The sequence below is a fragment of the Paracoccus thiocyanatus genome, from assembly GCF_900156255.1.
Taxonomy (GTDB): domain Bacteria; phylum Pseudomonadota; class Alphaproteobacteria; order Rhodobacterales; family Rhodobacteraceae; genus Paracoccus; species Paracoccus thiocyanatus.
The window spans coordinates 54615-162278 of sequence record NZ_FTMK01000006.1 but is presented as its reverse complement, the minus strand read 5'-3'; the positions used below and the strand labels follow the sequence as shown (position 1 = coordinate 162278).

Here is a 107664-nt window from a genome sequence, read left to right as displayed (position 1 = left end):
CGCCTCTGGAAAGAAGATTGCCCCGCCGCCTTGGCCCGCAACGACATCCTGAGGGCAACCCAGCGCCTCGGCCGGACGATCTGGAAAAGGTGGTCCGGCTATCATGTCCGCAGCCGGGTCGAGGCCCGGATGAGGAATCTGAAATCCTTCGGCGAGCGGATCGCGTCGAGGGACCCCGACCGCCAGACAGCCGAGATCCACATCCGCGTCGCCCTGATGAACCGCTTCAACGCCCTCGGCACCGCCGAGATCGAACGCGTGGCCTGACCTCAGCTGGGGAAAGGGCCATCATGTCCTGAAGCCGACTTCTGCAACAATGCCATCCACGGCACCGATTACCCGACCCCGGACGGCACCTGCATCCGCGACTATGTCCATGTCATGGACCTGGTCGACGCGCATGTGCTGGGGCTGAAATACCTGCTGGACGGCAAGGTGGCCCAGGGCGGGCACGAGGTGTTTTGCCTGGGCACCGGCAACGGTTTCTCGGTGCGCGAGGTGATCGACCATTCCCGCCATGTCACCAACCGCCCGGTGCCGATGACCGAGGGGCCGCGCCGCGGCGGCGATGCCGTCAAGCTGGTCTCGGGCAGCGAAAAGGCGGTTTCGGTGCTGGGCTGGAACCCGGCGCGCTCGACCCTGCCGCAGATGATCGGCGACGCCTGGCGCTGGCATCAGAACGGCGGATATGAGGGCTGACCCGGCGGTCCTGCTGGATGTCTCGCGGCTGATCTCGCGCCTTGGTGGTGGCCCCGCCACCGGCATCGACCGGGTCGAGGCGGAATGGCTGGCGCATCTGCAAGGCCGGCCGCACCTGCTTTTGTGCCGGGTGCGGCGCGGGCAATTGCTGCTGCCGCCCCAGGCCGGGGCGGCGATCCTGCGCTGGCTGGGCGGGGCGCTGGACGGCCTGCCGCCGCCCGACCTGCTGGACCGGCTGCGCGGGCGGCGCACATTGCCCGCGCGGGCCGAGGCGGCGCTGCGGCGGATGGCGCTGATGCGGGCGGGACCCGAGGGGCGGGGGCTGGGCCGCGCGGCCTTGGCGCATCTGGGGCAGGCGGTCTATGTCAATGTCGGCCATGCCAATCTGCAAGCGGGGCTTTTGGCGAATCTGCGCCCCCTGCCGCGGGCGGTGCTGATCCATGACACGATCCCGCTGGACCATCCCGAATTCACCCGCGCCGGCCAGGCCGACAGGTTCCGCGACCGCTTCGTCGCCGCGGTGGCTGGGGCGGAACTGATCCTGACCGTCTCGGACGCCACCCGCGGCGATGTGCTGCGCTGGCGCGCGCGGCTGGGGCTGCCGGGCCATGCGCCGGTCGTGGCTGCGCCCATCGGCACGCGGCTGGCCGCGCCCGACCCCGCGGGGCTGCCGGCCGATCTGGACCTGTCGCGGCCGTTCTTCGTTGCCCTGGGCACCATCGAGCCGCGCAAGAACCACGCCCTGCTGCTGGACGCCTGGCAGATGCTGGGGCGAATGCCCGATCCGCCGCGGCTGTTCATCATCGGCCGCCGCGGCTGGGAAAATCGCGAGGTCTTTTCCCGGCTTGACCGCCTGCCGCCGGGTGGGCCGGTGCGCGAGCTTTCGGACCTGGACGATGGCGCGGTCGCGGCGCTGCTGGCGCGCAGCCACGGGCTGCTGATGCCCAGCCGCGCCGAAGGCTTCGGCCTGCCCCTGACCGAAGCCGCCGGGCGCGGCATCCCGGTCCTGGCCACCCCCTTGCCCGCCGCGCGCGAGACGCTGGGCGACTATGCGATCTGGCTGTCGCCCGACGCGCCGGCCGATTGGGCGGCGGAACTGGCGCGGCTGTCGGACGCGGCCCCGCGCCGGCTGCCGCCCCTGCCGGTGCCCGACTGGGACCGGCATTTCGCCCTTTTCCACGATGGGTTGTCCCGGTCATTGCGCGATCCAAGCGTTACGGCTATGTGACGGCCGTAAAAGGTGAAAAAGGTCCGTGCCGCGCCCGTTCAGGATTTTACGGCGAAAGCTTCGACTTCGCGCCCGCCGTCAATGGCTGCTTGGGCGCGCGTTTCGGCGTCGCCGCCGGCTGCGGCCGATCCATGACCGCACCGCCCGCATCCGGCCGGGCGATATCCTGCTGTTCATGACCATCCGCAACGAGGCGCTGCGCCTGCCATGGTTCCTGGATTATTACCGCGCCATGGGCATCAGGCACTTTCTGGTGGTGGACAACGGCTCGGACGACGGCGGGCGGGAATATCTGGCCGAGCAGCCGGATGTCTCGGTCTGGCTGACCCATGACAGCTACAAGGGCGCGCGCTTCGGCATGGATTGGCTGAACTGGCTTTTGCACCGGCATGGGACCGGGCATTGGTGCCTGACGGTCGATCCCGACGAATTCCTGGTTTATCCGCATCACGACGCCCGGCCCTTGCAGGCGCTGACGGATTGGCTGGATGCCAGCAACATCCGCTCGTTCTCGGCCATGCTGCTGGACATGTATCCCCAGGGCTCGCTGGTCGCCGAACCTTACCGCGCCGGGCAGGACCCGTTCCAGATCGCGCGCTGGTTCGACCCGGCCAATTACGTCATCCGCAAGAATGGCGAATATGGCAACCTGTGGATCCAGGGCGGGCCACGGGCGCGGGCCTTTTTCGGCGAGGATCCCGAAAACGCCCCGGCGCTGAACAAGATCCCCCTGGTGCGCTGGCAGCGCGGCCTGGCCTATGTCAGTTCGACCCATATGCTGCTGCCGCGCTCGCTGAACCGGGTCTATGACGAGAATGGCGGCGAAAAGGCGTCGGGCTGCCTGCTTCACGCCAAGTTCCTGTCCACCTTTGCCCAGAAATCCGCCGAGGAACTGAACCGGCGCCAGCATTATGCCGACAGCCAGGAATATCGGGCCTATCACGCCGGGCTGCGCGACGACCCGGATTTCTGGTGCGAGCAGTCCTGCGAATTGCAGGACTGGCGCCAGCTAGAGGATCTGGGCCTGATCTCCAAGGGGAACTGGGCATGAGCGGCGCGCCGGTCCGGCTGGGCGTGGTCATGCTGTGCCACGAGGAACTGCCCATCGCCGCCCGCCTGGCGCGGGTCTGGGCCCTGGGCGGGGCCGCCGTCTCGGTCCATGTGGACGCCAAGGCGGCCCCTGCCGAGGTCGGGGCCATGCGCGCCAGCCTGGCGGACCTGCCGCAGGTCGTCTTCAGCCCGCGTCATCCCTGCGAATGGGGCAGCTTCAGCCTGGTCAGGGCCACGCAGGACGCGGCCGGACTGCTGCTGGACCGATTCGGGGACGTGACGCATGTCATGGCCGTCTCGGGCTCTTGCCTGCCCCTGCGGCCGGTGCAAGAGCTTTGCGCCTATCTGGCGCGGCACCCGACGCGGGACTTCATCGAAAGCGTGACGGCCCAGGACGACGGCTGGACCGTCGGCGGCCTCAGCGAGGAACGCTTTACCCTGCGCTTTCCGTTTTCGTTCCGGCGCCAGCGCAAGCTGTTCGACCGCTATGTGGCCTTGCAGCGCCGGCTGAAGTTCAGCCGCCGCATTCCCCAGGGGCTGGTGCCGCATCTGGGTTCGCAATGGTGGTGCCTGACGCGCAGGACGCTGGCCGCCATCCTGTCCGATCCGCGGCGTGCCGAGTTCGACCGCTATTTCCGCCGGGTCTGGATCCCCGACGAAAGCTATTTCCAGACCTTGGCCCGGCGGCATTCGACGAATATCGAAAGCCGCTCGCTGACGCTGGCCAAGTTCGACAACCAGGGCAAGCCCTATATCTTTTACGACGACCACCTGGAGCTGTTGCAGCAGTCGCGCTGTTTCGTCGCCCGCAAGATCTGGCGCGGCGCGGCGCGGCTTCACGCCAGTTTTCCCCAGCCCGGACCGGCCGGGACCTTGGCCGCCGAGCCGCGGCCCGAACGGGTGGACCGCGTCATCGGCCAGGCGGTGGCGCGCCGGCGGCTGGGGCGGCCGGGGCTTTACATGCAAAGCCGCTATCCCCTGAAGGACCGCGAGAACGGCAAGACCGCGGCGCCCTATGCGCTTTTCCAGGGCTTTACCGATCTGTTCCCCGGTTTCGAAACCTGGCTGGCCGGCCGGATCGGGGCCGATGTGCATGGCCATATCTTTGCCCGGCACGGCGTCGAATTTGCCGGCCGCCAGCCCATCGGGCCCGGCGCGCTGCCCGACAGCCCGGCCTTGCGCGACCTGGACCCCCGCGGCTTTCTGGCAAACCTGATCCGCAGCGCCCCGCAAATGCAGGTCTGGCAGTTCAGCCCGCGCGACCGGCAAGAGATGAACTGGTTCCTGGCCACCGATCCCAACGCGCGGCTTTTCGTCATCACCGGCGCCTGGGCGGTGCCGCTGCTGCATTCGGGCATGCCTTTCGACGATGTCCGCCGCGTCGCCGCCATCCTGCAACGGACCGAACTGGCGCAGATCGAGGTGCTGAACTCGGTCTGGCGCAAGGCGCAGGTGCAGATCTGGGACCTGGCCGATTTCTGCGCCCGGCCCGCGGCGGTGCTGGGCGCCATCCTGCACCGGCTGGGCGACCAGCCCGAGCCGCCGGCCGACGACCTGCCGCCGATGCGCGATGTCGCCGGCATGGGGCGGTTCCTGCAACGGCTGCGCAATGCCGGGCTGCGGCCGCAATTGATGGGGCATTTTCCCGCCACCGATGCCGATCCGCCGGCCCCAAGCGTCCTGCAAGAAAGAACCGCGCCATGACCCAGCATTTCCGCCGCTTCGTGATCTTCGCCGAAATGCGCACCGGCTCGAACCTGCTTGAGGCGACGCTGAACGCCATCAAGCGCGTCACCTGCTTTGGCGAGGCGTTCAACCCCTACATGATGGGCTGGCCCGACAAGGACGAGCTGAAGGGCATCACCATGGCCGAGCGCGAGGCCGACCCGCACCGGCTGCTGGCCGCCATCTTCGACAAGCCGAACCACCTGCCGGGGTTCCGCTATTTCCACGACCACGACCCGCGCGTCTTCGACGCCATCATCGAGGATCGGTCCTGCGCCAAGATCGTGCTGACCCGCAACCCGGTGGACAGCTATGTCTCGACCGCGCTGGCGCGGGCGACGAACCAGTGGAAGCTGAACGAGACCGAGACGCCGATCCCCGCCGCGGTGCGTTTCGACGGCGCCGAGTTCCGGCAGGCCGTGGGCGCGATCGAAGAGTTTCAGGTTCGCGTCATGCACCGGCTGCAAGTGACCGGCCAGGCGGCTTTCTGGCTGGGCTACGAGGATCTGCGCGATGCCGAGGTGATGACCGGCCTTTTGCATTGGCTGGGCCGCACCGACCTGGACCGGGTCGAGCCGGCCAGCGACCAGGTGCCGCAAAACCCGCGCGAACTGTCCGAAAAGGTCGAGAATTTCGATGAGATGGCCGCGGAACTGGCGCGTCTCGATCCGTTCATGCTGCGGCGCATCCCAAATTTCGAACCGCGCAAGGGGCCGGCCGTGCCCTCGTTCCTGGGGTCCGGGGCGGGCAGGGGGCTGGTCTTCATGCCGGTCAAGGGCGGGCCGACCGGCAGCGTCACGGGCTGGCTGCGGCGAATGGGCCCGATCGCCGAGGATTTCAACCAGGCCAGCCTGCGGCAATGGAAGCGCCAGCATGTCGGCCATCGCAGCTTTACCGTGCTGCGCCATCCGCTGCTGCGTGCCTGGAGGGCGTTCGAATCGCTGATCGGGGGGGGCAATGCCGAATTGCGCGACCTGATGCGTCGCATCCACCGCGTGCCGCTGCCGCCGGATCAGGACCTGGCCGGGCTGGATCAGGGCCGCAAGGCGGAACTGCTTGCGGCCTTCCTGGATTTCCTGCGCCGCAACCTGAACGGGCAGACCACCCTGCCGACCAGTCCCGGCTGGGCCAGCCAATCCGAACTGCTGGCCGGCTTTGCCCGCTTCGGCGCCCCCGACATGGTCCTGCGCGAGGCGGACCTGCCGCGCGACCTGTCCTGGCTTGCCGCCAGCGCGGGGATCGGCGCGGCTGCCGATTTTCCCGGTCCTGATGCATTCCCGGATTTCCTGGACGACCAGGACCTGCGCGCCGCGGCCAAGAAAGCCTATCTGCGCGATTACGTGGCCTTCGGCTTTGCGGCCCGGCCCTAGGATCGCCGCCTAGCCGTGCGGCGTCATGGCCTTGCGCTGGCGGTTGCGTTCGACCCCAAGCTGCCGCTCGCGCCAGATGATCAGGATGCCGGCGGTGATGACCAGCGTCGCCCCCGCCAGCATGACCAGCGTCGGCGCCTCGTCAAAGACGAACCAGCCGATCAGCAGCGCCAGCAGCATCGAGGCATATTCGAAAGGCGCCACCAGCGAGGCATCGGCATAGCGATAGGCCGAGGTCAGCAGGATCTGCCCAAGCCCGCCCAAAAGCCCGATGGCGACCAGAAGCGCCGCGGTTTCCGCATCGGGCCAGACCCAGCCAAAGGGCAGCGTCAGCAGCCCCAGCAGCGTCGACGTGGCCGAGAACCAGAATACGATGGCCGAGGTGCGTTCGTCCTGCACCAGCTTGCGCACGAAGATCTGCGCCAAGGCCGCGCAGGCCGCCGCCGACAGCGTGACCATCACGCCCAGGCTGTCCTTGTAGTTCATGCCGCTGCCAAAGGTCAGGCTTGGCGACAGCACGATCACCACGCCGACCAGCCCCAGCACCACCATGGACAGCCGGAACAGCCGCACGTCCTCGCCCAGAAACATCGCGGCGAAGATGACGGTCAGCAGCGGCGCGGCATAGCCGATGGCCGTGACCTCGGGGAAAGGCAGCAGCGCCAGCGCCCAGAAGCCCAGCCCCATGGCCGCGGTGCCGATCACGCCGCGATAGAAATGCCCCATCGGCCGAAAGGTCCGCAGCCCGACGCCCAGCTCGTGCCGGAATGCCAGCCAGACCAGGATCACCGGAATGGCGAAAAGCGAGCGGAAGAAGACCTGCTGCCCCGGCGGCACGCCCAGGCCGCCTTGGGCCGTCGCCTTGACGATCGAGGCCATGATCGTGAGTATCAGCACGCTGAGGCATTTTAGCATGATGCCGCGCAGCGGGCTTTGAGGGGTCATGGCAATCGCTCGCAAGCCCAGCGCGCCGCATCGGCGACCGCCGGATCGGGGTCATCCTGCAATGCTTGGGCGACCGGGCGCAGATGTGCAAGCCCCGAATTGCCGATGGCGTAAAGCACATTGCGCACCATGCGGTCGCGCCCGATGCGCTTGATCGGACTGCCCGAAAAACGCTCGCGGAATCCCGCATCGTCCAGGGCCGCCAGTTCGGCCAGCGCCGGCGCGCCATGGGGTCCGTGATAGCGCAGCTCGCTTGCCGCCTGCGCGAACTTGTTCCAGGGACAGGCGGCCAGGCAGTCGTCGCAGCCATAGATGCGGTTGCCCAAGCTCGGGCGCAGTTCTTGATCGACCGGCCCCTTGTGTTCGATGGTCAGATAGGAAATGCAGCGCCGCGCATCCAGTTGATAGGGCGCCGGAAACGCCCCGGTCGGGCAGGCGTCCAGACAGGCCCGGCACGATCCGCAATGGCCGGGTTCCGCCGCATCCTTTGGCAGGTCCAGCGTGGTAAAGATCGCGCCCAGAAAGAACCAGCTTCCCAGTTCGCGCGACACAAGATTGGTGTGCTTGCCCTGCCAGCCCAGCCCCGCCGCCTGGGCCAGCGGCTTTTCCATCACCGGGGCGGTGTCGACAAAGACCTTGATCTCGCAGCCGGTCAGCCCGACCAGCCAGCCGCCCAGGCGCTTGAGCCGCTTCTTGACCAGGTCGTGGTAATCCTTGCCCTGGGCATAGACGCTGACCGCGCCGCGATCCTTGTGGCCGATGACCGCCATCGGGTCATGCTCGGGCGTATAAAGCTCGGCCAGCATGACGACCGAGCGCGCCTGGGGCCAAAGCGTCGGGGGCGAGGCGCGCCAATGCGCGCGTTCGGCCATCCAGCCCATCTGGCCGTGGCGGCCCTGCTCCAGGAACGCGGCCAGCCGCTCGGGCAGTTGCGGGTTGGCGTCGGGGGCGCAGATGCCCAGGGCGGAAAAGCCCTCGGCCCGTGCCTGCATCTCCAGCCGCGAACGGATTTCCGCCGGATCGGCCGCCTTAGAAGTCGAGCAGCGCATAATGCGGCGCCGGGTGCACCCCTGGCAGATGATCGGCCAAGAGGCTGCGGAAGGCGGGCCGCGACTTGATCTTGGCATACCATTCCTGCACCTCGGTCGAATAGGTCCAGTCCACGTCCGAGATATAGTCAAGGCAGGACAGATGCGAGGCGGCGGCGAAATCCGCCAGCGTCATCACGTCGCCCGCCAGCCAGCGGCGATGTTCCAGCAGGCTTTTCATGTAGTCCAGGTGATAGCGGATGGCCGAAAGCCCGGCCTTGACGGTGCGGCTGTCCGGGTAGCCCAGGCGCATGACCTTTTTCCACACCCGTTCGTTCATCACCGGCCGCGTCACCTCGGCGTTGAACTTGTCGTCGAACCAGGCGCAAAGCCTGCGCACCTCGTAGCGCTCGGCCGGCAGGGCGGGCATCAGCGCCGGCTGGGGCTGGATCTCGTCCAGGTATTCGCAGATCGCCTGGCTTTCGGCCAGAAGCCGGCCGTCCATGCGCAGGACCGGCAGCTTGCCCGCCGGGTTGCGGCGCATGATTTCCGAACCCGGCTCCCAGAAACGGTCCTCGACCAGCTCGACCTCGATCCGCTTTTCGGCCAGCACCAGCCGCACCTTGCGGCAAAACGGCGACAGGGCGACGTGGTACAGGCGGATCGTGGAACTGGGTGAGGGCGTGTTCATTGGGAAAACCGGTTCGTTCGCGGGCCTTCGGTTGATACGCCCCGGCGCGCGCGGTTTCAACCGTCCTGGCGCGGCCGGCGGATCAACGCCCCAGCCCCAGGCAGGAATCGCGCCCATCCGCCCGGATGGTCTGCGCCCCGCTGACGATGGCGCGGGTCCGGGCCGAGCCGGTCTGCGGATTGCGCACCCGCGGCGCCGGCAGGATCGAGGCCAGCGCCGCCGCCTGCCGCAGGCTCAGCCTGTCGGGCGTGGTCTGATAGTAATGCTGCGCCGCCGCCTTGATGCCAAAGACGCCGCGGCCGAATTCGGCGATGTTGAGATAGACCTCGACGATGCGGCGCTTGGACCACAGCGCCTCGATCATCGGGGTATAGGCGGTTTCCATCAGCTTGCGCGGCCAGCTTCGCCCCTGCCACAGAAAGACGTTCTTCGCCGTCTGCTGGGTCAGGGTCGAGGCGCCGCGCGACGAACCCGAGGCGATGACCCGGCGGATCTCGACCATGTCGAAACCCCAATGGTTGCAGAAATTGGCATCCTCGGCCGCGACCACGGCCCGGACCATATGCGGCGAGATTTCGTCCAGGCCGACCCATTGCCGCGCCGTCCTGCCGGGAAATTCGCGCTGGCCCTGGATGACGGTCCAGGTCGTCGGCGGGTTGATAAACGAAAACAGCAGGACCAGAACGACCATCAGCGCCAAAAGCCGGGCGCCGATCCAGCGCAGCCAGGACCATAGCCAGCGCAAGGGCCGCCAGCGCCGCATGGCGGCGCGGTGCGGCGCCGGCGCCTCTTGGGGGGCAAGGGTATGCATGCGACGGGCCATGGGCGCGTCCTGTCACGCCCATGCCCCTTGCGTCAAGCGTCAGACCGTGGACGGAGGCGCCCCGCCCCCGGCCGGGACCCCGCGATCAGCCTGCGGCATGCCCAGCGCCGAGCCCAGCTTGCCGCCGGCAAAGGCTTCGCGCAGGCGCTCTTCCTCGGCCTCGGGCAACGAGGTCTGCATCACCCTTCCCTTCAGGTGAAAGCCCTCCAGCCGCGCCAGCACCTTGTCGGCGGTCATCTTGCGCACCAGGATGAACACGGCCGAGCCGCCGGGCGGGACCGACCGGCCCAACTCGCGGATGAAATCGTCATTGATGCCGATATCCGAAAGCCTGCCGGCCAGCGCGCCCGCCCCGGCGCCCACCGCCGCGCCGATCAGCGGATTGAGGAAGATCAGCCCGACCAGCGTGCCCCAGAAGCCGCCGCCAAGCGCGCCCGCCGCGGTCAGGTTCACGGCCTGGTGCAGCTGGATGTCCTCGGCCGATGGGCGGGTGACGACCACGGCGTCCTCCAACTCGATCAGGTATTCCTTTTGCATCTTGACCAGTTCGGTGCGCAGCTCGAAGCCGGTCGTCTCGTCGTCGAAGGCGATGACAAGCAGGTCAGACATGGCGGAAATCCCCTCTTGGCTCATGACGGCGGGCCAACGTCCCGCCCGCGCCGCGGGTTCCTTGCTGCGGCACGGGGTCGCGCCCCCCGCCTCCTGCGCTGCTTCTTTCGTGCCGAAATATCCTCGGGGGTCCGGGGGCAGACAGCCCCCGGCGCAAAGGGTTCGGCCGGGCGTCGCCTGGCCTATTCGCCGCGCGGAAAGCGCTTGGACTCCTCCAGCAGGTTCAGGTCCATGTGGTTGCGCATAAAGCGTTCGGACGCCTTCATCAGCGGCTGATGGTCCCAGGGGAAATAGGCGCCGTTGCGCAGCGCCTCGTAGACCACCCAGCGCCGGGCCTGGCTTTCGCGCACCTCGCCGTCATAGGCGGCCAGGTCCCAGCGTTCCGAAGCCATGGCGCGCATCCGCGCCAGCACCCCGGCCGCTGCCGGGTCGGCGGCGCGGTTCACCCGCTCGTCCGGGTCCGCGGCCAGGTCGAACAGCATCTCGGGATCGGCGGCGCAGGCGATGTACTTCCAGTCGCCGTCGCGCAGGCAGACCAGCGGCGCGATGCTGCCCTCGGCCGCGTATTCCATCGCCACCGGCCCGCGCCCCTCGGCCCCCTGCGCCAGCGAGCGACCGTCGGTCCAAGGCGCGACCTCGGCCATCGAGATGCCCGCGAGGTCGCAGATGGTCGGCACGATGTCGATGGTCGAGACGGGGATGTCCACCCGCCCCGGCGCCATGCCCGGTGCCGCGATCATCAGCGGCACCCGCGCCGCGCCCTCGAAGAAGTTCATCTTGAACCACAGCCCGCGGCTGCCCAGCATCTCGCCATGGTCCGACAGGAAGACCACGATCGCCTCTTGCCGGGTGCGTTCCAGCACGTCCAGGATCTCGCCCAGCTTGTCGTCGATATACGAGATATTGGCGAAATAGCCTTGGCGGGCGCGGCGGACGTGCTCTGCCGCGATGTCGAAGGCGCGCCAGTCGCTGGCATCCATCAGCCGCTGCGAATGCGGGTCCATACCCCCGTATGGGATCGCCTCGGGCGGCTCCAGTTCCGGGATACCCTGGTAAAGGTCCCAATATTTGCGCCGGGCGACAAAGGGGTCGTGCGGATGGGTAAAGCTGACCGTCAGGCACCAGGGCCTGTCGTCGCCGCCGCGGGCCAGGTCGTAAAGCTTGCGCGTGGCGTTATAGGCGACCTCGTCGTCATATTCGTATTGGTTGGTGATCTCGGCCACGCCGGCACCGGTGACGGAACCCAGGTTGTGATACCACCAGTCGATGCGCTCGCCGGGGCGGCGGTAATCCGGGGTCCAGCCGAAATCGGCCGGATAGATGTCGGTGGTCAGCCGCTCTTCGAAGCCGTGCAGCTGGTCGGGGCCGACGAAATGCATCTTGCCCGACAGGCAAGTGTGATAGCCCGCGCGGCGCAGGTGGTGGGCATAGGTCGGGATGTCCGAACAGAACTCGGCCGCATTGTCATAGACCCGCGTGCGGCGCGGCAATTGCCCGGACATGAAGCTGGCGCGGCCCGGCGCGCAAAGCGGGCTGCCGGTATAGGCATTGGCATAGCGGGTCGAGCGCCCGGCCAGCTTGCGCAGATGCGGCACATGCAGGAAATCGGCCGGTCCGTCGGGGAACAGCACCCCCGATAGCTGGTCGGCCATCACGATCAGGATATTGGGACGGGACAATTACTTCACCGATGCCATGACCGCTTGCGCCCCCGGTTCTCCGTCCAGGGTCGTCACCCCGTCAAGCCATTTGGCCACGGCATCCGGGTTTTCGGCGATCCAATCCGCGGCGGCATCGGCCGGGTCCATGCCGTCGTCCAGGATCTTGCCCATCAGCACGTTTTCCATGTCGACGGTAAAGACCAGTTGGCTGAACAGCTTTGCGGCGTTGGGACAGGCGGCGATCCATTCGTTGCGGGCCAGGGTGTGGACGGTGGCGCCGCCGAAATCGGGGCCGAACTCGGCGTCCCCGCCGGAAAGATAGGTGATGTCCAGGCTGACATTCATCGGATGCGGCGCCCAGGCCAGGAACAGCGTCGGAACGCCGGCCGCGTCATTGCGCTGCACCTGGGCCAGCATGCCCTGTTCGCTGGATTCGACCAGTTCCCAATCGCCCAGGCCGAACTTGTCGGCCTCGATCATGGCCTGGATGGTCTGGTTCGCGGGGGCGCCGGGTTCGATGCCGTAGATCTTGCCCTGGAAGGCGTCGCGATGCGCGTCGAGATCGGCGAAATCCCCGACCCCCGTGGCCGAGGCCGCATCGGTGACCGCCAGGGTGAACTTGGCGCCCGTCAGGTTCTGCACCAGTTCGGTGGTCTGGCCCGACGCGTCGAGGTCGTCGCGGAATTTCTGCTGCGCCGGCATCCAGTTGCCCAGGAAAACATCGGTATCGCCGTTCTTCAGCGCCTCATAGCCGACCGGGACCGACAGCGTGGGTCTTTCGGGCCGGTAGCCCAGCCCCTTCAGCAAGGCGGTGGCGACGCCGTTGGTGGCGGTGATGTCGGTCCAGCCGGGATCGGAAAAGCGCACGGTGCCGCAACTGGCCGGGTCCTGCGCCAGCGCGGGCACGGCCATGAGGGCAAGGGCAATCGGCGAAAGCAGGGCGGTTCTGGGCATGATCGGGCCTTTCGGTTTCCTGCCGCGGCCAGTCCACGGCGTCGGCCTATCAGCCCACAGCCGGGATGCGGGATCAAGGGCGAAGGCGGCCCGACCCCCGACGCATCCCCCGGCCGGGGCGATCCTGCCTTGACGAAGCGCCCCGGCTCGATCCATGGTGGCGCCGTTCGGGGCCTGTAGCTCAATGGTCAGAGCAGGGCGCTCATAACGCCTTGGTTGGGGGTTCGAGTCCCTCCGGGCCTACCACCCCATCCCGTTCCGTCACGTCCACACTGTCGCGGTCCCCCCGCCTTAAACCCCCTGCCGGTCCAGGAACCCCGCCAGCACCGCGGCCAGGCGGTCGGCCCATAGCTGCTGGCCCGCGACGTCTGCGATCAGGTCGTTCCTGACCTCGACCAGCACGTTCGGGCGGCCATGCGCCAGGGCGTGGCGGTCGATGGAATCGCCCTCCAGATGACCGGAATAGGGTTCGTTCTCGCCGGTGATCCAGCCCAGGTCGCGGCATTCGCGTACCAGGGCCGGGCCCAGCCGCTTGTCGCGATGCGAATAAAGCACCCCCACCGCCCACGGCCGCCGCGGCCGGCCGCGCAATTGCCGGGTAAAGCTGTGGATGGCGCAGATCGCCCGGCGCGGATGCCGGGCGGCAAGCGCGGCATAGGCGGTGTGATAGGGCCGATAAAGCCGGTCGAGCCGCTTTTCGCGCTCGGCCGCGTCAAGGCGGCGATTGGCGGGGATCACCGTGCCGTCATAGATGCGCATCACCAGCGTCGGGTCGTCCTCGCCCCGGTTGGGGTCGATCACCAGCCGCGAGAAATCCGACAGGATCGCCGGCGCCTCCAGCCGCCGGGCCAGCGCGCGCGCCAGTCCCGCCGCGCCTACGTCATAGGCGATGTGGCGCGCCATGTCGGCGGGCGCGATGCCCAGCTCGCCGCCGCCCACCCATTCGGGGACGCGGTTCGTCGCATGGTCGCAGGTGATCAGCCAGCGCGAGGGCCGGTCCGCTCCGATCGTCGAATAAGGTTGCTGCGTCATTCGTCCATGGCCTTTCCGCAGCAAGCTTTAGGCAATCGCAAACCCAAGCACCAGTTGCCGCAGCCCGAGCGATAGGCCATAAACGCGTCGACGATAGCGCAAACACGCACGGAGAAACGGATGAGACGGCATCGCAAGGTCAAGATCGTGGCAACCCTGGGACCGGCATCCAGCGATTCCGCCACCATCCGCGCCCTTTTCGAGGCCGGGGCGGACGTGTTCCGCCTGAACATGAGCCATGGCACGCATGACGAACAGCGCGCCCGCTATGAGATCATCCGCCGGATCGAGGCCGAATCGGGCCGCCCCATCGCGGTGCTGGCCGATCTGCAAGGGCCCAAGCTGCGCGTCGGGACCTTTGCCGACGGGCCGCATGACCTGGCCGAAGGCCAGTCCTTCCGCTTCGACCTGGATGCGACGCCGGGCGACGGCACCCGCGTCCAGTTGCCGCATCCCGAGATATTTGCCGCGCTGGAAACCGGCGCGGAACTGCTGGTCAATGACGGCAAGATCCGCTTGCAGGTCACGAATTGCGGCGCGGATTTCGCCGACTGCCGGGTGACGGCGGGGGGCGCGATTTCCAACCGCAAGGGGGTGAACGTGCCCGATGTGGTGCTGCCGCTGGCGGCGCTGTCGGACAAGGACCGCGACGACCTGGAATTCGCCTGCGAGATCGGCGTGGACTGGCTGGCGCTGTCCTTTGTCCAGCGCCCCGAGGACGTGATCGAGGCCCGCGACCTGGCCCGCGGCCGCGCCGCCATCCTGTCCAAGATCGAAAAGCCCGCCGCGGTGCGCGCGTTTTCCGAAATCCTGAAAGTCTCGGACGGGATCATGGTGGCGCGGGGCGACCTGGGGGTGGAACTGCCGGTGCATTCGGTGCCGCCGATCCAGAAGCGGCTGGTGCGCGCCTGCCGTTCGGCGGCCAAGCCGGTGATCGTGGCCACGCAGATGCTGGAATCCATGATCGAAAGCCCGATGCCGACCCGCGCCGAGGTCTCGGACGTCGCCACCGCGATCTACGAGGGCGCCGATGCGGTGATGCTTTCGGCCGAAAGCGCCGCCGGCGCCTATCCGGTCGAGGCGGTCGCCACCATGGACAACGTCGCCCGCTCGGTCGAAAGCGACCCGACCTATCGCGACATCATCGAAAGTTCGCGCAGCGCCAAGCGCCAGACGGTGGCCGATGCGATCGTCGCCGCCGCGCGCGAGATCGCCGAGACCACGGATATTTCCTGCATTTGCGCCTATACCCAGTCGGGCACCACCGCCAGCCTGACGGCGCGCGAGCGGCCGCGGGTGCCGATCGTCGCCATGTCCTCGGAACAGGGGACACTGCGCCGGCTGTGCCTGACCTGGGGGACGCATTGCGTGCAGACGCCTTCGCTGGAACGCTTCAAGCAGGCGGTGGTGAATGCGGCCAAGGCGGCGCGCGATTTCGGCTTTGCCGACGAGTCGAACCAGATCGTCGTCATGGCCGGCGTGCCCTTCAACGTGCCCGGTTCGACCAATATCCTGCGCATCGCGCCCTGCGACGAACGCTTGATCTATCGCACCGATCCGGAATAAGGCGCGGGACCAGACAGATCCGCAACGAAAAGGTGATGCGATGATCGACATCCTGCTGCTGGCCGGCGTGGCGCTGTGCGCGCTTTCGGTCCTTTTGGCCATCGTCTCGGTGGCGCGCACGCAGGCGCCGCGCGGGGCGGCCATCCTGCTGGTCCTGGGCATCGTGCTGATGTTCGCGGCGGCCTGGCTGGATCAGCGGCCCTTCGGCCTGCATTCGGTGCAGGAAAGCTGGCAGCGGCTGGTGAACGGGCAGGTGACGGTGGGTGCCGATCCGGTCACGGCGCCGGCGCCGGAGACCGCCCCCGAGGCACCGGCCCAGACTGCACCGGCCCAGACCACACCGGCCGAGGCGCCTGGCCAATAGTGCTTGCCAATTCCTGCCTGCCCGCTTATAGGGCACGCTTCCAGCCCGCGCGTCCGGCCGAGATGGCATTGCCGAGTCGCGCGTTCACTCTGACCGCAAGGAGAGTAAAATGCCGAAGATGAAGACGAAAGCGGCCGCCAAGAAGCGGTTCTCGATGACGGCCACGGGCAAGGTCAAGGCCGGCCCGGCCGGCAAGCGCCACGGCATGATCAAGCGCTCGACGAAATTCATCCGCGATGTGACCGGGACCATGATCCTGTCCGATGCGGACGCGAAGATCGTCAAGAAATACATGCCTTATAACCGCTAAGGAGAACCGGATATGGCACGAGTCAAATCGGGTAAGATCACCCACGCCCGCCACAAGAAGGTTCTGGACGCGGCGAAAGGCTATTACGGCAACCGTTCGCGCAACTTCCGCACCGCGACCCAGGCCGTCGACAAGGCCAACCAGTATGCGACCCGCGACCGCAAGACGCGCAAGCGCAACTTCCGCGCGCTGTGGATCCAGCGCATCAACGCCGCCGTCCGCGCCGTCGATGCCGAGATGACCTATTCGCGCTTCATCGCCGCGCTGGCGAAAGCCGGGATCGAGGTGGACCGCAAGGTCCTGGCCGACCTGGCCGTGCATGAGCCCGAGGCCTTTGCCGCCGTGGTCGCCCAGGCGAAAGCCGCCGCCTGAATCCAGGCGAGAAGCTGAACCGACAAGGCCCGCGTCGAAAGGCGCGGGTTTTTTCGTCGCGGCGCCCGATCGGCAAGCCGGGCAGGGGGCTTTGCCCCCGCGCCGGGCCAGCCCGGCGTTCCCCCAGGATATTTGGACACGAAAGAAGCCGGGAACGCCGCGAGGGAACTTCGCGCCTTGTTGCGGGTTCTGCCGCCGATGTCCCTGGATCAATCGCCTGTCCGCTATCCTGCCCGCGTGGCCCTGCATCGCCAGCCGATGGGGGTGATCGCCAGCGCCGTGACCGCGCAGCGCAATGTGCTGGAACTGATCCCCGAGATCGCCACCCGCCAGCCCATGGTTTCGGGCAAGACCGGCAAGCGCTGGCACATGGTGATGGAGCCCCAGGCGCTGTGCCGGATCCTGAAGGACCGGGTGGAGGATTATCCGAAATCGCTGGTCACCCGGCTGATCCTGGAGCCGGCCATCGGCGATTCCCTGTTCGTGGCCGAGGGTGCGCATTGGCGCTGGCAGCGGCTGGCCGCCGCGCCGGCCTTTGCGCAGCGCCATGTCGAGGCGCTGGGGCCGGTGATGACCGCCGCCGCCGAAGCCAGCGCCCGGCGGCTGGTGGCGGCGCGCGGGCCGGTCGATGTCTTCGCCGAGACCGTGGCGGCGACGTTCGAGGTGATTTCGGACGTGACCTTTTCCGGCGGCGAGGGCTTTGACCGTGACGCGGTGCATCGGGCCATCGACGCCTATATCGCCGGGGCGGCGCGGATTTCCCTGTTGGACATCCTGGGCTTGCCGGGGTGGATTCCGCGCCCCGGCCGGCTGTTTTCAGGCAGCGACCTGCGCCGGATGAAGCGTGTCGCCGACGATGCGATCCGCGCCCGCGTCCGTTCCGGGCCGCGTCCGGTGCCGGACCTGCTGGACCTGCTGCGCGCCGGCGAGGATCCCGAAACCCATCGCCGCATGAGCCCGGCCGAGCTGCGCGACAACCTGCTGACCTTTATCGTCGCCGGGCATGAAACCACCGCGCTGACGCTGGCCTGGGCGCTTTACCTGCTGGCCTTTGACGCGCAGGTCCAGGATCGCGCCGCCGACGAGGCGGTCGCGGCGCTGGGCGGCCGGGCCGCGACCGCCGCCGACCTGCCGCGCCTGCCCTATATCCGGCAGGTGGTCGAAGAGGCGCTGCGGCTTTACCCGCCCGCGGCCTTTCTGTCGCGCACCGCCCGCGTCCATGACAGGCTTGGCGGTCGCGAGGTGCGGCCGGGCGACACCATCATGCTGCCGATCTATGCGCTGCACCGCCATCATATGCTTTGGGACGATCCCGACCGCTTTGACCCCGACCGCTTTGCCCCCGGCGTGACCCGCGACCGTTTCGCGTTCCTGCCTTTTGGCGCCGGTCCCCGCATCTGCATCGGCGCCAGCTTCGCCTTGCAAGAGGCGGTGATCATCCTGGCCACGCTGGTGTCGCGCCTGCGCTTCGAGTTGACCGGGCGCCCGCCGCAGCCGCGCATGATCCTGACCCTGCGGCCGCAGGGCGGGGTCTGGCTGCGGGTCGCGGAACGGTCTTGAAAGCCCGGGCGGGCCGCGGCACAGTCGGACCATGATCACCATCTATCACAAGCCGACCTGCTCGACCTCGCGCAAGGTCTTGCAGATGATCCGCGATGCGGGCCACGAGCCCGAGATCGTCGATTATGCCCGCGAGGGCTGGACCCGCGGCCAGCTTCTGGGCCTGTTTGCCGCCGCCGACCTCACCCCGCGCCAGGCGCTGCGGGTCAAGGGCACCGATGCCGCGCAACGTGGCCTGCCGGATGCCGGCGACGCGGACATACTGGCCGCCATGGTCGAGAACCCCCTGCTGGTCGAGCGCCCCTTTGTCTGCGGCCCCGGCGGCGTGCGGCTGTGCCGTCCGGCCGAGCTTGTGGCGGAAACCTTCGCCCGCTGAGGCTTTTCCCGGCGGCCACCGCGTGCTATCGGCGCAGGCAAACCGCAAGGAAGCCTGCCATGTCCGATCTGACTCCTCTTCGCCAGTCCTATCTCGACCGCATCGCGACCGCCGCCGACAGCGACGCGCTGGAGCAGGTGCGCCTGGCCGCCCTTGGCAAGAAGGGCGAGATCAGCGGCATGATGAAGGAACTGGGCCGGATGACGCCCGAAGAGCGCCAGACCACCGGCGCCGCCCTGAACCGTCTGAAGGACGAGATCGACGCCGCGCTGCGCGCCCGCAAGCAGGGGCTGGAGGATGCGGCGCTGGACGCGCGGCTGAAACAGGAATGGCTGGACGTGACCCTGCCCGGCCGGCCGCGGCCGCAGGGCAGCATCCACCCGATCAGCCAGGTCACGGAAGAAGTCACCGCGATCTTTGCCGATATGGGTTTCCGCGTCGCCGAGGGGCCGCAGATCGAAAGCGACTGGTTCAATTTCGACGCGCTGAACATCCCGCCCGAGCATCCCGCCCGGCAAGAGCATGACACCTTCTTCATGGCGCGCGCCCAGGGCGACCCGCGCCCGCCGCATGTGCTGCGCACCCATACCTCGCCGGTGCAGATCCGCGCCATGCAGGCGACGGGCGCGCCGATCCGGGTGATCTGCCCCGGCCGGGTCTATCGCATGGACATGGACCAGACCCATACGCCGATGTTCCACCAGGTCGAGGGGCTGGCGCTGGGCAAGGGCATCTCGATGGCGAACCTGAAATGGACGCTTGAGGAGTTCTGCCGCGCCTTCTTCGAGGTGGATCAGGTCGAACTGCGTTTCCGCGCCAGCCATTTCCCCTTTACCGAGCCTTCGGCCGAGGTCGATATCCGCTGTTCCTGGGAGGGCGGCAAACTGACCATCGGCCAGGGGGAAAGCTGGCTGGAAATCCTGGGCTCGGGCATGGTGCATCCCAAGGTGCTGGCGGCGGGCGGCATCGACCCCGAGGAATGGCAGGGCTTCGCCTTCGGCATGGGCATCGACCGGATCGCGATGCTGAAATACGGCATTCCCGACCTGCGGGCATTCTTTGAAAGCGATCTGCGCTGGCTGCGGCATTATGGATTCGCAGCGGGGGATGTGCCGAGCGTCAGCGGTGGTTTGTCGCGGTGAGTGACGCCCCTTCGGTTGGTCGGACCGAGGAGTATGATTTCTCCGGGGCGCTGACGCGGATATGGACGATCGGGGGGATTGCCATATCTGTATCTGCCTTTTCTGTAGGCATAAAGACGGCACTTGTCACCGCGGCCGTTCCAAAGCTCAGCCCCGAAATGCAAGAGCCCTGGTTGATCGCGGTTGCACTGATGGCTCTGTCTTTGCCCGCCATGACGTTTTTCACGGTGGTTCTTTTCCTAGATCTGCGCAAGCTCTGGCAGGTTCTCATTATGCCTCGTTCACAACGCCCTGTCGGCAGGATGATCGGCGAACTGGACCTGACCATAGCCGTGCTTTTTGGCGCGATATCGGCGTCCTGGGGTGTGATTCACGTTTCTGCTTCGTGGTTCAATCTTGTCTTCCCCGGTGCGGTTGTAGGTATTGCACGGCATGTATTGCTGAACCCCGAGAATCGCGCTTATTTTTCCTTTACAGTATTTGCCGTTACATTTTCTGCTCTGGCTTTTGGCGGAACCGAAAACAGGTATTTACGCGCGTTTTTTCAGCTCTGCTTTATTCTGGTTTGCTGCGGGCTACTGGTTTTTTGGGCCGACCTTCTTCTTTAGTCGCAGAGTGCTCTTCGCGATTGGTCACCGTAAGAATCGTTTCTTCGCCGGTGCGACGCAATACCCGCTTGCTAAGAAACCTGCGTGTAGCCGCGACCGCGCATGGGCGAAGTTTGTCGTCGGGTCGCGACAAGGGGCCTGCGCATCCGGCCCCACCACCCTACCAATCCGCTGCGCCATGCGCTAAGGGACGCGCAAACGTGACGGAGCCGCGCTCATGAAATTCACCCTCTCCTGGCTCAAGGAGCATCTCGACACCACGGCCAGCCTCGATGAGATTACCGAGGCGCTGACCGACCTTGGCCTCGAAGTCGAGGGCGTGGCCGATCCGGCCGCCAAGCTCGGGACCTTTACCCTGGCCAAGGTTCTGCATGCCGAGCAGCATCCCGATGCCGACCGGCTGCGGGTCTGCCGCGTCATCACCGACGAGGGCGAGAAGCAGATCGTCTGCGGCGCCCCGAACGCCCGCGCCGGCATCACCGTGGTGCTGGCCAAGCCCGGCGACTACGTTCCGGGCATCGACACCACGCTGGGCGTCGGCAAGATCCGCGGCGTCGAAAGCCATGGCATGATGGCCTCGGAACGCGAGTTGGAACTGTCGGAAGAGCATGACGGCATCATCGAACTACCCTCGGGCGAGGTGGGGGACAGGTTCGTCGACTGGCTGGCCGCGAACCGGCCCGAGGCGGTCGATCCGGTGATCGAGATCAAGATCACCCCGAACCGCCCCGACGCGCTGGGCGTCCATGGCGTCGCCCGCGACCTTGCCGCGCGCGGGCTGGGCCGGCTGAAGCCGGTCGTGGACGTGACCGTGCCGGGCAGCTTTGCCTCGCCCATCAAGGTGACGATCGCGCCCGAGATGGCGGAAAAGGCGCCGTTCTTCAGCGGCCGGCTGATCCGCGGGGTCAGGAACGGGCCGTCGCCGGACTGGCTGCAAAAGCGGCTGGCCGCCATCGGGCTGCGGCCGATCAACGCCCTGGTGGACATCACCAATTTCTTCACCTTCGACCTGAACCGGCCGCTGCATGTCTTCGATGCCGACAAGGTCAGGGGCGATCTGACCGTGCGTCCCTCGGCCGAGGGCGAGGAAATGCTGGCGCTGGACGGCAAGACCTATGCCTTTCCTGCCGGCACCATGATCATCGCCGATGAGGCCGGCCCGGAAAGCATCGCCGGCATCATGGGCGGCGAGCATTCCGGCTGTTCCGACGAGACGGTCAACGTCTTCCTGGAAAGCGCCTATTGGGATCCCATCGCCATCGCCACGGCGGGTCGGGCGCTGAAGATCAGTTCCGACGCCCGCTATCGCTTTGAACGCGGCGCGGACCCGGCCTTTACCCGGCCGGGACTGGAACTGGCGACGCAGATGATCCAGGAGCTTTGCGGCGGCGAGGCCTCCGAGGTGGTGACGGCGGGCGCGGTGCCCGACACCAGCCGCAGCTACCGGCTGGAGCCGGCGCGGGTCAGCAGCCTGGTCGGCATGGACATCCCCGAGGCCGAGCAGCGCGCGACGCTGACTGCGCTGGGTTTCCGGCTGGAGGGCGACCAGGCATTCGTGCCCGGCTGGCGCCCCGACGTCCAAGGCAGCGCCGATCTGGTCGAGGAGGTGGCGCGCATCGCCAGCCTGTCGAAGCTGCAAGGCCAGCCGCTGCCGCGCCCGCAGGCGGGCGTTCCGCAGCCGGTGCTGACGCCCTTGCAGCGCCGCGAACAGGCGGCGCGGCGCATGGCGGCGAGCTTGGGCTATAACGAATGCGTCACCTACAGCTTCATCGACGCGCAGGCGGCGGCGCTGTTCGGCGGCGGTGCGGATGCCGTCCGCATCGAGAACCCGATCAGCAGCGAGATGACGCATATGCGCCCCGACCTGCTGCCCGGCCTGCTGGCGGCGGCGGCGAGGAACCAGGCGCGCGGCTTTGCCGACCTGGCGCTGTTCGAATGTGGCCCGATCTTTTCGGGCGGCGAACCGGGCGAGCAGGACCTGCATCTGTCGGGGATTCTGGTCGGGGCCAATGCGGCGCGCGACCCCTATGCCTCGCGGCGCAAGGTGGACATCTACGACGCCAAGGCCGATGCCGAAGCGGTGTTGCAGGCCATTGGCGCCCCCGCGAAAGCCCAGATCAACCGCAAGCTGGACGGCTGGTGGCATCCGGGCCGGGCGGGCAATATCGCCTTGGGGCCGAATACCCTGGCCACATTCGGCGAGATCCACCCGCGCGTGCTGCGTCATTTCGGCATCAAGGGCACGGCGGTCGGCTTTACCCTGCGCCTGGCCGCGGTGCCGCTGCCCAAGTCCAGGACGCCCTCGCGCCCGGCGCTGGTGCTGTCGGACCTGCAAGCGGTCGAGCGCGACTTCGCCTTTGTCGTGGATGGCGGCGTCGAGGCGCTGGCGCTGGTCAATGCCGCCGCGGGTGCGGACAAGGCGCTGATCGAGCGGGTGACGGTCTTTGACCAGTTCACCGGGCTGGAAGGCGGCAAGAAGTCCATCGCCATCACCGCGCGCCTGCAGCCGCGGGAAAAGACCCTGACCGATGCCGAGATCGAGGCGGTCAGCGCCAAGATCGTCGAAAAGGTCGGCAAAGCCACCGGCGGCGCGCTGCGCAGCTAAGGCGAGCCAGGGGCCGGGGTTCGCGCCCCGGCCCCCGGCTCAGCGGGTGGAATAGCCCAGCATCTCGAAATCGCGGGCGTAATGGTCGCGCACCCGAATCCGGTCCACCTGGTCCCAGGCGATCTCCAGCGGGTCGGGGCGCAGGTCATGCGGCAGGCTTTCGGGCGGGGCGATGTCCAGCCACTCCGCCATGCGGGCAAGCGGCGCCTGCAACCCGTCCTCGAAGCGAAAGGTCTCGACCTCGCTGCCCAGGAATTCCCATTGCGGGCGCAGGTGGTTGTCCAGGCAGAAGGGCTCGCGCTTCTGGCGGTTCAGCCATTCCTCAAGCCAGAGCGAGAAGATGGGCAAGCCCTTGAAGAAACCTGCCTTCGCCAGATGCGCCCGCATCCGGTATTCGCTGGCGATCCGGTCATAGGGATTGCGCACCACCGTTAACGCCTGGTCGAAATAGCCCTCGCCCAGCAGCGCGCGGATGTCCTGCATGCGCAGGTGCTGCGGCGTGCATTTCATCGCGGCGGGAATGCCTTGGCTGAACAGGCGCAGCGGCGCGATGCCCTGCATCCAGTTCTCGACCGAGGTGCCGCCGGTCTTGGGGATGTGGATGAAAAGAATACGTTTTCCGCTATACTCGATAAAGGGCATGGAACCATCCGGGCAAGTTTCCCGGACGGTCCATGAAACGCGCATCGGATGCAAGCCCTGCCGCGTGGCCGGTCAGGCGGCGCCGACCTCGATGCCCCTTTGCACCGCCGGCCGCGCCAGGAAGCGGTCCAGGTAAGCCTGGACATTGGCGAAGCCGTCCATGCCCGTTTCTGCCTCGGCCTCGTAATTCACCCGCACGGTGCGCAGCCAGGGGGCGGTCGCCATGTCGGCGATGGAATAGTCGCCGGTGATCCAGTCGCGCCCATCAAGCTGGCGGTCCAGCACGCCCAGAAGCCGCCGCGCCTCGGCATAATAGCGGTTGCGCGGGCGCGGGTCCTCGACCTCGCGGCCCTTGTAGCGGTGGAAAAAGCCGACCTGGCCGAACATCGGCCCGACCCCGCCCATCTGCCACATCAGCCACTGGATGGTGTGATAGCGCGCCGCGCCGCCGGCCGGCAGGAACTTGCCGGTCTTGTCGCCCAAATAAATCAGCATCGCCCCGGTCTCGAACAGGCCGATGGGCTGGCCGTCCGGCCCGTCCGGGTCGATCATCGCCGGGATCTTGTTGTTGGGGTTCAGCGACAGGAATTCCGGCGTCATCTGATCCTCGGGGTCGCCGATGCTGATGCGATGCGCATCGTAATCCAGCCCGCATTCCTCCAGCATGACCGAGGTCTTGATGCCGTTGGGCGTGTTCAGCGTGTAAAGCTGGATCACATCGGGGCGCCGGGGCGGCCAGCGCCGGGTGATCGGAAAGTCGGATAATGCCGTCATGTCGTTCCAGTCCAGTCCTGTCTCATGTTGCAAGGGGTTAGCGTGATGTGGCAGCCTTTGCCGGAACACGCGCAACAGGTTGGGAAAGGTAAACCCATGTTCAAGGAGTTCAAGGAGTTCATTGCCAGGGGCAATGTCATCGACCTTGCCGTCGGCATCATCATCGGCGCGGCCTTTACCGCGATCGTCAATTCTCTGGTCACGGACCTGTTGAACCCGGTCATCGGCCTGTTGACCGGCGGGACCGATTTCAGCGGGCATTACATCGTTCTCAAGGGCGAGGTTCCGCCCGGCGCCAGCTTGCAGGCCGCACGGGATTCCGGCGCCTCGGTCTTTGCCTATGGCGCCTTTCTTTCGGCGATCATCAACTTCCTGATCATCGCCTGGGCGGTGTTCCTGCTGGTCAAAGGGGTGAACCGGATCCAGACCGCCACCCGCCGCAAGCAAGAGGCCGAGGAAGCCGCCCCGGCCGGCCCCACGCAAGAGGAGCTGCTGGCCCAGATCCGCGACGAACTGCGGGCGCAACGCGCATGATCCGCCCGCCCGCCGCAGAACGGCCGGACGTCGCCTTGGGCCTGACGCTGCAAGCGGGCGGGGCCGTGGCCGGGAAAGCTTGCGGCGCTTGGCGCGGCGGCAAGGCAGGGAAGCGTCGCGATGATCGAACTTGACGCCACGGACCGCCGCATCCTGTCGGTGCTGCAACGCGACGGGCGGCGGACCAATGCCGATCTGGCGGCCGAGGTCGGGCTTTCCCCCAGCGCCTGCCACCGCCGCGTGCAGCGGCTGGAAGAGGCCGGGGTGATCCGCGGCTATGTCGCGCTGCTGGACGCGCGCAAGCTGGAGCGTCCGACCACGGTCTTTGTCGAGATCACGCTATCGGGCCAGGCCGACGAGTTGCTGGAGGCGTTCGAACGCGCGGTGCGCACCATCCCGGACGTGCTGGAATGCCACCTCATGGCCGGCTCGGCCGACTACCTGCTGAAGGTGGTGGCCCAGGATACCGACGATTTTGCCCGCATCCACCGGCAAAGACTGGCCAAGCTGCCGGGGGTCCAGCAGATGCATTCGTCGTTTTCGCTGCGCACGGTGGCGCAGACCACGGCGCTGCCGGTGTGAATGTGGCCCTGGGTGTGAATATGGCCTGGGTGAATGAAAAACCCCCGCGCGCTGCACGGGGGTTTTCCTGAAACGAACGTGTCGCTCGTCTTACAGCGCGCCTTCGCGTTGGGCCTTTTTACGGGCCAGCTTGCGGGCGCGGCGGACGGCCTCGGCCTTTTCACGGGCCTTCTTGACCGAGGGTTTCTCGAAATGCTGCTTGAGCTTCATTTCACGGAACACCCCCTCGCGCTGAAGTTTTTTCTTCAGAGCACGAAGCGCCTGTTCGACGTTGTTGTCGCGAACACTTACCTGCATGTGGTTGTCACCACCTTCCTAGGTTAAAGTTGAGCAGATTTGCAGGACGCGGCCTTCTAGCAAGCCGAATCGGCTTTGTCCAGATTTTCTGGACCCGCGCTGCGCGAAGAAAAAAGGAGAGTGCCATGACGGATGACCGCGAGCGGCTGATCGAGGCCGCCCTGTCCCATGTCGTCTTCGAGGGCATGGGCGACAAGGCCATTGCCGAGGGCGCGCGCGACATTGGCATGGACCCGGCGCTGGCGCGCGTGCATCTGCCGCGCGGCGGGGCGGATCTTGCCGCCGCCTATCATCGCCGGGGCGATGATGCGCTGCGCCACTGGATCGCGGCGCACCCGCCCGAGGGCCGGTTCCGCGACCGCATCTCGGCGGCGGTGATGCAGCGGCTGTCGCTCAGCAACCGCGAGCTTGCGCGGGCAGGGGCGGCGGTGCTGGCGCTGCCGCAGAACGCCGGCCTGGGCGCGCGCCTGATCTGGGAGACTGCGGATGCGGTCTGGGACGGGCTTGGCGACCGCTCCGAGGACGTGAACTGGTATTCCAAGCGCGCGACCCTGTCCGCGGTCTATGGCGCGACGGTGCTTTACTGGCTTGGCGACGATTCGCCCGAGGCCGAGGATACCCGCCAATTCCTGGACCGCCGCATCCAGGGCGTGATGCGCTTTGAAAGCTTCAAGGAGCGGGTCGGCGGGTTGCCGGGGGTCTCGGCGATGGCCGGCCTTGCAACGGGCTGGATCAGGCGGCCGGAAAATCGCAATCTGCCCGGAGCGTTGCGCGCAGACAGGCGGGCACGGACACAAGGAGGCGATGGTTGATTCCCGATGTGATGCAGGCGGTCGAAATCTCATCTCCGGGCGGGGCAGAGGTTCTGCGGCCCGTGACGCGGCCCGTCCCGGTGGCCGGCCAGGGCCATATCCTGATTCGCATCGCCTGGGCGGGCGTGAACCGTCCCGACGTGTTGCAGCGCGCCGGCGCCTATGCACCGCCGCCGGGTGCGTCGGATCTGCCGGGGCTGGAATGCGCGGGGCAGGTCGTCTCGGTCGGGCCGGGGGTGACGCGCTGGAAGCCCGGCGACCGGGTCTGCGCGCTGCTGCCGGGCGGCGGCTATGCCGAATATGCGACCTGCCCGGCCGAACATGCGCTGGCGGTTCCCCAGGGCATGACGCTGCGCGAGGCCGCGGCGCTGCCCGAAACCGCCTTTACCGTCTGGTCCAATGTCGTCATGCGCGGCGGCCTGCGGGCGGGCGAGCGGTTCCTGGTCCATGGCGGCTCTTCGGGGATCGGCACGATGGCGATCCAGATCGGCCGTGCGCTGGGCGCGCGGGTCTGGGCCACGGCGGGCTCGGCCGAGAAATGCGCCGCCTGCGACCGGCTGGGGGCGCATGCGATCAATTATCGCCAGCAGGATTTCGTCGCCGAACTGCGCAAGGCCGGCGGCGCCGACCTGATCCTGGACATGGTGGGTGGCGACTATATCGCCCGCAACATCAAGAGCCTGGCGGATGACGGACGGCTGGTCATGATCGCCTTTCTGGCCGGACCCAAGGCCGAGATCAACTTTGCCCAGATCATGACCCGGCGCCTGACCGTGACCGGCGCGACCCTGCGGCCGCAATCCGACCTGGCCAAGGCGCGCATCGCGGCGCAACTGCACGAACATCTGTGGCCGCGGATCGAGGCGGGCGCGGTCAGGCCGATCATCGACAGCGCCTTTCCCCTGGCCCAGGCCCAGGATGCGCATCTGCGCATGGAAGGCGGCGGCCATATCGGCAAGATCCTGTTGCAGGTGTCGGCCGAGGACTGAGCCGCCATCCCCGCGTCCAGGTCGCTGGCCTCCGGCGGGGATATTTGGGCACGAAAGAAAAGCACACACCCCGCCCGCCGGAGCAAAGGGTCGGGGTGTGGCTTCTTCCGTGACGGCCATCGGCGTCCCCGCCTGTTCCGTGATTGCAGATTGGCAGGAAATCCTTGCGATTCGGTTAACGGCTTCTTTCGTGTTCAAATATCCCCGCCGGAGGCATCGCAGCCGCTCCGTCAGCGTGGCGCCGGCATCAGGAAACTGCCGGCGCAATCGCGGCTGATGTCGGGGGCGCAGGCGCGGGGGCGAAGGTCGCGGGTCAGGCAGATCCGGACCTCTTGCAAGGCGCGGTTCCGGCAGGTGACGGTGATGCCTTCTGGTGCAAGCAGGGGATTTGCCTCGATGAAGGCATCTTCGACCAGCTTGGCCGCAAGCCGGACGTCCCGGCCGATCCGCAAGTGCGGGGACAGGATGATCTGGTCCGCGGCCTGTCGAGTCAGCGCGAAATAGTCCGGCGCGGACAGGCCCGAGCAGCGGCCGTGCTTTTTCCATTGATGCCATGCCAGCCCGCCCGACCCCATGACATCCGCCATGGCTGCGGTTTCGCGATGCGTGGGGTCGCGCGCGTCGGTGCGGCAATATTCCGGCCAGCCTTGCTCGTATTGCGGCCAGAGCCCGTGGACGACGAAGCCCCGTCCGCGGCCCGCATCGCATTGCCTGGCGCCCTGGGCCTCGCCCTCGGCGCGGCACCAACTGGGCGACCAGCTCAGCGACAGCACATAGTAGTCGAACCGGCCCGGCCCGTCATTGGCCAGGGCGGCGGGCGCGGCAAGCAGAAAGGCGATCAGGGCGAGCAGTTTCATGCCGGCGAACCTAGCGCGGGCATCGGTTGCGCGCCACGAATTTCAGGCTTTATTTTGGGCTCTGCCGAGAGTATATAGCCCGTCACTCCCCCCGAAAATGGAATGGCGTCTGCCGAAAGCCGTTTTCCCCGGCCGGAAGAGATATTGTTAAGGAGAAGGTCATGAACAAGCCGCTGATGGCCAAGGCCACTGCCGTCTGGCTGGTCGACAATACCACGCTCAGCTTCAAGCAGATCGCCGATTTCTGTGGCATGCACGAGTTGGAGGTCCAGGGCGTTGCCGACGGTGACGTGGCGGTGGGCGTCAAGGGCTTCGACCCCGTCGCCTCGAACCAGCTCGACGCGTCCGAGATCGAGAAGGGGCAGAAGGATCCCCGCCACAAGCTAAAGCTCAAGCACAATCCCGCCGCCGAGGGCGAAGAGAAGCGCCGCGGCCCGCGCTATACCCCGCTGTCCAAGCGCCAGGACCGCCCGGCCGCGATCCTGTGGCTGGTCAAGTTCCATCCCGAACTGGCCGATTCGCAGATCGCCAAGCTGGTGGGCACGACCAAGCCGACCATCGCCTCGATCCGCGACCGCACGCATTGGAACATCCAGAACATCCAGCCGATCGACCCGGTGGCGCTGGGGCTGTGCCGGCAGTCCGAACTTGACGCGGCCGTGCAAAAGGCCGCCAAGCGCAAGGCGGCCGACGGCGGGGCGATGACCGACGACGAACGCCGCAAGCTGCTGTCGACCGAGACCTCGCTGGCCATGTCGGATGAGCCGCGGTTGCCGTCTTCCATCGCCGGGCTTGAGAATTTCAGCCTGACCCGCGAAGAGGAAAGCGCCAAGGACGACGATCTGGACGCCGACAGTTTCTTCAACCTGCCCGCCTCGGACGACGGGGACGAGGACGAGGATCGCTGACCGCGACCCTCCGCAAGCCCGGCTGCGGGTCCTTCCCGCGGCCGGTCAGACCGACAGGCAGATATATTTCATTTCCAGGTAATCCTCGATCCCGTGGCGCGAGCCCTCGCGGCCAAGGCCGGACTGCTTGACGCCGCCAAAGGGCGCCACCTCGGTCGAGATGATGCCGGTATTCACCCCGACAATGCCGTATTCCAGCGCTTCCTGCACGCGGGTGACGCGGCCGATGTCGCGGGCGTAGAAATAGGCGGCCAAGCCGAAGATGGTGGCGTTGGCGCGTTCGATCGCCTCTTCCTCGGTCGTGAACTTGAACAGCGGCGCCAGCGGGCCGAAGGTTTCCTCTGATGCGACCTTCATCTTGTCGGTGATGCCGGTGACGACGGTCGGGTCGAAGAACAGCCCGTCGCGGGGCTTGCCGCCGGTGACCACGGTGCCGCCGCCCGCCACCGCGTCCTGGATATGTTCCTGGACCTTTTCGACCGCGTCGCGGTTGATCAGCGGGCCGGTGGTCACGCCTTCTTCGAGCCCGTCGCCGACGCGCAGCTTGTCCACCGCCGCCGCCAGCCGCTTGGCGAATTCGTCATAGACGCCGGCCTGCACATAGATGCGGTTGGCGCAGACGCAGGTCTGGCCGTTGTTGCGGAATTTCGAGGCCATGGCGCCCTCGACCGCCGCATCCAGGTCGGCATCGTCGAAGACGATGAAGGGCGCGTTGCCGCCAAGCTCCATCGAGCATTTCAGCACCTGGTCGGCGGCCTGGCGCAGCAGGATGCGGCCGACCTCGGTAGAGCCGGTGAAGGTCAGCTTGCGGACAGCCGGGTTTTCGCAGAATTCCTTGCCGATATCGGAAGAGCGCGACGAGGTCACGATGCTGAACAGCCCTTTGGGCACCCCGGCGCGTTCGGCCAAGACGGCAAGGGCCAGGGCCGAGAGCGGCGTCTCGGCGGCGGGGCGGCCGACGAAGCCGCAGCCGGCTGCCAAGGCCGGGCCGCATTTGCGGGTGATCATCGCGTTGGGAAAGTTCCAGGGCGTGATCGAGCCGACCACGCCGATGGGCTGGCGGATCACCGTCAGGCGCTTGTCGGGCTGGTGGCCGGGGATGGTTTCGCCATAGATGCGCTTGGCCTCTTCGCCGAACCATTCGATGAAGCTGGCGCCATAGGCGATCTCGCCCTTGGCCTCGGGCAGGGGCTTGCCCTGTTCGGCGGTCAGGATGCGGCCCAGGTCGTCCTGGTTTTCCATCATCAGGTCGAACCATTTGCGCAGGATCTGCGCGCGTTCCTTGGCGGTGCGCGCGGCCCAGCCTTTCATTGCCTGGGCGGCGGCGGCGATGGCGCGGGCGACCTCGGCGCGCGACAGGTCCGCGACTTCGGCGATGACATCGCCGCGGGCGGGGTTCACCACCCCAAAGGTCTTGCCGTCATCGGCATCGACCCATTCTCCGGCAACATAGGCGCGGGTCTGCAACAGCGAGGGGTCCTTGAGCAGCATCCTGAGGTCGGTGGCATCTTGGGTCATGGCGAAGCTCCTTCCGTTCCGGGCGGGTGCAAGGCTGGCGCTTTTGCCGCGGCAACGCAAGCCGTCGCGGCCGCCCCGCCTGCTCCGGAAATTGTGATGAACCGGAAGGCGGGTTGCGGCGTTGCGCCCTTATCGTCAGGCTTTCCCTCTTGGCGTATTCGACTGGGGCGGCGTTTCTCTCTGGCGCCGCCCCTTTTGACCATCAGGGACCGGCGTTCATTTCCTGGCGGCGGCTTATTTCGGACACGTTGAAACGCGCGTCTTGCGGGCGGATCCGTCGCCGAAGCGATCGGCGATCAATTGCCATAAACCTCGATTCCGGCAAGGTCGGTCAGGCTGACGCCGATCAGTTGCAGCGCCGGCAACGACACCTGGCTGCCGGCACTGGCCGGTCCCGCCAGCGGGATCAGCCGCACCTTGGCTGACCGGCCATTCGCCGGGTTCACGATGCGGCCATCGGCTTCGGATTGCACCAGCGGGGTCTTGATCCAGAAGCCCGGCTGCGACGGATCGCCCAGGGATGCGATGGTGGTGCCGATCCGGCGTTCGCCCGTGCTGGGCGGCGCCGCCGCCGCGGCCTTTTGCGCGCGGGTGGTGGTGTCGAATTCGGAGGCGGTTCGCGCCGCCGGCGAAGGGCGCGCCGCCGCGGTCACGGTCCCGGTGGCTGCTTGGGCGTTTCCATCTGCAGCGCCGGGGCTGCGTGGCCCGTCCTGCGGCACCTTGCCGCCGGGGGTGCAGGCGGCCAGTGCCAAAAGCGCCAGAGCACCCAAAAGGCGCAGGATCGGCTTGGTCATCGGCAATTCCTTGTCCTTGGGTCGTCTTTCCGGTCGGGCCCAAGGCTAGACCCGGCGATGCCGCGCTGTCCACCGCGTCCTGCGCTTGTGGTTAGCGGGGCGTTAACGGATCGGCTGGCTTGTGCCTATGCCGGACTGCCCCTATCTTTGCGGCATGGATGCGCATGCCCCCCTGATAGACCCTTTTGCCAGGCCGATCACCTACCTGCGGGTTTCGGTGACCGACCGCTGCGATTTCCGCTGCACCTATTGCATGGCCGAGCATATGCAATTCCTGCCCAAGCGCGACCTGCTGACGCTGGAAGAGCTGGACCGGCTGTGTTCCGCCTTCGTGGGCCTGGGCGTGCGCAAGCTGCGCATCACCGGCGGCGAACCGCTGGTGCGGCGCAATATCATGGAATTCTTTCGCGCCATGTCGCGCCATCTGGGGGCGGGGCTGGACGAATTGACGCTGACCACCAATGGCAGCCAACTGGGCCGATTCGCCGCCGAACTGGCCGATTGCGGCGTGCGCCGGGTCAATGTGTCGCTGGACACGCTGGACGCCGACCGTTTCGCGAAGATCACCCGCTGGGGCCGATTGCCGCAGGTGCTGCAAGGGATCCAGGCCGCCAAGGCCGCGGGGATGCGGGTCAAGATCAATACCGTCGCGCTCAAGGGGTTCAACGAGGACGAACTGTTCCCCCTGGTCGACTGGTGTGCGGCCGAAGGCCACGACCTGACCTTTATCGAGGTCATGCCGATGGGCGAGATGGGCGAGGAAGAGCGTCTGGACCAGTATTGGCCGCTTTCGGACCTGCAAGCCCGGCTGGCGGACCGCTTCAGCCTGACGCCGCTGGCCGAACGCACCGGCGGCCCGGCCCGCTATGTCCGCCTGGAGGAAACCGGGCAGAAGATCGGTTTCATCACCCCCCTGACGCATAATTTCTGCGAAAGCTGCAATCGCGTCCGCGTCACCTGCACGGGCGAATTGTTCATGTGCCTGGGGCAAGAGGACCGCGCGGACCTGCGTGCGCCCCTGCGCGCCAGCGCCGGCGACGAGCCGCTGCGCGAGGCCATCCGTGAGGCTATCAGCCGCAAGCCCAAGGGCCACGACTTCGACTATTCCCGCCAGCATGTCGCCGGGCAGGTCAGCCGATTCATGAGCCATACCGGCGGCTAGAAGCTGGCGCCGTCCACCGCCTGGCTAGCCAATGCGCGCGGATCGACGCCTTCCAGGCAATTCACGTTCACCGCAACCATCTCTGCCCCGTCCGGCCCCTTGCCCAGGGCATAGGATTCGACGCCGCAGGTCGGGCAGAAGCGATGATGGATCTGCTTGCGGTTGAACAGGTATTCCGTGACCGGCCCGTCGCTGGTCAGGCGGAAATCCTGGCGCGGCACAAAGGCCAGAACCAGGCCCAGCCGCTTGCAGCGCGAACAGTTGCAGGTAACGGTCTGGTCCAGGTCGGCCTCTACCTCATAGGCGATAGTGCCGCATTGGCAGCTACCCTGGTAATGCTGACGGGCCATCGGCGCCTCCTTGGTGACTTCGGGGCATGGTGGGGCAGAAAGGCCCGGCCGGCAAGCGGAAATGTTCGCTGGTTGTTCCGTTCCGGGTTGCCATTTCGCCGTCAATGCCTATCTCTTGCGCTTGGCGGAATCAGGACGGCACGATGGAACAGAAGTTCATCGAGGTTCGCGGCGCGCGCGAGCACAATCTGAAAAACGTGGACATGGACATTCCGCGCGACCGGCTGGTGATCATCACCGGGTTGTCGGGTTCGGGCAAGTCCAGCCTTGCCTTTGACACCATCTATGCCGAGGGGCAGCGGCGCTATGTCGAAAGCCTGTCGGCCTATGCCCGGCAGTTCCTGGACATGATGGGCAAGCCGGACGTGGACCATATCAGCGGCCTGTCGCCGGCGATTTCCATCGAGCAGAAGACGACCAGCAAGAACCCGCGCTCGACCGTCGGCACGGTGACGGAAATCTACGACTATCTGCGGCTTTTGTTCGCGCGGGCGGGGACGCCCTATTCCCCCGCGACCGGCCTGCCGATCGAGGCGCAGCAGGTCCAGGACATGGTGGACCGGGTGATGGAGATGCCCGAGGGCACGCGCGCCTATCTGCTGGCGCCCATCGTCCGCGACCGCAAGGGCGAATATCGCAAGGAATTTCTGGAACTGCGCAAGCAGGGCTTCCAGCGCGTCAAGGTGAACGGACAATTCCACGAGTTGGACGAGCCGCCCACCCTGGACAAGAAATTCCGCCACAATATTGACGTGGTGGTGGACCGCATCGTCGTGCGCGAGGGGATGGAGACCCGGCTGGCCGACAGTTTCCGCACCGCGCTGGACCTGGCCGACGGCATCGCCGTGCTGGAAACCGCGCCGGCCGAGGGCGAAGCGGAACGTATCACCTTCAGCGAGAATTTTGCCTGCCCGGTCAGCGGCTTTACCATCCCCGAGATCGAGCCGCGGCTGTTTTCCTTTAACGCACCCTTCGGGGCCTGCCCGGTCTGCGACGGGCTGGGGGTCGAACTGTTCTTCGACGAACGGCTGGTGGTGCCCGATTCGGCGCTGTCGGTGGCGCAAGGCGCCATCGCGCCCTGGGCCAAGTCGAAATCGGCCTATCTGACCCAGACCGTCAACGCGCTGGCCAAGTTCTATGGCTTCGACAAGAAGACGCCGTGGAAGGATCTGCCGGAATCGGTGCGCGAGATGTTCCTGCGCGGCTCGGGCCAGGACGAGATCCCGTTCCGCTTCGACGATGCCGGCCGCGTCTACGAGGTGACGCGCCAGTTCGAGGGCGTGATCCCGAACATGGAGCGGCGGCTGCGCGAAAGCGACAGCGCCTGGGTGCGCGAGGAGTTCGAGAAATACCAGAACAATCGCCCCTGCGGCGCCTGCAACGGCTATCGGCTGAAGCCCGAGGCGCTGGCGGTCAGGATCGCCGGCAGCCATATCGGCAATGTCACCGAACTGTCGATCCGCGAGGCGCTGGCCTGGATCGAGGCTGCGCCCAAGCACCTGAGCAAGCAGAAGAACGAGATCGCTGCCGCCATCCTTAAGGAAATCCGCGAAAGGCTGGGCTTTCTGGTCAATGTCGGGCTGGACTACCTGACGCTGTCGCGCGCGGCCGGCACACTGTCGGGCGGCGAAAGCCAGCGCATCCGGCTGGCCAGCCAGATCGGCTCGGGCCTGACGGGCGTGCTTTACGTGCTGGACGAGCCCTCGATCGGCTTGCATCAGCGCGACAACGACCGGCTGCTTGCGACGCTGAAGGGGCTGCGCGACCAGGGCAATTCCGTCGTGGTGGTGGAACATGACGAGGATGCGATCCGCCATGCCGACTATGTCTTCGACATGGGGCCGGGCGCGGGGGTGCATGGCGGCCAGGTCGTCGCCCGCGGCACCCCGGCCGAAATCGCCGCCGACCCGTGCAGCCTGACCGGGCAATACCTGTCCGGCGCCCGCGAGATCGCCGTGCCGGCCCAGCGGCGCAAGGGCAATGGCAAGGCGATCAAGGTGGTCGGCGCCACCGGCAACAACCTGAAAGACGTGACTGCCGAGTTCCCGCTGGGCAAGTTCGTCTGCGTCACCGGCGTCTCGGGCGGCGGCAAGTCGACGCTGACCATCGAGACCCTGTTCAAAACCGCCAGCCTGCGGCTAAATGGCGCACGGCAGACCCCGGCGCCCTGCGAAACGATCCGGGGGCTGGAGCTTCTGGACAAGGTGATCGACATCGACCAGCGCCCCATCGGCCGTACGCCGCGGTCGAATCCCGCGACCTATACCGGCGCCTATACCCATATCCGCGACTGGTATGCCGGCCTGCCCGAGGCCAAGGCGCGCGGCTACAAGCCCGGCCGTTTCAGCTTTAACGTCAAGGGTGGCCGCTGCGAGGCATGCCAGGGCGACGGCGTCATCAAGATCGAGATGCATTTCCTGCCCGACGTCTATGTCACCTGCGAAACCTGCAAGGGCAAGCGCTACAACCGCGAGACGCTGGAGGTCACCTTCAAGGGCAAGTCCATTGCCGATGTGCTGGACATGACGGTCGAGGACGCGCTTGAATTCTTCAAGGCCGTGCCCTCGATCCGCGACAAGATGGATGCCCTGGTCGAGGTGGGGCTGGGCTATATCAAGGTCGGCCAGCAGGCCACGACCCTGTCGGGGGGCGAGGCGCAGCGGGTCAAGCTGTCCAAGGAATTGTCGCGCCGCGCCACCGGCAAGACCTTGTATATCCTGGACGAGCCGACCACCGGCCTGCATTTCGAGGACGTGCGCAAGCTGCTGGAAGTGCTGCATTCGCTGGTCGAGCAGGGCAATACCGTGGTGGTGATCGAACATAACCTGGACGTCATCAAGACCGCCGACTGGATCATCGACATCGGTCCCGAAGGCGGCGACGGCGGCGGCCGCATCGTGGCCACCGGCACGCCCGAGCAGGTGGCCGAGGTGCCGGAAAGCCATACCGGCCGCTATCTGGCGCCCATGCTCAGGGCCGCGCACAGCCGCGCGGCGGAATAGGCTGGGCGGCGGCGCGTGGGCGGCTGACGCCCCCGCCTGGCGGAAACGCTGTGCGGCCGGATCGCGGATGCCGGCCTCGGCGCCACGGTTGGCGGGCGGCGGTGACGCAACGACATCGACCGGGCGCGCGGCGCAGATCGGGGCAGGGGCCGGTTGAACCCCTGCCTTTCGCCCCAGGCGGCGCGCATCCTGGCCAGGCCCGGCCGCGGACCGCGGCTGCGACGGAATGCCGGCTGCCGGTGCGCGCCAATTTGCCGCCTTGCCAAGCTTGCGAAGCCTTAGTGTCGTGGGCTCCCACCGTTGACCATAACCGCGACCGGGGATAAACGGACGCAAGCCAAACCCATCGCGGGCCGCCAGCCGGTTCCCAGCGAGCGAAAGGGAGCCGAACCCAGTGGAATACCTGCTGCAAGAATACCTGCCGATCCTGGTTTTTCTGGGCATGGCCTCGGCGCTGGCCATCGTCCTGATTCTTGCCGCGGCGGTGATCGCCGTGCGCAACCCCGACCCCGAAAAGGTCAGCGCCTATGAATGCGGCTTCAACGCCTTTGACGACGCGCGGATGAAATTCGACGTGCGCTTCTATCTGGTGTCGATCCTGTTCATCATCTTCGACCTGGAGGTGGCCTTCCTGTTTCCCTGGGCGGTCAGCTTTGCCAGCCTGTCGGACGTGGCCTTTTGGGGCATGATGGTGTTCCTGGGCGTGCTGACCGTGGGCTTTGCCTATGAATGGAAGAAAGGGGCGCTGGAATGGGCATGATGACCGGATTGAACACCGCCGGCGCCGACCGCGACGTCGCCACGGCCGAGCTGAACCGCGAATTGCAGGACAAGGGCTTCCTGCTGACCACGACCGAGGACATCATCAACTGGGCGCGCAATGGCAGCCTGCACTGGATGACCTTCGGCCTGGCCTGCTGCGCGGTCGAGATGATGCAGACCTCGATGCCGCGCTATGACCTGGAACGTTTCGGCACCGCGCCGCGCGCCAGCCCGCGCCAATCGGACCTGATGATCGTCGCCGGCACCCTGACCAACAAGATGGCCCCGGCGCTGCGCAAGGTCTATGACCAGATGCCCGAGCCGCGCTATGTCATCAGCATGGGCAGTTGCGCCAATGGCGGCGGCTATTATCACTATTCCTATTCGGTTGTGCGCGGCTGCGACCGCATCGTGCCCGTGGACATCTATGTGCCCGGCTGCCCCCCGACCGCCGAGGCGCTGCTCTACGGCATCCTGCAACTCCAGCGCCGCATCCGGCGCACCGGCACGCTGGTGAGGTAAGCCATGTCTGACGAAGCCCTGCTGGAACTGGCCGAGCATATCGCGCTGCGCCGCGAAAACGACGTGATCTCGACCCAGGTCGTCTTTGGCGAACTGACGGTGGATGCGACGCTGTCGGGCGTGATCGGGCTGATCGAGTTTCTGCGCACCGACCCGAACTGCCGTTTTTCCACGCTGATCGACATCACCGCGGTGGACAACCCGGCCCGCCCGGCGCGTTTCGACGTCGTCTATCACCTGCTGTCGATGTATCAGAATCAGCGCATTCGGGTTAAGGTCCAGGTGCGCGAGGACGAGCTGGCGCCCAGCCTAACCGGGATCTTTCCCGGCGCCGACTGGTATGAGCGCGAGGTGTTCGACCTGTTCGGCATCCTGTTCTCGGGCCACCCGGACCTGCGCCGCATCGTCACCGATTACGGCTTTCGCGGCCATCCGCTGCGCAAGGATTTCCCCACCACCGGCTATGTCGAGGTGCGCTGGAACGATATCGACAAGCGCGTGGTCTATGAGCCGGTGAACCTGGTTCAGGAATACCGGCAGTTCGACTTCCTGTCCCCGTGGGAGGGCGCGAAATACGTGCTGCCGGGGGACGAAAAGGTGCCAAAGGCAAAGAAGTGACCGCAGCCGCGCAACCTGCCTGCGCGCCACGCATCGGAATTGAGGGCTGACCATGGACGGCGACATCCGCAAGAACAGCTATGACGACGGACCGGCGGACGCCCTGACCGGCGAACAGAGCATCCGCAATTTCAACATCAACTTCGGCCCCCAGCATCCCGCCGCCCATGGCGTGCTGCGCATGGTGCTGGAGCTGGATGGCGAGATCGTCGAGCGCGCCGACCCCCATATCGGGCTTTTGCATCGCGGCACCGAAAAGCTGATGGAAAGCCGCACCTATCTGCAAAACCTGCCCTATCTGGACCGGCTGGACTATGTCGCGCCGATGAATCAGGAACATGCCTGGTGCCTGGCGATCGAGCGGCTGACCGGCACGGTCATCCCGCGCCGCGCCAGCCTGATCCGGGTGCTTTATTCGGAAATCGGCCGCATCCTGAACCACCTGATGGGCGTCACCACCGGCGCCATGGACGTGGGTGCGCTGACCCCGCCGCTTTGGGGGTTCGAGGCCCGCGAAGAGCTGATGATCTTTTACGAACGCGCCTCGGGGGCGCGGCTGCATGCGGCCTATTTCCGCCCCGGCGGCGTGCATCAGGATCTGCCGCCCGACCTGCTGGACGACATCGAGGAATGGTGCGAGCGTTTTCCCCGGCTGGTCGATGACCTGGACACGCTGCTGACGGAAAACCGCATCTTCAAGCAGCGCCTGGTCGATATCGGCATCGTGACCGAGGACGACGCGCTGGACTGGGGCTATACCGGCGTGATGGTGCGCGGCTCGGGCCTGGCCTGGGACCTGCGGCGTTCCCAGCCCTATGAATGCTATGACGAATTCGACTTCCAGATCCCGGTGGGCAAGAACGGCGACTGCTACGACCGCTATCTGTGCCGCATGGCCGAGATGCGCGAATCGTGCAAGATCATGCAGCAGGCGGTCCGCAAGCTGCGCGCCGAGCCAGTGGGCGACGTGCTGGCCCGCGGCAAGCTGACCCCGCCCCGGCGCGTCGACATGAAGCGCGACATGGAAAGCCTGATCCACCATTTCAAGCTTTACACCGAAGGGTTCAAGGTGCCGGCGGGCGAGGTTTATGCCCCCGTCGAGGCGCCCAAGGGCGAATTCGGCGTCTATCTGGTCGCCGACGGCACCAACAAGCCCTGGCGCGCCAAGCTGCGCGCGCCCGGTTTTGCGCATCTCCAGTCCATCGACTGGATGTCTCGGGGCCACATGCTGGCCGACGTTCCGGCGATCATCGCCACGCTCGACATCGTTTTCGGAGAGGTTGACCGCTGATGCTGCGCCGTCTGTCCCCCATCCAGCCGGACTCGTTCGAGTTCACGCCCGCCAACCTGGAATGGGCCCGCGCCCAGATGACCAAATACCCGGAAGGGCGCCAGCAATCGGCGATCATCCCGGTCCTGTGGCGCGCCCAGGAACAGGAAGGCTGGCTAAGCCGCCCGGCCATCGAATATTGCGGCCAGTTGCTGGGCATGCCCTATATCCGGGTGCTGGAGGTCGCGACCTTCTATTTCATGTTCCAGCTTCATCCGGTCGGCTCGCTGGCGCATATCCAGATCTGCGGCACCACCACCTGCATGATCTGCGGGGCCGAGGATCTGATGCGGGTCTGCAAGGAAAAGATCGCGCCCGAACCGCATATGCTGTCGGCCGATGGCCGGTTTTCCTGGGAAGAGGTCGAATGCCTGGGCGCCTGCACCAATGCGCCCATGGCCCAGATCGGCAAGGATTTCTACGAGGATCTGACGGCCGAGAAATTGTCGGCGCTGATCGACAGCTTTGCCGCCGGCGAGGTGCCGGTGCCGGGTCCGCAGAACGGTCGCTTCTCGGCCGAGGCTTTGGGCGGTCCGACCGCGCTGGCCGATCTGAAGGGCGGCGAGACGCATAACGCCAGCGTCGCCGCCGCGCTGCACCTGGGCGATACCATCAAGCGCATCGACGGAACCGAAGTGCCGATCACCACGCCGTGGCTGGCGGCGCAGGACGGCGTCCAGGCCGGGAAATAGGAGCAGACAGAGCGCCATGGAACGGGCAGAGTGCAACAGGAACTGCTGGATCTCGGCCGCGATCGCCGGGGTCGCGGTGCTGCTGTTCACCGCCGGCATCGGCGACCTGCACTGGCTGGCCGGCCTGTTCCTGGGCGTCCTGACCTTTGCGCTGTTCGGGGCGCTGATGGTCTGGCTGGTCTGCCACGAACGGCCTGAACTGTTCCAGGAAGACGCGGCGGGCCTGACCGGCACCGACTGGCAGCGCGCCGCGGTGGACCGCCAGCCCGAGACGCTGCTGGTCAGCGGCTCGCTGGGGCCCGAACCCTTCACCTCGGGCGCGCAGATGCCCATCGTCGCCGGGACGATGCCGTCGTCAGAGCCCGCTCCCGCTTCCCGGACGGGCGCCGACGATCTGAAGCGTATCCGCGGCATCGGCCCCAAGCTTTCGGACTGGCTGAATGCGCAGGGGGTGACGCGCTATGACCAGATCGCCGCCTGGGATCCGGCCACGGTTGCGGATTTTGCGCAGCGCCTGGGCCGGATGGGCGGCCGGATCGAAGCGGACGACTGGGTCGGCCAGGCCAGGCTTTTGGCGGCCGGGGGCGAGACTGCCCATTCCCGCCGCATCGACCAGGGCGAGGTCGTCTGATGGCGCGCCCGCCACGACATGGCGCGCCGCAGACCGGCAGGACCAGCGCGGCCGACGCGCGGCAGATGCGGCTGGTGGCGGTGGTGATCGCGCTGACCATGGCCCTGTGGCTGGGGGTGCAATGGCTGGGGGGCCAGCAGGGCTGGCCCGCGAAATATGCCTTTCTCGCCGATCTGGCGGCGATTGGGGCCTTGGTCTGGTCGCTTTTGGTGACCTTTCGGATCTGGCGGCGGCGCAATGCGTCCACGCAGGGACAAGGATAAGACGATGCTGAACGATCAGGACCGGATCTTTACGAACCTTTACGGCATGGGCGACCGCAGCCTTGCCGGCGCACAGAAACGCGGCCATTGGGACGGCACCGCCGCCATCATCCAGCGCGGCCGCGACAAGATCGTCGACGAGATGAAGGCCTCGGGCCTGCGCGGACGGGGTGGTGCGGGCTTCCCGACCGGCATGAAATGGTCCTTCATGCCCAAGGAATCCGACGGGCGCCCGTCCTACCTGGTCATCAATGCCGACGAATCCGAACCCGCGACCTGCAAGGACCGCGAGATCATGCGTCACGATCCGCATACGCTGATCGAAGGCGCGCTGATCGCCAGCTTCGCCATGGGCGCGCACGCCGCCTATATCTATATCCGCGGCGAGTTCATCCGCGAGCGCGAGGCGCTGCAAGCCGCCATCGACGAATGCTATGACGCGGGGCTGCTGGGCCGCAATGCGGCGCAATCGGGCTGGGATTTCGACCTTTACCTGCATCACGGCGCCGGCGCCTATATCTGCGGCGAGGAAACCGCGCTGCTGGAAAGCCTGGAAGGCAAGAAGGGCATGCCGCGCATGAAGCCGCCCTTCCCGGCGGGCGCGGGGCTTTACGGCTGTCCGACCACGGTGAACAACGTCGAATCCATCGCCGTGGTGCCGACCATCCTGCGCCGCGGCCCGGAATGGTTCGCAAGCTTCGGCCGCCCGAACAATGCGGGCGTCAAGCTGTTCGGCCTGACCGGCCATGTCAACACCCCCTGCGTGGTCGAAGAGGCCATGTCGATCCCCATGCGCGAACTGATCGAAAAGCATGGCGGCGGCATCCGCGGCGGCTGGAAGAACCTCAAGGCGGTGATCCCCGGCGGCGCGTCCTGCCCGGTGCTGACCGCCGAGCAATGCGAAACCGCGATCATGGATTATGACGGCATGCGCGAGCTGAAATCCAGCTTCGGCACCGCCTGCATGATCGTCATGGATCAGTCGACCGACATCATCAAGGCGATCTGGCGGCTCTCGGCCTTTTTCAAGCATGAAAGCTGCGGCCAATGCACCCCCTGCCGCGAAGGCACCGGCTGGATGATGCGGGTGATGGACCGCCTGGTGCGCGGCGAGGCCGAGATCGAGGAAATCGACATGCTCTTCGACGTCTCCAAGCAGGTCGAGGGTCATACGATCTGCGCGCTCGGCGATGCCGCGGCCTGGCCGATCCAGGGCCTGATCCGCAATTTCCGCGAAGAGATCGAGGACCGGATCAAGGCCAAGCGCACCGGCCGCATGGGCGCGATGGCGGCGGAGTAACACGCATGGCCCTGGACCTGCACAGCATGGCACAGCCGTCCCCCCCTTCTGGGGGATTGGCCGCGCATCTGCGGGGTGCGGGGACGATCACGGCCGGTTCAACCCAAGGTGCCGAACCTTCGGCGCGGCTTCATGTTATGGCAGATGTCCATGACAAGGAGCCTAATGCCATGAAGCTGATCCCCGCCGTCCTGGTGGCCGCGACCCTGGCCACGCCCGCCGCCGCGCTGGAGCCGCTGGCGCAGGAAAAATACATCAACGACCGGCTGATCGCCGCGCGCATCGCCGACCGCGTCCGCCGTAGCTGTCCCAGCATCGACGGCCGCATCCTTTACGCCTTTGGCGAGGCGCGCAAGCTCAAGCGCTATGCCGAGGCCAAGGGCTATTCGCGCGCCGAAATCGACGCCTTCCTGGACAGCAAGGCGGACAAGCAGCGCATCTATGCCGTGGCCGAGGATTATCTGGTCCGCCACGGCGCCAGCAAGGACGACCCCGAGAGCTTTTGCCGCATAGGTCGGCAGGAGATCGCACGGAATACCATCATCGGCAGCCTGTTGGTGGCGAAATGAAGACCTGGATGAACCGGATCGGCATGGCTCTGATCGCGGCGGCCGCGGCGGCGATGATCGCCGCCGACGGCTTTGCCGCCGAAGGGGCGGCGCTGGTGGGGACAGGGGAAACGGGGCCGGCCTCGGGCCAGCATTTGCATCGCGCAGAACCCGCCGGAGATCGTTCCGGCCCGGTTTCGGGGCGCGCGGGATAAGGGAAGACAAGATGGCGGATCTTCGCAAGATCAAGATCGACGACAGGATTATCGAGGTCGATCCCAACATGACCCTGATCCAGGCCTGCGAACTGGCCGGGATCGAGGTGCCGCGTTTCTGCTATCACGAGCGGCTGTCGATCGCCGGCAACTGCCGCATGTGCCTGGTCGAGGTGGTGGGCGGCCCGCCCAAGCCCGCCGCATCCTGCGCCATGCAGGTCAAGGACCTGCGCCCCGGCCCGGACGGCGCCCCGTCCGAGGTGCGCACCAATAGCCCGATGGTCAAGAAGGCCCGCGAAGGGGTGATGGAGTTCCTGCTGATCAACCATCCCCTGGACTGCCCGATCTGCGACCAGGGCGGCGAATGCGACCTGCAAGACCAGGCCATGGCTTACGGCGTGGATTTCAGCCGCTATCGCGAGCCCAAGCGCGCCTCCGAGGACCTGAACCTGGGCCCGCTGGTCGAAACGCATATGACGCGCTGCATCAGTTGCACCCGCTGCGTGCGCTTTACCACCGAGGTGGCGGGGATCACCCAGATGGGCCAGACCGGCCGCGGCGAGGACAGCGAGATCACCAGCTATCTGAATCAGACGCTGGAATCGAACCTGCAAGGCAATATCATCGACCTTTGCCCGGTCGGCGCGCTGGTTTCCAAGCCCTATGCCTTTACCGCCCGGCCGTGGGAACTGACCAAGACCGAATCCATCGACGTGATGGATGCACTGGGATCCAGCATCCGCGTCGACACCAAGGGCCGCGAGGTCATGCGCATCCTGCCGCGCAACCATGACGGCGTGAACGAGGAATGGATCAGCGACAAGACCCGCTTCGTCTGGGACGGGTTGCGCCGCCAGCGTCTGGACCGGCCCTATATCCGCGAACATGGCAAGCTGCGCCCGGCAAGCTGGCCCGAGGCGCTGGAAGCCGCCGCCCGCGCCATGCAGGGCAAGAAGATCGCCGGCCTGATCGGCGACCTGGTCCCGGCGGAAGCCGCCTTCAGCCTGAAGCAGTTGGTCGAGGGGCTGGGGGGCCGCGTCGAATGCCGCACCGACGGGGCGCGGCTGCCGGCCGGCAACCGCTCGGCCTATGTCGGCACGGCGCGGATCGAGGATATCGACCATGCCAAGCGCATCCTGCTGATCGGCACCAATCCGCGCGACGAGGCGCCGGTGCTGAACGCCCGCATCCGCAAGGCCTGGGCGCATGGCGCGCAGGTGGCGCTGATCGGCGCGCCGGCGGACCTGACCTATGACTACCACCATTTCGGCGACGACCGCGCCGCGCTGGCCCGCATGGCCGACGAGGATCTGTCGAACAAGGACGGCACCCCCGGCATCGTCATCGTCGGCCAGGGCGCCCTGCGCGAGGCGGATGGCGAGGCGGTGCTGGCCCATGCCATGCGCATCTGCGAGCGGGGCGACTGCAAGCTTCTGGTGCTGCACAGCGCCGCCGGCCGCGTCGGCGCCATGGATGTCGGTGCCGTGACCGAAGGCGGGCTGCTTGCGGCCATCGACGGGGCCGAGGTGATCTATAACCTGGGCGCGGACGAGGTGGACATCGATGCCGGCGCCTTCGTGATCTACCAGGGCAGCCATGGCGACCGCGGCGCGCATCGCGCCGACATCATCCTGCCCGGCGCCTGCTATACCGAGGAAAGCGGCCTGTTCGTGAACACCGAAGGCCGGCCGCAACTGGCCATGCGCGCCAATTTCGCGCCGGGCGAGGGCAAAGAGAACTGGGCGATCCTGCGCGCTCTTTCGGCCGAACTGGGCAAGACCCAGCCCTGGGACAGCCTGGCCGGGCTGCGCCGCAAGCTGGTCGAGGCCGCGCCGCATCTGGCGCAGATCGACCAGGTGCCGCAGAACGAATGGCAGCCGTTGACCCGCTTTGACCTGGGGCAGGCCAGCTTCCGCCCCGTGATCGCGGATTTCTACCTGACCAACCCCATCGCCCGCTCGTCGCCGCTGATGGGCGAGCTTTCGGCCATGGCCGCGGCCCGCAAGGCCCCGGCGCTGGCGGCGGAGTGAAAGCGATGCGGTCCCGCCTTGCCCTTTTGACCGGGATCGGCGCCTTGGCGCTGCTGGCCGGCTGCGGCGCGACCAAGGATGCGCGCCCGCAGCCCAAGCCGGCCGAACTGGGCGTCGCGGTGCTGCAAAGCGATGCCGGCGCCCCGGACAAGCAGGTGCTGGCCCGCGGCCGGATTTCGACCAAGTCGGGCGAGATCCTGATCCTGGAGCCCGACGGCTCGGTGACGGAAATGGCGCTGGACATGCCCGATGGGCGCGATGCCTTTGCCGTGACCGAGGCGGACCTGCTGGCGCTGAACGCCAATCTGGACCTGGACCTGTCGGGCCTGCGGGATATGGCGCCCGTCAGACCGCGCGGGCCGACGGCCCAGGAAAAGGCACTGGCCGCATTCGCGGCCCGCACCCGGCCGTTGCGGCTGAACCTGCCGGAAAGTTTTGCGGTCGATCCCAATGATTTCCAGGGCGCGCAAGTCGCCCCCATGGCAGGCTCGCGCAAGCCGACCGAGGGGCTGGTGGAAGTGACGGCAAACCTGCGCGGCGGGGTGGACGCGGGCACCGCCTTCGCCTATGCCACATGCGCGCTGGCCGGCTGGGCCGATGCGAAAGGGGCGCCCTATGCGCGCCACATCCGCACCCTTCGCGACAAGCGGGGCGGCCAGATGATCGTCGGCTCGGTCTTCACGCTTTCCGAAAAGAAGCCGATGGGCCTGACGGTGATGACAACGAAACAGACCTTGCAGGAATGCAAGGCACGCGGCATCCCCGCGGCGTGATGAGAGGGACGAAAGATCATGGCTGAATTCTGGGCCTCGCCCTACGGTTTCGCGCTCAGCCTGCTCTTGCAGGGCCTGGCGGTCATCGCCTTCGTCATGGGTTCGCTGATCTTCATGGTCTATGGCGACCGCAAGATCTGGGCGGCGGTGCAGATGCGCCGCGGCCCGAACGTGGTCGGACCCTGGGGCCTGCTGCAAACCTTTGCCGACGCGCTGAAATATGTCGTCAAGGAAATCGTCATCCCGGCCGGCGCCGACAAGTTCGTCTATTTCCTGGCCCCGTTCCTGTCGATGATGCTGGCGCTGTTCACCTTTGTCGTCATCCCCTTCGACGAAGGCTGGGTGATGGCGAACATCAACGTCGGCATCCTGTTCATCTTTGCCGCCTCGTCGCTGGAAGTCTACGGCGTCATCATGGGCGGCTGGGCCTCGAACTCGAAATACCCGTTCCTGGCCTCGCTGCGTTCGGCGGCGCAGATGATCTCTTACGAGGTGTCGCTGGGGCTGATCATCATCGGCGTCATCATCTCGACCGGCTCGATGAACCTGACCGCCATCGTCGATGCGCAGCGCGGCGACTATGGCCTGCTGAACTGGTACTGGCTGCCGCATCTGCCGATGGTGGTGCTGTTCTTCGTCAGCGCCCTGGCCGAATGCAACCGCCCGCCCTTTGACCTGGTCGAGGCCGAATCGGAACTGGTCGCGGGCTTCATGACCGAATATTCGTCAACGCCCTACCTGCTGTTCATGGCGGGCGAATACATCGCCATGTATCTGATGTGTGCGCTGCTTTCGCTGCTGTTCTTCGGCGGCTGGCTGTCGCCGGTGCCGTTCATCGCCGACGGCTGGTGGTGGATGGTCATCAAGATGTGGTTCTGGTTCTACATGTTCGCCATGGTCAAGGCGATCGTGCCTCGCTATCGCTACGACCAACTCATGCGCATCGGCTGGAAGGTGTTCCTGCCCCTGTCGCTGGGCTGGGTGGTGCTGATCGCGATCCTGGCGCGCTATGAAATTCTGGGCGGCTTCTGGGCCCGCTTCGCGGTCGGAGGATAAATCATGTATTCCAACAAGCTAGCCGAAGCTTTCGCCAAAGCCAGTGAGACCGACAAGGCCGAACTGGCGCATTTCCTGGCCAATAACCTTGATTCCGCGGACCATGCGCCCGACAGCGCCCGCGTGCGCGAATATGTCGCCGCGTTCGACCGTTTCGCGGCGCCGCGAGAAGGGGAGCGTTTCTGATGGCCTTCGATTTCGCGCGGGCAACCAAGTATTTCCTGATGTGGGATTTCATCAAGGGCTTCGGCCTGGGCATGCGCTATTTCGTGTCGCCCAAGCCGACGCTGAACTATCCCCATGAAAAGGGTCCGCTGTCGCCGCGCTTTCGCGGCGAACACGCGCTGCGCCGCTATCCCAACGGCGAGGAACGCTGCATCGCCTGCAAGCTGTGCGAGGCGGTGTGTCCGGCCCAGGCCATCACCATCGACGCCGAACCGCGCGAAGACGGTTCGCGCCGCACCACGCGCTACGACATCGATATGACCAAGTGCATCTATTGCGGCTTCTGCCAGGAAGCCTGTCCGGTCGATGCCATCGTCGAGGGGCCGAATTTCGAATATGCCACCGAAACCCGCGAGGAACTGTTCTACGACAAGCAAAAGCTGCTTGCGAACGGCGAACGCTGGGAGGCCGAGATCGCCCGCAACCTGCAACTGGATGCGCCCTACAGATGACCGATGCCTTCACCCGGCTCTTCTCGCAGATGATGGCCTCGGGCCAGGAGATGGCGCGCGCCTTCAACCCGGCGCTTGAGCATCTGGACATGCGCAGCCTGGAAAAGCTGGTGCCGACCATCCCCGCCGACATGCTGGAAATGTGGTTCGGCAAGACCTTCAACCGCGAGGGGCTGGACGCCAAGACGCGCCTGCTTCTGACCATCGGCGCGATCACCGTCCAGGGCGCCCTGGCCGAGCCGCAATTGCGCCTGACCATCCGCCAGGCGCTGGCGGCCGGCGCCACCCAGCGAGAGATCGCCGAGACGATCTTTCAGATGAGCATGTTCGGCGGGCTGCCCGCGATGCAGAAGGCGCTGGAAATCGCCCAAAGCGTCTATGCCGAGGAGGACGAGGAATGATGACCTTTGCATTCTACCTGTTCGCGATCAGCGCCTGCGTCGCGGGGTTCATGGTCGTGCTTGGCCGCAACCCCGTGCATTCGGTGCTGTGGCTGATCCTGGCCTTTCTGTCGGCCGCGGGGCTGTTCGTGCTGCAAGGCGCGGAATTCGTCGCCATGCTGCTGGTCGTGGTCTATGTCGGCGCGGTGGCGGTGCTGTTCCTGTTCGTCGTCATGATGCTGGACGTGGATTTCGCCAAGCTCAAGGGCGAGCTGGCGCGCTATCTGCCGCTGGCGCTGGTGATCGGCGTCGTGCTGCTGGCGCAGTTGGGCATCGCCTTCTCGGGCTGGACGCCGTCGGACCAGGCCGAAAGCCTGCGGGTGGCGCCCATCGACACAGCGATGGAAAACACCCTTGGCCTGGGGCTGGTGCTTTACGACCGCTATGTGCTGATGTTCCAGCTTTCCGGCCTGGTGCTGCTGGTGGCGATGATCGGGGCGATCGTGCTGACCATGCGCCACCGCCGCGACATCAAGCGCCAGAACGTGCTGGAGCAGATGTGGCGCGACCCCGCCAAGGCGATGGAACTGAAGGATGTGAAGCCGGGGCAGGGGCTTTGAGCGCGGCAGGCTGGACCGCGACAGCCATCGGGGCCGCGCGGCGGACCTTGTAGCAAACGGATATTTCAACGGGTGAACGACCCGGAGGGACCAGGGCGATGATCGGATTGACTCATTATCTTGTTGTGGGGGCGATATTGTTCGTCACCGCCATTTTCGGGATCTTCGTGAACCGAAAGAACGTCATCGTCATCCTGATGTCGATCGAGCTGATGCTCTTGGCGGTGAACATCAACTTCGTCGCCTTCTCGACCCATCTGGGCGACTTGGCCGGACAGGTCTTTACCATGTTCGTGCTGACCGTCGCCGCTGCCGAGGCCGCTGTCGGCCTGGCGATCCTGGTGGTCTTCTTCCGCAACCGCGGCACCATAGCGGTGGAAGACGTCAACGTGATGAAGGGATAAGCGGCCATGGAAAAATTCGTCCTTTTCGCGCCGCTTGTCGCGTCGCTGATCGCCGGCCTGGGCTGGCGCGCGATCGGAGAGAAAGCCGCGCAATACCTGACCACCGGCGTGCTGTTTCTAAGCTGCCTGGCCAGTTGGTATCTGTTTTTGTCCTTTGACGGGGTGCCGCGGCAGATCCCGGTTCTGGACTGGATCGTCGTCGGCGATTTCCATGCCGAATGGTCGATCCGCATGGACCGGCTGACCGCGATCATGCTGATCGTGGTGACGACGGTTTCGGCGCTCGTGCACATGTATTCGCTGGGCTACATGGCCCATGACGACAACTGGACGCATGACGAACATTACAAGGCGCGCTTCTTCGCCTATCTGTCGTTCTTTACCTTCGCCATGCTGATGCTGGTGACGGCCGACAACCTGTTGCAGATGTTCTTCGGCTGGGAAGGGGTGGGCGTCGCCTCGTATCTGCTGATCGGCTTTTACTACAAGAAGGCCAGCGCCAATGCCGCGGCGATGAAGGCGTTCATCGTCAACCGCGTCGGCGACTTTGGCTTCCTGCTGGGCATCTTCGGGCTTTACTGGCTGACCGGCTCAGTCCAGTTCGACGAGATCTTCCGCCAGGTGCCGCAGCTTGCCCAGACCGAGATGCATTTCCTGTGGCGCGACTGGAACGCCGCGAACCTGCTGGGTTTCCTGCTGTTCGTCGGCGCCATGGGCAAGTCGGCGCAGCTTTTCCTGCACACCTGGCTGCCGGACGCGATGGAGGGCCCGACCCCGGTCTCGGCGCTGATCCACGCCGCGACCATGGTGACGGCGGGCGTGTTCCTGGTCAGCCGCATGTCGCCGCTTTACGAATTTGCGCCGGATGCCAAGAATTTCATCGTCATCATCGGCGCCACCACCGCCTTTTTCGCCGCGACCGTTGGCCTGGTGCAGAACGACATCAAGCGCGTCATCGCCTATTCGACCTGTTCGCAGCTTGGCTACATGTTCGTGGCGGCCGGCGTCGGGGTCTATTCGGCGGCGATGTTCCACCTGCTGACCCACGCCTTCTTCAAGGCCATGCTGTTTCTGGGCGCCGGCTCGGTCATCCATGCCATGCATCATGAACAGGACATGCGGAACTATGGCGGGCTGCGGAAAAAAATCCCGCTGACCTTCTGGGCGATGATGATCGGCACCTTCGCCATCACCGGCGTCGGTATCCCGCTGACCCATATCGGCTTTGCCGGCTTCCTGTCCAAGGACGCGATCATCGAAAGCGCCTGGGTGGGCAGCGGCTATGCCTTCTGGCTGCTGGTCATCGCCGCCTGTTTCACCAGCTTCTATTCCTGGCGGCTGATCTTCCTGACCTTTTATGGCAAGCCGCGCGGCGATCATCATGCCCATGACCATGCGCATGAAAGCCCGCCGGTCATGACCATTCCGCTGGGTGTGCTGGCGGTGGGTGCGGTTTTCGCCGGCATGGTCTGGTATGGCCCCTTCTTCGGCGACCACCACAAGGTGACGGAATATTTCCACATCGTCGGCGCGCAGCATGAAGAGGGCGCCGAAGGGGCGGAACACGCGACAGCCGAGGCGCCGGTGGAACCCGCCGCCGATACCGCGGCGACCGACGGCGATGCGGCGGCCGAACCCGCGGCTGTTGCCGCCCCGGTCGGTGGCGCCATCTACATGCATCCCGACAATCACGTCATGGACGAGGCGCATCACGCGCCGGCCTGGGTCAAGGCCTCGCCCTTTGTCGCCATGGTTCTGGGGCTGGCCGTGGCCTGGCTCTTCTACATCGCCAACCCGTCGCTGCCGGGGCGGCTGGCGGCGCAGCAGCCGGCGCTGTATCGGTTCCTGCTGAACAAGTGGTATTTCGACGAAATCTACGACTTCATCTTCGTCCGCCCGGCGAAATGGATCGGCCGCGCGCTGTGGAGGGGCGGCGACGGCGCCGTCATCGACGGCACCATCAACGGGGTGGCCATGGGGCTGATCCCGCGGCTGACCCGCGCGGCGGTGCGGGTTCAATCGGGCTATCTGTTCCATTATGCCTTCGCGATGGTCCTGGGCATCGTGGGCTTGCTGATCTGGGTGATGATGCGGGGCGCGCACTGACATGACGAACCTTCTTTCCATCATCACCTTCCTGCCGATCGTCGCGGCGATCATCATGGCGCTGTTCCTGCGCGGCCAGGACGAGGCGGCGGCCCGCAACGCCAAATGGCTGGCGCTGCTGGCCACCACGGCGACCTTCGTGATCTCGCTTTTCGTGCTGTTCCGCTTCGACCCGGCCAATACCGGCTTCCAGTTCGTCGAGGATCACGCCTGGATCATGGGCCTGCGCTACAAGATGGGCGTGGACGGGATCTCGGTGCTGTTCGTGCTGCTGACCACCTTCATGATGCCGCTGACCATCCTTTCGACCTGGCAGGTCCAGGACAAGGTCAAGGAATACATGATCGCCTTTCTGGTGCTGGAAGGGCTGATGATCGGCGTCTTCACCGCGCTGGACCTGGTGCTGTTCTACCTGTTCTTCGAGGCGGGGCTGATCCCGATGTTCCTGATCATCGGCATCTGGGGCGGCAAGGACCGCATCTATGCGTCCTTCAAGTTCTTCCTCTACACCTTCCTTGGCTCGGTGCTGATGCTGGTGGCGATGATCGCCATGTATCGCATGGCGGGCACCACCGACATTCCGACGCTCTTGACCTTTGACTTCCCGTCCGAAACCTATCGGCTGCTGGGCGTGACGGTCGTGGGCGGCACGCAGATGCTGCTGTTCCTGGCCTTCTTTGCCAGCTTTGCGGTCAAGATGCCGATGTGGCCGGTCCATACCTGGCTGCCCGACGCGCATGTGCAGGCGCCGACCGCCGGTTCGGTTCTGCTGGCCGCGGTGCTCTTGAAGATGGGAGGCTACGGCTTCCTGCGCTTTTCGCTGCCGATGTTCCCGGTCGCCAGCGGCGTGGCCCAGCCCTATATCTTCTGGCTGTCGGCCATCGCCATCGTCTACACCTCGTTGGTGGCGCTGGCGCAGTCGGACATGAAAAAGGTCATCGCCTATTCGTCCGTCGCCCATATGGGCTATGTGACCATGGGTGTATTCGCCGCGAACCAGATCGGCGTCGATGGCGCGATCTTCCAGATGCTGTCGCACGGCTTCATCTCGGGCGCGCTGTTTTTGTGCGTCGGCGTGATCTATGACCGGATGCATACGCGGGAAATCGACGCCTATGGCGGGCTGGTGAACCGGATGCCGGCCTATGCGGCGGTGTTCATGTTCTTCACCATGGCGAATGTGGGCCTGCCCGGCACCTCGGGCTTCGTGGGCGAGTTCCTGACGCTGATGGGCGTCTTCCGCGTCGATACTTGGGTGGCGCTGGTCGCGACCTCGGGGGTGATCCTGTCGGCGGCCTATGCGCTGTGGCTTTACCGCCGGGTGACGCTGGGCCAACTCATCAAGGAAAGCCTGAAGTCGATCACCGACATGACGCCGCGCGAACGCTGGGTGTTCATTCCGCTGATCGCCATGACGCTGATCCTGGGCGTCTATCCGCGGCTTGTCACCGACGTGACCGGGCCGGCGGTCGCAGCACTCGTGCAAGACTACAACCAAAGCCAGCCGGAGGCGCCCGTCGCCACGGCCCAAGCCAGCCACTAGGGGACGGATATGACCTCGCTCGATTTCTCGACCATTCTGCCCGAGGTGGTGCTGGCCGGCTACGCCCTTGTCGCCCTGATGGCGGGGGCCTATCTCGGCAAGGACAGGCTGGCGCGGACGCTGCTTTGGCTGACCGTCGCGGCCTTCCTGATCGTCGCGGCCATGGTGGGCCTGGGCAACCACGCCGACGGCACCGCCTTCCACGGCATGTTCATCGACGACGGCTTCTCGCGCTTTGCCAAGGTGGTGACGCTGGTCGCCGCCGCCGCCGTGCTGGCGATGAGCGCCGATTACCTTCAGCGCCGCAACATGCTGCGCTTCGAATTCCCGATCATCGTGGCGCTGGCGGTGCTGGGCATGATGTTCATGGTCTCGGCCGGCGACCTGTTGACGCTTTACATGGGGCTGGAGCTGCAATCGCTGGCGCTTTACGTCGTTGCCGCCATGCGCCGCGACTCGGTGCGCTCGTCCGAGGCGGGGCTGAAATATTTCGTCCTCGGCTCGCTTTCCTCGGGTCTGCTGCTTTATGGCGCCTCGTTGGTCTATGGCTTTGCCGGCACCACCGGGTTCCAGGGCATCATCTCGACCATCGAGGCCGGGGACCTGTCGCTGGGCGTGCTGTTCGGCCTGGTCTTCATGCTGGTCGGGCTGTCCTTCAAGGTCTCGGCCGTGCCGTTCCATATGTGGACGCCCGACGTCTACGAGGGCTCGCCGACGCCGGTGACGGCCTTTTTCGCCACCGCGCCCAAGGTCGCGGCCATGGCGCTGATCGCGCGGCTGGTCTTTGACGCCTTCGGCCATGTCATCAATGATTGGAGCCAGATCGTCGCGGCGCTGGCGGTGATGTCGATGTTCCTGGGCTCGATCGCCGGGATCGGCCAGACCAACATCAAGCGGCTGATGGCCTATTCCTCGATCGCGCATATGGGCTTTGCGCTGGTCGGCCTGGCCGCCGGCACCGCCATCGGCGTGCAGACCATGCTGCTTTACATGACCATCTATGCGGTGATGAATGTCGGCACCTTCGCCTTTATCCTGTCGATGGAGCGTGACGGCGTGCCCGTCACCGACCTGGCCTCGTTGAACCGTTTCGCCTGGACCGATCCGGTCAAGGCGCTGGCCATGCTGGTCTTGATGTTCAGCCTGGCGGGGGTGCCGCCGACGCTGGGCTTCTTTGCCAAGTTCGGCGTGCTGACCGCGGCGGTCGATGCCGGCATGGGCTGGCTGGCGGTGCTGGGCGTCATCGCCTCGGTCATCGGCGCCTTCTATTACCTGCGCATCGTTTATTACATGTATTTCGGCGGCGAATCCGACGGGATGAGCTCGCGCATGGGCGCGGTGCAATACCTGGCGCTGATGGTGCCGGCGCTGGCGATGCTGGTGGGCGCGATCAGCATGTTCGGCGTCGATGCCGCCGCCGGCCGCGCCGCCGAAACCCTGGTGGGGCCGGTCGCCGCCGTCGAACAGCCGGCCGAGCCTGCGCAAGGTGAGTGACGCCTGGCCGGCTGGTGTGGCCCGGCATGTGCTGGCCCGTGCAGACAGCACCAATGCCGAGGCGCTGAGGCTGGCGTCCGGCCTGTCCGGTCCGGCCTGGGTGATGGCCCGCGAACAGTTCGCGGGCCGCGGCCGTCGCGGCCGGGAATGGGTCATGCCGGCGGGGAATTTCGCCGGCTCGCTGGTGCTGCGGCCGCAGGGTGGCGCGCAGGCCGCCGCGCAGCTGTCCTTTGTTGCGGCGCTGGCGCTTTACGACGCGCTTGGCGATGCTTGCGGCCCGGCCGCGCGGCTGGCGATCAAATGGCCCAACGATGTGCTGCTGAACGGTGGCAAGGTGGCGGGCATCCTGCTGGAAAGCTCGGGCTCCGGCCTTGGCGTGCAGGCGGTGGCGGTGGGCATCGGCGTGAACCTGGCCGCCGCGCCCGACGCGGAGGCGGTCGAGCCCGGCGCGACCCCGCCCGTCTCGGTCCAGGGTGAGACCGGTCATACTGTCGCCCCCGAGGATTTCCTGGACCTGCTGGCCCCCGCCTTTGCGCGCTGGCAGGCGCAGCTTGACGCCTATGGCTTTGCGCCGATCCGCAATGCCTGGCTGGCCCGCGCCGCCCGGCTGGGCGAAGCCATCGTCGCCCGCACCGGCAGCCGCGAAAGCCGCGGCATCTTCGAGGGCATCGACGACAGCGGCGCGCTGATCCTGCGCAGCCCGGCGGGCCGGCAGGTCATCCCCGCCGCCGAAGTCTATTTCTGAAGGCGGAACCCCCATGCTGCTTTGCATCGACACCGGCAACACCAACACGGTCTTTTCCGTCTGGGACGGCGCGAAATTCGTCGGGCTGTGGCGCATCTCGACCGACCACCGGCGCACGGCGGACGAATATTTCGTCTGGCTGTCCACGCTGATTTCATTGCAGAAGCTGGAACTGGACATTAACGCCTGCATCATCAGCTCGACCGCGCCGCGGGTGGTGTTCAACCTGCGCGTGCTGTGCAACCGCTATTTCGACACCCGCCCGCTGGTGGTGGGCAAGCCCGACTGCCTGCTGCCGGTGGCGCCGCGGGTGGATTTCGGCACCGTGGTCGGCCCCGACCGGCTGGTGAACACCCTGGGCGCCTATGACCGGCACGGGCCGGACCTGATCGTGGTGGATTTCGGCACCGCCACCACCTTCGACGTGGTGGACAGCGACGGCGCCTATGTCGGCGGCGTCATCGCGCCCGGCGTGAACCTGTCGCTTGAGGCGCTGCATATGGGCGCGGCCAGCCTGCCGCATGTCGATGTGACCATGCCGGCCAAGGTGATCGGTACGAATACGGTGGCCTGCATCCAGTCGGGCATCTATTGGGGCTATATCGGACTGGTGCAGGGCGTGGTCGACAAGATTCGCGCGGAACGCGCCCGGCCGATGAAGGTTATAGCTACGGGCGGGCTGGCGCCGCTGTTCGACCAGGGATTTGATTTGTTCGACGCGATCGAGGACGATTTGACCATGCATGGCCTGCGCCTGATCCACGATTACAACAAGGAGATGGGCAATGGCTGAACGCCTGATTTATCTGCCGCTGGGCGGCGCGGGCGAAATCGGCATGAACGCCTATGTCTATGGCTACGGCCAGCCGGGGCGCGAAAGGCTGATCGTTGTCGATCTGGGCGTGACCTTCGGCGACATGGATTCCGCGCCAGGCATCGACCTGATCATGGCCGATGTCGCCTGGCTGGAAGCCAATCGCGACCGCATCGACGCCATCTTCATCACCCACGGGCATGAAGATCACGTCGGCGCGCTTGGCCTGCTGTGGCCCAGGCTGCAAAAGCCGGTGCATTGCCGCCGCTTCACCGGCGCGCTGGCCCGGCTGAAGCTGGAAGAGGCGGGCCAGCCCGTCGACCAGTTGCATATCCACGCGCCGCGCCCCGCGGTGGTGGCGGCCGGTCCCTTCCGGGTGCAGTTCGTGCCGGTCAGCCACTCGATCCCGGAAAGCTCGGCGTTGATCATCGACACGCCGGCGGGTCGCATCGTGCATACCGGCGATTTCAAGCTGGACGGCACGCCGGTGGTCGGCGAAGCCTTTGACCCGATCCTGTGGCACGACATCGCCAATGAGGGGCAGGGGGTCAAGGTCCTGACCTGCGATTCCACCAATGTCTTTTCCCCCCATCCCGGCCGGTCCGAGGCGGTGCTGGCCAATCCGCTTCTGGATTTCGTCATGGCGCAGAAGCAGATGGTGGTGGCGACGACATTCGCCAGCAACATCGCCCGGCTCAAGACCCTGGCCGAGGCGGGCGTGGCCGCCGGGCGCAAGATCTGCCTGCTGGGCCGTGCCATGCGCCGCATGGTGACGGTCGGCGTCGAAACCGGCGTCCTGACCAATTTCCCGTCCTTCATCGGCCCCGAAGAAGCCTCGGAACTGCCGCGCGACAAGGTGATGCTGATCGTCACCGGCAGCCAGGGCGAACGCCGCGCCGCCAGCGCGCAACTGTCGCGCGGCCGCTATCTGGGCCTTCAACTGAAAGAGGGTGACAGCTTCCTGTTCAGTTCGCGCACCATCCCCGGCAATGAACGCGGGGTGATCCGCATCATGAACGCGCTGTCGGAAATGGGCGTGGACCTTTATGACGGGGACGACGGCACCTATCACGTTTCGGGCCATGCCAACCGCCCGGACATCGAGGCGGTGCACGAATTGCTGAAGCCGCAGATCGTGATCCCCATGCATGGCGAACACATGCACCTGCGCGCCCATGCCAAGCTGGCCCAGGCGCGCGGCATCCCCGCCGCGGTGGCGACCAACGGCACCATGCTGGACCTGACCGGCCCCACCCCGCGGGTGGTGGACCAGGTCGACACCGGCCGGCTTTATCTGGACGGCACCAGGCTGATCGGCGCCATGGACGGCGTGGTGCGCGACCGCATCCGCATGGCGCTGAACGGCCATGCCATGGTCTCGGTCATCATCGACGAGGACGACACGCCGCTGCCCGACGCCTGGGTGGAACTGTCCGGCCTGCCGGAACTGGGCCGCGCCGGCGTGCCGCTGGCCCGCAATATCGAGGGTGAACTGGCCGATCTGCTGGACCGCGCCGATGATCGCACGGTGATGGACGACGACCGCCTGGAAGAGGCGATCCGCAAGATCACCCGCCAGGTCTCGATGGAAGAGATCGGCAAGAAGCCCGAGGTGACGGTGGTCATCTCGCGCCTTGCCGCCGAGTGACGCGGGCCGGCTGAACCAAGCATGAGCGAATTCGACCCGACCCCGCCGCGCCGCAACTTCTATGGCCGCCGCCATGGCAAGACCCTGCGCCAAAGCCAAAAGGGCTACCTGTCCGAGGATCTGGGCAGCCTGCGCCCGCGCGGCATCACCGTCCAGGACAACCCCGAGCGCAAGCCCATCGACCCGGCGGCGATCTTCGGCGACGGCCGCCCGGTCTGGCTGGAGGTCGGCTTCGGCGGCGGCGAGCATATGGTCCACATGGCCGCCCGCCATCCGCAGATCGGCATCATCGGCTGCGAGCCCTTTATCAACGGCGTCGCCATGCTGCTGGGCAAGATCCGCGCCGCTGGGGTGACGAATGTGAGCGTGCATCCCGGCGATGCGCGCGACCTGATGGATGTGCTGCCGGATGCTTCGATCAGCCGCGCCTTCCTGAACTATCCCGACCCCTGGCCCAAGGCGCGCCACCATCGCCGGCGCTTCGTCACGCCGGAACACCTGGTCCCGCTGGCCCGCGTCATGCGGCCGGGGGCCGAGTTCCGCGTCGCCACCGACATTCCCGATTACGTCCGCCAGACGCTGGAAGAGGTGCCGCCGGCCGGCTTCGACCTGGTCGCCGAGGGGCCGGAGCCCTGGGACGACTGGCCCAGCACCCGCTATGAGCAAAAGGCCCTGCGCGAGGGCCGGGCGCCGCATTACGTCACCTTCCGCCGCCAGGGCTGACCGGGGCGCGCCGGCCCCGATTGCAACCCCCGCCCGTGACCGCTATCACCTTGCGCGACACGCATCAGGGGGCCTTCATGTCACATTCCGCCGAACCGCTGCCGATGACCGCCCGCCGCTCGGGTCCCCTGACCGGCGAGGCCAAGGTGCCGGGCGACAAGTCGATCAGCCACCGCGCGCTGATCCTGGGCGCGCTTGCGGTGGGCGAGACCCGGATCACCGGCCTGCTGGAGGGCCAGGACGTGCTGGACACGGCCGCGGCGATGCGGGCCTTTGGCGCACAGGTCGAGCGCCTGGGCGAGGGGGAATGGCGGGTGACGGGCGTCGGCGTCGGTGGCTTCGCCGAGCCCCAAGGCGTGATCGACTGCGGCAATTCCGGCACCGGGGTGCGGCTGATCATGGGCGCCATGGCGACGACGGCGATCTCTGCCACCTTTACCGGCGATGCCAGCCTGTGCGGCCGCCCGATGGGCCGCGTCACCGACCCGCTGGAGCTGTTCGGCGCCCAGGTGACGGCGCGCGAGGGCAAGCGCCTGCCCCTGACCATCCAGGGTGCGGCCGACCCGCTGCCGGTGCGCTACAAGACCCCGGTCGCCAGCGCCCAGATCAAGTCGGCGGTGCTGCTGGCGGGCCTGAACGCGCCGGGCGAAACCGTGGTGATCGAATCCGAACCGACCCGCGACCACACCGAACGTATGCTCGCGGGCTTTGGCGCCAGCATCCGCACCGAGACGACGGACGAGGGCCAGGTCATTACCCTGCAAGGCCGGCCGGAACTGAAGCCGCAGCCGGTGGCGGTGCCGCGCGATCCGTCGAGCGCCGCCTTTCCGGTGGCGGCGGCGCTGATCGTGCCGGGATCAGAGATCCGCGTGCCCGGCGTCAGCCGCAACCCGACCCGCGACGGGCTTTACGTCACGCTGCTGGAAATGGGCGCCGATATCCGCTTCGAGAACCAGCGCGAAGAGGGCGGCGAGCCGGTCGCCGACCTGGTCGTCCGCCACGGCCCGCTTAAGGGCGTGACCGTGCCGCCGGAACGCGCCGCCAGCATGATCGACGAATTCCCGATCCTTTCGGTCATCGCCTGCTTTGCCGAAGGCACGACCGTCATGCAGGGCGTCCACGAACTCCGCGTCAAGGAAAGCGACCGGATCGAGGCCATGGCCACCGGCCTGGTCGCCAATGGCGCGGCGGTCGAAACCACCCCCGATACCATGACCGTCCACGGCAAGGGCGGTCTGACGGGCGGCGCCACCTGCGCCACGCATCTGGACCACCGCATCGCCATGTCCTTCCTGGTCGCGGGCCTCGCCGCGCAGCAGCCGGTCACGGTGGATGACGGCGGCCCGATCGCCACCTCTTTCCCGGATTTCCTGCCGCTGATGCGGGGCTTGGGCGCCCGGATCGACTGATCCGTCGCGGCCGGGGGCTGTCTGCCCCGTTGTCCATTGGTCCTCGGACCGATGGCGGACCAATGGCCAACCCCCGAGGATATTTCCGCACGAAAGAAAACAGGCGGTGCCGGATGGGGCGCCGCCTGCGGTCTTTCTCCGTTTCCCAAATACCCATGCGACGGCTGCCGCCGGGCGGGGCCTAGCCCGCCTTGGCGGCTTCGGGATAGCCGATCCCGGCCAGTGCCTCGCGGATCTCGTCCAGGATCGCCGGGTCGTCGATGGTGGCGGGGGCCTTGAAGGGCTCGCCATCGGCGATCTTGGCCATGGTGGCGCGCAGGATCTTGCCCGACCGGGTCTTGGGCAGCCGGTCGACCACGCAGGCCGATTTGAAGGCGGCGACCGGGCCGATCTTGTCGCGCACCAGCTTGACCACCTCGCGCACCACCTGGTCGTGGGGGGTGGTCACGCCGGCCTTCAGGCACAGGAACCCAACCGGGGACTGGCCCTTCAGGCTGTCCGCGACGCCGATGACCGCGCATTCGGCGACGGCCGGGTGGCTGGCCAGCACTTCCTCCATCGCGCCGGTCGACAGCCGGTGGCCGGCGACGTTGATGACGTCGTCCGTGCGGGCCATGATGTAGAGATAGCCGTCATCGTCGATATAGCCGGCATCGCCGGTTTCGTAATAGCCGGGGAAATGGTCGAGATAGGATTTGCGAAAGCGGTCTTCGGCATTCCACAGCCCCGGCAGCGTGCCGGGCGGCAGCGGCAGCTTGACCGCGATGGCGCCCAGCGTGCCCGCGGGCACCGGGTGGCCGGCCTCGTCCAGCACCTGCACGTCATAGCCGGGCATCGGGACCGAGGGGCTGCCCAGCTTGGTCGGCAGCGTCTCGATGCCGATGGGATTGGCGGCGATGGCCCAGCCGGTCTCGGTCTGCCACCAGTGATCGACCACCGGCACGCCCAGATGCTCTTGCGCCCATTTCACCGTGTCGGGGTCGGCGCGCTCACCGGCCAGGAACAGCGCTTGCAGGTCGTGCAGCTTGTAGCGCCGGATCCATTCGCCGTCGGGATCCTCGCGGCGGATGGCGCGCAGGGCGGTGGGGGCGGTGAAGAAGCTCTTGATGCGGTGGTTCTGGATGATGCGCCAGAACACGCCCGGATGCGGGGTGCCGACCGGCTTGCCCTCGAACACCACGGTGGTGGCGCCGGCGATCAGCGGCCCGTAGCAGATATAGCTGTGCCCGACGACCCAGCCCACGTCCGAGGCGGCCCAGAAGCGGTCGCCGGCCGCGATGTTGTAGATATTGGTCATCGACCATTGCAGCGCCACCAGGTGGCCGGCGGTATGGCGCACCACGCCCTTGGGCTGGCCGGTCGTGCCCGAGGTGTAAAGGATATAGGCTGGATGGTTGCCCTCGACCGGGACACATTCGGCGGGCTTCACGCCGTATTGGAAGCCGTGCCAACTGAAGTCGCGGCCCTCGACCAGCTTGGCGACCTCTTGCTCGCGCTGGAAGATCACGCAGAACTCGGGCTTGTGCTGGGCCATGTCGATGGCGGCGTCCAGAAGCGGCTTGTAATGCACGACGCGGTTCGGCTCCAGCCCGCAAGAGGCGGCGATGATCGCCTTGGGCTGGCAATCGTCGATGCGCACCGCCAGTTCGTTCGCCGCAAAGCCGCCGAAGACGACCGAATGGATGGCGCCCAGCCGCGCGCAGGCCAGCATCGCCTCCAGCGCCTCGGGGATCATCGGCATATAGATGATGACGCGGTCGCCCTTTTCGACGCCGCGCATCCGCAGCGCCCCGGCCAGCGAGGCGACACGGTCCTGCAACTGCTTGTAGGTAATGCCCTTGGTGGCATGGGTGATCGGGCTTTCGTGCATGATGGCGATCTGGTCGCCGCGCCCGGCCAGCACATGGCGGTCCACCGCGTTCCAGCAGGTGTTGACCAGCCCGTCCGAAAACCATTCGTAGATCGGCGCCTTGTCGTCGAACAGCGCCTTTGAGGGCTGGCGCTGCCAGTCGATGGCCTGGGCGGCCTGCATCCAGAACCCTTCAGGATCTGCCTGCCAGGCGGAATAGACCTCACGATATCCCATGAAACAACTTCCTCCCCGGATGGATTGCGCGGAGTTATGCGCGCCCGCGGCCGGCGCGCAAGGATGTTAACGCCCACAGTTCACGGGTGCGACAGAAAGTTTTGCAGAATCTGCTCCCGGATCCGCGATCTTTTTGCAAAGGACGCCGATCTTTGCGGCAAGCTGAAAAGCCCCCGGCCTTTTGCAAAATCAAGGCCGAGGGGATGCCGGGGCCGAATCACCGGCGGCGCCGGCTATTTGTAATGATCGACCGGGGTGCCGGCGATGGCGCTCATGTTGAGCAGCCCCCGCGTGGTGATCGAGGGGGTGACGATATGGGCGCGGTTGCCCATGCCCATCAGGATCGGCCCCACCTCCAGCCCGTTGGCCTTGAGCTTCAGCGCGTTCCTGACCCCCGAGGCCGAGTCGGTGCCGGAAAAGACCAGCACGTTCGCCGCGCCTTCGATGCGCGAATGCGGCAGCAGCCGTTCGCGGATCGCCGGGTCCAGGGCCGAGTCCACATGCATTTCGCCATCGAAGATGAAGTCGACGCCGCGCGCGTGCAGGATTTCGATCGCCGCGCGCATCTTGCGCCCCGAATCGGTATCCAGATTGCCGAATTGCGAATGGCTGCACAGCGCCACCTTGGGGGTGATGCCAAAGCGGCGGACATGGCGGGCGGCGCCGATGGCGGCCTCGGCCACCTGTTCGGGGGTGGGCGAGTGGTTGACCTGGGTGTCGGCGATGAACAGCGGCCCGTCTTCCAGGATCATCAGCGACAGCGCGCCATGCGGACGCAGCCCGCCGCGGGCCAGAACCTGGCTGACATAGTTAAGGTGCCAGCTATATTGCCCGAAGGTGCCGCAGATCAGGCTGTCCGCCTCGGCCCGGTGGACCATGACGGCGCCGATGGCGGTGGTGTTGGTGCGCATGATGGCGCGGGCGATGTCGGGCGTCGCGCCGCGCCGGGCCATCAATTCGTGATAGGTGCCCCAATAGTCGCGATAGCGCGGATCGTTTTCGGGGTTCACGATCTCGAAGTCGCGGCCGGGCCGGATCGGCAGGCCGGCGCGTTCGGCGCGCATCTCGATCACCTCGGGGCGGCCGATCAGGATCGGCGCGTCGGTGGTTTCCTCCAGCATGGCATTGGCGGCGCGCAGCACCCGTTCATCCTCGCCCTCGGCAAAGACGATGCGGCGGTTGGCGGTCGCGGCCGCCTCGAACACCGGGCGCATGATCAAGGCCGAGCGGAAGACCGAGCCGTCCAGCTTGCGCTTGTAGGCCGCCACATCCTCCAGCGGCCTTGTGGCGACGCCGGTCTCCATCGCGGCGCGGGCCACGGCGGTCGAGACCACGCCGATCAGCCGCGGGTCAAAGGGCTTGGGGATCAGGTAGTCGGGCCCGAAGGTCAGCGTCTCGCTGCGATAGGCCATGGCGGCTTCGGCGCTGGTGGTGGCGCGGGCCAGCGCGGCGATGCCTTCGATGCAGGCCAGCTGCATCTCGTCATTGATCGTGGTCGCGCCCACGTCCAGCGCGCCGCGGAAGATGAAGGGAAAGCACAGGACGTTGTTGACCTGGTTGGGGTAATCGCTGCGGCCGGTGGCGATGATCGCATCGGGGGCGACGGCGCGGGCGTCCTCGGGCAGGATCTCGGGCGTGGGGTTCGCCAGCGCAAAGATGATCGGTCGCGCGGCCATCCGCGCCACCATCTCGGGCTTCAGCACGCCGGGACCGGACAGGCCCAGGAACAGGTCCGCGCCCTCGATCACCTGGTCCAGCGTCCGCAGGTCGGTCTTTTGCGCGTATTCCGCCTTTTGCGGGGTCATTTCTTCGGTCCGGCCCTGATGGACCAGGCCGGCGATGTCGCAAAGCCAGACATTCTCGCGCCTGACGCCCAGCTTCAGCAGCATGTTGAGGCAGGCGATACCGGCCGCGCCGCCGCCGGTCGAGACCACCTTGATGTCCTGAAACCGCTTGCCGGCGATATGCAAGGCGTTGGTCGCGGCGGCGCCGACGACGATGGCGGTGCCGTGCTGGTCGTCGTGAAAGACCGGGATGTTCATGCGCTCGCGGCACAGCTTCTCGACGATGAAGCATTCCGGGGCCTTGATGTCTTCCAGGTTGATCGCGCCAAAGGTCGGTTCCAGCGCGCAGACGATCTGGGCCAGCCTTTCGGGGTCGGATTCGTTCAGTTCGATGTCGAAACAGTCGATATCGGCGAATTTCTTGAACAGGACCGCCTTGCCCTCCATCACCGGCTTCGAGGCGAGGGCGCCGATATTGCCCAGGCCCAGGACGGCGGTGCCGTTCGAGACGACGGCGACCAGGTTGCCGCGGGTGGTATAGCGGGCGGCGGCGGCTGGATCGGCCCTGATCTCCAGGCAGGCTTCGGCGACTCCGGGCGAATAGGCGCGGCTCAGGTCGCGGCCATTGGCAAGCGGCTTGGTCGCGCGCACCTCCAGCTTTCCGGGCCGGGGGAATTCGTGGTAATCCAGTGCCGCCTGCCGGGTGTTGTCCTGCCTGCGTTCGTCCATGGCCAGACCCTCTGCTGTGAAGATGGTTCAGCGTTAAACTATTTTTCAGGCCCGGAACAGGGGGGCATTGCGGTCAGCGGCGGGGATGCGCCGCTCTTGCATCGAAATTGGCGGGCGCGCAAGATCGCTTCGGTCGGATTGGGCTGGCAAAGGGCGGGACGATGGCGCTTGTCGATGCGGCGCGCGAGGTGCGCGAAAGGGCCTATGCGCCCTATTCCAATTTCAAGGTCGGCGCGGCGGTGCGCGGCGCCTCGGGCCGGATCTATACCGGCTGCAACGTCGAGAACGTGGCCTATCCCGAAGGCACCTGCGCCGAGGCCGGCGCCATCGCCGCCATGGTCGCGGCGGGCGAGACCCGCCTGGTCGAGGTCGCGGTCATCGCCGATTCGCAAGGCCCGGTGCCGCCCTGCGGCGGCTGCCGGCAGAAGCTGGCCGAGTTCGGCCGCGCCGAAACCCCGGTGCTGCTGGCCACGACCCGCGGCGACCGGCTGGCCACCACCATCGGGGAATTGCTGCCGGGCCGCTTTGACATCAGCCACATGTCGGGCACGGAATGAACCCTGCCGATCCGCGTCCGGTCATCGCCGCGATCCGCGACGGGCGCGGGCTGGACGCGGCGGGGGCGGCGCTGATCGCGCGCGGCTTGGCTGACGGTTCGGTCAGCGACGCGCAGGCCGCGGCCTTTGCCATGGCGGTGCTGCTGCGCGGTCTGGACGGAACGGGCCGGGTGGCCCTGACCCGCGCCATGCGCGACAGCGGCCATGTGCTGCGCTGGGATCTGCCGGGGCCGGTGGTGGACAAGCATTCGCCCGGCGGCATCGGCGACACGGTCAGCCTGGTCCTGACGCCGCTGGTCGCGAGTTGCGGGGCTTTTGTGCCGATGATCTCGGGCCGCGGGCTGGGCCATACCGGCGGCACGCTGGACAAGCTGGAAGCCATCCCCGGCTTGCGCACCGCGCTGGCCGAGGATGCGTTCCGCCGCGTCGTGACCCAGGTCGGCTGCGCCATCGTCGCGGCCGGGCCGGACCTTGCGCCGGCCGATGCGCGGCTTTACGCGATCCGCGACGAAAGCGCGACGGTGGGTTCGATCGACCTTATCACCGCCTCGATCCTGTCCAAGAAGCTGGCGGCGGGGCTGGATGCGCTGGTGCTGGACGTCAAGCAGGGCAGCGGCGCCTTTCTGCGCGGCTCTGAAGCGGCGTTGGCGCTGGCGCGCGCGCTGGTCGATACCGCGGCGGAGGCCGGCTGCCGCGCCCGCGCCTATGTCACCGACATGGACCAGCCGCTGGCCCGCGCCGCCGGCAATGCGCTGGAACTGCACGAGGCCATTGCCGTGCTGAAGGGGGGGCAGGGTGCGCTGCGCGATCTGTCGCTGGCGCTGTCCTCGGCCTGCCTTGCGCTGGGCGGCGGCCAGGGTGATGCGGCAAGGGCGCTGGACAGCGGCGCCGCGGCCGAGCGTTTCGCCCGCATGGTCGCGGCGCAGGGCGGCCCCTCGGACCTGCTGGAGCATCCCGAACGCCATCTGCCCTCTGCCCCGGTGGTGCGCGCCGTTCCCGGCCATGGCCGCGTCGCCGCCATCGACACCGAGGCGCTGGGCCATGCCGTCGTCGCGCTTGGCGGTGGGCGGCTGCATGCCCGCGACCGGGTGGACCCGCGGGTAGGGCTTGCGCAGTTGCTGCGCATCGGCGAAGAGGCGACCCCGGATCGCCCCCTGGCGCTGGTCCATGCCGCCTCGGAGGCGGCGGCCGACGCGGCAGTGGCCACCGTCGCGGCCGCCTATCTGCTGGGCGATGGCCCCGGCCCCGGCCCCTTGATCCGCAACGAGGTGACATGACCGACCGACGCGCCTTTCTGATCGTGATGGATTCCGTGGGCATCGGCGGCGCGCCCGATGCGGGGGGCTATTTCAATGCCGGCCAGCCCGATACCGGCGCGAACACCCTGGCCCATATCGCCCAGGCGCGCCCGCTCACCATGCCGCATCTGGACGCCCTGGGCCTGGGCGCCGCGATCCGGCTGGCCAGCGACGAGGCGGCGCCGGGCCTCGGCGCCCGGCCGCAGGGGCTGTGGGGGGCCGCGACCCAGATCTCGCGCGGCAAGGACACCCCCTCGGGCCATTGGGAAATCGCCGGCGTGCCGGTGCCTTGGGAATGGCATTATTTCCCCGATACCCGCCCGGCCTTTCCGCCCGATCTCAGCGCCCGCATCGCGCAGGAAGCGGGGACCGGCGGCATCCTGGGCGACGAACATGCCTCGGGGACCGAGATCATCGCCCGGCTGGGGGCCGAACATCTGCGCAGCGGCTGGCCGATCTGCTATACCTCGGCCGACAGCGTGTTGCAGATCGCCGCGCATGAGGACGCCTTTGGCCTGGACCGGCTCTATCGGCTTTGTCAGGCCGTGGCCGCCATGGTCCATCCGATGCGGGTGGGCCGGGTCATCGCCCGCCCCTTCCTGGGCGCCGAGGGCAGCTTTGCCCGCACCCCGAACCGGCGCGACTATGCCATCGCCCCGCCCCGCCCCACGCTTTTGGACGTGGCGCAGGATGCTGGGCGGGCGACCCATGCGGTCGGCAAGATCGGCGACATCTTCTCGCATCGCGGCATCGGCCGCCTGCACAAGGGCCGCTCGGACGCCGACCTGGCCGGCCATCTGCTGGCCTTGGCGGATCAGGCCGAACAGGGCAGCCTGACCTTCGCCAATTTTGTCGAGTTCGACAGCCTTTACGGCCATCGCCGCGACGTGGCGGGCTATGCGGCGGCGCTGGAATGGTTCGATGGCGTGGCCGGTGCGCTGATGGCGCGGCTGCGGCCGGGCGACCTGGCGATCTTTACCGCCGATCACGGCAACGACCCGACCTGGCCCGGCACCGACCACACGCGCGAACGCGTGCCGGTGCTGGGCTGGGGCTATGGCGCGCGCGAAATCGGCCAGGTCGGTTTCGCCGACATCGCCGCCTCGGTCGCCTCGCACCTTCGCCTGCCGCCGGTCGGGCCGGGGAGGTCGTTCCTGTGAAATCGCTGAAGAAGATCGAGTTGCACCTGCACCTGGAGGGCGCGGCGCCCCCCGGCTTCATCCGGGCGCTTGCGGCCGAAAAGCACCGCGACATCGGCGGCATCTTCGATGAATGCGGCGCCTATGCCTGGCGCGATTTCAAGGACTTTCTGCGGGTTTACGAAGCCGCGGCCTCGGTCCTGGCCACGCCGCGGGACTATGCCCGGCTGCTGTCCGAGGTGCTTGCGCAATGCGCCGATCAGGGCGCGATCTATGCCGAGCTTTTCGTCTCGCCCGAGTTCTGCGGCGGCGCCGACCTGCCGGCCTGGCGCGACTACCTCGCCGCCATGGAGGAGGCCGCCGCCCAGGCCGAGCGCGACGGCATCGCCAGCCGCGCCGTGCTGACCTGCATCCGCCATTTCGGCCCCGAGCGCGCCCGCAAGACCGCGATCTGTGCCGCCGAAACCTCGGGCGGCTGGGTGGCGGGCCTGGGCATCGCCGGGGCCGAGGATGTGGGCGAACTGGCAGATTTCGCCTGGGCCTTCGACTGCGCGCGCGAAGCCGGGCTGGGCCTGACTGCCCATGCCGGCGAATGGCGCGGGCCGCAATCGATCCGCGCCGCGCTGGCGCTTGGCGTCACCCGTATCGGCCACGGCATCCGCGCCGTCGAGGACGCGGCGCTGCTGCGCGACCTGGCCGAACGCGGGATCACGCTGGAACTTTGCCCCGGCTCGAACGTGGCGCTGGGGCTGGTGCGGGACTGGGCCGCCCATCCCATCGCCCGGCTGGCCGACGCGGGCGTGCGCGTCACCGTCTCGACCGACGATCCGCCGTTCTTCCACACCACGCTGTCGCAGGAATATCAACGCCTTGCCGATGCCTTTGGCTGGGCCGAGGCCGAGTTTCGGCAGATGAACCTATGGGCCGTCGACGCGGCCTTCTGCGACCCGACCACCCGAACCCGCCTGCGAAAGGAACTGACATGACCCAAGCGCACCTGACCGTCGTCGATCACCCGCTGGTGCAGCACAAGCTGACGCTGATGCGCGACAAATCGACCTCGACCGCCGGTTTCCGCCGCCTGCTGCGCGAGATCAGCCTGCTTCTGGCCTATGAGGTTACGCGCGAGCTGGAGATGACGACGATCCGCATCGAGACCCCGCTTTGCGAGATGCAGGCGCCCACGCTGGAGGGCAAGAAGCTGGCGCTGATCTCGATCCTGCGGGCCGGGAACGGGCTGATGGACGGCATCCTTGAGCTGATCCCGGCCGCGCGCGTCGGCTTCATCGGGCTTTACCGCGACCCCGAAACGTTGCAGCCGGTGCAGTATTACTCCAAGGTTCCCAGCGCATTGGATGCACGTATGACCATCGTCGTCGATCCGATGCTGGCTACCGGCAATTCCTCGGTCGCGGCCATCGACCTGCTCAAGGCGGCGGGGGCGCGCAACCTGCGATTCCTGTGCCTGCTCGCCTCGCCCGAAGGGGTGGCGCGGATGCGCGAAGCCCATCCCGACGTGCCGATCGTGACCGCGGCGCTGGACGAGCGGCTGGACGAGCACGGCTATATCGTGCCGGGTCTGGGCGATGCCGGGGACCGCATGTTCGGCACGAAATAACGGCTGCATTAACCGGGCCTTCAGGGGTTTCGGCCTATCACCGGATCAGAAGTGATTCGAGGGATGGGCGATGCGCGCGATTCTGTGGCTGATGCTGGCGCTGCTGCCGGGGCTTGCGCTGGCGCAGGTGCCCCGGCCGGCCGAAGAGCCGCCGGCCAATTTCACGTCGCGGCAATATATCGACAGCCGCGGCTGCGTCTTCTTGCGCGACGATGCGGGCGGCTGGATGGCGCGGCTGGCACGCGACGGCACGCCGATCTGCGGCTATCCGCCGACCCTTTCGGCGCGCGGGCTGGACGGCAAGCCCCGGCTGCGGGCGCTGGACCCCGATGCCGGCCGCAGCAGTGCCGAGTTGCTGGAAGAAGCGCTTACCCGGCAGGTGGTGCCCAATCTGCGCCCCGGCGAACTTGCCAGCGATCCCCGCCCGATGGAGCAATTGCCCGACTTGGGGCCGGAACCCGATTCCACGGCCCCGCTGGATGCGCTGCGGGCCACGCTGGCGGCTGTGCCTGCGCTGCGCCAAAGCATGGGCGGCACGCTGCATCCGAACCGCCGGCTGTGCGAATTGCTGGGCTATGACCATGCCGGCGGGGTGCCGGGGCTGGACGACCCGACACAGGGCTATTGCGCGTCCCTGCCGGATTCCGCCCTGTCGCGGCTCAGCTTCATGCGCCCGATCGGCAGCATTTCCCCGGTGCCGAAGGATACCACCGCCGACGCGCGCCCCGACCAGCCCGCCGACCAGCCCGCGGTGGCGGGTGACATGGAAATGTCGGACCAGGCGGCGCAGACCCCGGCGACCAGTCCCGCGGCCGACCAGCCGCAGCGGAAATCGCCGGCGCCGGCTGCCCCGGCGCGGCCTGCGGTCGGCAGGGCGTCGCCGGACCCCCCGCCGCCGGCGCGCCCCGGCTTGATTCCCGCCGGTGCGCGCTATGTCCAGATCGGCAGCTTCGCCGATGCGCGAAACGCCGAACGCGCGGCGGCCCGCGTTGCGGCCATGGGCTATCCGGTCCTGCGCGGCAAGGATCGCATCGGCGGCCGCGAGGTCGAATTCCTGATGGCCGGCCCCTTTGCCGATCGCGAAAGCATCGTCCGCGCCTTGGACGGCATCCGCAAGGCCGGGTTTCGCGATGCCTTCCCGCGCTGACCCGCGCCTATTGGTCGCAGATTTCTTGCAGCGCCAGCCATTCGCGGTCGCCCAGCACCGGCCGCGGCTCGGTCGTGCGAAAGGGGTCCGCCTCGATCAGGCCCAGCACCGCCTCGCCGGTCGGGTCCAGCGAGCGGGCATAGGGTTCGCTGGAAATGCCGGCGCGGGTGAAATAGGCCAGCAGCGGCTCGTCCTCGGGGCGGGGGGCGGGATCGGCCAGCAGCTTTTCGCCATAGCCCGCCAGCGATTTCGCCGGCAGGGTTCCCGCGGTCAGCAGGTGAAAGGTCGCACGCGGCCCGGCATGGCGCAGCGCAGCCAGCAGCGGGTCATGCCAGGCCGCCACGGCCTGCGCCGCAAGGATATGGCCGGCCGCGGCTTCGGGCGTGACCTGGCCTTCGACCAGATCCTCGCCGATGACGGTAATGGGACCGGGCAGGCGGATCGCCCCCCGCAGCGTGGCCGGCACCACCACCACCTGCGCATCCGGGCCGATCAGCCGCATCGCCAGCTTCTGGCGCACCATGTCGCCGGCCGGGCGCGAACAGGGGCTGCCGGTGGTCTTGGCGATCTCGGCCAGCACCAGACGGCCGATTTCGGCCCGCTGCGCCGGCGGGGCGATGTCGGCGGCATGACGCACCAGTGCCGGCGGCACCCAGAACAGCGCCACAAGCGCCATCACCGCGGCAGCCCCCAGCATCAGCCCGCCCCGCAGGCGGCCCGGATGCGGCTTGCTGGCCTCGATCACCCGATGCACCTTGGAAATGGCCGAGATCATCAGCTCGTCGTCAATTTCCAGCTCTTCGCCCGCCTCGGGTCCGCCCGGCGCATAGCGCGCCGGCAGCTTGCCGGGGTTAAGCCGGGTGACGGCCGGCAGGGACCAATGCGCCAGCGGCATTTCCGAGCGGGGATCGGCCAGGACCAGCGTCGCATCGCCAAAGGAAACGATCACGTCGCGCAACTGCGATTTCGGCGTCTCGCGCCAGATTCCCGCGGCTTCCAGCCGTTGATATTGGTTCAGCGCCGTCATGTCCGCGCCATCGGCCCTTGCTGTCTTGTCCCGACCATAAGCCAAGCCGGCCGGCGGTCAACTCTGCCTGCGGTCGCGATAATTCGCGCCGGTGCTGGCTTGGCGGGCGGCGGCGTCCATAGCGGGGCGCGGGCGGCACCAGTTTTCCCGCCGCGTCCTGGTGCCGCCTTGGCGCGAAACATTGCTGATCCGGCGCCGCGGCCAAGGCCCGGGCACGGACAGCATCGGGCATCGACCGGGGCCGCCCGCCGGCTGCGCGTTCGGGTGGGAACCGTCAGCCGGCAGGTCGCGGGGACAAGGGCGCGCAATCGCGGGTCAGGCGGTTTCGGGCACGGCCATGCCGCGTTCGCGCGCCAGGTCCCGGATACGGCCTTGCAGCTTTTCAAAGGCGCGGACCTCGATCTGGCGGATGCGCTCGCGCGAGACCTCGTAGCGCGTCGAAAGCTCTTCCAGCGTCATCGGATCGTCGCGCAGCCGCCGCTCCATCAGGATGTCCTTTTCGCGGTCGTTGAGCACGTCCATGGCGGCGATCAGCATCTCGCGCCGCGTCGAAAGCTCGTCGGCTTCGGCAAAGGCTTCGGCCTGGTCGGCATCCTCGTCCTCCAGCCAGTCCTGCCATTGCGCCGTCGATTCGCCGTCGCCCGCGCCCACCGTGGCGTTCAACGAGGCGTCGCCCCCCGAAAGCCGGCGGTTCATGTCGATGACCTCTCGCTCGGTCACGTTCAGGTCATGGGCGATCTGGGCGACGTTTTCGGGACGCAGGTCGCCTTCTTCCAGCGCGCCCAGCTTGGACTTGGCCTTGCGCAGGTTGAAGAACAGCTTCTTCTGGGCCGAGGTGGTCCCCATCTTCACCAGCGACCACGAGCGCAGGATATATTCCTGGATCGAGGCGCGGATCCACCACATCGCATAGGTGGCCAGGCGAAAGCCCCGTTCCGGGTCAAAGCGCTTGACCGCCTGCATCAGGCCCACATTGGCCTCGGATATGACCTCGGCCTGGGGCAGGCCATAGCCGCGATAGCCCATGGCGATCTTGGCGGCCAGCCGCAGGTGGCTTGTTACCAGCCGCTGCGCCGCCTCGGCATCCTGATGGTCGACCCAGGCCTTGGCCAGCATGTATTCCTCTTCCGGCTCCAGCAGCGGGAACTTGCGGATTTCCTGCAAATAGCGGTTCAGGCCCTGTTCGGGGCTGGGTGCCGGAAGGTTGGTATAGTTTGCCATCAGAAAATTCCCTGTCCCGCGCCTGGGCGGGTAATTGTGAACGCGATCGCCGCGGCGGGGGTTCCGTCAGCCCGGTCCCGCGCGCAGCGTTGCCAGCAATCCGGCCATGTCGGGCGGCAGCGGACTGGCAAAGGCCAGCGCCTGCCCGCTGACCGGATGGTCAAAGCCCAGCTCGGCCGCATGCAGCGCCTGGCGCGGGAAGGCGGCGACGGCGGCGGCGCCGTCTGCCCCCAGCGCCCGGACCGAGGCCCGCCGGTTGCCACCATAGACCGGGTCGCCGACCAGTCCCAATCCCGCATGGGCCATATGCACGCGGATTTGATGCGTGCGCCCGGTTTCCAGCCGGCATTCGACCAGCATGGCGGCGGGGGGCGTACCGAAAGCCTCGATCACGCGGGCGCGGGTCACGGCATGTCGGCCGCTGTGCAGGCTGACCGCCTGGCGCTGCCGGTCGCCGGGGTGGCGGCCGATCAGCGTGGCGATGCGCAGCACGCCGCCCGGCTCGAACCCCAGGCCGGGCAGGCCGCGCAGCCGCGCATCGGCCGGGTCGATCACGCCATGCGCGATGGCCAGGTAGCGCCGCCGCGCCGTGTGGTCGGCGAATTGCCGCGCCAGCCCCTGATGCGCGCGGTCGGTCTTGGCCACCACCAAAAGGCCCGAGGTTTCCTTGTCGATGCGATGCACGATGCCGGGCCGGGCCGCGCCGCCGATGCCCGACAGGCTGCCCGCGCAATGCGCCAGCAGCGCATTGACCAGCGTGCCCGAGGGCGCGCCGGGCGCGGGATGGACCACCATGCCGGCGGGCTTGTCCACGACGATCAGGTCGGCATCCTCATAGGCGATGGCAAGCGGGATCGGCTCGGGCTGCGCCTCCAGCGGCTCGGGCGCGCCGATCTCGACCCGGTAGTCGCCGGTCTCGGCCCGCGCCTTGCCGTCCGTGACCGGGCCGAAGGGGCCCCGGACCGCGCCCTCGGCGATCAGTTTCGCCAGGCGCGAGCGCGACAGCGCCGCCTGCTCTGGCGCGGCAAGGGCAAGCGCCTTATCAAGGCGTTCGGACAGTCCTTCGGGGATGGTGATAAGGATTTCGGCCATGGCACGGGATAATAGGCTGGATGCGGGACCAGAGGAAGCGTTGCCGATGCTGCGCTGGCTGCGCATCCTGGTCACGGCCCTGGCTGCGGTGATGGGCTTGGGCATGCTGGTGATCGCGGCGCTGCTGTGGCTGCGCCTGTCGCAGCCGCCGCTGCCCGAACTGCCCGATCATGTCGCGCTGCCCCAGGGGGCGCGGCCCGCCGCCGTCACCTTTGCCCGCGACTGGCTGGTGGTGGTGACAGAAACGGGCGCGGTGCTGCTATACGACCGCCAGGGTCGGCTGCGAGAAACGGTTCAGCCCTGATCGCCGGCATCGGCCGCGCCGGCGCCAAGCGGGCCGGCGGTCTGGACCGAGGCCACGCCCTTGCCTTCCAGCGCGTCCAGCCGGGCGCGCAGCTCGGCATTCTCGGACCGCGCCTTGATCGCCATTTCGCGCACCGCCTCGAATTCTTCGCGGGTGACGAAGTCGCGCTCGGCCAGCCAGCGGTCGATCCAGCCGTTGAAGGCGGTCTGCGCCTCGTCCTTGGCGCCCTGGGCCACGCCCATGGCATTGGTCATCAATTTCGAGAGATCGTCGAGAAAGCGGTTGTTCGCGGTCATGGCGGGCCTTTCGGTTCAGCGAGACCCCCTATATGGCGTCGGGGGCGGGGCTGTTCAATCGCCTGATGCCGCCGGTTGACACCGGGCCGCACCCGCTTAGCCTGCCCGCGCCGACACGAGGAGCCCATGATCCCCTTTCCCGACATCTCGCCCGAGATCTTCACGATCCACCTGTTCGGCATGGAATTTTCGCTGCGCTGGTATGCGCTGGCCTATCTGGCCGGGCTGCTGATCGGCTGGCGCATCATCGTCGCGCTGATGCGGCGCCCGCGGCTTTGGGGCGACGCCGCGCCGATGCCGCCCGCGCGGGTCGAGGAATTGCTGACCTGGGTGATCCTTGGCGTGGTGCTGGGCGGGCGGCTGGGCTTCGTGCTGTTCTACGAGCCGGGCTATTACCTGGCCAATCCGGGGCAGATCCCGGTGATCTGGCAGGGGGGCATGTCCTTTCACGGCGGTTTCCTTGGCGTGGTGCTGGCATCCTGGTGGTATTGCCGGCGCAACGGCATCCCGGCGCTGCGGCTGGCGGATGCGCTGGCGGTGGCGACGCCGATCGGGCTGGGGCTGGGCCGGCTGGCGAATTTCATCAATGCCGAACTGTGGGGCCGGCCGACCGATGCGCCCTGGGGCGTGGTCTTTCCCGGCCAGGCGGCGCAGAACTGTCCCGGCATCACCGGCCCCTGCGCCCGCCACCCCAGCCAGCTTTACGAGGCGGGGCTGGAGGGGGTGCTGCTGGCCGCGGCGCTGTTCCTGCTGGTCCGGGCCGGGGGCCTGCGCCGTCCGGGGCAGGCGCTGGGGCTGTTCCTGATCGGCTATGGCCTGTCGCGTTTCGTCGTCGAGTTCTTCCGCCAGGCCGATGCGCAATTCATCACCCCCGACAATCCGCTGGGCCATGTGCTGGGCGGGGCGGTCTGGGGCGTGACCATGGGCCAGCTTCTGTCGCTGCCGATGGTGCTGGTCGGGCTGGCCTTCCTGATCCGCGCCCGCGCCCGGCCGGCGGTGCCGCAAGGCGCGGCATGACGCCGCTGGGGCGCCTGATCGCTGCGCAGATCCGGCTGTCGGGGCCGATGGCCCTGGACGAATACATGCGGCTTTGCCTGCTGCATCCCCAGCACGGCTATTACGCCACCCGCGATCCGTTTGGGGCGGCCGGCGACTTCACCACCGCGCCCGAGATCAGCCAGATCTTCGGCGAGATGATCGGCCTGGCGCTGGCGCAAGCCTGGCTGGACCAGGGCCGGCCCGCGCCTTTTACCCTGGCGGAAATCGGGCCGGGACGCGGCACGCTGATGGCCGACATCCTGCGCGCCATCCGCGTCGTGCCCGGCATGGCCCAGGCGGCGCGGGTGGCGCTGGTCGAAGCCTCGCCGCACCTGCGTCGGGTGCAGCGCGACAGGCTGGGCCGGATCGACCACCTGGACGATGTGTCGCAGCTGCCGCAGGCGCCGCTGTTCCTGGTCGCCAACGAGTTCTTCGACGCCCTGCCGATCCGCCAGTTCCAGCGCGACGCCCAGGGCTGGGCCGAGCGGGTGGTGGCGCTGGATGGCCGGGGCGGGCTGGAGATGGGCTTGGTGCCCGCGCCCCGCGCCGCGCTGCCCGCAGCGCCCCAGGGGGTGATCCGCGAAACCTGTCCCGACGCGCGGCCCGTCGTCGCGCAGGTTGCCGGGCGAATCGCCGCGCATGGCGGCTGCGCCATCGTCATCGACTATGGCGGCTGGGACGGGCAGGGCGACACCTTCCAGGCCCTGCGCCGCCACCTGCCCGAAGACCCGCTGGCCCATCCGGGCCAGGCCGACCTTACCGCGCATGTCGATTTCGCGCCCTTGGCCGCGGCGGCACGGGCGGCGGGCGCCCGCCCCTCGCGCCTGGTGGCGCAGGGCTGTTGGCTGAAGCGGCTGGGGATCGAGACGCGGGCGCAGCGCCTGGCGCGGCTTGGCGACGCGGGCGCGATGGCCGCGCTTCATCGCTTGACCGCGCCCGATGAAATGGGACAGTTGTTCAAGGTGCTGGCCTTCTGGGCTCGCCATGCGCCCGTCCCCGCCGGATTCGAGCCCCTGGACGACGATGCAGACGACGCTTGAGATCCTGACCCATCCGCTGCTCGCCTCGGTGCGGCATGGCTTCTTCACCCGGCGCGGCGGCGCGTCCTCGGGGTTGTTTGCGGGGCTGAACTGCGGCTACGGCTCCAGCGACCAGGCCGAGATCGTCAGCATCAACCGCGCCCGCGTCGCCGCAGCGATGGGCGTGCCGCCCGCCGGGCTGGCCACCGTGCATCAGGTCCATTCAGCCCAGATCGCGGTGCTGCGCGCCGGCGACGACCCCGCCGCCCTGGCCGGGATGCGCGCCGACGGCATCGTCACCGACCGGCCCGGCGTGGCGCTGGCGGTGCTGACCGCCGATTGCCAGCCGATCCTGCTGGCCGACCCCGAGGCCGGGGTGATCGGCGCCGTCCATGCCGGCTGGCGCGGCGCGCTTTCCGGCGTGATCGAGGCGGCGGTCGGTGCGATGAACGACCTGGGCGCCAGCCGCATCCGCGCGGTGATCGGCCCCACGATCAGCCAGCGCGCCTATGAGGTCGGCGAGGATTTCATGGACGAGTTCCTGGCCGAGGACCCGGCCCATCACCGTTTCTTCGCCGGCGGGCCGAACGGGCGGCCGATGTTCGACCTGCCTTCGTTCGGCCTGATGCGGCTGCGCGAAGCGGGGGCCCAGGCGGAGTGGACCGGCCACTGCACCTATGCCGACCCGGACCGCTTTTTCTCCTATCGCCGCAGCACGCATCAGAACCAGGCCGATTACGGCCGGCTGATTTCGGCCATCGCGCTATAGCCGCACCCAACCGGCGCGCCGTGGCGGGGCCGGGACGTGCGATGGTTCAGTCCCCGCGCGGGTATCCGGGGCGGTTGCGCGCCATGGCGGCCGCGGCCGAGCGGCGCACGGAGCGGCCAAAGCCGCGCACCAGCACCGCCGCCATCACCAGGGCGACCCCGCCCAGCGAATAGGCCACGAAGATCCAACCCAGCGACAGCTTGAATCCCAGCGCCAGCCCGGCGCCGGCAATGCCGCCTAGAACCCCGGCGAGCATGTATACAATGACTTCGCCCCCACGGGAAAAATCGACCTCGTCAACCCCCTCGCATCCGTCCTTGACGGGCGCGGCAAAACGGAACCCTTTGCGCATTGTAGACAAAAGAGACGAAAGTTCCGCAGGAAATCCAGCCTCTGCTGGCGTAAACTAGGATGTGAAGTGCCGTGTCAAAAGGGTTCCGTTTTGTCAATGCGTCCGAGCCGGGCGGCGCCGCGGGCGAAAGGCGTCGCGCAAGGCCGGACCAGAGGATTTCAGATGAGAATTGGCTATGCGCGCGTTTCGACCGAGGATCAGCGGCTTGATCTCCAGATGGCTGCGCTAAGGCGTGCGGGATGCGAAAGGATTTTCAAGGACCATGGCTTTTCCGGCTCGGTCATGGTGCGGCCGGGGCTGGAACAGATGCTGGATGCGCTGCGGCCGGGGCAGACGCTGGTGGTCTGGCGGCTGGACCGGCTGGGCCGGTCGCTGGTCGGCCTGGTCCAGATCATCGACGAACTGGGGCGGCGGGGCATCGACTTCCAGTCGCTGACCGAAGAGGTCAATACCGTCTCCTCGGGCGGGCGGCTGGTCTTTCACATCATGGCGGCGCTGGCCGAGTTCGAACGGACGCTGATCAGCGAAAGGACCAAGGCCGGCATGGCCGAGGCGCGGCGCAAGGGGCGCCATGTCGGACGCCCGCCCAGCCTGACCGAACAGCAGATCGCCGAGGCCATCCGCGCGCTGGACTCTGCCGATCAAAAGCGTCGCTGCCCGCTACGGCATCCACGCCCGCACCTTGCAGCGCCAGTTCAAGAAGGCGCGCGGCAGCATCCGGTCCGCCCCCGCCTGACGGCCGGGCGAACGAAGTGGCCGGCGGTGGCGCTGGGGGCGTCAGCCCACCGCGGCCGCCGCCCGTTCCTCGACCACGCTGAAGGGCACGCCGGGTTCGTCCTTGGCGCAGCGGATCACCAGCGAGGTCTTGACCGAGGCGACGTTCGGCGCCGCCGTCAGCTTTTCGGTCAGGAAGCGCTGGAAGCTGGTCAAATCGGGCGAAACGCATTTCAGGATGAAGTCGATCTCTCCGTTCAGCATGTGGCATTCGCGGACCAGCGGCCATTCGCAGGCCAGCGCCTCGAATGCGGAAAGATCGCGCTCGGACTGGCTCATCAGCCGGACCATGGCAAAGACCTGCACCTCGAAGCCCAGTTCGCGCGCGTCGATATCGGCATGGTAGCCGCGGATATAGCCCAGCTCCTCAAGCGTACGGACCCGGCGCAGGCAGGGCGGGGCGGAAATGCCGACGCGGCGGGCCAGCTCGACATTGGTCATGCGGCCGTCGGCTTGCAACTCTGCCAGAATTTTGCGGTCGATTTCGTCAAGCCTGGCAGTCATCGGATCCCCTGATTTGCCTTTCCGGCAAAAAACATGCCGGAAACTATCCCGCGGGGCCGGATTGCGCAACATTCTTTCCACCACTGCGCGAGGGCGGCTTGATGGATTGCATGCCGACGCCGCGGTTATTACCTAGGTCAGCGTCAAGCGAAAGGTTTTTCCGATGTCCCATGACCCTGCCCAGATAGCTGCCGACACAAGCCTGCCCCGCCACAGCCGGGTGCTGATCGTGGGGTCGGGGCCGGCCGGCTACACCGCCGCCGTCTATGCCGCGCGGGCCATGCTGTCGCCGGTGCTGATCCAGGGCATGCAGCCGGGCGGCCAGCTGACCATTACCACCGAGGTCGAGAACTGGCCCGGCGAGACCGAGATCCAGGGCCCCGACCTGATGGTCAAGATGGAGGCGCATGCCCGCGCCATGGGCGCGCGGATCTTCGTCGATACGGTGACGCGGCTGGACCTGGGCCAGCGGCCCTTTGCGGCCGAGCTTGATTCGGGCGCCCGCATCACCGCGGATGCGGTGATCCTGGCCACCGGCGCGCAGGCGCGCTGGCTGGGGCTGGAAAGCGAAGAGAAATTCAAGGGTTTCGGCGTCTCGGCCTGCGCGACCTGCGACGGCTTTTTCTATCGCGGCCGCGAGGTCGTGGTGGTGGGCGGCGGCAACACCGCCGTCGAAGAGGCGCTGTTCCTGACCAACTTCGCCAGCAAGGTGACGCTGATCCACCGCCGCGACAGCCTGCGTTCCGAAAAGATCCTGCAAGACCGGCTGTTCCGCAATCCCAAGGTCTCGGTGATCTGGGATCACGAACTGGTCGAGGTCCAGGGCGAAAGCCAGCCGCCGGGCGTGACCGGCGTTCGGGTGCGCCATGTCCGCGAAGGGACCGAACAGGTGGTGCCGGCGGACGGCGTCTTTATCGCCATCGGCCATGCCCCGGCCTCGGAACTGGTCAAGGATCAACTGGAGCTGCATCACGGCGGCTATGTCAAGGTCGAGGCGGGTTCGACCCGGACCTCGGTTCCCGGCGTCTTTGCCGCGGGCGACCTGACCGACCACCTGTATCGCCAGGCGGTGACCAGCGCCGGCATGGGCTGCATGGCCGCGCTGGATGCCGAACGCTGGCTGGCCGAACATGACATGGCCGGCGCCCCGGACCCGCAGGCGGCCGAGATCCTGGCCTGACCCTTGCTTGAAAAAGAGCCCGCCATGACCTTGCCGCATCACCAGCCGATTCCCGCGCTTCTGGTCAGTCCCGACGCTGCGCAGAAGCTGCGGGCCGAGGCCGGGCGGCTGCCCGGCTGGGTCCTGACCGACTGGCAGCTTGCCGATCTGGTGCTGCTGCTGGGCGGGGGGCTGTTTCCGCTGCGCGGCTTCCTGCCCCAGGCCGATTGCGATTCGGTGCAGGCGAGGATGCGGCTGGGCTCGGGCGCGCTCTGGCCGCTGCCGCTGGCGCTGGAGGTCGGCGAGGATTTCGCCCGGACGGTCGAGCCGGGCGACGATATCGCCCTATGCGGCCCGGATGGCGCGCCGCTTGCCATCCTGTCCGTCACCGACAAATGGCGACCCGCGGCCGGGGCCGGGGGCACCGATGACCCGCATCCGGGTCTGCGCAAGGCGGCGCCGGTCTGCCTGGGCGGCCCGGTCAAGGGGCTGGCGCTGCCGGAAAGGTCGGGGCGCAGCCCCAATGACTGGCGGGCGCAGTTCCGTGCCCAGGATAGCCGGCGGGTGCTGGGCTGCCACCCCGTGGACGAAGATTTGGCCCGGCCCCTGGCCGCCAGGATGGGTGCGGAATTGCTGGTGGTCGCGCGGCCCCTGCGCCCTGCCGGACCGCGCGAGACGATCTTGCAGGCGCTGGTCCACCGCAATCATGGCGCAACGCATCTGCTTTTGCCGGCCGATCCGGCGGCGCGGGCCTTGCTGCTGCAATATCGCGACGAAATCGGGCTGGACCTGATCGAACGCCAGGACGCGACGCCCTGACTGCCCTGCGGCCGGCCCCACGGGCCGCCGCCAGGCCGGGGCCGCCCCGCGGGGCGGCGGGCGATCAGTGGACGCTGACCGGGGTCAGTTCGTTCTGGCGCGCCAGCATAAAGGCCAGGCTGCGGTCCTTGACCAGCGCCAGCCGCTCTCCGTCCGGGCCGTGGACGGCATAAAGCGCCTCGGCATCGGGCACCTGGCGGCGCACCTCGTCGGGCAGGCTGTCCATGGCGACGCGGCGGATATAGACGATGTTTCCCGACTCTTGCGGGCCGAAATCGAATTTCTCGTTCATGAGCGATCCCCTTTCACTTGCGGCTGATCGGTATGGTTTGGACCACGCTGTCGGGCACCAGGCGGCGCAGGTCGATGTTCAAAAGCCCGTTGGCCAATCCCGCCGACACCACCTCGACCCCGTCCGCCAGCACGAAGCTGCGCTGGAAGGCGCGCGCGGCGATGCCCCGGTGCAGGAAGACGCGCTCCTCCTCCTCGGGTTCGGCCTGGCGGCCGCGAATCACCAGCTGGCGGTCCTCCAGCGTGATGGACAGGTCGTCTTCGGAAAAACCCGCCACGGCCAAGGTGATCCGAAAGCCGTTCTGCCCCTGGTGTTCGATGTTATAGGGCGGATAACCCTCGGCGCCTTTCGCGGCGCGTTCGGCCAGCCGCTCCAACTGGTCGAAACCCAGCAGGAACGGATGAGCGGCAAGACTGATCTTGGTCATTCCCAAGCCCTTTGCATGAAAGCGACTGTCGGCCAAACCCCAGGATGGCGATCCGGCAAGACCAATATGTGAATGCCGGCGGCGGGGCGCAAGGTGGGGCGCGTCAACGGCGGCGCGGCAAGCCCATTAACAGCGGCTTGACGGTAGGTTATAACCGCGCCAGTCCAGACCGAGGCCCAGATGAACGCCCAACACGAGATGTCCCATGAAGAAATCGTCCGCGCCAGGCTTGAGGTGCTGCGGCGCGAACATCGGGACCTTGACGAGGCGATCTCGGCGCTGTCGGTGCAAAGCCTGACCCACTCGCTGACGCTGCAACGGCTGAAAAAGCAGAAACTGGCGCTCAAGGACCGCATCGCCCGGCTAGAGGACGAGCTGACCCCCGACATCATTGCCTGATTGAATCGCCGGTCCCGCCGGTTTAGGGCAGGGCAAAAAGAGGGGTCGAGCCATGCATCCAGCCGCCAAGCATCCTGTGGGCATCATCATGGGCAGCCAGTCCGACTGGCCCACCATGCGCGAGGCCGCGGCCATCCTGGACGAATTGGGCATCGGCTACGAGGCGCGGATCGTTTCCGCACACCGCACGCCGGACCGGCTGTGGGATTACGGCAAGACCGCGGTGGCGCGCGGGCTTCAGGTCATCATCGCCGGGGCCGGCGGGGCGGCGCATCTGCCGGGCATGATGGCCAGCAAGACGCGGGTGCCGGTGATCGGCGTGCCGGTGCAGACCCGCGCGCTGTCGGGCGTCGATTCGCTTTATTCCATCCTTCAGATGCCCAAGGGCTTTCCGGTCGCCACCATGGCCATCGGCGCGGCGGGTGCGGCCAATGCCGGGCTGATGGCCGCGGGCATCCTGGCGATTTCCGATCCCGAACTGGCGGCGCGGCTGGACGCCTGGCGCCAGGCCCTGTCCGATTCCATCCCCGAGGAGCCGCGCGATGAATGACCTGAAACCCGGCGCCACCATCGGCATCCTGGGCGGCGGCCAATTGGGCCGCATGCTGTCGGTCGCGGCCAGCCGGCTGGGCTATCGCTGCCATGTCTATGAACCGGGCGCGGCGCCGGCGGGCGACGTGGCGCAACGGCTGACCACCGCGCCCTATGAGGACCAGGCGGCGCTGCGTGCATTCGCCGAATCGGTCGAGGTCATTACTTACGAGTTTGAAAACGTGCCGACGGCGGCGCTGGACCTTTTGGAATCGCTGCGCCCGATCCGGCCGAACCGCCGCGCCCTGGCCGTGTCGCAGGACCGGCTGGCGGAAAAGGATTTCCTGACCGGCATCGGGTTGCGCACCGCCCCCTATCGCAATGTCGAGACCGAATCCGACCTGCCCGCGGCGCTGGCGGAACTGGGCGCGCCCGCGATCCTGAAAACCCGGCGGCTGGGCTATGACGGCAAGGGGCAGATCCGCTTTTCCGATGTCGGCCAGCGGGACTGGACCGGCGCGCCCTCGGTGCTGGAGGGGTTCGTGGATTTCTCGGCCGAGATCAGCGTCATCGTCGCCCGCGGCGCGGGCGGGCAGGTCGCGGCCTATGATCCGGGGCTGAACGTGCATCGCGACGGCATCCTGCGCACCACCACCGTGCCCTGCGGGCTGCCGGCCGGCCTGCTGACCGATGCGGTGCTGATCGCGGCGCGCATCGCCAATGCGCTGGACTATGTCGGTGTCATGGGGGTGGAACTGTTCGTGACCGCGGGGGGGCTGGTGGTCAACGAGATCGCACCGCGGGTGCATAATTCGGGCCATTGGACGCAGGCGGGCTGCGCCGTGGACCAGTTCGAACAGCATATCCGCGCCGTGGCCGGCCTGCCCTTGGGCGACGGCCAGCGCTACGCCGATGTCGAGATGGAGAACCTGATCGGCGACGACGTGCTGCGCCTCCCCGAATTGCTGGGACAGCCGCGCAGCCAGGTCCATCTTTACGGCAAGGGCGAGGCGCGCCCCGGCCGCAAGATGGGCCATGTCAACCGGCTGCGGTAAAGGCGCGCGCCACCCGGTCGAACTCCTTTCGATTGCCGGGGATGCCCAGGCGGATCCAGCGCGGATGCCAGGGAAAGATGCGGCTCCAGATGCCGGCGCGGGCCAGCAGCGTGTGCGCGGCCTGCGCGTCGGGCGCGTCGTAAAGCCGGAACAGATGCGTGCCGCCCACAAGCGGCCAATGCGGAGTGACGATCTGGTCCAGGTGCAGCGCCGCCTCGGACAGCCAGATCACGGTGTCGTCGATCCATGGCGCGTCGGCCAGCGCCTGCGCGCCGATCTGCAATGCCGGGCCGCTGACCGACCAGGGGCCGGCACGCTCGGCCAGCCGGGCCAGCAGGTCGGGCGCGGCGATGGCAAAGCCCAGCCGCAGCCCGGCCAAGCCCCAGAACTTGCCGAAGCTGCGCAGCACGGTGACGTTATCGGCCCGCGCGCCCGCCACCGACAGGTCGGGGCGCGGGTCGGCAAAGCTTTCGTCCACGACCAGGTGCCCGACCGTGGCGGCGATGGCGGCGACCTGCGCGGGCGGGAAGGCGCGCCCGTCGGGATTGTTCGGGTTCACGATCACCGCCAGGTCCGCGCCCGCCAGCGCGGCCGGATCGGCGGGTTCGGCGACCTGCCAGCCGGCGGCGCGCAGGCTGGCGGCATGTTCGTTATAGGTCGGCGACAGCACCGCCGCGCGCCGCCCCGCCAGCACATGCGGCAAAAGCTGGATCGCGGCCGAGGCGCCGGCCAGCGGCAGCACGGTACCCGGCGCGCAGCCGAACCGCGCCGCCGCCACGGCGCAAAGCCGGGCGCTGTCGGCGCGCGTCGGCAGCGCGGTCAGGGCATGGGGTGAAAGCGCCGGGGCCGGCCAGGGCCTGCGGTTGATGCCGGTGGACAGGTCGATCCAGTCCGCCCGGCCAAAGCGGCTGGCCGCCTTGTCGATATCGCCGCCGTGGTCGCGCATCGCTGATCCTCCTTGCGCGCTCTTGAAGCCGGGCGGGCGGGCGCGGTCAAGCGCCGCCGGGCGGTTGTCGCCATCCGGTAACGGAATTTTCGCTTTACACCCCGGTGGAACCGTCCCACGATATGTTGTAGGCACATTCCGGAAACTATGCCGGGTGTAGTCTGGGCCACCAAGGGTTGGGGCCAGGGTTGGGGTTCAACCTTGCCCCGCTTTCAGACAGGCAGGGGGCAGGATATGGCACAGCTTGACTTCATCCACAGCGACGACATCCATCCCATCGACATCGTGGAAACCGTCGCGGCGCATCATGAATGGGATTTCGACCGCCTGGCCGAGGACCAGATCGCCATGGCGGTCGAGGGGCAGTGGCGCAGCTATTCCATCACGCTGGCCTGGTCGCCCGGAGAAGAGGTGCTGCGGCTGATCTGCACCTTTGACATGGACCCGCCCGCCGAGAAGCTGCCGGCGCTTTACGAGGTGCTGAACCTTGCCAACGACCAGGTCTGGGACGGCGGCTTCACATTCTGGGCGCAGCAGAAGCTGATGGTCTGGCGCTATGGGCTGGTTCTTTCGGGCGATGCCATCGCCAGCCCCGAACAGATAGGCCAGATGATCGGCAATGCCATCCTGGCCTGCGAGCGCTTCTATCCCTGTTTCCAGCTAGCCTGCTGGGGCGATGCCACGCCCGAGGCCGCCATGGACATCGCTATGTCCGAGGCCTACGGTCGCGCCTGAAGACCCGCCTTGGCGCGGGCCAAGTCGGGGAGCAGGGCATGGATTTTTCGGATCTGAACGCGCGCGGGCTGGTGCTGGTCGGCTGCGGCCGCATGGGCGGCGCACTGCTGGACGGCTGGCTGAAGAACGGGCTGGCGGCGCGGGCGGTGCATGTCTTGGACCCCAATCCGCGAGCGGAACTGTCGGATCTGGGTATTTGGATCAACGGAGAATTGCCCGAGGCGCCCGCCGTGCTGGTGATCGCCGTCAAGCCGCAGATGATGACGGATGTGCTGCCGCGGCTGTCGGTCGGGGCGGGGCCGCTGGTCGTCTCGGTCGCGGCGGGGGTGACGCTGGGCGCCTATGAGGCGGCTTTTCCCGCCGCGCCGATCGTGCGCGCCATGCCGAACACCCCGGCGGCCATCGGCCAGGGCATCACCGCCGTCATCGGCAACAGCCGGGCCGGCGAGGCCGAGATGGCCTTGGCCGAGGCGCTGCTGTCCGCCGTCGGCCGCGTCGTGCGGCTGGAGGGCGAAGAGCAGATGGATGCGGTGACGGCGCTGTCCGGTTCGGGGCCTGCCTATGTGTTCCACATGATCGAAGCCATGGCCGCGGCGGGCGAGGCCGAGGGGCTTTCGCCGGCGCTGGCGCTGGACCTGGCGCGGGCGACCGTGGCCGGGGCCGGCGCGCTGGCCGTGCATGAGGACGAGGACCCCGCGAAGCTGCGCGAGGCCGTGACCTCGCCCGGCGGGACCACGGCGGCGGGGCTTCGCGAGTTGATGGACCCCGAGACCGGCCTGCCGCCGCTGATGCGCCGCACCATCGCCGCCGCCGCCGCGCGGGGGCGGGAGCTGGGGAAATGAGCGATCCGATCGCCTGGGCCGATTTCGAAAAGGTGGATATCCGCGTCGGCTGCATCACCCGCGCCGAAGCTTTCACCCAGGCGCGGCGCCCGGCCCTTAGGCTGTGGCTGGATTTCGGGCCGGAAATCGGCACCCGCAAAAGCTCGGCGCAGATCACCCGGCATTATGCGCCCGATGGGCTGATCGGCCGGCAGGTCTTGGCGGTGGTGAATTTCCCGCCCCGCCAGATCGGCCCCTTCATGTCCGAGGTCCTGGTGCTGGGCCTGCCCGACGAAGATGGCGAGGTGGTGCTGATCGGCCCGGACCACCCGGTGCCCCTTGGCGGAAGGATGTATTGATGAAGCTTCTGGTGACGCGCCGCATGACGCAGGCGGCGGAACATGCGCTATCGGCCCGGTTCGAGACCGAGATCCTGGACCGCAAGGACGGGCTTGGCGTGGACGAGGCGGCGCGGGCGCTGGCCGATTACGATGCGATCATGCCGACGCTGGGCGATTGTTTCACCGCCGCGGCCTTTCAGGGCCGGCCGCGCTGCAAGCTGCTGGCGAATTTCGGCGCAGGCTACAATCATATCGACGTGGCGGCGGCCGCGGCGGCCGGCATCGCCGTGACCAACACCCCCGATGCCGTGACCGAGGCCACCGCCGACATCGCCCTGACCCTGATCCTGATGACCGCGCGCCGCGCCGGCGAGGGCGAGCGGCTGTTGCGCCGCGGCGCATGGGCCGGCTGGGAGCCGACGCAGCTGCTGGGCCGCCATGTCACCGGCCGCACCGTCGGCATCATCGGCATGGGCCGCATCGGCAAGGCCATCGCGCGGCGCTGCCATTTCGGCTTCGGCATGGATGTGATCTTTCACAACCGCTCGGTGGTCTCGTCCCTGGATTTTCCGGCCCGGCAGGTCGGGGGGCTGGACGAATTGCTGACGCAGTCGGATTTCGCCGTCGTCGCGGTGCCCGGCGGGGCCGATACCCGGCACATGATCGGCGCGCATGCGCTGGAGCGGCTGGGGCCGCGTTCCTACCTGATCAACATCGCCCGCGGCGACGTGGTCGAGGAGGCGGCGCTGGCCGAGGCGCTGGCCCAGGGCCGGATCGCCGGCGCGGGGCTTGACGTCTACGAATTCGAACCCAGGGTCTCGCCCGCGCTTTGCGCCATGGAAAACGCGACCTTGCTGCCGCATCTGGGCACCGCCGCCGAAGAGGTGCGTACTGCCATGGCGATGCGGGCGCTGAACAACCTGGTCGCCTTTGCCGAGGGGCAGGCGCTGCCGGATCGGGTGAACTGATGACGCCGGGCGGGCGCGCCATGGCGCTGATCCGCGCCGGCATCGCCGCCGCCGATCCGGGCGCGGCGGTGGCCCGCGGCATGGCCGAGGTGCTGGCCGATCCGCCGGGGCCGGGCGGGCGCTGGCTGGTGATCGCCGTCGGCAAGGCCGCCCGCGCCATGGCCCAGGCGGCCTTGCAGGCGCTGCCGGGGGCCGAGGCGCTGGTCGTCACCAACGCCGGCAACGACGCGGCGCTGGCGGGGGCGCGGGTCATGCGCGCCGGCCATCCGCAGCCCGACGAGGCGGGCGCGGCGGCGGCCGAGGCGGTGATCGCCCGGCTTGGCTCGGCGGGGCCGCAGGACCGGGTGCTGGCACTGATCTCGGGCGGCGGCTCGGCCATGCTGCCGGCACCGGCCGATGGCATGACGCTGGCCGACAAGCAGGCGGTGAACCGGCTGCTGCTGGGTTCGGGCGCGGATATTGCCCAGGTCAACCTGATCCGCCAGGGCCTGTCGCGGCTCAAGGGCGGCGGCTGGCTGCGGCTGTCGCGGGCGCCGGTCGCGGCGCTGATCCTGTCGGACGTGCCGGGCGACGACCTGCGGGTGATCGCCTCGGGACCGACGGTGGCGCCGGCCGGGACGCGGGCCGAGGCGGCCGAACTGGCGCGCAGGCTGGGCATCTGGGAGCAGATGCCCAAGGCGGCGCGGGCGGTGCTGCGGCGGCCCGAGGATCGCCGCGCCCTGCCGCCGGCCAGGAACATCCTCGTCGGCTCGAACGCGCTTTCGGTCGCGGCCATGGTCGCGGCCGGGGCCGATCCCGCGCCCTTGCCGCTTGCGGGCGACGTGCAGGATTGCGCCCAGGCGATCTGGGCCCTGGCGGCGGGGCTGCGGCCCGGCCAGGCGCTGGCCTTTGGCGGCGAAACCACGGTCAGGCTGGTCGGCCAAGGCATGGGTGGGCGCAACCAGGAACTGGCATTGCGGCTGGCGCTGCTGGCCCAGGCGCGGCCGGTTGATTTCGACTGGGCCTTTGCCGCGGTCGGCAGCGACGGGCGCGACGGTCCGGGCGAGGCGGCGGGCGGACTGGTCGGCCCCGGCACGCCGGCGGCGATCCGGGCGGGCGGCATCGACCCCGCGGCGGCGCTGGCCAGGAACGACTCGACCCCGGCGCTGGCGGCGGGCGATGCGCTGGTGGTGACGGGCGCGACCGGCACCAATGTCGCCGACCTGGCGGTGCTGGCGCGGGCCTGACGCCGCCAGCGAAGCCGCGCCTTGCCGCCCCTGCCCGCAGGGCATAAGACCGGCGAGACAAGCCATGAAGGGAAGTCCGATGCGATCCACCCTCAGCTATATGACCTGGCCCTTTATCGTCACCGGCGCGGGATTGGCGCTTGCCGCTTTCCTGGGCTGGGAATTTCACGGTACCGGCGCCGGGGCGCTTTCCTTCTTCCTGATCGCCGGCATCCTGGCGGTGCTGGAAATCTCGCTTTCCTTCGACAATGCCATCGTCAATGCCAACAAGCTGAAGCAGATGGTGCCGAAATGGCAGCGCCGCTTCCTGACCTGGGGCATCATCATCGCGGTCTTCGGCATGCGGGTGGTGTTTCCGCTGCTGGTGGTGGTCATCGCCGCGCATCTTGCGCCGTGGGAGGCGCTGCGCCTGGCCGCCACCCAGCCGCAGGAATATGCCGCCATCATCCATGAGGCGCATCTGCCGATCGCGGCCTTCGGCGGCTCGTTCCTGATGCTGGTGGCGCTGAACTATTTCTTCGACGAGGCCAAGGACGTGGACTGGATCAAGGGCGTCGAGGCCGCGCTGCGCAAGCTGGGCGAGATCCGCGGCATGGAGGTCGGCTTCGTGCTGATCTGCATGCTGGTGATCGTGGGCCGGCTGCCGGCGGAAAAGGAACATGCCTTCATCATCGCCGCGATCTGGGGGGTGATCACCTATCTGCTGGTGGACATGCTGGGCCATGTGCTGGACCGCTGGGGCGGCGCGCCCCGGCATGCCGACATGGCGCGCGGCGGCTTCGGCGCCTTTCTCTACCTGGAGGTCCTGGACGCGTCCTTCAGCTTTGACGGCGTGATCGGGGCCTTCGCCCTGACCCAGAACCTGTTCCTGATCGCCATCGGCCTGGGCATCGGCGCGATGTATGTGCGCTCGATGACGGTGATGCTGGTCGAGCGCGGGACGCTGGCCGCCTTTCGCTATCTGGAGCATGGCGCCTTCTGGTCGATCTTCGTGCTGTCGGTGATGATGTTCGTCCAGACCCTGCGTCCCATCCCCGAGGCGATCACCGGGCTTCTGGGTGCAGGCTTCATCGGCATGGCCTTTCTCAGCTCGCTGGCCTGGCGGCGGCGGCACCCGCAGGGCTGAGATCACCGCTTTTCGCCGTTTCGCAAATACCCATGCGACAGCGCCCAGGGGCGCGGTTGCCGGAGTATTTGTGAAACGGTGAAAGGCGTCAGGCGCTGCCCAGCGGCCGCGTTGCGCGGTGCAGCCAGTCGCGCACCTCGTCCGGAACCAGGGGCGATATCTTCTCGCGGACCTGCGCGTGATAGGCGTCGAGCCAGGCGATTTCCGCCGGGGCCAGCAGGCCGGGTTCGATCAGGCGGCGGTCGATCGGGGCAAAGGTCAGGGTCGTGAAGCCCAGCATCGCGCGCCCGTCGGGGGCGTCCCGTTCCTCGACCACCAGCAGGTTCTCGATGCGGATGCCGAAGCTGCCTTCGCGGTAATAGCCTGGCTCGTTCGACAGGATCATGCCGGGGGCAAGCGGGATGTCCGAGACGCGCGAGATCCTGACCGGCCCTTCATGCACCGACAGGCCGGCGCCGACGCCATGCCCGGTGCCGTGGTCGTAATCCATGCCCTCGGCCCATAGCGGCGCGCGGGCCAGCGCGTCGATATGGCAGCCGGCGATGCCGGGCGGGAACTGAACCCGCGACACGGCGATCATGCCTTGCAGCACGCGGGTATAGGGCCGTCGCACCGCCGGATCGACCGCGCCCATCGGCAGGGTGCGGGTGATGTCGGTGGTGCCGTCGGGATATTGCCCGCCCGAATCGACCAGCAGCACATGGCCGGGCCGGATGCGCAGGTTGCTGGCCCGATCGACATGGTAATGCGGAATCGCGGCATGGGGGCCGGTGGCCGCGATGGTGTCGAAGCTGATGTCGAGGATGCCGCGCGCGCGGCGCAATTCTTCCAGCTTCGTGGCCACGTCGATTTCGGTCAGAGGCTTGGCATCCAGATGCGGCGCGCTTGCGTCCAGCCAATGCAGAAGTTCCGCCACCGCGGCGCCGTCTTGCAGATGGGCGGCGCGCATACCGGCGATTTCGGCCGGGTTTTTGCGCGCTTTCGGCAGGATCACCGGGTCCGGCCCCTCGGCGATGGGGGTGTTCATGCTTTCGATCAGCGCAAATACCCGTTCGGGTGCGGTCGCGGGATCGACGCGCACCGGGCCGGCCAGGTTGGTCAGCGCCGGGGTCAGCGCCACCAGCGGCAGAACCGAAACCTCGTTGCCAAGTGCCGCCCGCACTTCGGCGCCGAACTTGGCCGGGTCGGTGAAGACGGCGACATGGCCGTTCTGCTCGATGATGGCAAAGCCTTGCACCACAGGGTTTTTCGGCACGTCGGCGCCGCGGATGTTCAGCAGCCAGGAAAGCGAATCGGGCAGGGTCAGCACCGCCGCCTGCTGGCCGGCCTCGCGCAGCGCGTGGGCGATGCGGGCGCGCTTTTCGGCCGCGGTTTCGCCCGCGATCTCGCCTGGCCAAAGCCGCACCGCGCCCACCGGCGGCTGGGGCTGGTCGGTCCAGATCGCATCGACCGGGTTCGTGTCCAGCGCGATCAGCGCGATGCCCGAGCCGGCCAAGCCCTTTTCCATCTCGCGGATCTCGCGGCGGGTGTGCAGCCAGGGGTCGTAGCCGATGCGGCCGCCCTCGGGCAGGGCGTCGCGCAGCCAGTCGGCGGGCTTGGTTTCCGGCCAGGGGACGGGGGTGAAATGCGCCGGGTCCACCTGGGCCTTGACCTGGACGCGATAGCGGCCGTCGATGAACACGCCGGCGCGGTCGGGGGTGACGATGCAGAACCCGGCGCTGCCGGTGAAGCCGCTGAGCCAGGCCAGCCGCGCGTCGCGCGCCGCGACATATTCGCCCTGATGCGCATCGGCGCGCGGCACCAGGAAACCGTCCAGGTCGCGCGCGGCCAATGCCTGGCGCAAGGCCGCCAGCCGGGGCGGGTGGGCGGCGGGGTCGGAATGGCTGTCGTAATTCTGGAACATGTTCGTCTCGGGCTCTTTTCGGAAAAATCAGGCGCGGGCCAGCGCCTGGCGGGCGGCGGGCAGGGTGCGGGCCAGCCCGTCGGCCACGGCCTGGGCGCTGCGGCGGTGGTGGAACTGGGCGGCGACGCGGGCGCGGGACGCCTGGGCCAGCCGCCGCGCCTCGTCGGGATGGGCGAGAAGCCGGGCGATTTCGTCCGCCATGGCCTGGGGGCGTTCGGGCGGCACCAGGATGGCGTCGCGCCCCGAGGTGATCAGTTCGTGATTGCCGCCGACATCGGTGACGACCACCGGCATTTCCATCGCCATCGCCTCCATGATCGCGACCGAGATGCCCTCGTTCAGGCTGGCCAGGGCGAAGACATGCGCGCGCTCCAGCCCGTCGCGCACCCTGTCTTCGCTGACGGCGCCCAAAAGCGTGACCGCATCCGTCAGCCCCTGTTCGGCGATCAGCGCGTCCAGGTGGCGATGATAGCCGGTGCCGCCCTGTTCATCCTCGCCGGCGATGTCCAGCCGGGCGTCGATGCCGCGCGCGCGCAGCAGGGCGACGGTCTGGATCAGGTGGTCATGGCCCTTGACCGCGTTCAGCCGGCCGCAGGTGAAGATGCGCAGCGCCTTGCCGGGCGCGGGCGGCTGCCAGGGGGTCTGGCGGCGGATCTGGTCCAGGTCCACCCCCATCGGCGCGACATTGACCACGGCCGGGCGGTCGGCGCCGATCTCGCGCTCGGCCACCCGCGCCAGCAATTGCGAGATGATGGTGGCGAAACGGGCATGGCGCCATTTCTGCCGCTGGTTCGGGCCGTAGCCTTCCAGCGTCGGGCCGTGCAGGGTCAGGCTGTAGCTTGGCCCGCCCAGCCTTTCGGCGAACATGGCGATATTGGCGCTGTCGGCGCAGCTATGGACATGGATATGGTCCCAGCCCTGCTGGCGGGCGATCCGCTTCAGCCGCGCGCCCATGGCCAGCAGCGCCAGCATCCGCAGCCGGCCTTTGGCGCCCTGCGCCTCGGCAGCCATTGCAGCGCCCAGGCCGCGCGTCCAGCCGGCGGGGCCGGCGCGCAGGAATTCGGCGACCGCGCCCAGCCCTTCGCCGCCCAGCGGCATCAGGTAGCGGGTCTGGGCCTGCGCCTCGGCCGCCCAGCTATGCGAGGCGACGGCGCGCGGCGGCGGGCGGGTCGAGACGGGTTCGGCATCAATCCCCAGCTCTGCCAGCGCCTGCCGCTCGCGCCACAGGAAGATATGCGTCTGGCCCGGAAACTCGGGAATGAAGAAGCCGATCTTCAGCACATGTAAGCCCCTTGGCCGCAAGGCGGGAACCGCCCCGTCCCGCGGAATTGGTCGCATGGACCCGGCAGCGGAATCAAGCAGCCGGAAAGAACAGGCTAACCCGCACGACGCAGGTTCATGGCACGGGCGCGCTTCCTGGGATCGGCCTCGAACAGGGCGGCAAGCTGTTCGGTCATGGCGCCGGCGAGTTGTTCGGCATCGGTGATGGTCACCGCGCGCTGGTAATAGCGGGTCACGTCATGGCCGATGCCGATGGCCAGCAGTTCGACCTGCTTCTTGCGCTCGATCATCGCGATCACGTCGCGCAGGTGCTTTTCCAGGAAATTCGCCGGGTTGACCGACAGGGTCGAATCATCGACCGGCGCCCCGTCCGAGATCACCATCAGGATGCGCCGCGCCTCGGGCCGCCGGGCCAGCCGCCTGTGCGCCCATTCCAGCGCCTCGCCGTCGATGTTTTCCTTGAGAAGCCCCTCTTTCATCATCAGGCCCAGATTCGGGCGCACCCGCCGCCAGGGGGCGTCGGCGCCCTTGTAGATGATATGGCGCAGGTCGTTCAGCCGGCCCGGCTGCGCCGGGCGGCCGGCGGCAAGCCATTTCTCGCGGCTTTGCCCGCCCTTCCAGGCGCGGGTGGTAAAGCCCAGGATCTCGACCTTGACCTGGCTGCGTTCCAGCGTGCGGGCCAGCACGTCGGCGCAGATCGCGGCGATGCTGATCGGCCGGCCGCGCATGGACCCGGAATTGTCCAGCAGCAGCGTCACCACGGTGTCGCGGAACTCGGTGTCCTTTTCGACCTTGAAGGACAGGGGCGTGGTCGGGTTCGCCACCACGCGGGCCAGGCGGCCGGCATCCAGCACGCCTTCCTCCTTGTCGAATTCCCAGCTACGGTTCTGCTGCGCCTGCAAGCGGCGTTGCAGCTTGTTGGCCAGGCGCGAGACCGCACCGCGCAGCGGTTCCAATTGCTTGTCCAGATAGGCGCGCAGCCGTTCCAGTTCCGCCGGGTCGGCCAGGTCCTCGGCCCGGATCTCTTCGTCGTGTTCCTGGGTATAGACGCGGTATTCCGGGCTTGCCTCGCTGACCTGCGGCGGCAGGTCGGGGGGCGTCTCGGCCTCGGACATCTCGGCCTCGTCCACCAGTTCCTCGTCGGACTGGTCGTCCATGCTGACCTGGGCCTGGCGCTCGTCCTGGGTCTGTTCCTGGCTGCGCTCGGGGCTCGCCTCGGCTTCCTCGTCCTGGTTCTGGTCGCGGGACTGGTTGTCGCCGGATTCCTCGTCTTGCTCGGCGTTCTCGTCGGCCTCGTCCTCTTGCGGCTCGTCGGGGTCTTCGCCCAACTGGTCGCCATAGCCCAGGTCGGCGATCACCTTGCGGGCCAGCCGGGCAAAGGCGGCCTGATCGGCGATCACCCGGCCCACCCCGTCCAGGTCGGCGCCGGCCTGTTCTTCGACAAAGGGGCGCCACAGGTCGGCGACATGCTGCGCCGGGGCGGGCAGGGCGCGGCCGGTGGCCGCCTGCCGAACCAGGTAGCCGGCGGCGACCGCCAGCGGCGCATCGGCCGGGGCCTTGATCTGGCCATAGCCCTTGCGCTCGGCCTCTTGTCCCAGCTTGGCGTCGATATTCGACAGCGCGCCGGGCATGTCGCGCGCGCCCAATGCTTCGCAGCGCGCCGTCTCCATCGCCTCGTAGAGGTCGCGCGCCATCGGCCCGGCGGGGGCATATTTCGCATGGGTTCCGGCGTCGTGGTGGCGCAGCCGCATCGCCAGGGCGTCGGCGGTGCCGCGGGCCAGCAGCACCTCGTCGCGGGTCATGCGGCGGCTGACCTGCGGCAGGCGCATGGTATCGCCCGCCACGCCGGAGGGGTCGGCCGAGAAGGTCACGTTCAGTTCTTGATCCGCAGCCATGGCGCGGGTGGCCTCGGTCAGGGCCTTCTTGAACGGATCGGCGGGGTTGTCGGATTTTTTCATGATCTATTTCTGGGCCACTTCAGACCGGCTGTCGAGAGGACTTGACGCAGCAGGTCATGCGCACATATTTACACACATGGAAACCCTTCGGAACAGCCGCGAGATTCTGCGCCGTCTTGCCGCGGAGGGCTGGGAAGAGGTTTCGGTCCGGGGATCGCATCACAAGTTCCGCAAGGAAGGGCGCGTCGTGATCGTGCCGCACCCCAAAAAGGATTTGCCCATTGGCACGGCCCGCAGCATCGCGCGCATGGCCGGATGGCTGGAGGACAAGGAATGAAAACCTATCTGGCATTGGTCGAGAAGGACTTTGACAGCGCCTTTGGCATCCGCTTTCCCGATCTGCCCGGCTGCTTTTCTGCGGCCGATGACGAAAAGGACATCCTGCCGAATGCGGTCGAGGCGCTTGAACTGTGGTTCGAGGACGCGCCCGAGATGCAGCCCCGTCCCTTGGGCGAGGTCGCGGCGGAATGCGCGGCGGAACTGGCGGCCGGCGCCTTCCTGATCGCGGTGCCGCATATCCGTCGCATGACCAGGCAGCGCCGGGTGAATGTCAGCATGGATGCCGGAACGCTGGACGCGGTCGATACGGCGGCAGAGCAATTGGGCCTGACCCGCTCGGGCTTTCTGGCGATGGCGGCCCTGAACGAGATCAAGGGCGGGCATTAGCCCGCCTTGACCGCCGCGCTTTCCGGCAGTTCCTCGTCGAACAGGCGCTGGTAGAACTCGGCCACGGTCTGCCGCTCCAGCTCGTCGCATTTGTTCAGGAAGGTCAGGCGGAAGGCGTAACCCACGTTGTCGCCGAAGATGCGGGCGTTCTGCGCCCAGGCGATCACCGTGCGCGGGCTCATCACCGTGGACAGGTCGCCCTGCATGAAGGCGGTCCGGGTCAGGTCGGCCAGCGTCACCATCTGGTTGATGATCTTGCGGCCCTTTTCGGTGTTGTAGGTCGGGTTCTTGGCCAGGACGATCGCCGCCTCGGCGTCGTGGCTCAGGTAGTTCAGCGTCGAGACCAGCGACCAGCGGTCCATCTGGCCCTGGTTGATCTGCTGGGTGCCGTGGTAAAGGCCCGTGGTGTCGCCCAGGCCCACGGTGTTCGCGGTGGCGAACAGGCGGAAATAGGGGTTCGGGGTGATGACCTCGTTCTGGTCCAGAAGCGTCAGCTTGCCGTCCGCCTCCAGCACGCGCTGGATCACGAACATCACGTCGGCGCGGCCGGCGTCGTATTCGTCGAAGACGATGGCGGTCGGGTTGCGCAGGGCCCAGGGCAGGATGCCTTCGTGGAAGACCGTGACCTGCTTGCCCTCGACCAGCTTGATCGCGTCCTTGCCGATCAGGTCGATGCGGCTGACATGGCTGTCCAGGTTCACCCGCACGCAGGGCCAGTTCAGCCGCGCCGCCACCTGTTCGATATGCGTCGATTTCCCGGTGCCGTGATAGCCCTGGATCATCACCCGGCGGTTATAGGCAAAGCCCGCCAGGATCGCCAAGGTGGTGTCGGGGTCGAACTTGTAGGTCGTGTCGATGTCGGGCACCCGGTCCGAGCGTTCGGCAAAGCCCTTGACCTTCATGTCGCTGTCTAGACCAAAGACCTCGCGCAGGTCGATTTCCTCGGTCGGTTTCGCGTTCTGATCCAGCATGGGCGGCCCTTTCGATTGTCCCATGCTTGATGAATGATTCCCCGCGCGGGCGCAAGCGGCCGAGGGGGGACGGGAACCGCCGCGCTGGTCCGCGAATTGCGCCGGTGCGCGGCGCCCGGTAGTGTGGCGCAGGAAAACCAACGGGATGGGAAACAGGCATGAGCGGATTGCTGGCGCTGCTGGACGACGTGGCGGGAATCGCCAAGATCGCGGCCGCTTCGGTCGACGACGTGGCCGGCCAGGCGGCCAAGGCCGGCGCCAAGGCCGCGGGCGCGGTGATCGACGATGCGGCGGTGACGCCCAAATACATGCACGGCTTTTCCGCGGCGCGCGAGGTGCCCATCGTCCTGAAGATCGCGCGCGGCTCGCTTTTCAACAAGCTGGTGATCCTGCTGCCGGTGGCGCTGGTCCTGTCGGCATTCGCGCCCTGGCTGATCACGCCGCTGCTGATGCTGGGCGGCTCGTATCTGTGTTTCGAGGGGGCCGAAAAGGTCGCGCATGCCCTAAGCCACCAGCAGGTGAACGAGCCGCATCTGAAAGTGACCAAGGAAGGCGCCGCCGGCCTGGAAGAGGAACGGGTCCGCGGTGCGATCAAGACCGATTTCATCCTGTCGGCCGAGATCATGACCATCGCGCTGTCCGCGATCCCCAATGGCGATGCGATCTGGATGAAGGCGGTGATCCTGGCCGTGGTGGCGGTGGGGATCACCGTGGCGGTCTATGGCTTCGTGGCGCTGATCGTCAAGGCGGACGATTTCGGCCTGCACCTGCACGAACGCGGCGGGCCGCTGGCCGGGCTGGGGCGCGGCATCGTGCATGTCATGCCCGGTTTCATGAAGGTGCTGACCATCGTCGGCACCGCGGCGATGATCTGGGTCGGCGGGCAGATCGTCATCCACGGGCTGCACGGGCTGGGCCAGCATCAGCCCTATGACTGGATCCACGGCGTGGCCATGGCGGCGGGTCATGCCATCCCCGCCGCGCCGGGCCTTGCCGCCTGGATCACCACCGCCTTTTTCGACGGGCTTTTCGGGCTGGCCTGGGGCATGGTCCTGATCCCGGTGGTACATTACGCCATCAATCCGGCCATCGGCGCGGTCAAGGGCGCATTGGGCAAGGCCTGACGCCGGCTTGCCCTTGCCCCGGCCGCGGGACTATCACCGGCCCCAGGATTGCAGGAGATGTCCCATGCCGATTCCCGCCCCGGCGCTTGATGCGCTGTCCGCGCTTCTGGGCGCGCGCCTGTCCACCAGCGCCGCCGACCGCGACCTGCACGCCCAGTCCGAGACCTTTCACCGCGCGCCGCCGCCCGACGCGGTGGCCTGGCCGCTTTCGACCGAAGAGGTTTCGCGCATCGCCGCCATCTGCCACGCGCATCGCGTGCCGATGATCGGCTGGGGCACCGGCACCTCGCTTGAGGGGCAGGCGCTGGCGCCGCAGGGCGGGCTGGTCATCGACCTGCTGAAAATGGACCGGGTGCTGGAAATCCGGGCCGAGGACATGCAGGTCAGCGTCCAGCCCGGCTGCACCCGCGAGGCGCTGAATACCGAATTGCGCGCGACCGGCCTGTTCTTTCCGGTCGATCCCGGCGCCAATGCCAGCCTGGGCGGCATGGCGGCGACGCGCGCCTCGGGGACCACGGCGGTGCGCTATGGCACCATGCGCAAGAACGTCCTGGCGCTTGAGGTGGTGCTGGCTGACGGCCAGGTCATCCGCACCGGCACGCGGGCGGCGAAATCCAGCGCCGGCTATGACCTGACGGCGCTGTTCGTCGGTTCCGAAGGGACGCTGGGCATCATCACCGAACTGACCCTGCGCCTGCACGGCCAGCCCGAAGAGATGGCGGCGGCCGTCTGCGGCTTTCCGACGCTGGAACAGGCGGTGGAATGCGTCACCGCGACGATCCAGTCGGGGATCCCCATGGCGCGGATCGAATTCATCGACGCCGATGTGGTGCGCGCCTTCAACGCCGTCTCGGGCGCGCAGATGCACCAAGGCCCGCATCTGATGGTGGAATTCCACGGCGCCCCCGCCTCGGTCAAGGGCGATGCCGAGGCGTTCGGCGCGCTGGCGGCCGAGTTCGGCGGCACCGGCTTTGACTGGGCGACCACGCCCGAAGCGCGGGCGGCGCTGTGGAAGATGCGCCACAACGCCTATCCCTCCTGCCTGGCGCTGCGGCCGGGGGCGACGGCGGTGGTCACGGATGTCTGCGTGCCGATGTCGCACCTGCCGGCGGCGGTGGCCGCTGCGGCCGAGGATATCCGCGCCGAGGGGCTGCTGGGCCCCATCGTCGGCCATGTCGGCGACGGCAATTTCCACGCGCAGATCCTGGTGACGCCCGGCGACGAGGCCGAGCTTGCCGCCGCCAAGCGCGTCGCGCTGCGCATGGCGGAACGCGCCATCGCGGTGGGCGGCACCATCACCGGCGAGCATGGCGTGGGCATCGGCAAGCGCCCCCTGATGCCCGCCCAGCACGGCGCGGCCATCGGCGTCATGGCGGCGATCAAGCAGGCGCTGGACCCTCAGGGGGTGCTGAACCCCGGCAAGCTGGTGCCGGAAAGGGATTGAGGCGGCGCCAGAGTGGTGATCCTGCGGCAAGGGGCGACGATCACCCCGCGATCGCGATGAAGATATTGCGCTTCGAATCGAACATCGCCGCGTTCCCGCCGTGGTCGAAAGAGGTCGGCGGCTCTGCCGCCTTGAGATAGGCTCCAAGACGCGGATGCTCTGCCAAGGGTATCAGCAACGCCATCGGCCGCAATGGGTTCAAACGCTCAATCCGGCAGCAAAATCATCGCGCTTTCGTGGGGACGTCCCGACCGGCGTCCGGTGGCGCAAAACTGCGACCCCTGCCGCCCGGCAAGAAGCGGGAGCGGTCGCGCATCCCGTATCCCGCGGCGAAGGATGCGTTCCTGCGAGACTGCCTTCGCCGCCGCTGACAAACTCGTGACTGTCACGCCACCGTGACAGAGCCCCGCACCTTTGCGATAAGGACGGACAGGCGCCGAACACAGGCGCAGGGACGAAGGCGCCGGAAAGGCGCGGGCAAGGGGCAGCGATGACATTCCTGGGCAAGATTATGGCGGTGCTGGCGCTGGTCGCGCTGGCCTCCTGCGGGGGGCCCTCCAGCGGGCCGGCGGTGATGGCGGGGCAAGGCAGCGGCCCGCAATTCGGCGACAGCGCACCGCATCCGTGGATCGGCGGGCATCCCTATGACCACCCGGTGCATGGCATCGACATCTCGCGCTGGCAGGGCGACATCGACTGGAACCGGGTGCGCGGCTCGGGCATCAGCTTCGCCTTCATCAAGGCGACCGAGGGCGGCGACCATGCCGACCCGAATTTCCAGCGCTATTGGCGCCAGGCCGGCCAGGCCCGCGTTCCCCGCGGCGCCTATCACTATTTCTATTTCTGCCGCTCGGGCGCGGAACAGGCGGCGTGGTTCATCAAGAACGTGCCGCGGGAACGCGGCGCCATGCCGCCGGTGCTGGACCTGGAATGGACCGCCTCCAAGACCTGCCCGCACCGTCCGGCCAGCCACGAGGTTCTGCGCGAGGCCAAGATATTCAAGGACATCTTGCATCAGTATTACGGCCAGCGTCCGATCATCTACACCACCGTGGACTTCTACCGCGACAACAACCTGGGCTCCTGGCCCGAGGAGTTCTGGCTGCGCTCGGTCGCGGGCCATCCGCGCATCACCTATCCCGGCCAGCGCTACAGCTTCTGGCAATATACCGGCACCGGCGTCGTGCCGGGCATCGGCGGCAACGTGGACCTGAACGTCTTTGCGGGATCGCCCGCCCAGTGGCGAGCATGGCTCAGCCGGCGCCTGCAATAGCGCGGACCCTGCTTTGGGTCGAGTTCGCGGCGCTTTATGCCGGGGCGCCGCTGGCCATGGCATTGTTCCTGCCCGGCCACATGCTGTTTGCGGCATTGGCGCTGTTCAGCATGGCGGGGCTGGGCCTGTTGTGGCGCACCGGCGGCTTTCACTGGCATAACCTGGTGCGGGGCTGGGGCCGCGTCCCCTGGGCCGAGGTCGCGGGCATCGCCCTGGCCACCCTGGTTTCCGGCCTGGCGATCCTGTGGCTGACCAGCCCGGATTCGATCTTCCAGTTGCTGCGCCAGCGGCCCGAATTCCTGCCGGTGATCTGGATCTTCTACCCGATCCTGTCGGCCCTGCCGCAGGAACTGATCTTTCGCCCGCTGTTCTTTCACCGCTACGGCCCGCTTTTGCCGGCGGGGCAGGGGGCGATCGCGCTGAATGCGGCGGTGTTTTCCTTTGCCCACCTGATGTATTGGTCCTGGGTGGTGGCGGCGCTGACCTTTTTCGGCGGCTGGGTCTTTGCCCGCGCCTATCTTATGCGCGGCTTTCCCGCGGCCTGGGTCTTGCATGCGGTGGCGGGCAACGTGCTGTTCGCCGTCGGCATGGGGGCCTATTTCTATACCGGCAACGTGGTGAGACCCTTCTGATTGCTTGACTTCGCCGGCGCGGCGCGGTTGATGCGGGGCCGATACGCAAGGGGAAAAAAGATGAGCGCCTATCGCAGCCATACCTGCGGCGAATTGACCGCCGCTGCCGCCGGGTCCGAAATCCGCCTGTCCGGCTGGGTCCATCGGGTCCGCGACCATGGCGGGGTGCTGTTCATCGACCTGCGCGACCATTACGGCATCACCCAGGTGATCGCCGACAGCGACAGCCCGGCCTTTGCCGCGCTGGAAAAGCTGCGGGCCGAGACGGTGATCCGCATCGACGGCCGCGTCAAGCTGCGCGACGCCAGCCTGGTCAACCCCAAGCTGCCCACCGGCGAGATCGAGGTCTATGCCACCGACATGGAAGTGCTGGGCCCCTCGGACGACCTGCCGCTGCCGGTCTTTGGCGACCAGGATTACCCCGAAGAGACGCGGCTGGCCTATCGCTTCCTGGACCTGCGCCGCGACAGCCTGCACAACAACATCATGCTGCGGTCGCGCGTGGTGAAATGGCTGCGCGACGCCATGTGGGACCAGGGCTTTACCGAATTCCAGACCCCGATCATCACCGCCAGTTCGCCCGAAGGGGCGCGCGACTTCCTGGTGCCCTCGCGCCTGCATCCGGGCAAGTTCTATGCCTTGCCGCAGGCGCCGCAGCAGTTCAAGCAGCTGATCATGGTCGCGGGTTTCGACAAGTATTTCCAGATCGCGCCCTGCTTTCGCGACGAGGATCCGCGCGCCGACCGCTCGCCCACCGATTTCTACCAGCTCGACGTCGAGATGTCCTTTGTCGAGCAGGAGGACGTCTTTGCCGCGGTCCAGCCGGTGATCCAGGGCCTGTTCGAGGCGTTCGGCGGCGGCCGCCGGGTCGATCCGACCTGGCCGCGCATCCCCTATGCCGAGGCGATGCTGAAATACGGCAGCGACAAGCCCGACCTGCGCAACCCCATCGAGATGCAGGTGGTTTCCGACCACTTCCGCGGCTCGGGCTTCGCGATCTTCGCGAAGCTGCTGGAGCAGGAGGGGACCGAGGTCCGCGCCATTCCCGCGCCCACCGGCGGCTCGCGCAAGTTCGCCGACCGCATGAACGCCTTCGCGCAGGGCCAGGGCCTGCCCGGCATGGGCTATATCTTCTGGCGCAAGGCCGAGGACGGCACGACCGAAGCCGCCGGCCCCATCGCCAAGGCGCTTGGCGCCGAGAAGACCGAGGCGATCCGGGTCCAGCTTGGCCTGGGCCAAGGGGACGCGGCCTTTTTCCTGGGCGGCAAGCCCGAAACCTTCGAGGCCGTCGTCGGCCGCGCCAGGAACGAGATCGGCCGCGAGTTGGGCCTGATCGACGAGAACCAGTTCAAGTTCGCCTGGATCGTCGATTTCCCGATGTATGAAAAGGGCGAGGACGGGCGGATCGACTTCAGCCACAACCCGTTTTCCATGCCGCAGGGCGGCTTGGATGCGCTGGCGGGCGATCCGCTGGCGGTCAAGGGCTATCAATACGACCTGGCCTGCAACGGCTATGAACTGGTCTCGGGCGCGATCCGCAACCACCGCCCGGAAATCATGTTCCGCGCCTTTGAACTGGCCGGCTATGGCCGGGACGAGGTGGAAAAGCGCTTCGGCGGCATGGTCAAGGCTTTCCGCTATGGCGCGCCGCCGCATGGCGGCTGCGCGGCTGGGATCGACCGCATCGTCATGCTGCTGGCGGACGAGGCCAATATCCGCGAAGTCATCATGTTCCCGATGAACCAGCGCGCCGAGGACCTGATGATGGGCGCCCCCAGCGAGCCGACCAACGAACAGCTTCGCGAATTGCGCCTGCGCGTGCTGCCGCGCGAGTAAGCTTGGCGTCGGCGTCGGCAAGCAATTGCCGCGGCGCCGCATGCTGAAGAAAGCGTGAACTGACCTGGGGCCGCGCCCGTGCCATAACCCGCGCATGGGGATGATTTTCCCTGCAAGGATGATTGCATGAGCTTTGGATTTCCCGAGCTGGCGGCGATCCGCCTGGGCTTTGGCCTGTCGCCGCTGATGCCGCCCCCCGCCGATGTCGATGCGGTGCTTTCCGGGCCGGCCATGGCCGGCCCGGGCCCTGAAGCCATGACCACCGACATGGCCCGCGACCTGGCCACGCGGATGCGCAGCGGGCTTCACGCGCGGCGCGAAGGCAAGCCCGAACCCCCCGAGGCGGTGGCGGCCGACCGCAAGCTTGGCACCCTGCCGGTCGAGGATCTGCGTCGCCGGGTGATCCGGGCGCTGGACGATCCCATCGGCTTCGGCGAAAGGCTGGTGCAGTTCTGGAGCGACCATTTCACCATCCGCTCGGTCGGCAAGGCCAACCACGCGCTGGCCCTGGCCTTTGTGGACGAGGCGATCCGCCCGCATCTGAACGGCCGGTTCGAGGACATGTTCATTGCCGCCGACACCCATCCGATGATGCTGGTCTATCTGGACCAGATTTCCAGCCGCGGACCGGGTTCGCCCTTTGCCAGGAACCGGCCCAAGCGCCATTTCGGGCTGAACGAAAACCTTGCCCGCGAGGCGCTGGAACTGCATTCGCTGGGCGCCGGGGCCGGCTACGGGCAAGACGACGTGCGCGAACTGGCCGAACTGCTGACGGGGCTGCGTTTTTCGCATCAGCACGGCTTTGCCTATGATCCGACCTGGGCAGAGCCGGGGGCCGAAACCGTGCTGGGGCGGGACTATGGCGGCATGCGCCGCGGCGGGCTGGACGACATCCGCGCCGCGTTTCGCGATATCGCCCGCCGGCCCGAGACCGCGCTGCACCTGTCGCGCAAGCTGGCGGTGCATTTCGTTTCGGACGATCCCTCGCCGGATCTGGTCGAGGCGATGGCCGCGACATGGCGCGACAGCGGCGGCGACTTGCCGCAGGTCTATCGCGTGCTCGCCAGCCATCCCGACCTGGCCTCGGGGCTGCGGCAAAAGGTGCGCCAGCCTTTCGATCTTTGCGTGGCGGGGCTGCGGGCGCTGGGTGTGCGCGGCGAACAGATCGCGGCGCTGGACCTGCCGGGGTTCCGCCGCGTGGCCTGGAACCCGATCGAGGTGATGGGCCAGCCCTGGGGCCGGCCCAAGGGGCCGGACGGCTGGCCCGAGGCTGCCGATGCCTGGATCGCGCCGCAGACGCTGGCCGCGCGGATCAACTGGTCGCTGCGCATCCCGCGCCTGCTGCTGAAGGACCTACCCGACCCGCGCGAGATGCTGGTTTCCGCCTTTGGCGGCACGCAGTCGGCGGAACTGGCCTGGGCCGTGCCCAAGGCGGAATCGGCGGCCGAGGGCGTGGCGCTGATCCTCGCCTCGGGCGATTTCAACCGGCGATAGGAGGATAGGCAGATGCTGACACTGGACCGGCGCCTGTTTCTGAAGGGAACCGCGCTGATCGGCTGTTCCGCCGCCGCGCATCCGCTGATGAGTTCGATGACCTTCGCCGCGCTTCCGGGCGACAACCGGCTGGTCGTCATCATCCTGCGCGGCGCCATGGACGGGCTTGACGCGATCCAGCCCTATAGCGACCCGATGCTGGGCAAGCTGCGCCGCAACCTGTCGGTCGGACCCAAAGGCGGCGCGCTGGACCTTGACGGCTTCTTTGCGCTGCACCCGCGGCTGGAACCGCTGCTGCCGCTGTGGAAAAAGGGCGAACTGGCTTTCGCCCATGCCGTCTCGACCCCCTATCGCGACAAGCGCAGCCATTTCGACGGCCAGGACGTGCTGGAGGCCGGGACCGGCAACGACCTGCCGGTGGACCGCCGGCAGGGCGGCTGGCTGAACCGGCTGTTGCAGGCCATGCCCGAGGCGCGGGCCGAGACCGCCTATTCGGTCGGCGTCGAGCAGATGAAGATCCTGGCCGGCGACGCGGCGCATCTTAGCTGGGCGCCGCGCGCCTGGCTGAAGCTGTCGCCCCAGGCGCAGATGCTGCTGGAGCATGTCTATCACGACGATCCGCTGTTTCGCGACGCGGTGCAGGATGCGGTGCAGATCAGCGCCGAGACCTCGGATATCGGCAAGACCGGCGGGCCGACCGCCGATGCCGAGGCGCTGGCGGGTTTCGTCGCCAGCCGGCTGAATGCCGAAAGCCGCATCGCCGCCTTTTCGATTCCCGGCTGGGACAGCCATGCCAACCAGCCCGCGGTGCTGGGCCGGGGGCTGGACCGGCTGGCCGCGGCGATCGTGAAGCTGCGCGAGGGGCTGGGTGCGAACTGGGGCCGGACCACGGTGCTGGCGATGACGGAATTCGGCCGCACGGCGCGCGAAAACGGGTCGGGCGGCACCGATCACGGCACCGGCGGCGCGCTTTTGATGGCCGGCGGCGCGATCCGGGGCGGGCGCGCCTTTGGCGGCTGGCCCGGCCTGGGCGAGGGCCAGCTTTACGCGGACCGCGACCTGATGCCGGTGCGCGACATCCGCGCCTATGCCGGCTGGGCCATGCATGGGCTGTTCGGCATCGGGCGCGACACGCTGGAACGGCAGGTGTTCCCCGGACTGGAACTGGGCGGCGATCCGGGCCTGCTGGCCTGAGTCCGCATCTGGGCCCCGATCTGGCCGCCCTGGCGCGGCCATGCGGCAAGCCCGCCCCCGCAGGCCGCGGTCACGAGACCCGCGTGGCGGCCAGCCGGTCCTGCACCAGCCCGCTGATCCGCGCCAGGTCCGTGGCCAGGGCGCGGCCTTGGGCATGGCCATGCGCCAGGCTGGTCGCCGCATCTTCCAGCATCCGGTCATGTGCCGAACGGGCCACCCCGGCCAGGAAGCGCGCGATATAGTCGATGGCGTCGGTGTCCTCGGCCTGGGCCAGCACATCGGCGACATGCGCCAGATCGTCGCGCAGCGCCGCCGCATCGGGGGCGATCACATCGTCCGGCAGGGCTCGCAGGCCCTGCGGCCGTGCCGCCGGCGGCATGGCGGCCAGGATCGCCTGCTGGAACAGCGCCAGGCTTTCGATGGGCTTGGCCAGGAACCCGTCGGCGCCGGCCCGCAGCGCCGCATCGCGATTGCCCGGATCGCCCGAGATGCCCAGGACCACCGGCACCCGCGGTATCGCCCTGGCGATGGTCGCGATCATGTCGGCCCCGTCGCCGTCCGGCAGGCCCATATCCACGATCACCACCCCCGGAAGATAGGTCTGAAGATGCCGCAAGGCGGCGCGGATGCTGTCGGCCCGGCGAATGCGTGCCCCCGAACGCAGGCAAAGCAGGCGCACCGCCTCGCTGGCGATGCGCGAATCCTCGACCACCAGCACCGTCAGGCCGGTCAGGGGCCGGTTCGGCAGTGTGACCCGCCAGGTGGGAAATTCTTCCGCACCGATCCGTTCCTGTTCCATGTCGTAAAATCCTAACTGGGAATCACCGTATGTCCAAGGATTGCGCGTTTTCCCTAAGAAGCGGTTAATGGCGTTTCTTTTCCTTCCCCCCGCGGGCCAGTCGCCCTAGAAGGGCGCAAAGACGGAGGAAGTGATGATCGGACGCTTGAACCATGTCGCCATCGCCGTGCCCGACCTGAAGGCCGCGGCGGCGCAATATGAAAACAGCCTGGGCGCCAAGGTCGGCGCGCCGCAGGACGAGCCCGACCACGGCGTCACGGTGGTCTTCATCGAACTGCCCAACACCAAGATCGAACTGCTTTATCCCCTGGGCGAGAACAGCCCGATCCAGGGCTTCCTGGAAAAGAACCCTTCGGGCGGCATCCATCACATGTGCTTCGAGGTCGAGGACATCCTGGCCGCCCGCGACAAGCTGAAGGCCGAGGGTGCGCGCGTGCTGGGCACCGGCGAGCCCAAGATCGGCGCGCATGGCAAGCCGGTGCTGTTTTTGCACCCCAAGGACTTCAACGGCTGCCTGATCGAACTGGAGCAGGTCTGATGAGCCTGACCGGAGCGATCGTCCTTTATACCGTGCTGTGGTTTCTGGTGCTGTTCGTGCTGCTGCCCATCGGCCAGAAAAGCCAGGCAGATGTCGGCGAGGTGATGCCCGGCACCCCCGCCGGCGCCCCGCACGAGCCGAAGCTGAAGAAAAAGGCGCTGTGGGCGACGCTGATCGCCGCGCTGATCTGGGCGGTGATCGCCTTTGTCATCATGGCGGACATCATTACCCGCGCCGACCTGGAGGCCTGGACGCGCTGAGATGGTAAAGGTGGGTAAAGCCCGCCGCCGCCAGCACCGGAATGACCACGTTCAGCACCGGCACCGTCAGCAGCGCCGCGATCATCACCCCCAGGGTGGTGGTCTGCGCGGCCAGGCTGCGGCGCAGCGCGGTCGCCTGCGGCTCGTGCAGGTGCCGCCGGGCCGCCATCTGGAAGAACTCGCGGCCCAGCAGCCAGCCATTGCCGCCATAAAACAGCACCGGGGCCAGCGGGCCCAGGACGGGCGTCAGCACCAGCGTCGCCAGCGTGACCCCGATCACCGCGCCCATGACCGCCAGCGATTCCCATATCCCGTCCCAGAAATCCACCGCCAGCCCCATGGCGGCGGGGTAATGCGTGCGTTCGACCGCCTCCGAGACGCGTTCGGCAAACAGGCCGGAAAACCCCGCCGCGACCGGCGCCATCAGGAAAATGCTCATCAGCGGGAACAGCAGCAGCGAGCCCCAGGACAGGGTCGGCGCCAAAGGCACGGCGCCGATCCAGGGCAGGCTCAGCCGCTCGGGGGCCAGGGCGCGGATCGCCCAGAAGGCGCCGGCTTGCAGCGCGACGAACAGCAGCAGGGTCAGCGCAACCCCAAGCAGCACCACGCCCAGGATGCGGGGCCGCAGCAGATCGCCCCAGGCCAGCAGCAGCGCCCGCAGCGCCGTCACAGGAAGCTGGTCCTGGCCGCGACATCGGGGCGCGGGCGGTCGGGCGGCGTCGGGCCGCGCTGGCCGATATGCACCAGGCCCACGATGCGCTCGTCCGGGCCGACGCCCAGATGCGCGCCGGCGAAATCCGGCTCGGCCGCGGGGCCGGTCAGCCATGCCGCGCCATAGCCGGCCGCCAAGGCCGCGTTGACCAGCCCCAGGCAGACGGCGCCGGCCGACAGGAACTGTTCCCACCGCGGCACCTTGGCGCTTTCGACCGGGGCCGAGACCACCGCCACGATCAGCGGCGAGCCAAAACCCGAGCGGGCCTTTTCCGCCGCCGCCTCGTCGCCGCCCTGGGCCAGCACATGCCGGGCCAGAACCGGGGCCAGCCGGTCCAGCGTCGCGCGCTCCAGCACCGCGAAGCGCCAGGGCTCCAGCTTGCCATGGTCGGGCACGCGGGCCGCCAGTTCCAGCAGGTCCATCAATTCGGCGCGTGATGGCGCCGGGGCGGAAAGCAGCTTGGGCGGGTGCGAGCGGCGGGCCCGCAAAAAGGCCAGGGCGGCGGGATCGGCATGTTCCATTCGGTCCTCGTCATGTTCGCGCATAAGTCCGGTCCCCAGATAGCATGCCGGCCCGGCGATGCCAGCCGGGCATTGCCTTTTCCCGTGGACCCGGCTTCAAGAAGGCATGACCGACCTGACCCACCTTGCCCGGCCCGGCGCCGAAATCGCGGTGCGCGTCACCCCGCGCGCATCGCGCAACGCGGTGATCCTGGACGCAGGGACGATCCGCGTCACC

113 protein-coding genes, 1 tRNA gene and 3 pseudogenes (1 of these 117 cut by a window edge) are annotated in these 107664 nt (G+C 67.6%); 83 read left to right on the top strand and 34 right to left on the bottom strand.

Features of this window, described 5'->3' with window-relative positions:
- From F3H32_RS06835 to F3H32_RS06810, 6 genes and pseudogenes are all read left to right on the top strand, one after another.
- A pseudogene (locus F3H32_RS06835) lies at nt 1–267 on the top strand (IS5/IS1182 family transposase); the annotation flags it as partial.
- A gap of 54 nt (nt 268–321) precedes the next feature.
- A pseudogene (locus F3H32_RS06830) lies at nt 322–699 on the top strand (UDP-glucose 4-epimerase GalE); the annotation flags it as partial.
- On the top strand, nt 689–1927 hold the full coding sequence (locus tag F3H32_RS06825) for a glycosyltransferase family 4 protein (protein ID WP_149765181.1): 1239 nt from the start codon (nt 689–691) through the stop codon (nt 1925–1927). The pseudogene F3H32_RS06830 and the gene F3H32_RS06825, both read left to right, overlap by 11 nt.
- 25 nt (nt 1928–1952) lie before the next feature.
- Nucleotides 1953–2978, top strand: coding sequence for a glycosyltransferase family 2 protein (locus F3H32_RS06820; RefSeq protein ID WP_149765180.1), 1026 nt, complete (start codon nt 1953–1955; stop codon nt 2976–2978).
- The gene (locus F3H32_RS06815) at nt 2975–4681 is read left to right on the top strand and encodes a DUF5927 domain-containing protein (protein WP_149765179.1); all 1707 of its coding nucleotides are present in this window, start codon (nt 2975–2977) and stop codon (nt 4679–4681) included. Before F3H32_RS06820 ends, F3H32_RS06815 begins: the two co-directional genes overlap by 4 nt.
- Nucleotides 4678–6072, top strand: coding sequence for a hypothetical protein (locus F3H32_RS06810; protein ID WP_149765178.1), 1395 nt, complete (start codon nt 4678–4680; stop codon nt 6070–6072). The genes F3H32_RS06815 and F3H32_RS06810 overlap by 4 nt, the downstream gene beginning before the upstream one ends.
- 9 nt (nt 6073–6081) lie before the next feature.
- On the opposite strand, the gene F3H32_RS06805 is transcribed toward F3H32_RS06810, so the two are convergent.
- The 7 genes from F3H32_RS06805 to choX form a co-directional block, all read right to left on the bottom strand.
- Nucleotides 6082–7017, bottom strand: coding sequence for a DMT family transporter (locus tag F3H32_RS06805; RefSeq protein ID WP_149765177.1), 936 nt, complete (start codon nt 7015–7017; stop codon nt 6082–6084).
- Complete coding sequence (queG, locus tag F3H32_RS06800; protein ID WP_149765176.1) at nt 7014–8066, bottom strand: tRNA epoxyqueuosine(34) reductase QueG; 1053 nt, start codon at nt 8064–8066, stop codon at nt 7014–7016. Before queG ends, F3H32_RS06805 begins: the two co-directional genes overlap by 4 nt.
- A complete protein-coding gene (gene fzlA, locus F3H32_RS06795) occupies nt 8047–8736 on the bottom strand; it encodes an FtsZ-binding protein FzlA (protein ID WP_149765175.1) in 690 nt (229 codons plus the stop codon). The genes queG and fzlA overlap by 20 nt, the downstream gene beginning before the upstream one ends.
- Nucleotides 8737–8818: 82 nt before the next feature.
- Entirely contained in the window at nt 8819–9559 is a 741-nt protein-coding gene (mtgA, locus tag F3H32_RS06790; protein WP_149765174.1) for a monofunctional biosynthetic peptidoglycan transglycosylase, read from the bottom strand.
- Nucleotides 9560–9598: 39 nt separating this feature from the next.
- Complete coding sequence (locus F3H32_RS06785) at nt 9599–10168, bottom strand: DUF1269 domain-containing protein (RefSeq protein ID WP_149765173.1); 570 nt, start codon at nt 10166–10168, stop codon at nt 9599–9601.
- Nucleotides 10169–10350: 182 nt separating this feature from the next.
- Nucleotides 10351–11847 (bottom strand): choline-sulfatase, encoded by a 1497-nt coding sequence (gene betC, locus F3H32_RS06780; RefSeq protein WP_149765172.1) that lies wholly within the window; start codon nt 11845–11847, stop codon nt 10351–10353.
- On the bottom strand, nt 11848–12783 hold the full coding sequence (gene choX / locus F3H32_RS06775; RefSeq protein WP_149765171.1) for a choline ABC transporter substrate-binding protein: 936 nt from the start codon (nt 12781–12783) through the stop codon (nt 11848–11850).
- A gap of 170 nt (nt 12784–12953) precedes the next feature.
- On the opposite strand from choX, the gene F3H32_RS06770 reads away from it, so the two are divergent.
- Nucleotides 12954–13029, top strand: a tRNA-Ile gene (locus F3H32_RS06770).
- 45 nt (nt 13030–13074) lie between these two features.
- Here the strand turns inward: F3H32_RS06770 and F3H32_RS06765 are convergent.
- On the bottom strand, nt 13075–13815 hold the full coding sequence (locus F3H32_RS06765) for an N-formylglutamate amidohydrolase (protein WP_149765170.1): 741 nt from the start codon (nt 13813–13815) through the stop codon (nt 13075–13077).
- Nucleotides 13816–13935: 120 nt separating this feature from the next.
- On the opposite strand from F3H32_RS06765, the gene pyk reads away from it, so the two are divergent.
- From pyk to pheT, 9 genes are all read left to right on the top strand, one after another.
- A complete protein-coding gene (gene pyk, locus F3H32_RS06760; protein WP_149765169.1) occupies nt 13936–15381 on the top strand; it encodes a pyruvate kinase in 1446 nt (481 codons plus the stop codon).
- Between the two features lie 40 nt (nt 15382–15421).
- Nucleotides 15422–15745, top strand: a complete 324-nt coding sequence (locus F3H32_RS06755) for a hypothetical protein (RefSeq protein ID WP_188128609.1) — start codon at nt 15422–15424, stop codon at nt 15743–15745.
- 109 nt (nt 15746–15854) lie between these two features.
- Nucleotides 15855–16055, top strand: a complete 201-nt coding sequence (gene rpmI, locus F3H32_RS06750; RefSeq protein WP_115754184.1) for a 50S ribosomal protein L35 — start codon at nt 15855–15857, stop codon at nt 16053–16055.
- Nucleotides 16056–16067: 12 nt separating this feature from the next.
- Nucleotides 16068–16427 (top strand): 50S ribosomal protein L20, encoded by a 360-nt coding sequence (gene rplT / locus F3H32_RS06745; RefSeq protein ID WP_011748559.1) that lies wholly within the window; start codon nt 16068–16070, stop codon nt 16425–16427.
- Nucleotides 16428–16625: 198 nt separating this feature from the next.
- Nucleotides 16626–17987 carry a cytochrome P450 gene (locus F3H32_RS06740; protein ID WP_149765168.1) on the top strand — a complete coding sequence of 454 codons (1362 nt, stop codon included), beginning with the start codon at nt 16626–16628 and terminating at the stop codon, nt 17985–17987.
- Between the two features lie 31 nt (nt 17988–18018).
- Nucleotides 18019–18363 (top strand): arsenate reductase family protein, encoded by a 345-nt coding sequence (locus F3H32_RS06735; protein WP_115754187.1) that lies wholly within the window; start codon nt 18019–18021, stop codon nt 18361–18363.
- 59 nt (nt 18364–18422) lie between these two features.
- Nucleotides 18423–19505: a phenylalanine--tRNA ligase subunit alpha gene (gene pheS, locus F3H32_RS06730; RefSeq protein ID WP_149765167.1), complete on the top strand. Its 1083-nt coding sequence runs from the start codon at nt 18423–18425 to the stop codon at nt 19503–19505.
- Nucleotides 19502–20113 (top strand): hypothetical protein, encoded by a 612-nt coding sequence (locus F3H32_RS06725; RefSeq protein WP_149765166.1) that lies wholly within the window; start codon nt 19502–19504, stop codon nt 20111–20113. Before pheS ends, F3H32_RS06725 begins: the two co-directional genes overlap by 4 nt.
- Before the next feature lie 217 nt (nt 20114–20330).
- Nucleotides 20331–22718: a phenylalanine--tRNA ligase subunit beta gene (gene pheT, locus F3H32_RS06720; protein ID WP_149765165.1), complete on the top strand. Its 2388-nt coding sequence runs from the start codon at nt 20331–20333 to the stop codon at nt 22716–22718.
- 39 nt (nt 22719–22757) lie between these two features.
- On the opposite strand, the gene F3H32_RS06715 is transcribed toward pheT, so the two are convergent.
- Nucleotides 22758–23360, bottom strand: a complete 603-nt coding sequence (locus F3H32_RS06715) for a sulfotransferase family 2 domain-containing protein (RefSeq protein WP_188128608.1) — start codon at nt 23358–23360, stop codon at nt 22758–22760.
- A gap of 72 nt (nt 23361–23432) precedes the next feature.
- A complete protein-coding gene (locus F3H32_RS06710; RefSeq protein ID WP_149765189.1) occupies nt 23433–24134 on the bottom strand; it encodes a glutathione S-transferase C-terminal domain-containing protein in 702 nt (233 codons plus the stop codon).
- Nucleotides 24135–24230: 96 nt separating this feature from the next.
- Here F3H32_RS06710 and mscL point away from each other — a divergent pair, with 96 nt between their 5' ends.
- Complete coding sequence (gene mscL / locus F3H32_RS06705) at nt 24231–24668, top strand: large conductance mechanosensitive channel protein MscL (protein ID WP_149765163.1); 438 nt, start codon at nt 24231–24233, stop codon at nt 24666–24668.
- A gap of 123 nt (nt 24669–24791) precedes the next feature.
- Nucleotides 24792–25250 (top strand): Lrp/AsnC family transcriptional regulator, encoded by a 459-nt coding sequence (locus F3H32_RS06700; RefSeq protein WP_181900483.1) that lies wholly within the window; start codon nt 24792–24794, stop codon nt 25248–25250.
- 90 nt (nt 25251–25340) lie between these two features.
- On the opposite strand, the gene rpsU is transcribed toward F3H32_RS06700, so the two are convergent.
- Nucleotides 25341–25547: a 30S ribosomal protein S21 gene (gene rpsU, locus F3H32_RS06695; protein ID WP_011748553.1), complete on the bottom strand. Its 207-nt coding sequence runs from the start codon at nt 25545–25547 to the stop codon at nt 25341–25343.
- A 125-nt stretch (nt 25548–25672) separates the two neighbouring features.
- On the opposite strand from rpsU, the gene F3H32_RS06690 reads away from it, so the two are divergent.
- Nucleotides 25673–26359, top strand: a complete 687-nt coding sequence (locus F3H32_RS06690) for a COQ9 family protein (protein ID WP_149765162.1) — start codon at nt 25673–25675, stop codon at nt 26357–26359.
- Between the two features lie 11 nt (nt 26360–26370).
- Complete coding sequence (locus F3H32_RS06685; RefSeq protein WP_149765188.1) at nt 26371–27348, top strand: NAD(P)H-quinone oxidoreductase; 978 nt, start codon at nt 26371–26373, stop codon at nt 27346–27348.
- Between the two features lie 230 nt (nt 27349–27578).
- Here F3H32_RS06685 and F3H32_RS06680 read toward each other — a convergent pair whose 3' ends face one another.
- Complete coding sequence (locus tag F3H32_RS06680; protein ID WP_149765161.1) at nt 27579–28205, bottom strand: ribonuclease T2 family protein; 627 nt, start codon at nt 28203–28205, stop codon at nt 27579–27581.
- A gap of 161 nt (nt 28206–28366) precedes the next feature.
- Here F3H32_RS06680 and F3H32_RS06675 point away from each other — a divergent pair, with 161 nt between their 5' ends.
- Entirely contained in the window at nt 28367–29113 is a 747-nt protein-coding gene (locus tag F3H32_RS06675; RefSeq protein WP_149765160.1) for a DUF1013 domain-containing protein, read from the top strand.
- A 45-nt stretch (nt 29114–29158) separates the two neighbouring features.
- Here F3H32_RS06675 and F3H32_RS06670 read toward each other — a convergent pair whose 3' ends face one another.
- Both F3H32_RS06670 and F3H32_RS06665 read right to left on the bottom strand, forming a co-directional pair.
- Nucleotides 29159–30631 (bottom strand): NAD-dependent succinate-semialdehyde dehydrogenase, encoded by a 1473-nt coding sequence (locus F3H32_RS06670; RefSeq protein ID WP_149765159.1) that lies wholly within the window; start codon nt 30629–30631, stop codon nt 29159–29161.
- A 296-nt stretch (nt 30632–30927) separates the two neighbouring features.
- Nucleotides 30928–31425 (bottom strand): hypothetical protein, encoded by a 498-nt coding sequence (locus tag F3H32_RS06665; RefSeq protein WP_149765158.1) that lies wholly within the window; start codon nt 31423–31425, stop codon nt 30928–30930.
- A 127-nt stretch (nt 31426–31552) separates the two neighbouring features.
- Here F3H32_RS06665 and moaA point away from each other — a divergent pair, with 127 nt between their 5' ends.
- Nucleotides 31553–32587, top strand: coding sequence for a GTP 3',8-cyclase MoaA (moaA, locus tag F3H32_RS06660; RefSeq protein WP_181900480.1), 1035 nt, complete (start codon nt 31553–31555; stop codon nt 32585–32587).
- Here the strand turns inward: moaA and F3H32_RS06655 are convergent.
- The gene (locus tag F3H32_RS06655) at nt 32584–32937 is read right to left on the bottom strand and encodes a GFA family protein (RefSeq protein WP_149765157.1); all 354 of its coding nucleotides are present in this window, start codon (nt 32935–32937) and stop codon (nt 32584–32586) included. The two genes, moaA and F3H32_RS06655, sit on opposite strands and share 4 nt — an antisense overlap.
- A gap of 143 nt (nt 32938–33080) precedes the next feature.
- Here F3H32_RS06655 and uvrA point away from each other — a divergent pair, with 143 nt between their 5' ends.
- The 27 genes from uvrA (at nt 33081) to aroA (ending at nt 59242) form a co-directional block, all read left to right on the top strand.
- On the top strand, nt 33081–35939 hold the full coding sequence (uvrA, locus tag F3H32_RS06650) for an excinuclease ABC subunit UvrA (protein ID WP_149765156.1): 2859 nt from the start codon (nt 33081–33083) through the stop codon (nt 35937–35939).
- Nucleotides 35940–36333: 394 nt separating this feature from the next.
- Complete coding sequence (locus tag F3H32_RS06645) at nt 36334–36699, top strand: NADH-quinone oxidoreductase subunit A (RefSeq protein ID WP_115754203.1); 366 nt, start codon at nt 36334–36336, stop codon at nt 36697–36699.
- Nucleotides 36690–37223: a NuoB/complex I 20 kDa subunit family protein gene (locus F3H32_RS06640; RefSeq protein WP_188128607.1), complete on the top strand. Its 534-nt coding sequence runs from the start codon at nt 36690–36692 to the stop codon at nt 37221–37223. The genes F3H32_RS06645 and F3H32_RS06640 overlap by 10 nt, the downstream gene beginning before the upstream one ends.
- 3 nt (nt 37224–37226) lie before the next feature.
- Nucleotides 37227–37841, top strand: coding sequence for an NADH-quinone oxidoreductase subunit C (locus tag F3H32_RS06635; protein WP_149765155.1), 615 nt, complete (start codon nt 37227–37229; stop codon nt 37839–37841).
- A gap of 52 nt (nt 37842–37893) precedes the next feature.
- Nucleotides 37894–39132 carry an NADH-quinone oxidoreductase subunit D gene (locus tag F3H32_RS06630; protein ID WP_149765154.1) on the top strand — a complete coding sequence of 413 codons (1239 nt, stop codon included), beginning with the start codon at nt 37894–37896 and terminating at the stop codon, nt 39130–39132.
- Nucleotides 39132–39863 (top strand): NADH-quinone oxidoreductase subunit NuoE, encoded by a 732-nt coding sequence (gene nuoE / locus F3H32_RS06625; RefSeq protein WP_149765153.1) that lies wholly within the window; start codon nt 39132–39134, stop codon nt 39861–39863. The genes F3H32_RS06630 and nuoE overlap by 1 nt, the downstream gene beginning before the upstream one ends.
- 16 nt (nt 39864–39879) lie before the next feature.
- Complete coding sequence (locus tag F3H32_RS06620; protein ID WP_149765152.1) at nt 39880–40494, top strand: hypothetical protein; 615 nt, start codon at nt 39880–39882, stop codon at nt 40492–40494.
- Nucleotides 40494–40757 (top strand): DUF5337 domain-containing protein, encoded by a 264-nt coding sequence (locus tag F3H32_RS06615; protein WP_149765151.1) that lies wholly within the window; start codon nt 40494–40496, stop codon nt 40755–40757. Before F3H32_RS06620 ends, F3H32_RS06615 begins: the two co-directional genes overlap by 1 nt.
- Before the next feature lie 4 nt (nt 40758–40761).
- Nucleotides 40762–42057, top strand: coding sequence for an NADH-quinone oxidoreductase subunit NuoF (gene nuoF, locus F3H32_RS06610; RefSeq protein WP_115754209.1), 1296 nt, complete (start codon nt 40762–40764; stop codon nt 42055–42057).
- A gap of 170 nt (nt 42058–42227) precedes the next feature.
- Nucleotides 42228–42626 carry a DUF5333 domain-containing protein gene (locus F3H32_RS06605; RefSeq protein WP_115754210.1) on the top strand — a complete coding sequence of 133 codons (399 nt, stop codon included), beginning with the start codon at nt 42228–42230 and terminating at the stop codon, nt 42624–42626.
- Between the two features lie 8 nt (nt 42627–42634).
- Nucleotides 42635–42820, top strand: a complete 186-nt coding sequence (locus F3H32_RS06600) for a hypothetical protein (protein WP_223191362.1) — start codon at nt 42635–42637, stop codon at nt 42818–42820.
- 11 nt (nt 42821–42831) lie between these two features.
- Complete coding sequence (gene nuoG / locus F3H32_RS06595; RefSeq protein ID WP_149765149.1) at nt 42832–44850, top strand: NADH-quinone oxidoreductase subunit NuoG; 2019 nt, start codon at nt 42832–42834, stop codon at nt 44848–44850.
- Nucleotides 44851–44855: 5 nt separating this feature from the next.
- Complete coding sequence (locus F3H32_RS06590; protein ID WP_149765148.1) at nt 44856–45623, top strand: hypothetical protein; 768 nt, start codon at nt 44856–44858, stop codon at nt 45621–45623.
- Between the two features lie 18 nt (nt 45624–45641).
- Nucleotides 45642–46679 (top strand): NADH-quinone oxidoreductase subunit NuoH, encoded by a 1038-nt coding sequence (nuoH, locus tag F3H32_RS06585; protein WP_149765147.1) that lies wholly within the window; start codon nt 45642–45644, stop codon nt 46677–46679.
- A 3-nt stretch (nt 46680–46682) separates the two neighbouring features.
- On the top strand, nt 46683–46865 hold the full coding sequence (locus F3H32_RS06580; RefSeq protein ID WP_115754215.1) for a hypothetical protein: 183 nt from the start codon (nt 46683–46685) through the stop codon (nt 46863–46865).
- Nucleotides 46865–47356, top strand: a complete 492-nt coding sequence (gene nuoI, locus F3H32_RS06575; protein ID WP_011748524.1) for an NADH-quinone oxidoreductase subunit NuoI — start codon at nt 46865–46867, stop codon at nt 47354–47356. Before F3H32_RS06580 ends, nuoI begins: the two co-directional genes overlap by 1 nt.
- Nucleotides 47353–47757 carry a carboxymuconolactone decarboxylase family protein gene (locus F3H32_RS06570; RefSeq protein WP_115754216.1) on the top strand — a complete coding sequence of 135 codons (405 nt, stop codon included), beginning with the start codon at nt 47353–47355 and terminating at the stop codon, nt 47755–47757. Before nuoI ends, F3H32_RS06570 begins: the two co-directional genes overlap by 4 nt.
- Nucleotides 47754–48356 (top strand): NADH-quinone oxidoreductase subunit J, encoded by a 603-nt coding sequence (locus F3H32_RS06565; RefSeq protein ID WP_149765146.1) that lies wholly within the window; start codon nt 47754–47756, stop codon nt 48354–48356. The genes F3H32_RS06570 and F3H32_RS06565 overlap by 4 nt, the downstream gene beginning before the upstream one ends.
- A 98-nt stretch (nt 48357–48454) precedes the next feature.
- Nucleotides 48455–48760: an NADH-quinone oxidoreductase subunit NuoK gene (gene nuoK / locus F3H32_RS06560; protein WP_115754218.1), complete on the top strand. Its 306-nt coding sequence runs from the start codon at nt 48455–48457 to the stop codon at nt 48758–48760.
- Nucleotides 48761–48766: 6 nt separating this feature from the next.
- Complete coding sequence (gene nuoL / locus F3H32_RS06555; protein WP_149765145.1) at nt 48767–50866, top strand: NADH-quinone oxidoreductase subunit L; 2100 nt, start codon at nt 48767–48769, stop codon at nt 50864–50866.
- Between the two features lies 1 nt (nt 50867).
- Entirely contained in the window at nt 50868–52409 is a 1542-nt protein-coding gene (locus tag F3H32_RS06550; RefSeq protein WP_149765144.1) for an NADH-quinone oxidoreductase subunit M, read from the top strand.
- Nucleotides 52410–52418: 9 nt separating this feature from the next.
- Nucleotides 52419–53903, top strand: a complete 1485-nt coding sequence (gene nuoN, locus F3H32_RS06545) for an NADH-quinone oxidoreductase subunit NuoN (protein WP_149765143.1) — start codon at nt 52419–52421, stop codon at nt 53901–53903.
- Nucleotides 53896–54648 carry a biotin--[acetyl-CoA-carboxylase] ligase gene (locus F3H32_RS06540; RefSeq protein ID WP_188128606.1) on the top strand — a complete coding sequence of 251 codons (753 nt, stop codon included), beginning with the start codon at nt 53896–53898 and terminating at the stop codon, nt 54646–54648. The genes nuoN and F3H32_RS06540 overlap by 8 nt, the downstream gene beginning before the upstream one ends.
- Nucleotides 54649–54661: 13 nt before the next feature.
- Complete coding sequence (locus F3H32_RS06535) at nt 54662–55441, top strand: type III pantothenate kinase (protein ID WP_149765142.1); 780 nt, start codon at nt 54662–54664, stop codon at nt 55439–55441.
- Nucleotides 55434–57110, top strand: a complete 1677-nt coding sequence (locus tag F3H32_RS06530) for a ribonuclease J (protein WP_149765141.1) — start codon at nt 55434–55436, stop codon at nt 57108–57110. The genes F3H32_RS06535 and F3H32_RS06530 overlap by 8 nt, the downstream gene beginning before the upstream one ends.
- Before the next feature lie 21 nt (nt 57111–57131).
- Nucleotides 57132–57833, top strand: a complete 702-nt coding sequence (trmB, locus tag F3H32_RS06525) for a tRNA (guanine(46)-N(7))-methyltransferase TrmB (protein ID WP_149765140.1) — start codon at nt 57132–57134, stop codon at nt 57831–57833.
- A gap of 77 nt (nt 57834–57910) precedes the next feature.
- Nucleotides 57911–59242: a 3-phosphoshikimate 1-carboxyvinyltransferase gene (aroA, locus tag F3H32_RS06520; protein WP_149765186.1), complete on the top strand. Its 1332-nt coding sequence runs from the start codon at nt 57911–57913 to the stop codon at nt 59240–59242.
- 181 nt (nt 59243–59423) lie between these two features.
- On the opposite strand, the gene F3H32_RS06515 is transcribed toward aroA, so the two are convergent.
- Both F3H32_RS06515 and F3H32_RS06510 read right to left on the bottom strand, forming a co-directional pair.
- Nucleotides 59424–61328 (bottom strand): propionyl-CoA synthetase, encoded by a 1905-nt coding sequence (locus F3H32_RS06515; protein WP_149765139.1) that lies wholly within the window; start codon nt 61326–61328, stop codon nt 59424–59426.
- Nucleotides 61329–61561: 233 nt separating this feature from the next.
- Nucleotides 61562–63841, bottom strand: coding sequence for an NADP-dependent malic enzyme (locus F3H32_RS06510; protein ID WP_149765138.1), 2280 nt, complete (start codon nt 63839–63841; stop codon nt 61562–61564).
- A 161-nt stretch (nt 63842–64002) separates the two neighbouring features.
- Between F3H32_RS06510 and F3H32_RS06505 the strand changes: the two genes are divergently transcribed.
- The 6 genes from F3H32_RS06505 (at nt 64003) to F3H32_RS06480 (ending at nt 69600) form a co-directional block, all read left to right on the top strand.
- A complete protein-coding gene (locus tag F3H32_RS06505; protein WP_115754228.1) occupies nt 64003–64398 on the top strand; it encodes a cytidine deaminase in 396 nt (131 codons plus the stop codon).
- Entirely contained in the window at nt 64395–65675 is a 1281-nt protein-coding gene (locus tag F3H32_RS06500; protein WP_149765137.1) for a thymidine phosphorylase, read from the top strand. The genes F3H32_RS06505 and F3H32_RS06500 overlap by 4 nt, the downstream gene beginning before the upstream one ends.
- Nucleotides 65672–66856: a phosphopentomutase gene (locus F3H32_RS06495; protein WP_149765136.1), complete on the top strand. Its 1185-nt coding sequence runs from the start codon at nt 65672–65674 to the stop codon at nt 66854–66856. The genes F3H32_RS06500 and F3H32_RS06495 overlap by 4 nt, the downstream gene beginning before the upstream one ends.
- Nucleotides 66853–67821, top strand: coding sequence for an adenosine deaminase (locus F3H32_RS06490; RefSeq protein ID WP_149765135.1), 969 nt, complete (start codon nt 66853–66855; stop codon nt 67819–67821). The genes F3H32_RS06495 and F3H32_RS06490 overlap by 4 nt, the downstream gene beginning before the upstream one ends.
- Entirely contained in the window at nt 67818–68453 is a 636-nt protein-coding gene (upp, locus tag F3H32_RS06485) for a uracil phosphoribosyltransferase (RefSeq protein WP_149765134.1), read from the top strand. The genes F3H32_RS06490 and upp overlap by 4 nt, the downstream gene beginning before the upstream one ends.
- Nucleotides 68454–68523: 70 nt before the next feature.
- Nucleotides 68524–69600 carry an SPOR domain-containing protein gene (locus tag F3H32_RS06480; RefSeq protein ID WP_149765133.1) on the top strand — a complete coding sequence of 359 codons (1077 nt, stop codon included), beginning with the start codon at nt 68524–68526 and terminating at the stop codon, nt 69598–69600.
- 7 nt (nt 69601–69607) lie between these two features.
- Here F3H32_RS06480 and F3H32_RS06475 read toward each other — a convergent pair whose 3' ends face one another.
- The 3 genes from F3H32_RS06475 to F3H32_RS06465 form a co-directional block, all read right to left on the bottom strand.
- Nucleotides 69608–70627 carry a hypothetical protein gene (locus tag F3H32_RS06475; protein ID WP_149765132.1) on the bottom strand — a complete coding sequence of 340 codons (1020 nt, stop codon included), beginning with the start codon at nt 70625–70627 and terminating at the stop codon, nt 69608–69610.
- A gap of 315 nt (nt 70628–70942) precedes the next feature.
- Nucleotides 70943–71848: an RNA polymerase sigma factor RpoH gene (gene rpoH / locus F3H32_RS06470; RefSeq protein ID WP_149765131.1), complete on the bottom strand. Its 906-nt coding sequence runs from the start codon at nt 71846–71848 to the stop codon at nt 70943–70945.
- 66 nt (nt 71849–71914) lie between these two features.
- A complete protein-coding gene (locus F3H32_RS06465) occupies nt 71915–72940 on the bottom strand; it encodes a pseudouridine synthase (protein ID WP_149765130.1) in 1026 nt (341 codons plus the stop codon).
- Between F3H32_RS06465 and F3H32_RS06460 the strand changes: the two genes are divergently transcribed.
- A complete protein-coding gene (locus tag F3H32_RS06460) occupies nt 72939–73244 on the top strand; it encodes a DUF6476 family protein (protein WP_223191361.1) in 306 nt (101 codons plus the stop codon). The genes F3H32_RS06465 and F3H32_RS06460 overlap by 2 nt on opposite strands.
- Here F3H32_RS06460 and F3H32_RS06455 read toward each other — a convergent pair.
- Nucleotides 73235–73540, bottom strand: a complete 306-nt coding sequence (locus tag F3H32_RS06455) for an accessory factor UbiK family protein (RefSeq protein WP_115754236.1) — start codon at nt 73538–73540, stop codon at nt 73235–73237. The two genes, F3H32_RS06460 and F3H32_RS06455, sit on opposite strands and share 10 nt — an antisense overlap.
- A gap of 126 nt (nt 73541–73666) precedes the next feature.
- On the opposite strand from F3H32_RS06455, the gene lgt reads away from it, so the two are divergent.
- The 3 genes from lgt to pgeF are packed head-to-tail and all read left to right on the top strand — an operon-like array spanning nt 73667 to nt 76366.
- Nucleotides 73667–74557 (top strand): prolipoprotein diacylglyceryl transferase, encoded by an 891-nt coding sequence (gene lgt, locus F3H32_RS06450; protein WP_149765129.1) that lies wholly within the window; start codon nt 73667–73669, stop codon nt 74555–74557.
- Nucleotides 74554–75618: a class I SAM-dependent methyltransferase gene (locus F3H32_RS06445; protein ID WP_149765128.1), complete on the top strand. Its 1065-nt coding sequence runs from the start codon at nt 74554–74556 to the stop codon at nt 75616–75618. The genes lgt and F3H32_RS06445 overlap by 4 nt, the downstream gene beginning before the upstream one ends.
- On the top strand, nt 75602–76366 hold the full coding sequence (gene pgeF, locus F3H32_RS06440; RefSeq protein WP_149765127.1) for a peptidoglycan editing factor PgeF: 765 nt from the start codon (nt 75602–75604) through the stop codon (nt 76364–76366). Before F3H32_RS06445 ends, pgeF begins: the two co-directional genes overlap by 17 nt.
- A 46-nt stretch (nt 76367–76412) precedes the next feature.
- Here pgeF and F3H32_RS06435 read toward each other — a convergent pair whose 3' ends face one another.
- Entirely contained in the window at nt 76413–76718 is a 306-nt protein-coding gene (locus tag F3H32_RS06435; protein ID WP_149765126.1) for a hypothetical protein, read from the bottom strand.
- A 96-nt stretch (nt 76719–76814) separates the two neighbouring features.
- Here F3H32_RS06435 and F3H32_RS06430 point away from each other — a divergent pair.
- Nucleotides 76815–77228: pseudogene (locus F3H32_RS06430) on the top strand (recombinase family protein); the annotation flags it as partial.
- Between the two features lie 267 nt (nt 77229–77495).
- Here the strand turns inward: F3H32_RS06430 and F3H32_RS06425 are convergent.
- Nucleotides 77496–77996: an Lrp/AsnC family transcriptional regulator gene (locus F3H32_RS06425; protein ID WP_149765125.1), complete on the bottom strand. Its 501-nt coding sequence runs from the start codon at nt 77994–77996 to the stop codon at nt 77496–77498.
- A gap of 163 nt (nt 77997–78159) precedes the next feature.
- Between F3H32_RS06425 and trxB the strand changes: the two genes are divergently transcribed.
- Nucleotides 78160–79176, top strand: coding sequence for a thioredoxin-disulfide reductase (gene trxB / locus F3H32_RS06420; RefSeq protein ID WP_149765124.1), 1017 nt, complete (start codon nt 78160–78162; stop codon nt 79174–79176).
- Between the two features lie 24 nt (nt 79177–79200).
- A complete protein-coding gene (locus F3H32_RS06415) occupies nt 79201–79974 on the top strand; it encodes a bifunctional sulfate adenylyltransferase/adenylylsulfate kinase (RefSeq protein WP_149765123.1) in 774 nt (257 codons plus the stop codon).
- 64 nt (nt 79975–80038) lie between these two features.
- On the opposite strand, the gene F3H32_RS06410 is transcribed toward F3H32_RS06415, so the two are convergent.
- The gene (locus F3H32_RS06410) at nt 80039–80266 is read right to left on the bottom strand and encodes a DUF1150 family protein (protein WP_115756905.1); all 228 of its coding nucleotides are present in this window, start codon (nt 80264–80266) and stop codon (nt 80039–80041) included.
- A 13-nt stretch (nt 80267–80279) separates the two neighbouring features.
- Nucleotides 80280–80693: an Hsp20 family protein gene (locus F3H32_RS06405; protein ID WP_115756903.1), complete on the bottom strand. Its 414-nt coding sequence runs from the start codon at nt 80691–80693 to the stop codon at nt 80280–80282.
- 180 nt (nt 80694–80873) lie between these two features.
- On the opposite strand from F3H32_RS06405, the gene F3H32_RS06400 reads away from it, so the two are divergent.
- Genes F3H32_RS06400 through F3H32_RS06390 form a run of 3 tightly spaced genes read left to right on the top strand, consistent with a single transcriptional unit; the run spans nt 80874 to nt 82678 of the window.
- Nucleotides 80874–81092: a YdcH family protein gene (locus F3H32_RS06400; RefSeq protein ID WP_115756901.1), complete on the top strand. Its 219-nt coding sequence runs from the start codon at nt 80874–80876 to the stop codon at nt 81090–81092.
- A gap of 52 nt (nt 81093–81144) precedes the next feature.
- Complete coding sequence (purE, locus tag F3H32_RS06395) at nt 81145–81642, top strand: 5-(carboxyamino)imidazole ribonucleotide mutase (protein WP_149765122.1); 498 nt, start codon at nt 81145–81147, stop codon at nt 81640–81642.
- Nucleotides 81635–82678, top strand: a complete 1044-nt coding sequence (locus tag F3H32_RS06390; RefSeq protein WP_149765121.1) for a 5-(carboxyamino)imidazole ribonucleotide synthase — start codon at nt 81635–81637, stop codon at nt 82676–82678. Before purE ends, F3H32_RS06390 begins: the two co-directional genes overlap by 8 nt.
- On the opposite strand, the gene cobD is transcribed toward F3H32_RS06390, so the two are convergent.
- Nucleotides 82662–83624 (bottom strand): threonine-phosphate decarboxylase CobD, encoded by a 963-nt coding sequence (cobD, locus tag F3H32_RS06385; protein WP_149765120.1) that lies wholly within the window; start codon nt 83622–83624, stop codon nt 82662–82664. The two genes, F3H32_RS06390 and cobD, sit on opposite strands and share 17 nt — an antisense overlap.
- A 234-nt stretch (nt 83625–83858) precedes the next feature.
- Here cobD and F3H32_RS06380 point away from each other — a divergent pair, with 234 nt between their 5' ends.
- The 6 genes from F3H32_RS06380 to F3H32_RS06355 all read left to right on the top strand — a co-directional run bounded on the left by F3H32_RS06380 (nt 83859) and on the right by F3H32_RS06355 (nt 88841).
- Nucleotides 83859–84359 (top strand): type III secretion system chaperone family protein, encoded by a 501-nt coding sequence (locus F3H32_RS06380; protein WP_149765119.1) that lies wholly within the window; start codon nt 83859–83861, stop codon nt 84357–84359.
- Between the two features lie 38 nt (nt 84360–84397).
- Nucleotides 84398–85201 carry a pyrroline-5-carboxylate reductase gene (gene proC, locus F3H32_RS06375; RefSeq protein ID WP_149765118.1) on the top strand — a complete coding sequence of 268 codons (804 nt, stop codon included), beginning with the start codon at nt 84398–84400 and terminating at the stop codon, nt 85199–85201.
- Complete coding sequence (locus F3H32_RS06370) at nt 85198–85539, top strand: tRNA-binding protein (RefSeq protein ID WP_149765117.1); 342 nt, start codon at nt 85198–85200, stop codon at nt 85537–85539. The genes proC and F3H32_RS06370 overlap by 4 nt, the downstream gene beginning before the upstream one ends.
- Complete coding sequence (locus F3H32_RS06365) at nt 85539–86489, top strand: 2-hydroxyacid dehydrogenase (RefSeq protein ID WP_149765116.1); 951 nt, start codon at nt 85539–85541, stop codon at nt 86487–86489. Before F3H32_RS06370 ends, F3H32_RS06365 begins: the two co-directional genes overlap by 1 nt.
- Nucleotides 86489–87715, top strand: a complete 1227-nt coding sequence (locus F3H32_RS06360; protein ID WP_149765115.1) for a glycerate kinase type-2 family protein — start codon at nt 86489–86491, stop codon at nt 87713–87715. Before F3H32_RS06365 ends, F3H32_RS06360 begins: the two co-directional genes overlap by 1 nt.
- Nucleotides 87716–87794: 79 nt before the next feature.
- On the top strand, nt 87795–88841 hold the full coding sequence (locus F3H32_RS06355) for a DUF475 domain-containing protein (protein ID WP_149765114.1): 1047 nt from the start codon (nt 87795–87797) through the stop codon (nt 88839–88841).
- Between the two features lie 88 nt (nt 88842–88929).
- Here the strand turns inward: F3H32_RS06355 and F3H32_RS06350 are convergent, their stop codons facing one another.
- The 3 genes from F3H32_RS06350 to cobT all read right to left on the bottom strand — a co-directional run bounded on the left by F3H32_RS06350 (nt 88930) and on the right by cobT (nt 93983).
- A complete protein-coding gene (locus F3H32_RS06350; RefSeq protein ID WP_149765113.1) occupies nt 88930–90744 on the bottom strand; it encodes an aminopeptidase P family protein in 1815 nt (604 codons plus the stop codon).
- A gap of 27 nt (nt 90745–90771) precedes the next feature.
- Nucleotides 90772–92025, bottom strand: coding sequence for an exopolysaccharide biosynthesis GT4 family glycosyltransferase EpsE (gene epsE, locus F3H32_RS06345; protein ID WP_149765112.1), 1254 nt, complete (start codon nt 92023–92025; stop codon nt 90772–90774).
- A 95-nt stretch (nt 92026–92120) separates the two neighbouring features.
- Nucleotides 92121–93983: a cobaltochelatase subunit CobT gene (gene cobT / locus F3H32_RS06340; RefSeq protein WP_149765111.1), complete on the bottom strand. Its 1863-nt coding sequence runs from the start codon at nt 93981–93983 to the stop codon at nt 92121–92123.
- Here cobT and F3H32_RS06335 point away from each other — a divergent pair.
- Nucleotides 93982–94260 carry a type II toxin-antitoxin system HicA family toxin gene (locus tag F3H32_RS06335; RefSeq protein ID WP_223191360.1) on the top strand — a complete coding sequence of 93 codons (279 nt, stop codon included), beginning with the start codon at nt 93982–93984 and terminating at the stop codon, nt 94258–94260. The genes cobT and F3H32_RS06335 overlap by 2 nt on opposite strands.
- A complete protein-coding gene (locus tag F3H32_RS06330; RefSeq protein WP_149765110.1) occupies nt 94257–94649 on the top strand; it encodes a type II toxin-antitoxin system HicB family antitoxin in 393 nt (130 codons plus the stop codon). Before F3H32_RS06335 ends, F3H32_RS06330 begins: the two co-directional genes overlap by 4 nt.
- Here the strand turns inward: F3H32_RS06330 and cobS are convergent.
- Entirely contained in the window at nt 94646–95620 is a 975-nt protein-coding gene (cobS, locus tag F3H32_RS06325; RefSeq protein ID WP_149765109.1) for a cobaltochelatase subunit CobS, read from the bottom strand. The genes F3H32_RS06330 and cobS overlap by 4 nt on opposite strands.
- 158 nt (nt 95621–95778) lie before the next feature.
- Between cobS and F3H32_RS06320 the strand changes: the two genes are divergently transcribed.
- Complete coding sequence (locus F3H32_RS06320) at nt 95779–96744, top strand: DUF808 domain-containing protein (protein WP_149765108.1); 966 nt, start codon at nt 95779–95781, stop codon at nt 96742–96744.
- 64 nt (nt 96745–96808) lie between these two features.
- Complete coding sequence (locus F3H32_RS06315; RefSeq protein WP_149765107.1) at nt 96809–98188, top strand: FAD-binding oxidoreductase; 1380 nt, start codon at nt 96809–96811, stop codon at nt 98186–98188.
- 40 nt (nt 98189–98228) lie between these two features.
- Here the strand turns inward: F3H32_RS06315 and F3H32_RS17675 are convergent, their stop codons facing one another.
- Complete coding sequence (locus F3H32_RS17675) at nt 98229–98372, bottom strand: hypothetical protein (RefSeq protein WP_188128604.1); 144 nt, start codon at nt 98370–98372, stop codon at nt 98229–98231.
- 306 nt (nt 98373–98678) lie between these two features.
- On the opposite strand from F3H32_RS17675, the gene F3H32_RS06310 reads away from it, so the two are divergent.
- The 5 genes from F3H32_RS06310 to F3H32_RS06290 all read left to right on the top strand — a co-directional run bounded on the left by F3H32_RS06310 (nt 98679) and on the right by F3H32_RS06290 (nt 104617).
- Nucleotides 98679–99461: a glycoside hydrolase family 25 protein gene (locus tag F3H32_RS06310; RefSeq protein ID WP_149765106.1), complete on the top strand. Its 783-nt coding sequence runs from the start codon at nt 98679–98681 to the stop codon at nt 99459–99461.
- The gene (locus tag F3H32_RS06305) at nt 99437–100093 is read left to right on the top strand and encodes a CPBP family glutamic-type intramembrane protease (RefSeq protein ID WP_149765105.1); all 657 of its coding nucleotides are present in this window, start codon (nt 99437–99439) and stop codon (nt 100091–100093) included. The genes F3H32_RS06310 and F3H32_RS06305 overlap by 25 nt, the downstream gene beginning before the upstream one ends.
- 60 nt (nt 100094–100153) lie before the next feature.
- On the top strand, nt 100154–101929 hold the full coding sequence (aspS, locus tag F3H32_RS06300) for an aspartate--tRNA ligase (RefSeq protein WP_149765104.1): 1776 nt from the start codon (nt 100154–100156) through the stop codon (nt 101927–101929).
- Nucleotides 101930–102055: 126 nt separating this feature from the next.
- Nucleotides 102056–103423: a DUF1800 domain-containing protein gene (locus F3H32_RS06295; RefSeq protein ID WP_149765103.1), complete on the top strand. Its 1368-nt coding sequence runs from the start codon at nt 102056–102058 to the stop codon at nt 103421–103423.
- 12 nt (nt 103424–103435) lie between these two features.
- A complete protein-coding gene (locus F3H32_RS06290) occupies nt 103436–104617 on the top strand; it encodes a DUF1501 domain-containing protein (RefSeq protein ID WP_149765102.1) in 1182 nt (393 codons plus the stop codon).
- Between the two features lie 70 nt (nt 104618–104687).
- Here F3H32_RS06290 and F3H32_RS06285 read toward each other — a convergent pair whose 3' ends face one another.
- Entirely contained in the window at nt 104688–105416 is a 729-nt protein-coding gene (locus F3H32_RS06285) for a response regulator (protein WP_149765101.1), read from the bottom strand.
- Between the two features lie 133 nt (nt 105417–105549).
- Between F3H32_RS06285 and mce the strand changes: the two genes are divergently transcribed.
- Nucleotides 105550–105954, top strand: coding sequence for a methylmalonyl-CoA epimerase (gene mce / locus F3H32_RS06280; protein ID WP_149765100.1), 405 nt, complete (start codon nt 105550–105552; stop codon nt 105952–105954).
- Complete coding sequence (locus tag F3H32_RS06275; RefSeq protein WP_115755056.1) at nt 105954–106214, top strand: DUF1467 family protein; 261 nt, start codon at nt 105954–105956, stop codon at nt 106212–106214. Before mce ends, F3H32_RS06275 begins: the two co-directional genes overlap by 1 nt.
- Here the strand turns inward: F3H32_RS06275 and F3H32_RS06270 are convergent.
- Together F3H32_RS06270 and F3H32_RS06265 are read right to left on the bottom strand one after the other, a co-directional pair.
- Nucleotides 106180–106884, bottom strand: a complete 705-nt coding sequence (locus tag F3H32_RS06270; protein ID WP_223191359.1) for an EI24 domain-containing protein — start codon at nt 106882–106884, stop codon at nt 106180–106182. The two genes, F3H32_RS06275 and F3H32_RS06270, sit on opposite strands and share 35 nt — an antisense overlap.
- On the bottom strand, nt 106881–107447 hold the full coding sequence (locus F3H32_RS06265; protein ID WP_149765099.1) for a nitroreductase family protein: 567 nt from the start codon (nt 107445–107447) through the stop codon (nt 106881–106883). Before F3H32_RS06265 ends, F3H32_RS06270 begins: the two co-directional genes overlap by 4 nt.
- Before the next feature lie 106 nt (nt 107448–107553).
- Here F3H32_RS06265 and F3H32_RS06260 point away from each other — a divergent pair, with 106 nt between their 5' ends.
- Nucleotides 107554–107664, top strand: the beginning of a protein-coding gene (locus F3H32_RS06260; RefSeq protein ID WP_149765098.1) for a DUF167 domain-containing protein. 138 nt of this gene lie beyond the right edge of the window; only the first 111 of its 249 coding nucleotides appear in the window; the start codon lies at nt 107554–107556; its stop codon lies beyond the right edge, outside the window.

Excerpts from the sequence above, each read along its gene's own strand:
- F3H32_RS06265 (WP_149765099.1), bottom strand. The coding sequence starts at position 107,447 with ATGGAACATGCCGATCCCGCCGCCCTGGCCTTTTTGCGGGCCCGCCGC.
- pgeF (WP_149765127.1), top strand. The coding sequence starts at position 75,602 with ATGCAGACGACGCTTGAGATCCTGACCCATCCGCTGCTCGCCTCGGTG.
- queG (WP_149765176.1), bottom strand. The coding sequence starts at position 8,066 with ATGCGCTGCTCGACTTCTAAGGCGGCCGATCCGGCGGAAATCCGTTCG.
- trxB (WP_149765124.1), top strand. The coding sequence starts at position 78,160 with ATGTCCCATGACCCTGCCCAGATAGCTGCCGACACAAGCCTGCCCCGC.
- pheT (WP_149765165.1), top strand. The coding sequence starts at position 20,331 with ATGAAATTCACCCTCTCCTGGCTCAAGGAGCATCTCGACACCACGGCC.
- F3H32_RS06515 (WP_149765139.1), bottom strand. The coding sequence starts at position 61,328 with ATGGGATATCGTGAGGTCTATTCCGCCTGGCAGGCAGATCCTGAAGGG.
- F3H32_RS06665 (WP_149765158.1), bottom strand. The coding sequence starts at position 31,425 with ATGACCAAGCCGATCCTGCGCCTTTTGGGTGCTCTGGCGCTTTTGGCA.
- F3H32_RS06310 (WP_149765106.1), top strand. The coding sequence starts at position 98,679 with ATGACATTCCTGGGCAAGATTATGGCGGTGCTGGCGCTGGTCGCGCTG.
- F3H32_RS06500 (WP_149765137.1), top strand. The coding sequence starts at position 64,395 with ATGAACCCTGCCGATCCGCGTCCGGTCATCGCCGCGATCCGCGACGGG.
- nuoN (WP_149765143.1), top strand. The coding sequence starts at position 52,419 with ATGACCTCGCTCGATTTCTCGACCATTCTGCCCGAGGTGGTGCTGGCC.
- upp (WP_149765134.1), top strand. The coding sequence starts at position 67,818 with ATGACCCAAGCGCACCTGACCGTCGTCGATCACCCGCTGGTGCAGCAC.
- F3H32_RS06815 (WP_149765179.1), top strand. The coding sequence starts at position 2,975 with ATGAGCGGCGCGCCGGTCCGGCTGGGCGTGGTCATGCTGTGCCACGAG.
- F3H32_RS06350 (WP_149765113.1), bottom strand. The coding sequence starts at position 90,744 with ATGTTCCAGAATTACGACAGCCATTCCGACCCCGCCGCCCACCCGCCC.
- F3H32_RS06690 (WP_149765162.1), top strand. The coding sequence starts at position 25,673 with ATGACGGATGACCGCGAGCGGCTGATCGAGGCCGCCCTGTCCCATGTC.
- F3H32_RS06330 (WP_149765110.1), top strand. The coding sequence starts at position 94,257 with ATGAAAACCTATCTGGCATTGGTCGAGAAGGACTTTGACAGCGCCTTT.
- F3H32_RS06410 (WP_115756905.1), bottom strand. The coding sequence starts at position 80,266 with ATGAACGAGAAATTCGATTTCGGCCCGCAAGAGTCGGGAAACATCGTC.
- choX (WP_149765171.1), bottom strand. The coding sequence starts at position 12,783 with ATGCCCAGAACCGCCCTGCTTTCGCCGATTGCCCTTGCCCTCATGGCC.
- nuoH (WP_149765147.1), top strand. The coding sequence starts at position 45,642 with ATGGCTGAATTCTGGGCCTCGCCCTACGGTTTCGCGCTCAGCCTGCTC.
- F3H32_RS06620 (WP_149765152.1), top strand. The coding sequence starts at position 39,880 with ATGGAACGGGCAGAGTGCAACAGGAACTGCTGGATCTCGGCCGCGATC.
- cobT (WP_149765111.1), bottom strand. The coding sequence starts at position 93,983 with ATGAAAAAATCCGACAACCCCGCCGATCCGTTCAAGAAGGCCCTGACC.
- F3H32_RS06320 (WP_149765108.1), top strand. The coding sequence starts at position 95,779 with ATGAGCGGATTGCTGGCGCTGCTGGACGACGTGGCGGGAATCGCCAAG.
- F3H32_RS06680 (WP_149765161.1), bottom strand. The coding sequence starts at position 28,205 with ATGAAACTGCTCGCCCTGATCGCCTTTCTGCTTGCCGCGCCCGCCGCC.
- F3H32_RS06360 (WP_149765115.1), top strand. The coding sequence starts at position 86,489 with ATGACGCCGGGCGGGCGCGCCATGGCGCTGATCCGCGCCGGCATCGCC.
- nuoI (WP_011748524.1), top strand. The coding sequence starts at position 46,865 with ATGGCCTTCGATTTCGCGCGGGCAACCAAGTATTTCCTGATGTGGGAT.
- trmB (WP_149765140.1), top strand. The coding sequence starts at position 57,132 with ATGAGCGAATTCGACCCGACCCCGCCGCGCCGCAACTTCTATGGCCGC.
- F3H32_RS06530 (WP_149765141.1), top strand. The coding sequence starts at position 55,434 with ATGGCTGAACGCCTGATTTATCTGCCGCTGGGCGGCGCGGGCGAAATC.
- mce (WP_149765100.1), top strand. The coding sequence starts at position 105,550 with ATGATCGGACGCTTGAACCATGTCGCCATCGCCGTGCCCGACCTGAAG.
- pyk (WP_149765169.1), top strand. The coding sequence starts at position 13,936 with ATGAGACGGCATCGCAAGGTCAAGATCGTGGCAACCCTGGGACCGGCA.
- rplT (WP_011748559.1), top strand. The coding sequence starts at position 16,068 with ATGGCACGAGTCAAATCGGGTAAGATCACCCACGCCCGCCACAAGAAG.
- F3H32_RS06285 (WP_149765101.1), bottom strand. The coding sequence starts at position 105,416 with ATGGAACAGGAACGGATCGGTGCGGAAGAATTTCCCACCTGGCGGGTC.
- F3H32_RS06275 (WP_115755056.1), top strand. The coding sequence starts at position 105,954 with ATGAGCCTGACCGGAGCGATCGTCCTTTATACCGTGCTGTGGTTTCTG.
- cobS (WP_149765109.1), bottom strand. The coding sequence starts at position 95,620 with ATGCTGGATCAGAACGCGAAACCGACCGAGGAAATCGACCTGCGCGAG.
- F3H32_RS06495 (WP_149765136.1), top strand. The coding sequence starts at position 65,672 with ATGACCGACCGACGCGCCTTTCTGATCGTGATGGATTCCGTGGGCATC.
- F3H32_RS06400 (WP_115756901.1), top strand. The coding sequence starts at position 80,874 with ATGAACGCCCAACACGAGATGTCCCATGAAGAAATCGTCCGCGCCAGG.
- rpsU (WP_011748553.1), bottom strand. The coding sequence starts at position 25,547 with ATGCAGGTAAGTGTTCGCGACAACAACGTCGAACAGGCGCTTCGTGCT.
- F3H32_RS06445 (WP_149765128.1), top strand. The coding sequence starts at position 74,554 with ATGACGCCGCTGGGGCGCCTGATCGCTGCGCAGATCCGGCTGTCGGGG.
- nuoL (WP_149765145.1), top strand. The coding sequence starts at position 48,767 with ATGGAAAAATTCGTCCTTTTCGCGCCGCTTGTCGCGTCGCTGATCGCC.
- purE (WP_149765122.1), top strand. The coding sequence starts at position 81,145 with ATGCATCCAGCCGCCAAGCATCCTGTGGGCATCATCATGGGCAGCCAG.
- F3H32_RS06670 (WP_149765159.1), bottom strand. The coding sequence starts at position 30,631 with ATGACCCAAGATGCCACCGACCTCAGGATGCTGCTCAAGGACCCCTCG.
- F3H32_RS17675 (WP_188128604.1), bottom strand. The coding sequence starts at position 98,372 with ATGGCGTTGCTGATACCCTTGGCAGAGCATCCGCGTCTTGGAGCCTAT.
- F3H32_RS06570 (WP_115754216.1), top strand. The coding sequence starts at position 47,353 with ATGACCGATGCCTTCACCCGGCTCTTCTCGCAGATGATGGCCTCGGGC.
- F3H32_RS06785 (WP_149765173.1), bottom strand. The coding sequence starts at position 10,168 with ATGTCTGACCTGCTTGTCATCGCCTTCGACGACGAGACGACCGGCTTC.
- rpoH (WP_149765131.1), bottom strand. The coding sequence starts at position 71,848 with ATGGCAAACTATACCAACCTTCCGGCACCCAGCCCCGAACAGGGCCTG.
- aroA (WP_149765186.1), top strand. The coding sequence starts at position 57,911 with ATGTCACATTCCGCCGAACCGCTGCCGATGACCGCCCGCCGCTCGGGT.
- F3H32_RS06335 (WP_223191360.1), top strand. The coding sequence starts at position 93,982 with ATGATCTATTTCTGGGCCACTTCAGACCGGCTGTCGAGAGGACTTGAC.
- F3H32_RS06685 (WP_149765188.1), top strand. The coding sequence starts at position 26,371 with ATGCAGGCGGTCGAAATCTCATCTCCGGGCGGGGCAGAGGTTCTGCGG.
- nuoF (WP_115754209.1), top strand. The coding sequence starts at position 40,762 with ATGCTGAACGATCAGGACCGGATCTTTACGAACCTTTACGGCATGGGC.
- mtgA (WP_149765174.1), bottom strand. The coding sequence starts at position 9,559 with ATGGCCCGTCGCATGCATACCCTTGCCCCCCAAGAGGCGCCGGCGCCG.
- F3H32_RS06805 (WP_149765177.1), bottom strand. The coding sequence starts at position 7,017 with ATGACCCCTCAAAGCCCGCTGCGCGGCATCATGCTAAAATGCCTCAGC.
- nuoG (WP_149765149.1), top strand. The coding sequence starts at position 42,832 with ATGGCGGATCTTCGCAAGATCAAGATCGACGACAGGATTATCGAGGTC.
- F3H32_RS06475 (WP_149765132.1), bottom strand. The coding sequence starts at position 70,627 with ATGACGGCGCTGAACCAATATCAACGGCTGGAAGCCGCGGGAATCTGG.
- F3H32_RS06435 (WP_149765126.1), bottom strand. The coding sequence starts at position 76,718 with ATGCGCAAAGGGTTCCGTTTTGCCGCGCCCGTCAAGGACGGATGCGAG.
- F3H32_RS06370 (WP_149765117.1), top strand. The coding sequence starts at position 85,198 with ATGAGCGATCCGATCGCCTGGGCCGATTTCGAAAAGGTGGATATCCGC.
- proC (WP_149765118.1), top strand. The coding sequence starts at position 84,398 with ATGGATTTTTCGGATCTGAACGCGCGCGGGCTGGTGCTGGTCGGCTGC.
- fzlA (WP_149765175.1), bottom strand. The coding sequence starts at position 8,736 with ATGAACACGCCCTCACCCAGTTCCACGATCCGCCTGTACCACGTCGCC.
- F3H32_RS06565 (WP_149765146.1), top strand. The coding sequence starts at position 47,754 with ATGATGACCTTTGCATTCTACCTGTTCGCGATCAGCGCCTGCGTCGCG.
- F3H32_RS06455 (WP_115754236.1), bottom strand. The coding sequence starts at position 73,540 with ATGACCGCGAACAACCGCTTTCTCGACGATCTCTCGAAATTGATGACC.
- nuoK (WP_115754218.1), top strand. The coding sequence starts at position 48,455 with ATGATCGGATTGACTCATTATCTTGTTGTGGGGGCGATATTGTTCGTC.
- lgt (WP_149765129.1), top strand. The coding sequence starts at position 73,667 with ATGATCCCCTTTCCCGACATCTCGCCCGAGATCTTCACGATCCACCTG.
- F3H32_RS06425 (WP_149765125.1), bottom strand. The coding sequence starts at position 77,996 with ATGACTGCCAGGCTTGACGAAATCGACCGCAAAATTCTGGCAGAGTTG.
- F3H32_RS06755 (WP_188128609.1), top strand. The coding sequence starts at position 15,422 with ATGATCGACATCCTGCTGCTGGCCGGCGTGGCGCTGTGCGCGCTTTCG.
- F3H32_RS06550 (WP_149765144.1), top strand. The coding sequence starts at position 50,868 with ATGACGAACCTTCTTTCCATCATCACCTTCCTGCCGATCGTCGCGGCG.
- F3H32_RS06535 (WP_149765142.1), top strand. The coding sequence starts at position 54,662 with ATGCTGCTTTGCATCGACACCGGCAACACCAACACGGTCTTTTCCGTC.
- F3H32_RS06510 (WP_149765138.1), bottom strand. The coding sequence starts at position 63,841 with ATGGACGAACGCAGGCAGGACAACACCCGGCAGGCGGCACTGGATTAC.
- F3H32_RS06405 (WP_115756903.1), bottom strand. The coding sequence starts at position 80,693 with ATGACCAAGATCAGTCTTGCCGCTCATCCGTTCCTGCTGGGTTTCGAC.
- F3H32_RS06735 (WP_115754187.1), top strand. The coding sequence starts at position 18,019 with ATGATCACCATCTATCACAAGCCGACCTGCTCGACCTCGCGCAAGGTC.
- F3H32_RS06630 (WP_149765154.1), top strand. The coding sequence starts at position 37,894 with ATGGACGGCGACATCCGCAAGAACAGCTATGACGACGGACCGGCGGAC.
- F3H32_RS06480 (WP_149765133.1), top strand. The coding sequence starts at position 68,524 with ATGCGCGCGATTCTGTGGCTGATGCTGGCGCTGCTGCCGGGGCTTGCG.
- F3H32_RS06365 (WP_149765116.1), top strand. The coding sequence starts at position 85,539 with ATGAAGCTTCTGGTGACGCGCCGCATGACGCAGGCGGCGGAACATGCG.
- F3H32_RS06715 (WP_188128608.1), bottom strand. The coding sequence starts at position 23,360 with ATGCCCTTTATCGAGTATAGCGGAAAACGTATTCTTTTCATCCACATC.
- uvrA (WP_149765156.1), top strand. The coding sequence starts at position 33,081 with ATGGAACAGAAGTTCATCGAGGTTCGCGGCGCGCGCGAGCACAATCTG.
- F3H32_RS06655 (WP_149765157.1), bottom strand. The coding sequence starts at position 32,937 with ATGGCCCGTCAGCATTACCAGGGTAGCTGCCAATGCGGCACTATCGCC.
- F3H32_RS06415 (WP_149765123.1), top strand. The coding sequence starts at position 79,201 with ATGACCTTGCCGCATCACCAGCCGATTCCCGCGCTTCTGGTCAGTCCC.
- mscL (WP_149765163.1), top strand. The coding sequence starts at position 24,231 with ATGTTCAAGGAGTTCAAGGAGTTCATTGCCAGGGGCAATGTCATCGAC.
- F3H32_RS06505 (WP_115754228.1), top strand. The coding sequence starts at position 64,003 with ATGGCGCTTGTCGATGCGGCGCGCGAGGTGCGCGAAAGGGCCTATGCG.
- F3H32_RS06615 (WP_149765151.1), top strand. The coding sequence starts at position 40,494 with ATGGCGCGCCCGCCACGACATGGCGCGCCGCAGACCGGCAGGACCAGC.
- F3H32_RS06765 (WP_149765170.1), bottom strand. The coding sequence starts at position 13,815 with ATGACGCAGCAACCTTATTCGACGATCGGAGCGGACCGGCCCTCGCGC.
- F3H32_RS06825 (WP_149765181.1), top strand. The coding sequence starts at position 689 with ATGAGGGCTGACCCGGCGGTCCTGCTGGATGTCTCGCGGCTGATCTCG.
- F3H32_RS06290 (WP_149765102.1), top strand. The coding sequence starts at position 103,436 with ATGCTGACACTGGACCGGCGCCTGTTTCTGAAGGGAACCGCGCTGATC.
- F3H32_RS06580 (WP_115754215.1), top strand. The coding sequence starts at position 46,683 with ATGTATTCCAACAAGCTAGCCGAAGCTTTCGCCAAAGCCAGTGAGACC.
- F3H32_RS06380 (WP_149765119.1), top strand. The coding sequence starts at position 83,859 with ATGGCACAGCTTGACTTCATCCACAGCGACGACATCCATCCCATCGAC.
- F3H32_RS06305 (WP_149765105.1), top strand. The coding sequence starts at position 99,437 with ATGGCTCAGCCGGCGCCTGCAATAGCGCGGACCCTGCTTTGGGTCGAG.
- F3H32_RS06675 (WP_149765160.1), top strand. The coding sequence starts at position 28,367 with ATGAACAAGCCGCTGATGGCCAAGGCCACTGCCGTCTGGCTGGTCGAC.
- F3H32_RS06710 (WP_149765189.1), bottom strand. The coding sequence starts at position 24,134 with ATGACGGCATTATCCGACTTTCCGATCACCCGGCGCTGGCCGCCCCGG.
- F3H32_RS06355 (WP_149765114.1), top strand. The coding sequence starts at position 87,795 with ATGCGATCCACCCTCAGCTATATGACCTGGCCCTTTATCGTCACCGGC.
- F3H32_RS06390 (WP_149765121.1), top strand. The coding sequence starts at position 81,635 with ATGAATGACCTGAAACCCGGCGCCACCATCGGCATCCTGGGCGGCGGC.
- F3H32_RS06295 (WP_149765103.1), top strand. The coding sequence starts at position 102,056 with ATGAGCTTTGGATTTCCCGAGCTGGCGGCGATCCGCCTGGGCTTTGGC.
- cobD (WP_149765120.1), bottom strand. The coding sequence starts at position 83,624 with ATGCGCGACCACGGCGGCGATATCGACAAGGCGGCCAGCCGCTTTGGC.
- F3H32_RS06740 (WP_149765168.1), top strand. The coding sequence starts at position 16,626 with ATGTCCCTGGATCAATCGCCTGTCCGCTATCCTGCCCGCGTGGCCCTG.
- F3H32_RS06315 (WP_149765107.1), top strand. The coding sequence starts at position 96,809 with ATGCCGATTCCCGCCCCGGCGCTTGATGCGCTGTCCGCGCTTCTGGGC.
- pheS (WP_149765167.1), top strand. The coding sequence starts at position 18,423 with ATGTCCGATCTGACTCCTCTTCGCCAGTCCTATCTCGACCGCATCGCG.
- F3H32_RS06605 (WP_115754210.1), top strand. The coding sequence starts at position 42,228 with ATGAAGCTGATCCCCGCCGTCCTGGTGGCCGCGACCCTGGCCACGCCC.
- F3H32_RS06460 (WP_223191361.1), top strand. The coding sequence starts at position 72,939 with ATGGCACGGGATAATAGGCTGGATGCGGGACCAGAGGAAGCGTTGCCG.
- F3H32_RS06635 (WP_149765155.1), top strand. The coding sequence starts at position 37,227 with ATGTCTGACGAAGCCCTGCTGGAACTGGCCGAGCATATCGCGCTGCGC.
- F3H32_RS06590 (WP_149765148.1), top strand. The coding sequence starts at position 44,856 with ATGCGGTCCCGCCTTGCCCTTTTGACCGGGATCGGCGCCTTGGCGCTG.
- aspS (WP_149765104.1), top strand. The coding sequence starts at position 100,154 with ATGAGCGCCTATCGCAGCCATACCTGCGGCGAATTGACCGCCGCTGCC.
- F3H32_RS06600 (WP_223191362.1), top strand. The coding sequence starts at position 42,635 with ATGAACCGGATCGGCATGGCTCTGATCGCGGCGGCCGCGGCGGCGATG.
- moaA (WP_181900480.1), top strand. The coding sequence starts at position 31,553 with ATGCCGGACTGCCCCTATCTTTGCGGCATGGATGCGCATGCCCCCCTG.
- F3H32_RS06640 (WP_188128607.1), top strand. The coding sequence starts at position 36,690 with ATGGGCATGATGACCGGATTGAACACCGCCGGCGCCGACCGCGACGTC.
- rpmI (WP_115754184.1), top strand. The coding sequence starts at position 15,855 with ATGCCGAAGATGAAGACGAAAGCGGCCGCCAAGAAGCGGTTCTCGATG.
- F3H32_RS06465 (WP_149765130.1), bottom strand. The coding sequence starts at position 72,940 with ATGGCCGAAATCCTTATCACCATCCCCGAAGGACTGTCCGAACGCCTT.
- nuoE (WP_149765153.1), top strand. The coding sequence starts at position 39,132 with ATGCTGCGCCGTCTGTCCCCCATCCAGCCGGACTCGTTCGAGTTCACG.
- F3H32_RS06810 (WP_149765178.1), top strand. The coding sequence starts at position 4,678 with ATGACCCAGCATTTCCGCCGCTTCGTGATCTTCGCCGAAATGCGCACC.